Genomic DNA, 111,502 nt, shown 5'->3' with positions numbered 1-111,502 from the left:
GGGTTATCTTGGGTGTTCTCGCTATGTCATTGCTTGTGGCGGGCGTCTTCTACGTATATCAGCAGCATCCGAGTGGTTTGCCGGCTGGCTTCGCGTCAGGCAACGGCCGGTTGGAGGCGACCGAAGTGGATGTGGCGACCAAGATCGCCGGGCGGCTGGCCGAGTTGGGGCCGCGCGAGGGTGATTGGGTCGAGGCCGGGGCGGTGGTGGGGCGCCTGGATGCCGACGATCTGCGCGCCCAGTTGCGGGCAGCCCAGGCCCAGGTGGTGCAGGCTCAGCGAGCCGTGGACGAGACACGGGCCGGGGTGCGCAAGTCGAAGGCGGATGCGGCGCTGGCCGGCAAGACGCTGAGGCGTTCCGAGGAACTGGTCGGGCGCGGCTTCATTTCGCGCAACAAGCTGGATACCGACCAGAGCGGCATGGAAGGTGCCATGGCCGGCATGGCGCAGGCGCAAAGCCGTGTGGCCGAGGCCGGTGCGGCGGTGGCGACGGCGCAGGCACGGGTCGATAGCCTGAAGGCGACGCTCGACGATACATCGCTCAAGTCGCCGATCTCCGGCCGCGTACTCTATCGCCTGGCCGAAGCGGGCGAGGTGCTGGCGGCGGGTGGCAAGGCGCTGACGCTGGTGGACCTGTCGGACATGTTCATGACCATCTATTTGCCGACCGACAAGGCGGGGCTCGTGGCGCTCGGCAGTGAGGCGCGCATCGCGCTCGATGCGCTGCCGGGTGAGCCGATTCCGGCCATCGTGAGCTTCGTGGCACCCAAGGCGCAATTCACCCCGCGCGAGGTGGAAACGCGCAGCGAACGCGAAAAACTGATGTTCCGCATCAAGCTCAAGGCCGATCCCGCCTGGCTGGCGGCGCATCGCGACCTGGCCAAGGGCGGCATGCCTGGCGTCGCCTATGTGCGGCTCGACGCCAACGCGCCGTGGCCGGCCAACCTGCAACCCAAGGGAAAGTAATCCGCCATGGACCGCCCGCCGGTCGCCAGATTATCCGGTGTCAGCCAGCGCTATGGCGCTGCCGTGGCGCTGGAGGCGGTCGGTATCGCCTTGCCGGCCGGTTGCATGGTCGGCCTGATCGGGCCGGACGGGGTGGGCAAGTCGTCGCTGCTCGCGCTGGTGTCGGGGGCGCGGCAGATTCAGGAGGGTAAGGTGGAGGTGTTGGGGGGCGATATCGCCGACCGCCATTTTCGCGCCTCGGTGCAACCGCGCATTGCCTACATGCCGCAGGGGCTGGGCAAGAACCTGTATCCGACCTTGTCGGTTTTCGAAAATGTCGATTTCTTCGGTCGACTGTTTGGGCAAGGCAAACAGGAGCGTGCCGGGCGCATCGCCGAATTGCTCGCCGCTACTGGCCTGGCGCCCTTCCGTGACCGCCCGGCGGCCAAGCTGTCCGGCGGCATGAAGCAGAAGCTCGGCCTGTGTTGCGCGCTGATCCACGATCCCGACCTGCTGATTCTCGACGAGCCGACGACCGGCGTCGATCCGCTGTCGCGCCGCCAGTTTTGGGAATTGATCGACAGCATTCGCGCCCGTCGGCCGGGCATGAGCGTGCTGGTGGCGACGGCCTACATGGAAGAGGCCGAACGCTTCGACTGGCTGGTGGCGATGGACGATGGCAAGGTGATCGGCAGCGGCTCGCCGGCCGAACTGCGCGCGCAAACCGGGCAGGCGACGCTGGACGGTGCCTTCATCCAGTTGCTGCCGGAAGACAAGCGGCGGGCGCATCGGGAACTGGTCATTCCGCCCTGGGGCGATAGCGGCCCGGGCTGCGCCATCGAGGCGGAAGGGCTGACCCAGCGCTTCGGCGATTTCGTTGCCGTCGACGGCGTCAGCTTCCGCATCGACGAGGGCGAAATCTTCGGCTTCCTCGGCTCGAACGGCTGCGGCAAGACGACGACGATGAAGATGCTGACCGGCCTGCTACCGCCGACTTCGGGCGAGGCCAGGCTGTTTGGTAAAACGGTCGACGCCAAGGATCTGGAAACGCGCAAGCAGGTCGGCTACATGTCGCAATCCTTCTCACTGTATGGCGAACTGACGGTGGCGGCCAACCTCGACCTGCATGCCCGCTTGTTTCACCTGCCGGAGGCTAGGCGTGGGCCGCGCGTTGCCGAACTGATGCAGCGTTTCGGACTAAACGAATACGCCGAGCAGGCCGCCGCCGATTTGCCGCTCGGCATCCGCCAGCGTCTGTCGTTGGCCGTGGCGGTAGTGCATGAGCCCAAGCTGTTGATCCTCGACGAGCCGACCTCCGGTGTCGACCCGGTGGCGCGCGACGAATTCTGGGAGTTGCTGGTCGAACTGTCGCGCCAGAAGGGCGTCACCATCTTCATTTCGACGCATTTTATGAACGAGGCCGAGCGCTGCGACCGCATTTCGCTGATGCATGCCGGCAAGGTGCTGGCCAGCGATACACCGGCGGCTTTGTGTGCGGCGCGTGGCGAAAAAACGCTGGAAGCGGCTTTCATCGGCTATCTGGAGGAGGCCGCGGGGGCCAGCGAGGCGACTGCTGCCGTGCGCGAGGTGAAAACGGCAACAACCGAGGCGCCATCAGTGGGCGAACGGCCGGGCAATGGCAGCGCCTTCAGCCTGCGCCGCCTGTTCGGCTATGCCTACCGCGAAGCGCTGGAGTTGCGCCGCGACATGATCCGTCTCGGCTTTGCGCTGCTCGGTTCGGTCATCATGATGTTCGTGCTCGGCTACGGGATGTCCTTCGATGTCGAGAACCTGCGCTTCGCCGTGCTCGACCACGACCAGAGCCCGGAAAGCCGGGACTACATTTCCAACGTCGCCGGTTCGCGCTACTTCGTGCAACGGCCCAACCTGCTCGACGAAGCCGACCGCGACCGGCGCATGAAGAGCGGCGAAGTGTCGCTGGCCATCGAGATTCCAGCCGACTACGGGCGTGACCTGCGGCGGGGACGAGCACCGGAAATCGGCGTGCTGGTCGACGGCGCCATGCCTTATCGCGGCGAAACCATGCGCGGCTACATCGAAGGCATGCATCGCGAGTACGTGCAGCGCCTGCTGCGCGAACAGGCCGGGCAGGAAGCCGCCCGGCCCTTCGGTATCGCGTCGCGCTATCGTTACAACCAGGATTTCAAGAGCGTCTACGCCATGGTGCCGGCGGTCATCCCGCTGCTCATGCTGCTCATCCCGGCCATCCTGATGGCGCTCGGCGTGGTGCGCGAGAAGGAACTCGGCTCGATCACCAACCTCTACGTGACGCCGGTGACGCGCCTGGAATTCCTGGTCGGCAAGCAACTGCCCTATGTCGCGGTATGCATGGCGAGTTACTGCCTGATGATGCTGGAGGCCGTGCTCGTTTTCGGTGTGCCGGTCAAAGGCAGTTTCCTGGCCATGACGCTGGGGGCGCTGCTGTATGTCACGGCGACCACCGGCCTGGGCCTGCTGATGTCGACCTTCACCAAGACGCAGATCGCCGCGCTGTTCGGCACCGCCATCGCGACCATGCTGCCGACCATCCAGTTCTCCGGCCTGACCACGCCGGTCGAGTCCTTGCAGGGCGCAGGTTATTGGATCGGCCAGTTCTACCCGGCAACCTACTTCATCCTGATCTGCCGTGGCGCGTTCACCAAGGGGCTGGGGTTTGTCGAACTGTGGCCGTCCCTGCTGGCGCTGGCTGCCTTCATTCCGGTGCTGACGCTGGCCAGCGTCGCGCTGTTGAAAAAGCAGGAGCGCTGAGATGGGCCAGTTTTCGCTGAGCAACATCTTCCACCTCGGCCTCAAGGAACTGCGCAGCCTGGCAGCCGACAAGGTGCTGCTCGGCCTGATCGTCTGGGCTTTTTCGGGCGCCATCTACGAGGCGGCGACCGGCGTTTCGCAGGAATTGCACAATGCGCCGGTAGCCATCGTCGACGAGGATGTCTCGCCGCTTTCGGCGCGCCTGGCCGGGGCGCTTTATCCGCCGTATTTCAAGACCCCCGAGTTGATCCGGCTCGATCAGGTCGATGCGGCGATGAACAGCAATAAATACGCCTTCGTGCTGGTCATTCCGGCCAATTTCCAGCGCGATGCGGCTGCCGGGCGACAACCGGAAGTCCAGCTCAACATCGACGCCACGCTGGTCAGCCAGGCCTTCATCGGCGCCAGCTATATCACGCAGATCGTCAGCGGCGAGGTCGGCGAATACCTGACCGGGCGGCGCGATGCGGCGACATCGCCGATCCGTCTGACGACGCGGGCGCGCTTCAACCCGAACCTGACCGGCCTGTGGTTTGGCGGGGTCATGGAGGCGATCAACAACGTCACCATGCTGACCATCATCCTGGTCGGCGCCGCCTTCATCCGCGAACGCGAGCACGGCACCATCGAGCACCTGCTGGTGATGCCGCTGAGGCCTTTCGAGATCATGATGGCCAAGATCTGGGCCAACGGGCTGGCGGTTCTCATCGGCGTGGCGTTCGCGCTCGGCGTGATGGTCCGGCATGTGCTGGCTGTGCCGATCGCCGGCTCCCTGACGCTGTTCCTCGCGGCGGCGGCACTCTACCTGTTCGCGGCGGCGTCGATCGGCATCTTTCTCTGCACCATCGCCCGTTCGATGCCGCAGCTCGGCTTGCTCATCATCATGACCATCATCTCGCTACAACTGCTTTCCGGGGGCGTGACGCCGCAGGAAAGCATGCCGGCCATCATACAGAACATCATGGCGGCCACGCCGACGACGTATTTCGTGCGGCTGGCGCAGGGCGTTCTCTATCGCGGCGCCGGTCTGGTCGAGATCTGGCCGGACATGCTCATGATGGCGGGCGTCGGTGCGGTGTTCTTCGGCATCGCGCTGTTCCGCTTTCGCAAGGCGGTGACCCAGACGCAACTGTGAACGATATCGGAAATTGTTGATGTGCATCATGGGCGCCAGTCGGCAATCGGTCGAATATTGGCCCGGCTTGTTCAACCATGTAGGTATGGGCCAAGTCGACATGTTTTTCCTCAGATATATGTTTGCGGCGACTGCGGTCGCCGCCCTTTTTGGGACTGCCGCGGCAGCCGATACGGCCGAGCGGCAGTTTGTCAGCCTGGCCGAGCTGTCCGGGGAGCGCATGCATGCGCAGGCGGGGAAACGCATCGAGGTCGATGTCGATCTGAGCGGCCCCGAACTGGAGGTCGAGGTCAGCGGCGAGCGGGCCAATTTCCGTTATCGCATGGCCTTCAACCAGATCGCCGAGGGCTGGAGCTGGCAACCGCTGGCCGACCCGCAGGTCGAGGACTACTACCGCTTCAAGTTCCTGCCCTTGCAGTCGGTGCTGGTCGAGCGCGGGGAGTATGCCGGCGAGGACAAGATCGGCACGGCGCAGCAAATGGCGGTGCGCTGGCGCTACGACTATTTCCTGGCCTTCGACAATCTCTACGATTTCTATCCGCGCAAGGTGGACGACGATGCCGGTTTCGTCGCCGAGGTGCCGTCCAGCCTGGTCGGACACGTCGGCCTGCGCGCCCGGGCAACGCTGGTCGAGCCGGTGATCAGCGAAAGCACGACCTTCTGGAAAGCCATCTATAGCCGGCCCGTCGATTTCACGCTGAAGAAACGGTATCTGGTCGGCCATCTCGACGAAGTGGATTTTGTCGATACCGACAGTGGCCAAATCCTGTGCCGGATTCTGCCCGGTCAGGGGCGTTGTTCCGCCCGCTGAGCACGGCGGGCGCACCCCGCCCGGCGTGGCGGGTGCGCCGCTGTTCTAGCGATAGACGAGAACCGGTACCTTGGAGTGCGTCAGCACCTTGTTGGTTTCACTGCCGAGCAGGAAGCCGCTGATCCCCTTGCGCCCGTGGGAGGCCATGAAGATCAGGTCGCAGCCTGATTTCTCGGCGGCTTCGATGATTGCTTCATAAGGCACGTCGCTGGTTGCCGAGGCCGTGCTGCATTCGACACCTTGTTCGGCGCATAGCGCGGCGACTTCGCCGAGGTATTCGTCGGCCTGCTGGTCGGCGAGTTGGGCGAATTTCTCCGGCGTCGTCGGGTCGATCAGGGCGCCTTCGCCGAAGTAGGCGATTGGATATTCCGGTTTGGCGAAAAAGACCGTGATTCGGGCGCCGGCTTCCTTGGCAAACGAAACGGCGCGCTTCGCGGTGGCTCTCGACAGTTCCGATCCGTCGGTCGGGACGAAGATATGCTTAAACATGCTTTACCTCCTGAGTTGGTCTGTGTACAGCCCGTCCGGCAGCCCCGTCCGGTAACCGACTCCGGGTTAGGGGAACGCGTCGGAATGACCGCCAGCGTTGCATTTCGCCTTGTTGAGGATCATGCTACGCCAAGTCGGGAGGATTTCAAACATGCGTCTTGTATTTCTCGGTGCTGCCGGCGAAGTGACCGGCTCCTGCACGCTGGTCGAAACTGGCGATGTCCGCTTTCTGGTCGATTGCGGCATGTTCCAGGGCGGGCCGGAGGCGCGCCGCAAGAACCAGCGCGCCCTCGATTTCGGGTTTGATGTACGCGGGATCGATTTCGTGCTCCTGACCCATGCCCACATCGACCATTCCGGCCTCTTGCCCCGCCTGACCATGCTCGGTTATCGCGGGCCGATCTATGCCACCCGGGCCACCGTCGATCTTTTGGCAGTCTTGCTGCCCGACAGCGCGCACATCCAGGAGAAGGAAGCGGAGTGGCAATTGCGCCACCGGCACCGGCGCGGCAAGGGCGAGCGGGGCATTCCCGCTCCCCTGTATTCTGTCGCCCAGGCGCTGGCCTGTCTGAAGCAATTGCAGCCGGTCGACTACTGGCGGGCAGTCCAGGTGGCCGAACGGGTCAGCGTCGTTTTTCGCGACGCGGGTCACATCCTCGGTTCGGCCTCGCTGGAGGTGACCGTCACCGGCGAAGGCAAGCCGCGGCGTTTGGTGTTCTCAGGCGATCTTGGCATGTCCGGCCGACCGGTATTGCGCGACCCGGAGCCGCCGCCGGCCGAGGCGGACGTGCTGCTGATCGAGTCGACCTATGGCGACCGTCTGCACCGTTCGCTGAGCGAAACGGAGGACGAAATCGTCGCCGCCATCGAACGGACGCGGGCAGCCAAGGGGAACCTGATCATTCCCGCGTTCGCGGTCGGGCGGACGCAGGAGATCATCTACTTGCTGACCGATCTGGTACGCCGCAAACGCTTGTCGCCGCTGAAGATCTACGTCGATTCGCCGATGGCCAATTCGGCGACGCGCATCACCCTGGCGCATCCCGACCTGCTTGACCGGGAAGCGCGTGAACTGCTGGCCTGGCAGCAGGCGCATCCGGACAAGGTGAAAATCGAATTCGTCGCCGACGTCGAGCATTCCAAAGCGCTCAACGACATCCGCAGCGGGGCGGTGATCGTGTCCGCCAGCGGCATGTGCGAAGCGGGGCGCATCAAGTACCACCTGCGCGAAAACCTGCCGCGCAGCGAATGCGCGGTATTGATCGCCGGCTTCCAGGCGGCCGGCTCGTTGGGGCGTCGCCTCGTCGATGGCGCCCGGCTGGTGACTATTTTCGGCGTACAGGTTCCGGTTCGGGCACGCATCTATACCGTCGGCGGGCTGTCGGCGCATGCCGACCAGGCGGCGCTGCTCCAATGGCTCGCCGGATTCCACAAGCCGCCGGGTCGAACCTTCGTCGTGCATGGCGAGGCCGGGGCTTCGGCGAATTTTGCCAAAGCGATCGGCGAGCAACTGATGTGGTCGGCAGTTGACCTTCCGCAATCCGGTGAATCGTACTCGTTGTAAGATAACTGACTATCAGGTCATTAAGAGGTTTCATCATGTCCGGTAATTCAAATGGCAAGCACAACGCAGTTGATATCCGCAGCGAAAGCCCGATGGAAACGCTGGGCAATGCGGTTAGCAAGGCGATCGATCCCTATGGGGTGACCACTTCGATGCTGGCAGCCCAGATGGCCTGGTTGATGCATCCGCAGGAGCTGGCGCGGGCCGCCAATGCCTTGTCGGGCGATCTGCTCGCCCTGCAGTCGCATGTCATGCGCCGGGCGCTGGGCATACCGTCGACGGATGTGATCAAGCCGCATGCCGACGATGCGCGCTTCGCCGATCCGGTGTGGACCGAATCGGCCAGTTGGGACATCGTCAAGGAATGGTATGTCGCCTTCACCCGCCGCCTGGAGGACATGTTCTTCGAAACCCCGGGCCTGTCCGACAAGGAGCGTCGGCGTTCCGCCTTCTGGCTGCGCAATTGGCTGAACATGGTGGCACCGACCAATTTCTTCTGGCTCAACCCGGTGGCCATGCGCCGTTTCGTTGAAACCAACGGCGAAAGCCTGCGCCAGGGCTGGGAGCATTTCCAGCGCGACCTCAAGGCCAAGAACATCCTGATGGTCGAGCCGGACGCCTTCACGGTCGGCGAGGATCTGGCGAATACGCCCGGCAAGGTCATTTTCCGCAACCGCCTGGTCGAACTGATCCACTATGAGCCGACCGCGCCCAAGGTGCGGGCGATGCCCATCGTGATCATCACGCCGTGGATCAACAAGTTCTACATCCTCGATCTGAATGCCAAGAAGAGCATGGTCAAGCACCTGACCGATCAGGGCTTCTCTGTGTTCATCACCAGCTGGAAGAATCCGGGGGCCGACATGGCGGATGTCCGCTTCGACGACTACCTGCTCGAGGGCGTCAACGAGGTGGTGCGGGTTGCGGCCGAATTCTGCAAGCAGCCCCAGGTGCACCTGGTCGGCTACTGCATCGGCGGCACGCTGGTCAGCACCTATATGGCCTGGGCCAACAAGCGTTTCGGCAAGGACAAGGTGCCGGTGGCGCACTGGACGCTGTTTACGACGCTGACCGATTTCGCGCATCCGGGCGATATCGATGTCTTCATCGACGACGCCTGTATCGGTGCGCTTGAGGAATCGATGGCCAGGAAGGGCTACCTCGACGGCAACGAAATGGCCTCGTCTTTCCGCATGTTGCGTTCCAACTCCCTGATCTGGCATTACTGGGAGTCCAGCTACCTGCTCGGCGAGCCGCTGCCGCCGTTCGATGTGCTGTTCTGGAACATGGATACGACGCGCATGCCGCAGGCCATGCATGCTTATTACCTGCGCGAGTTCTACCTGAACAACAACCTGATCAAGCGCGACAAGCTGACGATTGCCGGCGAATCCATCGACCTCGACAACATCGTCCAGCCGCTCTATGCCGTGACGGCGGAAGACGATCACATTGCGCCGTGGAAGCAGTGCTACCGCATCCGCAAGTACATCAACGTCGAGGCGCCGGTGCGCTTCGTGCTCTCCACTTCCGGGCACATCCTCGGCATCGTCAATCCCCCGGCCAAGCCGCCCAAGCGCGCCTACTGGATCGGCGAGCCGGTACGCAACGAACATTGGGAACACTGGTTCGAGCGGGCAGACAAGCGCGAGGGGACGTGGTGGGACGATTGGGTGGGCTGGCTGGGCGAGCGAACCGGCGAGTGGGTCGATCCTTATCCGGCGGCCAATCGCAAGTTCCCGTCGTTGGGCAATGCGCCGGGAAGCTACGTGTTCGAAAAGTAGCGCTTGCCGCTTATTCGGGCTGGTTCTCGCCAGCCCGAATTGGTACATTGCGGGCTGACGAAACCCTCGTGAGGCATTCATGACAACGGCTCTGGTCCCGGCAGCGCACAAGACTCCGCAGGCGGGCGTCGATTTGATGCGCATTGTCCGTATCAATGAAGAAATCAAGTCCGTCGTCAATGTCGCATTCAAGATCAATATCATGGCGCTCAACGCCATTTTCCTTGCCAAGCGGGCGGGAACGGCGGCCCGGGGCTTCGGCGTGCTGTCGAACGAATTGCGGGTGTTCTCGCAGGATTTGCGGGACTGCATGTCGTCGCTGACCGGGCTGGTGCATGCCTGTGTCGACGACGTGTCGCGCATGCTGCAGGACATCCGTCATACCCGGTTGTTGCGCCAGGCGGTGGCCATGTCACCCAAGCCCGAGGTCGCAGCCGTGCTGGCTGCACGCGAAATCGAGAACGAACGGCATGCGCAGAGTCTTGCCAGCCAGCGCCGGCAACTCAAGCGGGCGCTCGAGGATGCCTTCAGGATGGTGGAGTTGGGTGGCGTATTGGCCAAATCGGCAAAGATCGAGGCTGCCTACGGCCAATCGTTCGCCGTGCCGCTGTCACAGGTTTCCGGCGAGTTTGATGGTGTTGTCGAGGAAATACGGGTATCGCTGGAGTCGCTGCGCCATTCGGCTTTTTTTGCCACGAAATAACCCGGGGGGAATGCGTGAAAACAACAAAAACGATTTTTCAGGACGGCGATCACAAATGGATTGCAATCGTGCGCGATCCGGAAAAACCGAACTATCTGATCGACACCAATGAATACCTGGTAACCCACGGCGGGCAGGGACTGTTGCTCGATCCGGGCGGTGCCGAGGTATTTCCCGCTGTTTTTTCTGCGCTCTCCGCCGAGTTCGATCCGTCGGCGCTGGCCGGTATCTTCGCGTCGCACCAGGATCCGGACATCTGTTCATCGCTGGCTCTTTGGCTCGAATTCAACCCCGGCATGCGTTGTCACGTCAGCTGGCTATGGAGCGGCTTCATTCCGCATTTCGGAGGAACCGCGGATACCTTCGTCAGCATTCCCGACGAAGGTTCCGATATTTCCCTGTGCGGCCTGACCCTGCGTGCGGTGCCGGCGCACTACCTGCATTCGTCGGGCAATTTCAACCTTTATGACAAGACCGCCAGAATCCTATTTTCCGGCGACGTCGGCGCCGCGCTGCTGCCGCCTGGCGAAGAGGGCCTGTTCGTAGAGCATTTCGACAAGCATATCCGCCATGCGGAAGGCTTCCACCGCCGCTGGATGGGCTCTAACGAGGCCAAGCGCCGTTGGTGCGAGCGTGTCGCCCAACTGGATATCGACATGCTCTGTCCGCAACATGGGGCGATCTACCAGGGCGATGACGTTCAGCGATTCATCAACTGGTTCGACGAATTGCAGGTCGGGATCGTTAACGGCTGAATCTTTCAGGATTTGACGGTGGTCAAAGAGCATTCCCAGGGCATCCCGCGAGAATGGCTCTGACGGAACCCACAGAGAGAAAAAATACATGACCACCATACGTAGCTTCATGACTGACGATCATCGTCGTTGCGATGATTTTTTCGCCGAGGCCGAGCAGGCCATCGGCAAGAACAATATCGCGGCTGCCCGCGCAGCCTTCGGGCACTTCCAGTCCTCCGTGCTGGCGCATTTCGAATGCGAGGAAAAAACCCTTTTCCCGACGTTCGAAGCCAAGACCGGCATGAGCATGGGGCCGACCCAGGTGATGCGCATGGAGCACCAGCAAATGCGTGCCTTGCTCGACGACGCCCGGAACGCCATCGAGTCGGGCGATACCGACGAATATCTCGGCTTGGCCGAGACCTTGCTGATCATGATGCAGCAGCACAACATGAAGGAAGAGAACATTCTCTACCCGATGTGCGACCAGCATCTTTCCGCCGAACTGCCCGCCGTTCTCGAACGGCTGGAAATGGAGCTGCGCGACGAATGAGCCACCCGAAGACCCCGCATGTCGTGGACGCCCGCTACATGGAACCGCCCGGCCCCTTCGTGGCGACCATGGAAATGCTCGATACCCTGAAGGAGGGCGAGAAGATGTTGCTTCTCCTCTTCCGCGAGCCGCATCCGCTGTACAAGGTGCTGCGCCAGAACGGTCATGACTACGAAACCGAACTGCTGCCCGACGGCACCTTCGAAATCCTGATTTCGCGCTGACCGGGTATCGGCTGCTTTCACGCTGCAACGATGCAAGCCTTGCTGTCTTTTGAAAACGCGCCGCCTTTCGCGGCGCCGTTGCGCTTCTTCCTGACCGCGCCGTTGTTCGCCGTCCTGGCCGGCCTGTTGCTGGCCTGGAACGGCCCGCAGCTCATGGCGTCGCGCTGGATGCCCGGCGCGCTGGCGGCCACCCATCTGGTCACGGTGGGTTTCATGCTGCAGGTCATGTTGGGCGCCCTGATCCAGATTCTGCCGGTCGTCGCCGGCGCCAACCTCCGGCATCCGCTACGCGTGGCCCGCATCGTCCACGTCGGATTGAGCGGTGGGGTTCTGCTGCTAGCTGCCGGTTTTCTGGCCGCTACCCCATGGCCGCTGAGTGCCGCTGCGCTGCTACTGGGAGCTACCCTGCTGTATTTTCTGGCGGTGTGCGTCCAGGCGCTGGCCGGGGTGCCATCGACCAGTCCGACCATACGCGGCCTCAAGCTGGCTCTTGTCGGGTTGGCAGGCACGGTCGGACTCGGCATGTTGTTGGCCTTTGAATTGGCCTACGGCTGGTCGCTTCCGCTTGCAGCGCTGGTCGATCTCCATGCCGGCTGGGGGCTGGGGGGCTGGGCCGGGATATTGCTCGTCGCGATGGCCTACGTCGTCGTACCGATGTTTCAGCTGACCCCGGGCTACCCGGCGCGGCCCAGCTGGTGGTTCCCGGTGGCCATGCTCCTCCTGTTGCTGCTGTGGAGCGGCGGCGTGCTGGGAAGCGTGGAATGGCTGGTGCAGTTGAGCCAGGGGCTGGCGGCGCTTGCCGGTATCGCCTTCTGCGTGCTGACGCTGCGTTTGCAGGGAAAGCGACGCCGGGCGCGGGCCGATGCCACTTACCGCTACTGGCAGCTCGGTCTGACGGCGAGCGCGGCCGCCTTGCTGATGCTGCTGGTTTCAGTGCTCTGGCCGGCGGCCAGCGAACTGGGCGGATGGACGATCGGTTTCGGTATCCTGATCCTTGCCGGCGGTTTCCTGCCTTTCATTACCGGCATGCTCTACAAGATTTCCGCTTTTCTCACCTGGCTGCATCTGCAGAATTTTGGCCAGGCAAAAATACCGGCCCCGGCCATGAACAAGATATTGTCAGATACCGATTGCCAGCGGCAGATGGTTGCCTATACCGTGGTGCTGGCCTTGTTGCTGGCGGCGGTGATCGTACCTGACTGGCTGGCCAGGCCGGCCGGGTTGGCCTTCGCGCTGGCCAACGGCTGGCTGTTCTGGAACCTGGCTGGTGCCGTCCGGCGTTATCGCCGGGCGCAGGCCGAGATGGCGGAAAAACTGGCAGCGCTATGAGCTATCTGGCGATCAAACACTTGCATGTGACCTGTGTCATTCTTAGCGGCCTGGGCTTCTGTCTGCGCGGTATCTGGATGATGCGCGAATCACCGTTGGCCAGTCATCGCCTGGCGCGGGTATTGCCGCATGTGATCGATACGCTGCTTCTGGGCAGCGCGCTGACCCTGGCCTGGATGAGCGGCCAGTACCCCTTCGTCAGCACTTGGCTCACTGCCAAGCTGTTCGGGCTCGTCGCCTACATCCTGCTCGGCACGATGGCGCTCAGGCGCGGCCGGACCCGCGCGCTGCGAACGCGCTATTTCGTCCTTGCGCTGGCCGCCTACGCCTACATCGTCGGCGTTGCGCTGTCGCGCAATCCACTGATCCTGTTTTGAACGGTACCGCCCCGAGCAACAGGGCGGCACATCGCTTACATCCGCCCCAGCTTGCGGTGCAGGGTGTTGCGGCTGATTCCCAATTGGCGGGCGGCCGAGGAGATATTGCCGCCCGCGGCTTCCAGCGCGCGCATCGCCGCCTGTCGACTGATCGCGTCGAGACTGTTCGGACCGTCGGGCGGCGCGGCGGCCCATGGGTCGTGGGCCGTGGGGGCGGCACTCCGGGCAAACGGCGAGGTCTCGAACAATTCCTCGGGGAGGTGGGTTTCAGTGATCAGGGTTTCGTCGTCGTCGAGCAGGGCGATGGCGACCCGGATCACGTTGAACAGCTGGCGGATGTTGCCCGGCCAGGCATAGCCCTCGATGGCCTGGAGCGCACTTTCCGAGAAACGTACCGGCGCGGAACGCGATGCGGTTTCGGCGGCAGCCAGCTTGTTGACCAGGGTGCGGATGTCGGTGCGCTCGCGCAAGGCGGGCAGGGTAACGCTCATGCCGTTGAGGCGGTAGTAAAGATCCTCGCGGAAGGTGCCGCGGGCGACTTCTTCGCGCAGTTTGCGGTGTGTGGCGCAGACCAGTGAAATGTCGACCTGGATCGAACGGGTGCTGCCCAGCGGCGTCACGCAGCGCTCCTGCAGGACACGCAGCAGACGGGCCTGCAGATTGAGCGGCATGTCGCCGATTTCATCGAGGAACAGCGTGCCGCCATGGGCCTGCTGAATCTTGCCTGGCGCGCCTTCCTTGCGGGCCCCGGTAAAGGCGCCACCCTGGTAGCCGAATAGCTCGGATTCGATCAGCGACTCGGGAATGGAGGCACAGTTGAGCGCCACAAAGGGGGCGTCACGGCGCGGTCCGCTGTTGTGGAAGGCCTTGGCGAACATTTCCTTGCCGGCGCCGGATTCGCCCTGGATCAGGATCGGGATGTCGCGGTCGAGCATGCGGTGGGCGCGGTCGATGGCGGCCTGGAAGCGAAGGTCGCCGGTGTTCAGGGTGTCGAGTGTCAGCTTGGGCGTGCAGCCGCTCTCCGGCCGGCGGGCAGGACGCGGTGGCGGCAGCTCGTCATAGACGCGACCTGCCACGCTCTGCGGCGGCAATTGCCCGCGCAGCTGGAGATGGAAGGATTTGCCATTGACGTTGATTTCGCAGGTGGACTGCGGATTGTGACGCAGACGGTCGACGAGGGCGGCGAGGTTGCTTTCGAAGACCATCGAGAAGTCGCGGCGTACCGCGTCGACCTGGCGGATGCCGAGCAGGTCGACTCCATTGCGGTTGATGGCCAGCACCTGGCCATCCGGCGAAACGGCGGCCATGCCCTCCTTGGGACTGCCCAGGTAGTCGGCCCGTCCGTGGAAGCAGACCAGGATGTCGCGGGCATGCGCTGTTTCGAAGACGCGCTTTTCGACAATGGCCGATGACAGCCGGACAAGGCCCAGGGTATGGCGTTGATGGCTGCGGTAGTCGCCGGAAATGTCGAGTACGCCGATCAGTCGGCCATCCGGTCCGAAGATGGGACTGGCGCAACAGGTCAGGAAGCCGTTGTTTTCGAGGAAGTGTTCGCCGCCCAGCACGGCAATCGGCGTCTCTTCGGAGAGCGCTGTCCCGATGGCGTTGGTGCCGCGCAGGTTCTCGTCCCACGAGGCGCCGGCGAGCAGCGCGACGCGGTCGGCGCGGCTGACGAAGTCGGCGTCGCCGACCGTTTCCAGCAGCAGTCCGTTGGAATCCGCCAGGATGACCATGCTGCCCGAGTCGCGGATCTGCTCGAAGACATGTTCCATGATCGAGCGTCCCTGGGTGAGCAGGAGGCGGTTGCGCTCCTGTTCGGTCTTGAGCGCGACGCGATCCATGGCATCCATGGCCGGGGCGTAGTTCGAATCGCCCAGCCCGAAGCGGCGGCAGCGCTCCCAGGAGCGCAGGATCATCGGGTCGACCAGGCCGTCCGGCAGGTCGCCCTGGTCGAAGAATAGTTGCCTTGCCTGCTGCAGACGCTGGTCGTGCGCGTCGGGCAGTCGTTGAATTTGTCCCATCTCTCCTCCGGATGCTCCAGATTTTTTTATTGTGTTGTTGCAAAACGTAACAGCTGCACTTTTTATCAGCAATGCGGCGAGCAATGCGTACCCTCTTTGAGCAAGCGGCGTGCCAGACGTTCATGCGATTACGCATTTTCTCCGAATTTTGTCGACAAGGGCGAACCGTCGGACTTGGCCTGTCGTGAAGCGATGCCTGGCACAGGGTTTGCAGAAGGGGACTTACTACGGCAGTAACCGGACCTCAATCAAGGAGACAATGTGAAACACGCTTCCCATAACCTCTGCGCCCTTGTCGCAGCCTTGTCCATCGGCATTGCAGCCCCCCGTGTGTTTGCCCACGGCGATGTCGTGCCGCAGGCGGTCGATACGACCGGTCTGAAGAGTCTCGGCGCCGATTTCCAGCAAGCCAATCCGTACCGCAAGGACAAGACCGCCATCCGCATCGGCGACTCCGCCTACAACCAGAACTGCGCCCGCTGCCACGGCCTGGGTGCCATTTCCGGCGGCATCGCGCCGGATCTGCGCTACTTGCCGCTCGGCGACGAGGGGGACGAGGTCTTCCTGCCGCGCATCCGCAAGGGCTCGGTTCGTGACGGTCGGGTTTACATGCCGCCGTTCGAAGGCATCCTGTCGCAGGAAGCGATGTGGGCTATCCGTACCTGGCTGGAAACCGTCCATGAAGACTAATCGCCGTCTTTGGCTGAAGGCATGCGCCGTCCTGCCCCTGGCCGCTTGCCTGCCGGCAGTGGCGGATACGCTGGATTCGGTCCGCCAGCGCGGCCGCTTGCGGGTGGCTGTCTATAACGAGTTTCCGCCATACTCGATGGCGGGCGGCAAGGGGATCGACGCCGACATCGCCCGCGCGATTGCTGCCAAGCTGGGGGTGACTGCCGAGATAGTCGGCTACAACGCCGACGAGGACATGAACGACGATCTGCGCAACATGGTCTGGAAGGGGCACTATCTCGGCGCCCAGCCTTCCGACGTGATGATGCACGTGCCGGTCGACGAGTACCTGGCGCGCGCCAACGACAAGGTGCGGATCTTCGGCGCCTACCATCGCGAAACCCTTGCCCTGGCGCGCAATCCGGAGCGCATTCCGAAGCCGCCGTCAGGCTCTGCCGCCGTGGCGCTGGAGGTGTTCACCCGCGAGAAGATCGGCGTCGAGACGACATCCCTGGCCGATTCCTTCCTGCTGTCGGTACTCAACGGCCGCCTGCGCGACAATGTCGTGCACTTCAAGACCGTGGCCGAAGCCGCTCGGGCCATGACCGAGGGCCGAGTTTCCGCCGTCCTCGCCCAGCGTGCCGAGTTGGAGGCGGCGCTGCAGGGGCAGACACGGATGGTCATCGACACGCCGCATCTGCCCGAATTGAAGATGGATGGCTGGCCGCTGGGCATGGCCGTCAAGGTCGAGGACCAGGCGCTGGCCGAAGCCATCGGCACCGCCCTGGCCGAGCTCAAGCGCGATGGCAGCATCGCCGCGATCTTCAAGCGTTACGGCATTTCCCACCAACCGGCCTGAGTCTCCCCATGCGATCTGCTTCCCTTCTTTGCGCGGCCCTGCTGGCCATTTTCGGCGGGCCGGCCATGGCCGGCCCGCTGGCCTATGTGCCCAACGAAAAATCGGCCACGGTCAGCGTCATCGATACCACCACCGACCAGCGCCTGCGCGACATTCCGGTCGGCGAGCGGCCGCGCGGCATCGCCGTCGGCAGCGGGCGGCTCTATCTGACCGACGGCAAGACAGGTAGCCTGCTGATCGTCGATACGGTAGAAGGCAAGCTCCTCAAAACCGTGCGCATCGGCGATTCGCCCGAGGGCGTCAGCCTTTCGCCCGATGGCAGGATGCTGGCGGTGGCTGTCGAGGACGATAACAGCGTTGCCTTGCTGAGCGCGAGCGATGGCCGTCAGTCGGCTCGCATCAAGGTGCAGGGGAAAAACCCGGAACACGCGGTGTTCAGTCCCGACGGTCGCTGGCTCTACGTCAGCGCCGAGGAGGCCGAGCAGGTCGACGTGATCGATGTCGCCGGCCGCAAGCAGGTCGCCAGCATTCCGGTCGGCAAGCGTCCGCGCGGCATCGGTTTCCTGCCGGATGGCAGTCGCGCCTACGTCGCCAGCGAGCTGGCCGGCAAGGTGTACGCCATCGACGTGCAGCAGCGCCGGGTGGTGGCGGAGATCGCGGCTGGGCAATACCCGAACGGTATCGCCATCCATCCCGACGGCAGGCGGGTGTTCGTTTCCAATGGCCGCGATCCCTCGGTGATGGCTATCGACGTCGCCAGCAACACGGTCGTCGCCAGCATCGAGGTCGGCAAGCGGCCGTGGAACATGGCACTGACGCCCGACGGCAGCAAGCTGTATGTCGCCAACGGCCGTTCCGGCACGGTGTCGGTGATCGATACCGCCGACCTGAAGAAGCGCGTCGACATCGAAGTCGGCGAATTGCCCTGGGGAGTGAGCATCCAATGAACGTCCAACGCTATACCCTGCCGGCCATCCTGCTCCACTGGGGGCAGGCGGTCATCGTCGTCTGGCTGCTCTGGCTGGGGTGGACCATGGTCGACCTGCCCAAGGGGGCAGAGCGCAGCGCCGCTTACGGTTTGCACAAGTCGCTCGGCCTGCTGGCCATGGGGTTGGTCATCGTGCGCCTGCTGTGGCGCGCCAGGCACCCAGCCCCGGCTTCGCTGGCTGTCGGCAACGAAGCCCGGCTGGCGATGGCGGTGCACCATTTGCTCTATGTTTTCCTGGTCTGCGCCCCGATCATGGGCTACCTGGCCTCGTCCTTCACGCAATACCCACTCAAATTCTTTGGTCTTGAAGTGCCTAAGCTGGGTTGGCCGGATGAGGGCTTGAATGGAACCTTCAAGTTATTGCACGTGCTGTTCGTGTGGAGCGGGGCAGCCTTGATCGCCTTGCACATTGCCGGCGCGATCAAGCACGCCTTGCTCCGGGATGGCATGGTTGCTCGCATGCTGCCTGAAGTGTTCAGAAAATGAACACCTTGTTCCATGCTGGAGCACTGTTGTGCTCACTAAAGTAATAGCAGCTTCGCCTTGCAATTCTCCGGGGAAAAAGAAAGCCACCTTTGCGGTGGCTTTTTTCCGGATGCCACGGGCGCGAAGTCTGGGCGGAGCGCCTTGGGGCATAGGCAATGCTCGCTTGCCATTCGCGTGTTTGCGCGGGCGGGAAGCACGATGACGATCACTGCTTCGGCATCGAAGCGATTGGGTGGCGGAGGCTTGCGGATGATCTCGGCTGCCGCATAGTCCCGGTATCCGCAGGTCTACCAGGGGCGGGGCGAAGTGCCGCTTGCCGGTCGCCGGGATGATTTCCTCCGGAATCATGCGGTTGATCGATTTGCCATTCTCGGGCTGGATGGACTGCGCAGTTGGCGGCCGAACAAAAAAACGGGCATTGAGCCCGGTTTTCGTGGTTTCACATCCGATGGCTTGCGGCCATTCTGCATGGGAGGGTGCTGTTCTCCCTGGGCGCCCTGAAACCGGGGCGCTGGTCAGCTTGGGCTGGCTTCAGTCAAGCGCAAGAATCCACTGGACGGCAGCCTTGAGATCGTCGTCGCCGATCTTGTCGGCCGGATGCGGGATCATCGGAATTTCGCCCCAGTTGCCCTTGCCGCCTTCGCGAACCTTGGCGAAGAGCATGGCGGGCGCCTTGGCGTCGCCCTTGTATTTGGCCGCTACTTCCTTGTAGGCCGGTCCGACCCGCTTCTGGTCGACGGCGTGACAGGCCACGCAGCGGGCCTTCTTGACGATGGCTTCCGAGGCCTGCGCGGACGGCGTGGCGATCAGGACGGCCGCTGCGGCAAAGCCAAGCAGCAGCGCGTTTTGCAGTTGCTGATTCATGAATGTTTCCTTGAGTTAAACGAGCCCGGCGGCCTGCAGTTCGGCCCATTCTGGGTCCGTGAACAGCCGGGAGCGGGTGTGGAAAGCCTTGCCGGTATTGCCTTCGAGCGAGAAGGCGCCGCCCGAGCCGTCGATCACGTCGATGATCAGTTGCGTGTGCTTCCAGTATTCGTACTGCGAGGCACTGATGTAGAAGGGCACGCCGCCAATGTCGCCCAGGTGGACATCGTAGGGCCCAATGGTCAGGTCGGTGGGCAGGTAGCAGTTGGCGGCGCTGTTGTCGCAACAGCCGCCGGACTGGTGGAACATCAGTTCCGGTCCGTACTGTTGTTTCAGGGTGGCGATGAGTTCCAGCGTGGCCGGGGTGGCGATGACGCGGTCAACCATGTTCTTCTCCCAAAAACGAAGCCGAAAAAGGGGGGGCGGTCGCCCGCCCCGTAAAATTGCCCGCAAAACAAAGGGCGAGTGGAGGAGATGCCTCTGAGGCGCCGCCCAGTCGCCGCCAAGCCCCGGGATAAGGGCGTGGTAGCCGGGCGGCGCCGAATTGCTTGCTTAGAAGAAGCCCAGCTTGTTCTCGGAGTAGGAGACGAGCAGGTTCTTGGTTTGCTGGTAGTGGTCGAGCATGACCTTGTGGGTCTCGCGGCCGATACCGGACTCCTTGTAGCCGCCGAAGGCAGCGTGCGCCGGGTAGGCGTGGTAGCAGTTGGTCCATACGCGGCCGGCCTGGATGGCGCGGCCCATGCGGTAGGCAACGTTGCCGTTGCGGCTCCACACGCCGGCACCGAGGCCGTAGATGGTGTCGTTGGCGATGGCCAGGGCTTCGGCTTCATCCTTGAAGGTGGTCACGGCGAGCACCGGCCCGAAGATTTCCTCCTGGAAGATGCGCATCTTGTTGTGGCCCTTGAACAGGGTCGGCTGGATGTAGAAGCCGCCTTCGATGTCGCCGCCGAGGTGGGCGCGGTCGCCGCCGATCAGGCATTCGGCCCCTTCATCCTTGCCGAGTTGCAGGTAGGACTGGATCTTGGTCATCTGCTCCTGCGAGGCCTGGGCACCCATCATGGTGTCGGTATCGAGCGGAGAGCCCTGCTTGATCGCGGCGACACGCTTGAGGCAGCGTTCCATGAACTTGTCGTAGATCGATTCCTGGATCAGCGCGCGGCTCGGGCAGGTACACACTTCGCCCTGGTTGAAGGCGAACAGCACCAGGCCTTCGATGGCCTTGTCGAGGAAGGCATCATCCTTGTCCATGACGTCGGCGAAGAAGATGTTCGGCGACTTGCCGCCGAGTTCCAGGGTGGCCGGGATCAGGTTGTTGGCGGCGGCCTGGGCGATGACGCGGCCGGTGGAGGTCGAGCCGGTGAAGGCGATCTTGGCGATGCGCTTGCTGGTGGCGAGCGGCATGCCGGCTTCGCGGCCGAAACCGTTGACGACGTTGAGTACGCCGGCCGGCAGCAGGTCGGCGATCAGTTCCATCATGATCAGGATGGAGACAGGGGTCGATTCGGCCGGCTTGAGCACGACGCAGTTGCCGGCGCCGATGGCGGGAGCCAGCTTCCAGGCGGCCATCAGGATCGGGAAATTCCACGGGATGATCTGGCCGACGACGCCCAGCGGCTCGTGGATGTGATAGGCCATGGTGTTCTCGTCGATTTCCGAGATGCCGCCTTCCTGCGAGCGCAGGCAGCCGGCGAAGTAGCGGAAGTGGTCGACGGCGAGCGGGATGTCGGCGTTCAGGGTTTCGCGGATCGGCTTGCCGTTATCGACGGTTTCGGCGTAGGCCAGCAATTCCAGGTTGGCCTCGATGCGGTCGGCGATCTTGAGCAGGATGTTGGAACGGGTCGTCGCGTCGGTCTTGCCCCACTTCGGGAAGGCCGCGTGGGCGGCGTCCAGCGCCAGCTCGATATCCTCGGCGGAGGAGCGGGCAACCTTGGTGTAGGGCTTGCCGTTGACCGGGGTGACCACGTCGAAGTACTGGCCCTTGACCGGGGCGACCCACTTACCGCCGATGAAGTTCTCGTAACGATCCTTGTAGGCGATCTTGGCGCCGGCGGTACCGGGGGCTGCATAAATCATGGTTGTCTCCTGTTTTCTGGAATGAAATTGCGAACGGGTTACTCAAAGTCGGCAGATGGGCTATGGAGCGTTCGATCTGCCGTGACTCGTGCCAAAGGAAGCGCACGCCGCATGCCAGTTGGGCAGGGTTCCCGGTGGTGTAATTAAAAATGAATAAAAACATGCGGTTACGGTTGTTCTTGGAGGGGGTGAATTGCGGCGGAATGTTCTGTTGGTGTTGATTTCCGGAGCAATTGCTCACTAATGAAGCAAAGCGATCCCGCGTGTGCGATGCACATTGTTCAGCGGGGGCTGTTGCTGGATTTCTCCATCGGAATGAGCCTGCGGAGCGTATGGTTGATGAATATTATTTTTTTGGATTTTGTCGATTTAATGTTGATTTGCCAGCTATGGAATGAGACGATGATGGCAGGCCTTTCTCGGTCGAGGATCAACATTTAAGGGCGTATTCGATGAATGTTTGCGCTGTCGGGCGTCGCATCTTCCATCGCGGCGGATTGAAGCTTCGCTTGTGGGTATTGGCACTACTGCCCTTGGCCGCACTACCGGTGTTGGCCGTCATTCTGGTCTTGACTGGCAATGTCGTTGCCGAGCGGCTTATGCAGGGTAAGGTCGAATCGGATTTGGCCGTCACCCATGATCATCTGCTGCATGTTCAAAGCGAGGTGCTGTCGTCGGTGAATTCGCTGGCGAATACGGCACGGATTCTCGAGTTGGCGATGCATTCCGAGCCACATGTTTCACTGAATGATGTTTTGGCTTCGCGCCGCCAGAATCTCGGGTTCGATTTTGTCGCGGTCCTGGATGAGTCAGGCAAGATCATTGGCGCAGGTGATGGCGTCAGGTCCGGGGAAGACTATCTTGACACCCCTCTTGTTCGAGCCGTCCTGAGTGGGGGACAGGGCATGTCGGGGCTCGAGGTTGTCTCGGGAGATACCTTGAGGCGCTTGGCGCGCGGTCTTGACGACCAGGCAAGGTTGCCGCTGGTCGACACGCCCTTGGCGGCACCGAGCAGCGCAAATTTGGAGTCGCGTGGCTTGTTGATCCTGAGCGCAGCTCCCATGCCCGAGCGTGCGGGACGGGGGCGATTGTTCGTGGTTGGAGGTGTGTTGTTGAACCGGAATTATGGCTTTGTCGACTACCTGGCGAAGATCGGTTCAGAGGGACAACTGCGCAGTATGGGGGGAGGCGAAACCGTGACGCTCTTTCTGGGTGACGTGCGTATTGCGACGACTGTCAGGGGGGGGATGGAGAGCGCGCCGTGGGGAGCCGGGTTTCTCAGGTCGTCAAGGAACAGGTGCTTGACCGCGGACAGGCGTGGGTGAGCCGTGCCTTTGTGGTTAACCATTGGGCGATGACGGCTTACGATCCGATCACTGATTTCTCCGGAAATCGTGTCGGCATGCTGTATGTGGGCATTCCGGAGGCACCGTTCGATGCGCTACGCTGGAAGGTCTTGACGGCGATAATGGTTTTTCTGGGCGTGATTTCGCTGCTCGCCACATTGGGAAGCTGGCGTTTGGCGCGGGGAATTCTCGAACCGCTTACCCGCTTGGAGTCTGCCATGCGCGCCGTCAGCACTGGCAGCTTGAGTGTCAGGGTTGGTTCCATGCCGGGCGACAACGAGCTGGTGCGCCTCGGTACCTTGTTTGATCAATTACTGGAGACTATCGGGCAGCAGACCGCTGACCTGCGGCGCTGGGGGGATGATCTCGATGACAAGGTTGCTCAGCGTACCCGTGATTTAGCCTTGGCCAATGAGCAGCTGGCCATCGCACGCCAGGTCGCCGAAGCGGCGAATGCCACGAAGAGCGATTTTCTGGCCAACATGAGCCATGAAATACGCACGCCGCTGAACGCCATTACCGGCATGGTGCACCTGTTGCGCAGGGAGTCCCTGCCCGAGACTGCACGGAACAGGCTGAACGCTGTCGAGACGGCTAGCCAGCATCTGCTCGAAATCATCAGCGCGATTCTCGACCTGTCGAAAATCGAAGCCGGGAAGCTGGCTCTGGAAGTCGTGGCATTCGACCTGAACGAGCTTGTTGGAAACATCATGAGCATTTTTTCCGCTCAGGCGAAAGCCAAGCATCTGGAACTCGTTTCGGATGTCGTGCTCGATCATTCACGCGTAATGGGCGACCCGACGCGGATCAAGCAGATCGTGATGAATTTTGTCTCCAATGCAATCAAATTCACGGATCAGGGCGGGGTTACTCTGTCTGTGCGCGCGCTGACGGATGACGAGCAGGCGGTTACCATCCGCATCGAGGTTCGGGATAGCGGGATGGGCATCGCGCCGGCAGCCTTGGCGCGGCTGTTCGCGTCGTTCGAGCAGGCCGACAACTCGACCACCCGCAAGTATGGTGGAACCGGTCTCGGGCTGGCCATTTCCCGGAAGCTCGCAGAGTTGATGGGAGGGCAGGTCGGTGTTGACAGCGTACCCGGCGAGGGAAGCACTTTCTGGTTTGTCGTTTCTCTCCCCAAGTCGTTCGGTAATGTCGCCGAGGAAGCGCAATCCGATGTCCGGCTGGTGCGTCAAACCCTGAGAACGGCTTGTGCCGGAGCGCGTATTCTGCTGGTCGATGACGAAGCCATCAACCGTGAGATATCGCTGGAACTGTTAAGCGATTTGAATCTGGAGGTCGATACGGCGGCCGATGGGGAAGAAGCCGTCGCACTTGCCATCGGCAATCGTTACGACCTGATCCTGATGGACATGCAGATGCCGCGCATGGATGGATTGGAGGCGACGCGCCAGATTCGGCGGAGTTTGGCCGACGGCTGTCCGCCCATTCTGGCGATGACGGCCAACGCCTTCCTGGAGGACAAGTCGCGCTGCCTGGAGGCCGGGATGAGCGACTTCATCAGCAAGCCGGTCGATCCCGAGCTTCTTTTCAAGGTTCTGTTGAGGTGGCTTTCGGATGAGAGGATGAAGGCCGGGGGTGCGGTGCAGGATCGCGTGCCGAACTGATCGGGAACCTTGCCGTTCGTGCCTGGCCGATTCTGCCCTTAAACACGATCTATCGGGATACGGCCGGTAGCAGCCGGCTTCACCTCGCCTCGAGCAGGTGATTGACGTAGCGAAGCACTTCTGCGGCATCGAGAATGGACATGTGATCCTCGTTGAAGCCGCGGATGCTGGTAGCTTGGCTCTGGGCTTCGGGCCGCAACTGACTGGTCAGCGAGATGGTGCCATCGCTGCTTGCGCTGCCGACCATCGCGTTGTTGCGATATCCGAAGAGCAAGTGGTGTGCTACCCCGGCCGGTGGCGGTTCGGTCAACAGCGTTCGCAAAAAGCCGCTGCCGGGCACCATGCTGCGCCAGACCGGAATGACGGCCGGTGCGTAGACTACGCCGCTGCGTGCCGCCTCATGTCCGCCGAACGGCGAGGAAATTGAGACGAAGGATCGCAGGTAGCGACAGGTGTCCGTTCTGGCGCAGGTCTTGATATAGCCTCGGCTGACCAGCCCGCCCATGCTGTGGGCGACGATGTGCAGGTCGTTGAACCCATGGCGATGATGGAGTTCGCTCAACAGGCCGAAGAGGGCGTCCCCCATCGCGGCGAGCTCGATTCCCGAAGGGTAGTAGAACACCCAGGGCTGAAATCGCTTGCGATCCAGGCTACCTGCGAGCATGGCGAAGTTGCGGGGCGAGCCATTGATGCCATGCACGAACAGGACCGGTATTTTCCCGGGATCGTATTCATCGAGGAAATACACGCCGGCGTAGCCTTCCTTCATGAAACGCCAGGGCTGCCAAAGGCCTGTTTCCGCGATGTCTTCGTCGAAGCGGGGATCGCTGAGGTGAGTCGGGCTGCCGAGCTGGACATCGATGCTCCCGGAGTTGGCTCCGCGCAGATCGAACAGATTGCCGAAGGCGGGCAATGGCTGGTTGGCTCGGGGTGTCAGTGTCAGTTTCAGGTTGTCGACCTGGGCGCCGGCGCCAAAGCTTTCCGGCAAGTGCAGCCAGGCGTGCGGTTCGTTGTCCTGAAACTGAAAGTCGTTGTTGAGATCGTTGAAGGCGAAGAGGTAACGCGAGACACCCGGGATGACCAGCGAAAAGCCACCGGCCCGCTCATAGACGCGATAGGTATGGACATGCGTTGAATCGGGTTTCTCGAGCGCTACCAGAACGATAGGGCAGTCCGGACACGATGCGGACCGGGTCTCGCCCGCGATGCGTCCGAGTTGCGCGCGGGATTCTTGCAAATCCTGACGCAAAGCCGAGAAGTTCGTGCAACCTGCCATGCCGAAAAGTAGCAGTAGAGCCCAGTGCCGAATCACCGTTTTCATCTCCCTTGAAAGTGGGTTTTCCGATTCGTGGCATGTTGCAAGAATACAGCGCAGCCGTTCGAATCCGTTGTGCTGCAAGAGAAAAATACGAGAGACATTGTCGATGGCATGGTATTTTTCTATCCAGCTTGCTGATCAACGCCCGTTGGAGTCAACGACCATGTCTCGACCGCTCAAGGCACATGCATTCACCGGTTCGCTCATTGTTGCTTCGCTGCTCGGCCTAGCCGCTTGCAAGGAAGAAGCCAAGCCAGCAGCCCCCCCGCTTGCCGAGGTGGTTGTCGAAACGGTGGTCGGCCAGACCACGCCGCTGACTGTCGATCTGGTCGCCGAAATCAGGGCGTATCGTGAAGTCGATCTCTACCCCCGTGTCTCGGGGCAGATCGTCAAGCAGAATTTCAAGCCGGGCCAGAAAGTCCGCGAGGGCGAGCTGTTGTTCAGCATCGACCCGCGCGCCTACGACGAAGCGATCATCGATGCCCAGGCCAAGCTGGCCGAAGCCGAGGCCGTCCTCGCCCGCGCCCGTCAGGACGTGACGCGCTACAAGCCCCTGCTCCCGGACAATGCCATCCCGCGCCAGACCTACGATCAGGCGGTCGCTTCCGAGCAGCAGAACGCCGCCGTTGTCCAGGCACGCCGGGCGGCCCTTGAAAAAGTCAGGCTCGACCGCTCCTATGCCGATGTCCGCTCGCCGATTGCCGGCCAGATCGGCCTGCAGAAAGTCGAGGTCGGCGGCCTGGCCAGCGCCGGGCAGACAGTCCTCGCCACGGTGTCCACCCTCGATCCGGTGGTCGCCTACTTCAGCATTCCGGAAGTCGATTACATTGCATTCGCCCGGCGTCACCTTTCCGTCAAGAAGGAAGGGAAATCCCCCATCGAGCTGCTGCTTGCCGATGGCAGCATCTATGCCCAAAGCGGCACGCTGGATTTTGCCGACCGCGCCCTCGATGCGGCAACCGGCACCCTGACCCTGCGTGCCGTCTTCCCCAATCCCGAGGGCTTGTTGCGGCCGGGCATGAACACGCGGGTGCGCATCGTGTATGAAGTGGCGCAGAACGCCTTGCTGATACCGCAGAAGGCTGTCACCGAGTTGTTGGGCAAGCAGTTCGCCAGCGTTGTCGGCGCCGGCGACAAGGTCGAGCAGCGGCCGATCAAGACCGGGGCGCGCATTGGAGAAAAATGGCTGGTCGAGGATGGCCTCAAGGCGGGCGAACGCATCGTCGTCGACGGGTTACAGAAGGCCAAGCCGGGCGCCGTCGTCAAACCGCTTGCCGCAACCAAGCCGTAAGGGGGCGCCATGGCCAGGTTTTTCATCTTCAGGCCGGTATTTGCGATTGTCACCGCCATCGTCCTGACGCTGGCCGGCATCATCGCCGGCCTCGGTCTGCCGATTGCCCAGTATCCGCAAATCACCCTGCCCACCATCCGGGTCAGCGCCATTTACCCCGGGGCCAGTGCCGAGGTCGTCGAACAGGCGCTGGCGCAACCGATCGAGGAGCAGGTGAACGGGATCGAGGGCATGCTCTACATGAGCTCGAGTTCTGCCGGCAACGGCGGCTACAACCTCGACATTACCTTTGGCCTGGGAACCGACGCCGACATTGCCGCCGTGCAGGTCCAGAACCGCGCTTCGCAGGCCAATGCCCGCTTGCCGTCGGAAGCGATTTCGGCCGGCATCACCACCAAGAAGCAGACGCCCGACGTGCTGATGTACGTGGCGCTGGTATCGCCGAACGGTACCTACGACGAATTGTTCCTGTCGAACTACGCGACGATCAACGTCGTCGAGGCGATCAAGCGGGTCAAGGGGGTGGGCAATGTCAGCCTGTTCGGTGCCGAATTCGGCATGCGCATCTGGCTGAAGCCGGACCGCATGGCCAGCCTGGGGGTGACGCCGCATGACGTCTATCGCGCCATCCAGGAGCAGAACGCGCAGGCGCCGGCCGGGCAGGTCGGCCAGATGCCGGCACCCAAGACCCAGCAGTTCCAGTACGGCATCGAGGTGCGCGGGCGTCTCGCCGAAGTGAGCGAGTTCGAGGAAGTCATCGTGCGGGCCAAACCCGACGGTTCGTTCATCCGTCTGCGCGATATTGCCCGCGTCGAGCTGGGCGCCAAGGATTACGTCTTCCAGGCGCGGCTCAACGGCCGTCCGGCCGCCGCCTTCTCGGTCAATCTGACGCCGGATGCCAGCGCCATCGAGACGGCCGATCTGATCAACGCCGAGCTGAAGCGGCTGTCGGCCTCCTTTCCGGCCGACCTGAGCTACGACATGGTGCTCGACAACACCGTGTTCGTGAAAGCCTCGCTGGAGGAGGTCAAGCATACCTTCATCGAAGCCTTGGTCCTGGTTCTGGTGGTCGTTTTCCTGTTCCTGCAGAACTGGCGGGCGACGGTCATCCCGATGCTCGCCGTGCCGGTTTCGCTGGTCGGCACCTTTGCCGCCTTTACACTGCTCGGCTTCACCATCAACACGCTGACCCTGTTCGGCATGGTGCTCGCCATCGGCATCGTGGTCGATGACGCCATCGTGGTTGTCGAGGCGGTCGAGCACCACATGGAGCACAGCGGCCTGGACGCGCGCGATGCGACGCTGCGGGCCATGGAGGAGGTGTCCGGGCCGGTGGTCGCCATTGCCCTCATTCTCGCGGCGGTATTCGTTCCGGTGGCCTTCCTGGGCGGAATTTCCGGCGTGATGTACAAGCAGTTCGCCATCACCGTCGCCGTATCCACCGGCCTCTCGGCCTTCGTTGCCCTGTCGCTGACGCCCGCCCTGTGCGCCCTGATGCTCAAGCCCAAGGACAAGGAAAAGCAGGGCCTTGGCAGCCGCTTCTTCGGCGCCTTCAACCGTGTTTTCGATCGGATTACCGCGAGCTACGGCCGCAAGGTCCAGACCATGATCCGGCGCAGCCTGCTGTCGCTGGCCATGCTTGGCATCCTGATCTTTTCCGCCTTCGGGCTGATGAACCGGGTGCCCGGCGGCTTCGTGCCGGCGGAGGACCAGGGCTACTTCCTGGGCAGCGTCCAGTTGCCGGCAGCGGCGTCGCTGAACCGGACACAGGCCGTCACCGAGAAGGTCGACGCCATCCTCCAGGGCTACGAGGCGGTCGACAAGCGCCTGATCATCAATGGCTACAACATCCTGAACGGTGCGCCACAATCCGACAGCGCGCTGTTCGTGGCTACGCTCAAGCCGTGGTCGGAGCGCGCCGGCGATTCGCTGAAAACCGTCCTGCTCGGTACCTACATGCAGGGGGTCAAGCTGCCCGATGCCGTGGTGCTCGCCTTCAACCCGCCGCCCATTCCCGGCCTCGGCGCGACCGGCGGCTTCTCGTTCAAGTTGCAGGATCGTTCGGGCGGAACGCCGCAGGAGCTGGCCAAGGTGGCCGATGACTTCATGGCGGCCGCCCGCCAGCGTCCGGAAATCGGCAGCATCTACTCCAAGTTCGATCCGCGCACCCCCGCCTTCCGGCTGTCCGTCGACCGCGAGAAGGCCAAGAAACTGGGTGTTCCGGTGTCGGACATCACCAATGCCCTGCAAACCTTCCTCGGCGGGCTGAATATCAACGACTTCAGCCGTTTCGGCCGCACCTACAAGGTCACCATGCAGGCCGAGCCGGAATATCGCAGCGATATCCAGGGGGTGGGGCTGTTCCATGTGCGCAATGGCGACAACCAGATGATCCCGCTGTCCACCTTCGTGACGCCGATGCCGATCAGCGCGCCGTCGGTCATGGAACGCTACAACCTGTACCGGACCGCCGAACTTGGCGGCAATCCCGGTCCGGGATACAGCTCGGGCGACGCCATCCGCGCCATGGAGGAGGTGGCGGCCACCACGCTGCCCTCGGGCTACGGCTTCGAATGGTCGGGCATCAGCCGCCAGGAGAAGGAATCCGCTGGCAAGGCCCCGGTTGTCTTTGGTCTCGCCATCCTCTTCGTCTTCCTCTTCCTCGCCGCCCTGTACGAGAGCTGGGCGGTACCCTTCGCCGTGCTCTTCGCCGTGCCGCTGGGCGTGTTCGGCGCCATGCTCGGGCTGTGGGCGACCGGGCTGAGCAACAATATCTACGCGCAGATCGGCCTGATCCTGCTCATCGGCCTGGCCGCGAAGAACGCCATCCTGATCGTCGAATTCGCCAAGATGAAGCGCGAGGAGGGGCACGATGCCACCAGCGCCGCCATCGAAGCCGCCAAGCTTCGCCTGCGGCCGATCATCATGACCTCCTTCGCTTTCATCCTGGGCGTCGTGCCGCTCATCATCGCCGCCGGCGCCGGGGCGGCGGCACGGGTGTCGATGGGCATCACCGTCTTTTCCGGCATGCTCGCCGCCACCTTCCTGGCGATTTTCATGGTGCCGGTGCTGTTTGTCGCCGTCGATCGCATTGTCAAACGCTTTTCGAAGCCTGAGGCCAACCCGCCGGAGGTGAAGCCATGACCCGCCGCCTGCCGCTTGCCGCTGCCCTGATCAGCCTGTTTGCCGCCGGTTGTGCGGTTGGCCCGGATTACCGGCGCCCCGAACTTCCCTTGCCGGAAAAGTACGCCGCTACCGAACAGGCGGTGGACAAGGCTTCGTTTGCCGACAGTAACTGGCGCGAAGTGTTTACCGACCCGCAACTGCAGGCGCTGATCGATGAAGCGTTGGCGGCCGGGCCGGACGCACTGCTTGCGGCGGCCCGTTTGCGCGAGGCGGAAGCGCTGGCCGGGGTTACCCGGGCGCCGCTGTTCCCGCAGGCATCGCTGAGCCTGAATACGTCGCCGACGGTGCACCGCTCGGGCGAGCAATTCACCTCCAGTTTCACGGGGGGCGCCGGAATCTCATGGGAAATCGACTTGTGGGGACGCTACCGGCGTGCCAGCGAGGCCGCGCAGGCTGAACTAGTGGCCAACGAGGCGGCGCGCGACGGTATGAATGCCTCGCTGGTGGCGCAGGTCGCTCGCTACTATTTCACGCTGGCGGCCTTGCACGAAACGCTGACCATCACCGAGCGCAGCGCCCGCAACCAGGGTGACGTGCTGGGCCTGATCAAGCGCCTCTCGGCGGCCGGCATCACCTCCGCGGCGGAGGAGCGGCAGCAGGAAAGCGCCCTGGCGGCGACCGAAGCCGCCATTCCCACGTTGAAGCGGCAGATCGCCGAAACCGAAACGGCGATTGCCCTGCTGCTCGGCCGTCATCCCGGCCGCCTGCCGGTCTCCGGCCCTCCCAAACTTGAATTGCCGGGGTTCATTCCCCCGGGCTTGCCCTCCCGCCTCCTTGAACAGCGTCCGGACATCCGCCAGGCCGAGGCTCGCCTGGTGGCGGCCAATGCCCGCGTCGGCGAGGCCAAGGCCCTGTTCTTCCCGAACCTCTCGCTGACCGCGATGTTCGGCGGGGTGAGCACCAGTTTGTCCGATGTCGTCCACGGCCGTGCGCCGACCGTCGCCTCGCTGGGGCCCAACCTGCTCATGCCCCTGTTTGCCGGGGGGCGGATCTATTTCAACAAGGCGGCCGCCGAGGCACGACTGGAGCAGGCCCTGATCGGTTACCGCAAGACGATCGATAACGCGCTGGGCGAAGTGGCCAACGGACTGGTCGCCTACGAAACCAGCAATGAGCTGATGGACGTCCAGGCCCGTCGTGTTGCGGCTGCGCGGGAGGCTATGCGTCTTGCCGACCTGCGCTTCCGTTCGGGTACGACCAGTTTCCTTGAGGTTCTCGATGCCCAGCGGCAACTGCTTTCGGCCGAGACGCAGGAGGTGCAGGCGCTTCTTGAACGGCGGCAGGCGCTGATCGCGGTCTATCTCGCGCTGGGAGGCGGCTGGCAGTCAACTGCTCGCTAAGGGGCTGGCATGGACGCGGTCCATACCCTGGGAAGTCTTCGACGGACACTGCTGCTCAGACTGTTGGCGGTGTGGCTGCTGGTGACGCCGCTGGCGGCGGGCATCGGCTACTGGGTCGAGGTCGGCAAATTCGAGGAAGGGCTGGTGGCGCTGACCATGCAGCAGTTGCATAGCCTGTCTCCGGAGATCCATGGCGGGGCAACTGCCGAAAGCTCACCGCTGGCGGAGCGGACGCGTGAATTTGTCGGCAGGAACTACGTGTGGATTCGCGTCTTCGATGCGCGAGGCGTGCTGCTCCGGCAAATCGACAATCCGGCCCGGCATGCGTTGTCGCAGTCGCTGTTGGCGCGGGCCAGTCCGCTCGAAGCGGATGGCCGACGTCATTTCGACAAGCTCGTCGTCGACGGGGCGACGATCATCAGGATCATGATCCGGCTACCGGATGAGAACGGCAGCCAAGGTCGGATGCTGGAGGGGGCTTTCGAACTGGATCACCTGCAACTCGTGCAGCAACGCGATAAGCTGCTGCGCTTCCTCGGTGGCATCGTGCTGGTCAGCCTGGCCACAGCCCTGGCCCTCTATCCGGTCATTCTGGCGTTGAATCGAGGCGTGGTACGCGCATCACGCGACATCCTGCGCGGTAACGTTGAAACGGCAGCCGTGCTCGGTGCCGCCATCGCCAAGCGCGATTCGGATACCGGCGAGCACAATTACCGGGTCACGTTGTATGCCGTGGCACTGGCCGAGCGGCTGGGCCTTGAGCGCGGGCAGATACGCAACCTGATCCTTGGCGCCTTTCTTCACGATGTCGGAAAAATCGGGATTTCCGATGCCATCCTGCTCAAGCCGGGGCGCCTTGACGATGCCGAATTTTCAGCCATGAAGCAGCACGTCGGGCTGGGGCTGGACATCATCGCCAACTCTCACTGGCTCGCCGCCGCCGGCGAGGTGATCGGCAACCACCATGAGAAGTTCGATGGAAGCGGCTACCCACGAGGGTTGCGCGGCGAGGAAATTCCGCTGAACGCACGGATCTTTGCCATCGTCGATGTCTTCGATGCGCTGATGTCCGAGCGCCCCTACAAGGCGCCGATGAGCCTGGAGGACGCCTTGGACATCCTGCGCGAGGGGTGCGGCAGTCATTTTGACGCCACCTTCGTCGATGTCTTCGCCGACATGGCCGAAGGCATCCATCGCGACGTACGTGGGTTGTCCGAAGCCGCACTGAGCCAGATGCTGGCCGACCAAATACCCCGCTATTTCTTCCTGACCGAACCCCCGCGGTAGCTCGGCCGAGGCAGCAAAACCCCGTTAAAAAGCCCTCCGGCGTGGGCGGGAGGGCTTTTAATGTCAGGTAACAGCCATCAGTTGATGCCCATCCACTTGCCATCCTTGAACTGATACAGCGAAATACCGCCAAAGCGGTTGTCGCCCTTGGCGTCGAAGGCGATGGTGCCGGTGACGCCCTTGAAGTTCACCTTCTGCAGCATCGGCAGATACTTGGCAGGTTCGACCGAGTTGGCCAGCTTCATGGCTTCGATCAGCGCGTTGGTCGCATCGTAGGCGTACGGCGCATAGAGCTGGATATCGGTGTTGAAGCGCTGCTTGAAGCGGTTTCTGAACTCGGTGCCGCCTGGCATCTTGTCGATCGGCAGGCCGGCCTGAGTGCAATAGACGTCATTCGACATGGCCTGGGCGGCCAGCTTCAGCATTTCGCTGGTGCACACGCCATCCCCGGCGAGGAAGCGGGCGTTGATGCCAAGCTGCTTGACCTGCTTGAGCATCGGCGCGCCCTGGGCGTCCATGCCGCCGTAGAAGATGGCGTCGGGCTGCTTGCTCTTGATGCGGGTGAGCAGGGCGGTGAAGTCGACAGCCTTGTCGTTGGTGTATTCGCGGGCAACGACCTGCACGCCGTGTTTCTTGAGGTTTTCAGCCAGTGCGTCACCGAGGCCCTGGCCGTAGGCGGTGCGGTCGTCGATGATGGCGATCTTCTTGGCGTTGAGCACGGTGGCGGCGTACTTGGCCATCACTTCGCCCTGCTGGAAATCGTTGGCGATGACGCGGTAGGCGATCTTCAGCCCCTGCTGGGTGAGTTTCGGGCTGGTGGCGGATGGCGTGATGGCCGGGATGCCGCCCTGTTCATAGATGGCTGCTGCGGGGATGGAGGTTCCCGAGGTGACGTGGCCGACGACGCCCTTGGCGCCGGCGTCGACGATGCGCTGGGCGACGATGGTCGCCTGACGCGGGTCGCCCTGGTCATCTTCGGTCATCATTTCGAAACGGATCTTCTGGCCGCCGATGGTGACGCCCTTGGCGTTGGCATCGTCCAGTGCGAGGCGGGTGCCGTATTCCTCGTCCTTGCCGACGTGGGCGATGGGGCCGGTCAAGGGGCCGGCGAAGGCGATCTTGGCAACCGTTTGGGCGTACACGGCGGCCGGTGCCGCCAGGATGCCGAGACCGGCGATGGCGAGAGCAATTTTTTTCATGTGTTGTCCTTGGTGTGTTGTCCGATACCTTCGCGGCATGTGGGAGGTATGCCGGTGCAGGGCCTTTGAGTAGTGACTTGATGAGGGCGATTGTACTGGAAGCGTGCCGGAAGGAAATCCGCCGTGCTGGGCGGGGCGTATCGGTACTGGGCTGCGTCGCTTGGGGTGGCGTTTCTCGGGATATCAGTCGTGCTCGCCGCTCTGCCTATCGGCCAGCGTCAGCCGGTGCTCCAAGGATGTGTTCAATAGTTCAAATGTTTCATATTTGAGAGGATTGACGGCTGTTTGTAACAATTCGTAACCATCTGTCATTTCTCTGTGACTAAAATGAAATCCCGTGATCGGAGAACTGCTATGTCAATCAAGTCGCGTTTGTTATTGCTGATCGCCGTGGCCTTGCTGGGATTGAGTGCGCTGGGGGGCGTTGGTTTTACTGTCAAGCGGATGTTGTCGAGCGTATTGCACGAAGCGGTCAACGTGCGTATCCCTTCCATTATCGGCCTAGAGGTGATCAACGAGGCGCAGACCGATCTGGTACGTCGTTCGTTGCAGGTTGCCATTTGGGAAAATGATTACAGTCCGCAGGCTAAGCAGTATTTCCGTGCGGCGCTGGCTGCCAAGGATGCAGCCTGGAAGCGGGCGGATGAGGGTTGGCGGGCATACGAGGCCATTCCGCAGACGGCGGATGAGAAGGTGCGCTGGCAGGAGTTCGTGGCGGCGTGGTCGGTCTGGAAGGCTGCCGATGCAAAGGTTACGGCAGAAATTCGCTTGCTTGCCGAAAACCAGAGCGAATCCGCGCAAAAGGAGGCATTCAAACGTTTCTATGCCGCCTTCCACGCTCAGGAAAAGCCATTCTCCACGGCAGAGGAGCATCTGGGCAGGGTGATTGAAATCAACGAACAAATTGCCCGCCGGGCAGCCGTGGAGGCTGGAAAGGTCGAGGAGAGCGCGACCTGGTGGATTGCCTTGGCCGCAATCCTCTGCTTTGCGCTGACTGTTTTTCTAGGTGTCTGGATCTACCGGAGCGTCATGGGGCCGCTCAATGCCATGCAAGCGACGATGAGCCGGATCGGCAGCGAACTGAATCTGCGCGAGCGTGTAGAGACCAGGAGCAGCGACGAGATCGGCCGGACCGCGCAGGCATTCAACGATCTGGTCGGGCAATTGCAAAATTCGTTTATCGACATCTTCCAACGCATGGGCGAGGTGCGTCAGGAGGTTGGGAATCTGGCCACCGCTGCGCAGGAGGTCTCGCAGGCCACCGCCCATCAGGCCTCGGCGGCGGCTTCGATGGCCGCTGCTGTGGAAGAGGTGACGGTCAGCATCAATCATGTCTCAGGCAGTGCCGCCGATGCACTGGCCATGTCGCAAGAAGCCGAGAGACGTTCCGATGGTGGAATCGCGACCATCGAACGCTCGGTTGCCGGCATGGGGGAAATATCCAATGCCGTGGCGCAGGCTGCCGGAGCGATTGCCGCGCTGGGCCGTCAGTCTGACGATATTTCGGCGGTGGTTCAGGTGATCAAGGATGTCGCCGATCAGACCAACCTGCTGGCGCTCAATGCTGCCATCGAGGCAGCCCGGGCTGGCGAACAAGGACGCGGCTTTGCCGTCGTGGCGGATGAAGTGCGCAAACTGGCCGAACGCACTACCAGCTCCACGGGGGAGATTGCCGCGATGATTTCTGCCGTCCAGCAGAGCAGTCAGGCTGCCGTTTCAGGCATGGAGCGCGTGGTGGATCAGGTTGCGCGAGAACAGGAGCTGAACCGGTCGGCGGGCACCGAAATCGCCGCTATCGGCAGCGAGACCCAGCGCGCTGCCGGGGCGATATCCGAGATCAACGAAGCGCTGCGCGAACAAAGTGCCGCCAGCAACGACATTGCCGCGCACGTGGAGTCCGTCGCTCAGATGACCGAGGAGAACCATGCCGCGAGCCAGCGTACGGCAGAGAGCGCGCAGCGGGTCGATCAGCTCGCGGAGGTCGTGCTCATGACGCTGGGACGGTACAAGCTGTAAAACGACTCCCCGGGCAACATCCTCCGCAGCGGAGGGCTGCCCTGCCCGGGGGACACCCTCTTTCGGGGGCGGCTGCTCGGCCTGTCTACTCGCGATAGAAACCGACGCCGATCAGGCTGCCGTTTTCGCGGCGGACGAAAGTGCGCTTGTTTTCCACGGCGTTGGTGATCGGGTTGCGCCAGACGTAATCGACGCTGCCTTCGCCCTTGTTGCGCGCCAGTTCGAGCATTTCCTTCATGAGCGGCTTGCCTTCCACGTCGTGCAGGTCGCTGGCGTCGGTGCCGGTCCATTTCGGATTCATGCCATGGGCCTCGAACTTGCCGTTCGCCAGGTTGACCGCGAAGACGTAGAGATCGTCGCGCACGAAGGGGCCGTTGCGGTCGTTGAAACTGGCCAGCGCCCTGGCCATTCCCTGGCGGCGGATCTGGTCGCTGGCGGCGTCGAGCAGCTTGCGCGCGTCGTCGGCGCTGGAGCGCGGCGCGTAATAGCCGACCCCGAGGATGTAGTTGCCGTCGCGGTACAGCCAGGCGTGTTTCGGTTCGACATGGTTGCTCTTGCGATTGAGCCAGACGTAGCGGATGCGCGCTTCGGCCTGTTTGTCGGTGACCGCGATCATCTCGCGGAAGAGCGGCAGGCCGGCGGCATCGACCGTGTCCAGCACGTTCAGGCCGACCAGTTCGACCGGCGCGGCGCCGTTGGCGACATAGGTTCCCTTGGTGTCGATCACGTAAACGTACAGGTCTTTCTTGACGAACGGGCCGCTGCGGTTATTAAAAGCCTTCCAGGATTTTTCCGGCCCGTTGGCCTTCAGGTATTTGACGGCCTGGTCGAACAGGGCGCGGGCCTCGCGCGGGGTGGCGTGGTCGGCGGCGAAGGCGATGGCGCTGGCGGCAGCCAGGCTCAGCGCGGCGAGGGTACGGCGAATGCGGTATGGCATGGACGGGTCTCCGGTTTGGATGGGTTGGTTTTTCGGCGTCAGGCTTGGTGCCGGGCAGATGTCAGGTTTTCGATGTTCAGGCGACGCCAGGGCTATGCATATCCACCAGGCCGTGGCGGGCGGCGAAATGGAGCAGCTTGAAGTCGCTGTCGGCATCGAGTTTCTGGCGGATCATCGACAGGTAGTTGAAGATGGTTTTCGGACTCAGGTGCATGGCATCGGCGATGTCGCTGGCCGTCTCGCCGTGGGCGAGCAGGCGCAGCACCTCGAATTCGCGTGGGGTCAGCTGGTGCAGCGGTGTTTCGCCGTCGATCGCCTCGCCGGCCAGGATGTCGGCGATGTCGGCCGAAAAGGCGCGGCGGCCGGCCGCGACGCGGCGGATGGCGTCGATCACCTCATCCGGTTCGCAATACTTGGTCAGGTAGCCGTGGGCGCCGCTTTTCAGCGCCTGCGTGACGTGGCCGGCGCTGTCGTGCATGGACAGGACCAGGATGCGCAAGGTCGGGAGGCGGGCGAGCATGCCGCGAATCGCCTCGATGCCGCTGCTGCCCTTGAGGCTGAGGTCGACCAGCGCGACATCCGGCAGGCTGCGGATGACCAGCGCGTTGGCCTCGTCGGCGCTCGATGCTTCGCCCACCACCTCGAAACCGGGCTCCGCCGACAACAGGCGACGGTAGCCGGTGCGGACCACGGCGTGGTCGTCGATCAATACGATGCGCATCATTCCCTCTCTCCTTTCCTTCCTTTCACCGTTCCGGCCTGCGCCGGCAACTCGGCTGACAGCCGGAGGCCGCGGCCCGGCAAGCTGTCCAGCTGCAAGTGCCCGCCGGCCATTTCCAGCCTTTCGGTCATGCCGAGCAAGCCGCCGCGCCGGGCCGCGCCCGCCTGCGGCAAGCCGTCGCCATCGTCCTCGATGCTCATCCGCAAGCGCGCCGCATCGGCGGTGACGACGACCGTGCAATGCCGGGCGCCGCTATGGCGGACGACATTGGTCAGCGCCTCCTGCAATATCCGGTAAAGCGTCAGGGCCGCCATTTCATCGACTTCCGGCCAGTGTTCCGGCAGTTCCATTGCAAATTCGATGCCGGTTTCGCGATTCCGCCAGCCGTCGAGCAGTTCGCGCAGCATGGCGGCCAGCCCCGAGGCATCCAGGCCGTGCGGGCGCAGGGTCTTGAGCATGGCCCGCAGCTGGTTTCCCGAGTGGCGGATGTCGCGCCGCAGGTCGGCCGCGCATTCGGCGATAGCCGCTGCGTCGAGACGGGCGGCATGGCGTTCGAGGTGGGCGGCGGTGGCATTGATGGCGGTCAGCGTCTGCCCCATTTCGTCGTGCAGGTCGCGGGCCAGGGCGCGGCGCTCCTCTTCCTGAACCGCGATCAGCTGGCGGGCGAGGGCGCGCTGGGCGGCGCGCGCCGCCGCCAGTGCCTCGGCCAGCCGGTCGATGGCGCCGGCTACCTGGCGAAATTCCCGCAGGGCGAAGGTGGGCAGCGCCGGGTCGGATTCACCACGCGCCAGGCGGTGCAACCCGCTTTCCAGTTCGCGCACCGGGCGCAGGGCGCGGTCGGCTGCCCACCAGGCGGCGAGCAGGGTTGCTCCAGAATAGAGCAACAGGGTGATCAATAAACGAACAGTGTCCCCCAGCCGTTCCTCGATTTCCGACGCCGGGTTGGGGGCGATGATCAGGCGATGTTCGCCGACGCGTATCTCGTGCTCCGGGCCGGCCTCGGGGACCAGGCCGAGGCGCACCAGCAGCGGCGGGGTTTCCGGTGCCGCCGACGTGCCGGCGCTGCGGATGCTCAGATGCCGCAGGTCGGCTTCGGCCAGCCGCTTCGGCAGGTCGGGGGCGGCCCCGTCGGCGGCGAGCAGCACATCGACCAGGCGTGACGAAGCCTCGACCTCGGCGCCGATGTCGGCACGCAGGGAGTGCAGCTGGACGATCAGGGCCATCGCCAGCAGGCCGCCGAGCAACAGGCCGAGCCAGCCAAGCAGGCGGCGTCGCAGATCCATGGACTCTCCTCGTCGATTGTTTGGGCAAGCCGTTGCAGGTTCCATACCCGCCCCGGAGGCGAAGGCGCAAAGCCCGGGAATTTTTCCCGAGTGGCGGGGGATCGTCTCCCGGGACGAGCCAGCGAGTGGCCTCCTAGACTGGCCTGGCCTGTCGGCAAGCGCTGGCAGACCCCACGGGGACGATACGAACACCTATCTGGAGACAAGGAAAACATGATGAACACGCACTGCCCCTCCCGCCGGACGCTGCTTGCCGCCCTGGTTGCGGCCACGCTCTGCACCCCCGCGCTGGCCGGCAAAACGGTGAGCTGGGAAGATATCCTCAATGACGACAAGACCACGCAGGACGTGCTTTCCTATGGCCTGGGCCTGAAGGCGCAGCGCCACAGCCCGCTGGCCAAGGTCAATACGAAGAACGTCGACAGCCTGGTGCCGGCCTGGAGCTTCTCCTTCGGCGGCGAAAAGCAGCGCGGGCAGGAGGCACAGGCCTTGGTGCACGACGGCGTGATCTACGTCACCGCCTCGTATTCCCGCATCTTCGCGATCGATGCGCGGAGCGGGAAGCGCCTCTGGGAGTACGAAGCCCGCCTGCCGGACGATATCCGCCCGTGCTGCGACGTGGTCAACCGGGGCGCCGCCATCTACGGCGACAAGATCTACTTCGGCACGCTGGACGCTGCCGTCGTCGCCCTCAACAAGGACACCGGCAAGGTGGTCTGGCGCAAGAAGTTCGGCGACCACAAGGTCGGCTACACGATGACCGGCGCCCCCTTCGTCGTGAAGGACCAGAAGAGCGGCAAGGTATTGCTGGTGCATGGTTCGTCGGGCGACGAATTCGGCGTTGTCGGCTGGCTGTTCGCCCGCGACCCGGATACCGGCGAGGAAGTCTGGGCGCGTCCGATGGTCGAGGGCCACATGGGCCGCCTGCACGGCAAGGACAGCACGACGACCGGCGATCCGAAAGCGCCGAGCTGGCCGGAAGGGCCGGACGGCAAGAAGGTCGAGGCCTGGCATCATGGCGGCGGCGCGCCGTGGCAGACCGCCAGCTACGATGTGGACAAGAACATGGTGGTCATCGGTTCCGGCAACCCGGCGCCATGGAATACCTGGCACCGCACCAAGGAAGGCGACGACCCGCGCAACTGGGACAGCCTGTTTACCTCCGGTCAGGCTTATGTGGATGCCAACACCGGCGAGCTGAAAGGCTTCTTCCAGCACACCCCGAACGATGCCTGGGACTTCTCCGGCAACAACGCGGTCGTTCTCTTCGAGTACAAGGATCCGAAGACCGGCAAGCTGGTCAAGGCCTCGGCCCACGCCGACCGCAACGGCTTCTTCTTCGTCACCGACCGCGAGAAGCTGTCGGACGGTTCCGGCTACCCCAACAAGCCGACCTCGCTGATCGGAGCCTGGCCCTTCGTCGAGGGCATCACCTGGGCCAAGGGTTTCGACCTCAAGACCGGCAAGCCGATGATCGTCGACGGCCAGCACCCGCCGAAACCGAAGGAGGGGGCCGACAAGGGCGATTCGATCTTCGTCTCGCCGCCCTTCCTCGGCGGCACCAACTGGATGCCGATGAGCTACAGCCCGCAGACCGAGTTGTTCTACATCCCGGCCAACCACTGGGCGATGGACTACTGGACCGAAAAGCTCACATACAAGGCCGGCTCTGCCTATCTCGGCCAGGGTTTCCGCATCAAGCGCCTGTTCGACGACCACGTCGGCACGCTGCGCGCCATCGATCCGAAGAGCGGCAAGATCGCCTGGGAGCACAAGGAGAAGTTCCCGCTCTGGGCCGGCACCCTGACCACCGCCGGCGGCTTGGTGTTCACCGGCACTTCCGACGGCTACGTGAAGGCCTTCGACGCCAAGAACGGCAAGGAATTGTGGAAGTTCCAGACCGGCTCCGGCGCGGTCTCCGTGCCGATCACCTGGGAAATGGACGGCGAGCAATACCTCGGCATCCAGTCCGGTTATGGCGGCGCCGTGCCGTTGTGGGGCGGCGACATGGCCGACCTGACCAAACAGGTGACGCAGGGCGGCTCGATGTGGGTGTTCAAGCTGCCGAAGATGGCGAAGAAGTAAGCCTCCCCCGCGCCGGGAGCGACCTTTCCCCGCCCCCGGCGTTTAACCGACAGGGCCGGTGCTGCATGGACACCGGCCCCGTCACCTCTTTTCGAGCATTGCCCCTACCGCTACACAGATCGGAAACTGCCCCAATGCGTTGTCTGCTTCTCATCGCCCTGTTGCTCCGATTGCCCATGGCCCTTGCGCAGGAGGCCGGCCAGCCGCTGGTCATCAACGGCTGCGGTATCTGGCCGCATACCCAGTGCCGCGGCGTCGACCTCCGCCACGCCAATCTGGCGGGAAAAAATCTCGCCGGCGCCGATTTTTCCGGCGCCAACCTGGCTCGCGCCAACCTCACCGGCGCCAATCTGGCCGGGGCAAACTTCGATGGCGCCGACTTGACCGCCGCCAAGCTGGTCAAGGCCGCCGCACCGACGGCCACCTTCCGCGGCGCCCGCCTGGTCGGCGCGGATCTCGAATTTGCCCGCCTGTTCCGCGCCGATTTCAGCGAGGCCGACCTGGCCGGCGCCAATATGGAGGCGGCCAAGGCCAATTTCGCCTGGTTCATCGGTGCCCGGCTGACCAATGCCAATCTGCAGGAAAGCAAATTCTTCACCGTCAATTTCCGCAAGGCCGACCTGACGGGTACCTACCGTCGCTTTGCCGTTTTCCACGAAGCCGATTTCGAGGGCTGCACCGGCTGCCCGACCGAATGGTGACCACCATGAACACATTGCTCATCGCCGTGATGGCCGTGCTTTTTTCCGCGTCGGCACTGGCCAACGAAGTCGCCGTGGCGCCCTCCGTGTCGCCCGACGGCCTGCCGCCGCTCGGCGAAACCTGGCGTAGCGAAAACCCGTATCGCGGCAACCCCGAGGCCATCGCCATCGGCCAGCAAGCCTACAACCAGGCCTGCGCCCGCTGCCATGGCGCCGACGCCAGCACCAACGCCGCCCCGGCCCCCGATTTGCGCAACCTCAACCGCTTCTGCCGACGGATAAGCGACGCCGAACTGAACGCCGCCTGCATGCGCGACAACGATGCCTATTTCGCCAAGACGGTCCGCCACGGCAAGATCATCCTCGGCGTCACCCACATGCCGCCCTGGCAGGGCGTGCTCAAGCAGGAACTGGCCTGGGCCATCCAGACCTTCGTCGAGTCGAGAAGAAGCGCCTCGCGGGAATGAAACCCGGTCAGCCGCATTGCCGAATTTCTCCGGCGATCAGGCGGTAGTACCAAAAGGATTCGTCGTTGGCCAGGCGTTCGCCAAAGCGGGCGGGCGACACCCCGGTGATCCTGCGAATCTCGCGCCCCATGTGCGATTGATCGGCAAAGCCCGCATCGGCCGCGATGTCGGCAAGGTTTGGCGTGCCGCCGTTGCGGACGGCAACGCGATGGATGAAGGCCTCTTCGACGCGGATGAACAACTGCAGGTCGCGATAGCTCTGGCCCGTCCAGTCGCGGACAAGGCGTTGCCAATGACGCAGGCTGCGCCCCGCGCTGGAGTGGGTGGCTCGGGTCGCCACCGAGCGTACCCAGTCGCCGATATACGGTGCCGGACTGGGCCGAAGCGGCTCTTTCCACAATGGCCGGATTTCCTTTTCGAGAAGCGCGAACGTGGTCGGTGCGCCGGCATCAAGGACAGCTTGGCAAGCCCGGAGCAGGGCCGGCGGGGCCACCGCTTCCAGAGGCAGGTGGCGATCCCGGTAGCTTTCCACGGGGTGGCCGATGAGGCGTTTGAAGGCTTCCGGATATATGCCGACGGACAGGGCATGTACGGACCCCGGCGACCAACTGGCCACCGGGCCGCGCTGCGGGCCGGAGAGGGTAAGTCTTGGCAAGGGCGGGCCGAGCGCGAATCGGTTTCCCTGTGCCTCGCCTTCGACCAGATGCAGTGTTCCTTCGAAAATCCACGAGATCACCGCCATCGGTGTCGCCGGGTAGTAGTTGAGACGATCCAGCTCGCCCAGCGAACAACCGCGTGTGTCGCGCTCGATGCCGGCCAACAGGCAGGCGCCGAGGGCCGGGGAGGGGATGTGCAGGCGGGAGAGCGGTGTCTTCAACGGGTGTCGTTTGCGTTCTAGCGAGGCGCTGGCGGAGCGGGCAGGATGGCATGGATCGACATCCGCGAGTAGCTCATCATGAAAACGATAATTCAGGGCCGCCTGTCGCACAAGCTGCGCAGCATGGCCGTATCAGCCGCCTGTTTGTGCCGTGTGGCGCTGGGGCGGGCATTGGGCAGGCCATTGGTGAAAGCGTGGCCGTTTCTGTTCGAATACGGCACGCGCTATACGCGAGCCCAGTTCAATCATGCCTTTCGTATCAGCCATGACATTGCCGAAAGCCGGGCCTACTTCGACAGCGTCTACGGCATGACCGAAACCTATCCCGACGTGAGCGTACGCGAGACCGGCGACGGCGAGCCGCGTGGCACCTGGTTCCTGCCGCAGACGCGCCACAGCGATGCCACCCTGCTGCACTTTCACGGCGGCGGCTACACCTTCTACGCCGGCGTGTCGCGCCACTTCGCGGCCTGTCTGGCGCATACGCTCGGGGTGGCTGTTTTCGCGCCTGACTACCGCCTGACGCCCGAGCACCCGCATCCCGCCCAGCTGGATGACGGGCTTGCCGCCTACGCCCATGTGCTGGCCCACGGCACCCCGCCGGAAAAACTGGTGCTGTGCGGCGACTCGGCCGGCGGTCACCTGGCGCTGATGGTGTTGGCGAAGCTGCGGGACGTCAATCTGCCGAAACCGGCACTCACCGTTGGCATCAGCCCGTGGACCGATATCGGGCGGCGCGGCGCCAGCCAGTTCGGCAACGACCCGTACGATATGGTGCAGGGCTACATGACCCTGCAATTCGCAAAGTGGCTCAAGGGCGGGCAGGCGCTGAGCGACGCCGCCTTGTCGCCGATCGGGCAGGACTATCGCTCGCTCGGGCCGATCTACCTGCAGGCCGGTGGGCGGGAAATCCTGGTCGACATGATCCGCGATTTCGCGAGCCTGGTCGCCGCCCAGGGCGGCAGCGTTCGCCTCGATGTCTGGCCGCAAATGAATCACGAGTTCCACGCCTATGGAGCCTACCTGCCCGAGAGCCGTGAAGCCCTGGCCTGCCTGCGCCGGGCCGTTGCGGCATGCGTCGGGCAGGCCGGGGGCTTTGCGCCGAACGAGCGAACGGAGCGCGATAGTTTGTCCACCTGACGAGCGCCGTAGCGCCGGGTTGCAAGCGCCACGCCTTGTCATTCCCTCGGCATGCGTGCACGATGACGAGCGTGTAAAACTATTGCCGAGAGGCTTTCGGAGCTCATTCCATCATGCCCATCGAAGAACGCATACACATTGCGGTTCCGCCCCTGTTCATCGACCAGATCTGGAGCGAGGTCGACCGTTGGCACCTCTGGGACCCGGACACGCGGCAGGCAAGGCTGGACGGGCCGTTTGCCGTCGGCTCCACGGGGCGTATCGTTCCCACCAAGGGCATGGGGGTGGCGATGGTGGTGACAGAGCGCACTGTAGGCCAATCGTTCACAGTCGAAGGCCATCTTCCGCTCTTCCGCATGCATTTCGAGCACCGGGTCGAGCCGGCCGACGGGGGCTGCGAGGTCATGCACCGCGTCTGGTTTACCGGGCCGCTGCGCTTTCTGTTCGGCCCGGGCGTCGCCAGGATGGTGCGCGACGGGCTCCCGCGAACCATGCGCTCGCTTAAGACCTATGCTGAGCAACGGCTGGCGTAGGATCGGCAAAGCACCACCTGATCCGACAATGTTCCATAACTCAATGCCGCTTGGAACCTTGATATTCCATATGGTTCACGGCACGATCAGAGAATGAAGATAGCAGCTTCGTTAAGGGCTTTTCGCAATGACTAAAAAGAACCAGCTCAATATTGCAATAGCTGCAACCTTTGGATACCTGATCGGAATAGAACTGATTGGTCCCTACCTGCCAAACTGGCTTGCCATTCCCTTATCGCTAATTGGCGGCGGTGCCCTGTTGCCCTATAACCCCCAAAGCGTCGTGTGCTGGGGCATTGGCAGGATCGCGACAGAAATCGATGCTTGCTTTGACCGTATCAGTCCCGCGCTTGGAGGGAGGTGGCGTGGATAACGGGTAGTAGCCGTTCTCGTTCCGATCCGGTGCTGTGCGGTTAAGCTTCGCACTATTCGAAGCCATCCGGTGAGTTATAACGATACATATCTGATTGCGACATTTGAATATTTCGGTCTTTGGCAAAGAAAAAATCACGTTACAAGCAACATAGAGGGGGTTATCAATGATTAATTCAAACTCATCAAAATTGGTTATCTGCAGCGTAGTGGTGGCGCCTGCGAGAAAATTGGTTTTTTATAGACTCCGAACTTGGTTGGACCAAGTTGTAAAAATAGTAGTACATACATTTGCTGTCGAAGAATCCAAAGTTCCATTGGATCCGGAAAATCCCGATGGATACTGGTATTGCGCCGGGGATTTTTGCAATATCGATGAGTCAGGTGTTTCTCAGCACTTGAGTGATGCTGATGTTGACTATGCAAAATGCCTGGTTGCGCCAAATATCAAGGACGATCATCCCGCTCGGGAATCCATGGTTATCTTGGGGCAATACGGTATTCACTATGTTTGCCACAACATAACCAATAGAGTTTTGTATTCGACTGCAAATAAGGACACTATCATTGATCTTGATATTGTTACCACAGGATACGAGCTTGTTGTAAAAAGTGCCCTAGCAGGCTGCTGAAATACCGCCCTGCAACTGCAGACGGTGGCATGGAACGGAGTCGTTTTTCGTAAGGCGAAGCGGATTTTCGGTCGTTCGCACGTGTTTTACAGGGATTCCGAGGTGTTTTCCTATCATATTGCCCCCAGCGGACGGATTGCTCCCAAGGAGCGCATGCGCGTCAGGTTGTAGGCGGCCATGGTCAGCACGAACAACTGATCGACCTTCTCCAGTCCGCGCACCATCACCTGGCGTATCGGCCCAATGAACTTGGCCCAGCCGAATCCCTGTTCGATGAGTTTGCGCTTTTGCTGGGAGATCGCGTAACCGTCACTGCCGGCAATGTCGTCCGGCACGGCAGAACGGCGATGGCTGGTGTTCTGCGCCACATGGGGAATGACATTCAGTTCGATGAGTGCCGCAATGAATTCCTGGGCATCGTAGCCCTTGTCCGCGCCGAGGGTGATTTCAGCCGTTTCGCCGGCGACTTGGCGGGCATCGGCGATCAGGGCCTTGGCAACTTCCCGCTCGGCATAGCCATCGGCCGTGGTCACGACCGCACTGGCAATGAGTCCGTGGCGGTTGTCGCTCAAGGTGTGTCCCATGTAGCGCAACTCACTGGCGGTATTGCCCTTGCGGTACAGTCGGGCATCCGGGTCGGTACGTGAGGCGTGGGTGTCATTGCTGCGTGACTGGCCCTTGAAATTGCCGCCGCCTTCATCATCTCCGCCGTCCTTGCGCAGGAAACTCTTGTGTCCCGCCCAAGCCTGGATGAGCGTGCCGTCGACACTGAAATGTTCGCCTGATAGCCAGTTCTGCTTCTCGGCAATGGCCAGTACCGCATTGAAGAGTTCGATCACGGCATCGTGGGCAATCAGGCGTTCGCGATTCTTGGTGAAGACGGTGGGCACCCAGACTGCATCGTCCATCGATAGGCCGATGAACCAGCGAAAGAGCAGGTTGTACTGGGTCTGCTCCATCAATTGCCGTTCCGAGCGAATGCTGTAGAAGATTTGCAGCAGCATGGCACGCAGGAGTTTCTCCGGGGCAATGCTGGGGCGACCGCCTTTGACGTCGGCGGCATACATGCCGCTGAGCAGGGGTTCGATATCCTTGAGCGCCCGATTCACCATCGCCCGGATCGGCCGCAACGGGTGCTGCGCCGGCACAAAGTCGTCCAGGCGACGCATCGTAAACAAACTCTCGGTGAAGGTGTCGGCTCCGCGCATGATCCGCTTTGTGCTCTCGGTAATCTCGGTGAATCTCTATAACGATCAAACCCGCTGTTTCGTCGACAGGATGGGGAAGTATTTCAGCAGCCTGCTAGGTATATACGGACAAAACAAAGTAGAGTGGGAAAGGCGCAAAGAAAACTGCTCCGGGTCAATTTGTATAGCCGATGGCGGGAGAATTGCTGCTCCATTAATTGGTGGCTTGGAGAAAACGCGGGAAGATGAAATCAGAAAAATTCACCTACGTGCCGCTCGTTGGGATATTGCAAAAGCTGAGAGGCTTACTCTTGCTTTGGCAACCATCGATTATAAATTTTATTTGAGGACGCAAGAAATTGTTGAGGAATTCGACCGTCATGCCATCAGTTTTGCAACCGCCAATTTGAAAATGGTGAATGCTTGCGCCGTTCTTTTTTCGGAGACCATAGGCGAAGTAGGGCTGGATATGACGAGGCGAATTTACCCCGATTGCAATATCGAATTGGAGATAGAGAAAGAAGCCGAGCCATTAAGAGTCTATATGGCGGCCAGTCGATAAGCACCTATCCCTGTGGTAACCGGCCGTCAGACCTAAATCCAAGTCTAGCCGGTTACCCTGATCGCTTGGTTGCCTGCGACTGCTTACAAATCGCCCATAGTATTTTCAGGGGGACGTCGGGGCAATCGCATCGCGCATGGTGAATTGGATTCTAAAGTCAGCTGCCTTTTCATTACCTGGGGACATCGGAACGGCCAACCCGTCAAGCACACTGTGCAATTCAGTTGCGCAACGCCGCTCAATTTAAATACAGCGGATCATAATCATCTCGCCGAAATTCCTCCGGAGACTCACTGCATGTTCAGCCTTGAATTCCTGATCACCTCGCTCATTGTCGTGCTCATCCCCGGGACGGGGGTTGTCTTTACGGTATCGACCGGTCTTGTTCTGGGACGGAAAGCCAGCGTGTTTGCCGCGTTGGGATGCACGGCGGGGATTGTTCCGCATCTGTTGGCGACCGTTCTGGGTCTGGCTGCGATCATGCATACGAGTGCCCTGGCATTCCAGGTGCTCAAATACGCGGGCGTCGCCTACCTGTTCTACATTGCCATTGCCACTTGGCACGACAAATCGGCTTTCGCCGTCGACGGATCGGCCTCGTCAACCACGGCTGTCAGCCTTGTGCTGAAGGGGTTCTTGCTCAATATCCTCAACCCCAAGCTGACCATTTTCTTCTTGGCATTTCTGCCCCAATTCGTGCAGCCGGCAACGACGGAGCCACTCATGCACCTCATGGTTTTGAGCGCCACGTTCATGGTCATGACATTTGTCGTATTCGTGGTTTATGGGTTCATGGCGCATGTATTTCGCACCGCCGTCATTGAGTCGCCGCGAGTCCAGGCGTGGCTGCGGCGAGGTTTCGCTGCCACGTTCGCGGGCCTTGGGAGCACTCTCGCGCTCAGCGAAAAGTGATGCCCGAACTCACAATCCACCCAATGCAGCGCGACAGGGCGGTCCCACGCGGTTGAAACAAGGCCTTGGGCGCCAGGAGACCTTCGAGCAGTAGCACTGGTTGATAGCTTTGCCGTGCCAAGCCACGGCTTCGGTATCGCGTCTTCTCAAACAGGAGCAGTGATGAAAACGTTGATGCTGTAGAAAAACCCTTTTCCAGCTGGATTTTCGGCAAAAATATGGCACAGATTTTCTCGGCACCATTTTGCTTTTCATGCATTTGAACTGGTCATCCGCTGCTCTCTGCTTTCTGGGGTGGCGATAACCGACTGGCGAGGAGATTCCCTCTCTTATTGCCTACTGCCCATAGGCGCTGGCGCCACTCTTGTCATTGCGGTAACGGCTGTCGAAGCGGGAGATGTCGAATTCGTGCTTAATCAGGTGATGCACGGCATGCTCTAAATTACCGGGCAGTAACTGCTTCTCCAAATCTACCGCGAGAAATCTCGGGCTGGTGTCGATTGCTTTGTAGCGGGTCATGGCACTTCCCCGAATTCACCTTCGGGTTGGAGCCTTGTTATTCCATATGGTTCACGGCACGATGACGGCATGAATACTATTTTTCTACGCCGTCGTTGGGCTACAAATCACGATACCGGAGCACGAAGTGCGCCGAATGTTGATGCGAAGTAAGTACGACAAACTCTTTGCCGTGTTTGAAAGTCTGTGCGCGAAATTGGCGGCGCTACCAGACGACAATGCCCACGACCTAATCAGTAGTTGGGAGAAGGCTAAGGTTCAATGCGTCCAATGGCTGTCTGATCCTCAGTCAGGAGTCACGAAGTCAAAAATGGCTGCCGGGTTGGAGCAGGGGCTGCGTGAAACTCCGCAACGCCTTCAACGAATCGCGCCTCAATGGAGAGGTAAAGCAGTTGTGGCATTACAAACGGCAATTGAAAATGAATATCCTGAGTTTGTTGTCAAACAACGAGATGCCCTTGCTAAGGTGTTGAGTCACGGTTTAATCCAGAGCGAGTCTGAGTTTTATCTCATCCGGCACGAAGTTGAATGTTTGGAGGAAATTTCAGGATCAGATGCATTGCTGTCCAAATACTACGGCCTGATTGAAGCTTATGAATCGCGCTGACATTGCCTGCGTTCCACAATTTTCGACCTCATGGCACATGAAATGAAAACATCTCCGTTCATGAAAAAACCTCAATCTGAGCCATTGAGCCTGCGCCGAGTTCTCATGGCACTGGTGCTTGTATTGGGCATTTTCTGGTTGTTGGCAACTCAACGGGAGGCGATACGAGAGCACCGGTTGTACTTCACTGAAAATCGCAAAGATGTTGTTTTCCAGTTGTCAGAGCTTTCCGAGGCATGGACGGAAAAAAAGCTTCGGGAGAAATTTGCGGATATTCCGCTGAACTGCTACCCAAATCCTGGTGAGGGCTTGGGGGATTTGGCGTGTGCGTTGGATACAAAGTCATTCAACGGGGTCCCCGCTTTATTCATTTCCTTTTTCTTTGCCTCCGGTCGCCTTCAGCAGGTTTCGATCAACATCCCCTGGTGGAAACATCAGGCAGCTTACGATTACCTTGTTGCATCGATGGGGCGGCAGACTGCATCGCAACTCTTTCCTTATGCTGGCGTACGATTGCATGGCTGGAATCTGCCCAGTGGTGCCGCCGTTTTTTATAACCGCGATAAGTCGGTAAACCCTTTGTCGTGGAATGCCATCAACTGGCGTAGCGCTTCTTCATGTGCAGCGGATGGTTGCTTCTTGTCCGGGAAACCATGACCCATCCCATTCTGTAAGGCAGCCGGTGAATTCAAATTTTGGAACGCATGATTCCGTTACCGCTAGTCTTGAGGTACTGGGCAGCCGAAGTAAAGTGCGACGCTATCTTGTTCGCCGTCATATTAAATGTCGTTCAGGTAATATTTTCCCGGAAAGTATGTCCGCGGGTATTTGACCTCCGCCTTCAAGGCATCCTCCCTGCCATGAGACCCAATCCATCATGAAATGGCCCTTTGACCAACCACCCAACTGTGCAACTTTTGTCACACGCGGGGTGATAGAGAGCAAAAAACCCATCCTGTTTGTTTCCCATGACGAAGATGACCATGGTTGGCAGTTCCATGACACTCTCGACGCACAGGCAGACGACGCACGCATCGTCTGCCTAAGCCATGTTCTGGAAATCGACCCAACGATGCGTGATTTCGCCGATCTTCCTCCCGGTTGGGTTGCGTGGCGCCAGGATGAAAACAGTCCGTGGAAGCGAGAGCTTGCGCCACCGGAAGAGGGTGAAGCCTGACATTGCGATCAACGCCGCTTGCCCCGGCCCCCTGAGTCGCTTCCCTCACTTGCCTCGCCTGCCTCCATTGCTTGAATCATGAAATGCCTCGTCGTCATTGCGCATCCGAATACCGACAGCTTGTGTCATACGATGGCCCAGTCCGCGATTGCCGCATTGAGAGGGAAAGGTCACGAAGTGATCATCGAGGACCTCTATCTTTCCGGATTCTCTCCCGCGCTCACGCTCGATGAGCGCCAAAGCTACTACCGTCCATCGTTCGCATCGGCTGCCGTTCAGGATCAAATCGACCGCCTGCTTTCCGCCGATGCGTTGGTGCTTGTCTTTCCTACCTGGTGGTTTGGTTTTCCTGCCATCTTGAAAGGGTGGTTTGACCGAGTATGGGCTCCCGGGGTCGCCTACGATCACGCCACCGATTTCGGCCCAATCAAGCCAAAGCTCGATAATCTCGAAAGAGCGTTGGTGCTGACTTCTCTCGGCTCGCCCTGGTGGGTTGATCGCCTGGTGCTGCGGCAGCCGGTGAAACGTGTACTAAAGACCGCTCTGTTGGGAACTTGTGCGCCGAACTGCCGGCTTGAAATGCGATCGCTTTACAAGGCGGAATCTCTGACGCAACCTCAAGTTCAGTCATTCTGTGCACGTATCGAGAAAACCCTTTCGAAATGGTAGTTGTCATTCCCCATCTGCTGCTTGACTCGGCGTTCCAAGGGATATGCCACAAACGGAGCGTCCACGGCTTGGCCCATGGAGGAATGCATGCGCTGGGCTGAACTGGGTCTTGCCGCAATTTTGGGGGCGCTGTTTACTGCCTTCAGTTTCCTGCCCGGCCCGTGGTGCGACCCGGCTCCCGTTCGTCCTCTTGCCGGAATCTTCGTCGTTGTCGCGACCATGTTTTATCTGCACCTCGTCGACGATGACCGCCGCCCCGTGGTTGGCGCCTGGCACCGAATGCTTGTCGGTTCTGCGGCGGGCATTACGGTTGCCGCCATCGCAGGTGCTTCAGCTGCGTTGTACGTGCTGCTCGCACTGGTAGGGGCCATGCTTGGGTACATCGGTTTTCGGTGGCTGAAGCATCTCCCTCTCTAGTCGCATAGCGGAATAGCGAGGGGATGGCAGCCAATGGGGTTAGCATGCGGCGTTACGGTAGATCATCGGAATCATTTGCAAGACGGGGAGTCCATAAATCTATGTTAGGTGCTCATGAGCGGGCCTGAAATTCTGGAAACAGAGGGAGTTGAGACGCTCTATGTACACGGGGCGACCGTCGGTGACCTCATCGGATTCCTGCACCCGCAGGTTCCATGGGTGTGGGTTCTGGGGCACATGCCAAACACCCGCTTCGAGTGGTGGGAAACCGCGCAGCCCTTCCGTCAAGGTGGCCCTTCGATAGCGGCCGAGTATCGTCTGATTGGGTATGATCTTTTGCTGTCAACCCCGCGCTTCCTGGAACTCTCATCCGAATTCGAAGGGCATGGCATTTCACTCATTCAAAGCCACCATCGCATGCCGAATGCGCTTGATATGGACCGAATTCCGGAAAATCAGCGTTTGAAGATACTTCGCAGCAACGGTGCCTTTCTTCGAATCGAGCTGCCGCATGCCGTTGAAACAGCTCAAGTTCAATGCTTTGAAAAAGCTTACCTGGCCAGCGTTGTCGCATCACGCAAGTCGTTCAGGCAGCTCCCCGAAGGCACTGCTTGATTTCAACGTTGGCTGAGCATCCGCATCTGGACAGGGAAATCCCTTTCATTCGTCGGGCCGCATTAAACAACATTGGGAGGCGCCATGGGTACTTGGGGAACGGGTCTATATTCCGATGACACGACTTGCGATGTCCGTGATCGCTACGTCCTGAACTTGAAGGCGGGGCTTTCTTCTGACGATTCATGCCAGGACATCCTGGATCGCCATGGCGATCTCCTTCGCAACACCGAAACAGCCTGCCTGGTGTACTTCGCGCTGGCTGACACGGCATGGCGATATGGCCGCCTGAACGAGGCCGTGAAGGATCGGGCGCTCTCGCTGCTCAAATCGGGCGGCGACATTGCCGTCTGGGAACGCGATGCCCCCAGCGATGCCGCATCGCGGCGCAGGACGCTCAGGGAACTGGAGAGGCGCCTCGGCACGCCGCAGCCAGCCGCAAAGACAATCAATATTTCGCAACCGAAACCCAAGAAAATCCGCACCACCGCTCCCATCGGTTCGGCCTTTTTACTGGCGCTACCCGGCCAAGGCTTCGCACTTCTCGTCCTGGTGGGATTCATGGAGCTTGAAAAGAGCATTGATCCGGTCTTTTCGGTCCTGGATCGGCGAATCGCTTCGCCGGCGGAGTTGCCTGCCCAAATCACGGGTGACGACAAAACACTGGTGCTTTCGAAGTCGTTTCACCGGGCGTTCGAGCATGTTGCGATCCTTCCCAAGGACGAGAGAAGGAGCATCCTGTCAGGGCTGGAGCGGGTGGATGTATCCGCCGTCTCTCCTATGCCCTACGCGCGGGAGAGTACGGTTTGGCTGTCCGTCAGTCGTATGGCAAACGAGATCGATGCCCACCTGGCATCGCTACTGTCCCCTGAACAGCCAATCGCGTCCCCCTAGGACGAGCCGGGGTCGGTAGGGGCACGTGAAGCAAAAAAAACGGCCCGACTGCCGAAGCGGACGGGCCGTGGGGGTGAGGCGCTTGCGCGCCCCGAGGGAGAGGCCGTTTAGCCCTTGTGCAGCTTGAAGACCCACACCGAACCACCCTGTTCGAGGTAGTTCACGCGCTTGGCGACGTCGCCGCCCCACAGCGGCACGGCGCCGCCCCAGCCGGTGGTGACGGCGATCATCTGCTCGCCATCCTGTTCCCAGGTGACCGGCGGTGCGACGATGCCGGTGCCGGTCTGGAAGGACCACAGTTCCTTGCCGGTCTTGGCGTCGACACCCTTGAGGAAGCCTTCCGGGGTGCCGTAGAAGATCAGGCCGCCGGCGGTGGTCAGCACGCCACCCCACAGTGGGGCGTAGTTCTTGTTTTCCCAGACGATCTTGCCGGTGGCCGGGTCGACGGCGCGCAGCACGCCGATGTGGTCGTCGTGGATGGCCTTGATGGTGAAGCCGGCGCCGAGGTAGGCGGCACCCTTCTTGTAGGCAACCGGTTCGTTCCAGATGTCCATCGACCACTCGTTGGCCGGCACGTAGAACAGGCCGGTCTGCGGGCTGTAGGCCATCTGCTGCTGGTTCTTGCCGCCGAGGAAGGACGGGGCGGAGAAGACGACCTTGCCCTTCTTGCCGTCGGCTTCATCCGCCGGGTTGCCCGGGCGACCGTCTGCCGTGTAGATCGGGCGGCCGGTGTTCATGTCGTAGCCGGTGGCCCAGGTGATCTTCTTGACGAAGGGGAAGGCGTTGAGCAGCTTGCCGTTGGTGCGGTCGTTGACGAAGAAGAAGCCGTTACGATCGGCCTTGCCGCCGGCCTTGATGATCTTGCCGGTCTTCGGGTCCTTGTAGTCGAAGGAGACGAATTCGTTCACGCCGTCGAAGTCCCAGCCGTCGTGCGGTGTGTTCTGGTAGTGCCAGACGATCTTGCCGGTGTCGGCGTCGATGGCGACGGTGGAGGACGAGAAGAGGTTGTCGCCCGGGCGCAGGTGGCTGTTCCACGGGGCCGGGTTGCCGGTGCCGGCGAAGATCAGGTTGGTTTCCGGGTCGTAGGTGGCACCGTTCCAGGTGGCGGCGCCGCCGGTCTTCCAGAGATCGCCCGGCCAAGTGGCGTTGGTCGTGCCGGAGATGCCGTTCTCGACCTTTTCGCCGTCCTTCACGATGTAGCCCATGTGGCCTTCGACGGTCGGGCGGGTCCAGATCAGCTTGCCGGTCTTCGGATCACGCGCGTCGATGCGGCCGACGACGCCAAATTCACCGCCGGAGACGCCGGTGATCAGCTTGCCCTTGGCGATGATCGGGGCGGCGGTGGCGGAGTAGCCGGCGGCGTAGTCTTCAAGCTTTTCCTTCCACACGACCTTGCCGGTGTCCTGGTTCAGCGCGACCAGCTGGGCGTCCAGGGTGGCGAAGATGACCAGGTTGTCGTACAGCGCGGCGCCGCGGTTGATCACGTCGCAGCAGGGCATGATGCCGTCCGGCAGGCGGTGCTCGTACTTCCACAGCTTCTTGCCGGTCTTGGCGTCCATGGCGAACAGGCGGCTGTAGGAAGCGGTGACGAACATCTTGCCGTTGTGGATGACCGGTTGCGATTCCTGGCCGCGCTGCTTCTCGCCGCCGAAGGACATCGACCAGGCCGGCACCAGGTTCTTGACCGTCTTGGTGTTGATCTGGGTGCTCGGGCTGAAGCGCTGGCCTTGCGTGCCGAGGCCGAAGCTGACGACGTCGCCTTTGGTCGCCGCATCGTTCAGGATGTCCGCGTCGGTGACGACGGCGGATGCCTGACCGCCCGCCAGCATCGCAGCGGCGAGCAGGGCGATGGTGCTCCGCTTGAAGGGGGTATGTCTGTGCATGGATTGTCTCCTTGGTTATCCAATTGGTTCCGGCCAGCCGTTTCCGGGTGGCCGGAGTGTCCCGCCGGCGTGCCGCCTTCCTTTCCCTGAATCGGCGCACTGGCGGGAGGGGTATCCGCAAAGCCTGTGCCAAGTGGGCGGATATGCCCGAATCGTCTGTTGGGTGGGGGAAGGCAGCCGTTTCGCCGGTTCTGGCCGTTGAGCACTTGTGTCTTGGCGCGCTGCTTCAAATGTCACCAGTTGCTCCAAAGTTGCACACCTCGTCAGGGGGGCGGTGCGGCGATTTTTAGCCTGTCGCCCCGGAACGGCCGTCATTCGGTGCTTTGGGCCTGGCGAGGCGGGATTGGCATGCCGCTTGCACAACGCTTCCGCAAACAGCCCCGTAGGGCGGATTGGAGCGAGACAGAGACATGAAATATCCCCTGACCATTGCGGCCATTGCGCTGGCGGCCCTGATGTCGCCGGCTGAAGCGGCCGCCCTCAAGGAGGGCGGCGACCCGCTCGCCTCGGCGCGCTGGACGGACATGGAAAAAGCCTTCCTGTCCGGGGCGCCCGTGCTCTTCGATCCGCGCGTCAAGGTCGTCGCCCCGTCGACGGCGGAAAACCCGATGCAGGTGCCGGTCACGGTCGATGCCACGGCACTGCCGGGGATTGTCGAGGTCGTGGTCTTCGCCGATTTCAATCCCATCGTCCAGGTGCTGCGCTTTTTCCCGGAAGAGGCGCCGGCCTATCTCGGCTTTCGCGTCAAGCTGCAGCAGTCCACGCCGGTGCGGGCTGCCGTGCGTACCAGCGACGGCGTCTGGCATGTCGGCGGCACCTGGGTGGAGACCGTGGGCGGCGGCTGCACCGCGCCGTCGGCCGCCGCCGCCTCGCCGGAATGGCAGAAGCGGCTCAACGAGGTCACCGGCCGCCAGTGGTCGCAGGGGCCGAATGCCGGGCGGGTCCGCCTGCGCATCGTGCATCCGATGGATACCGGGCTGGTCGCCGGAACGCCGGCCTTCCACATCGAGGAAATCAACTTCACCGATGCCGCCGGCAAGCGCCTGATGCGCGTCCAGACCTACGAGCCGGTCAGCGAGAACCCGGTGTTCACGCTGCAGCGCGGGGCGGCTGGCGGTACGCTGGAGGCGAGCGGCCGCGACAACAACGGCAACGTCTTCCGGGCAAGGATCGAGCAATGAAGCGCCTGCTCTTCGTCCTGCTCGCGGTGCTGGCCGGCGCGCTCGGCGCCGACGATTTCGACTATCGGCTCGTCGCGCGGCCGGTCGCCACGGATGTCTATGCCTTCATCGGCAAGACCGAGGATTTCGACACCCGCAACGGCGGCAATATCGTCAACACCGGTTTCATCGTCGGGGCGGAGGGCATCGTCGTCATCGACAGCGGCCCCTCGCTGCGCTACGGACAGCAGATGCGCCAGGCCATCGCCCGGGTCAGCGCCAAGCCGGTGGTGCTGGTCATCAACACCCACCACCATCCCGACCACTTCCTCGGCAACCAGGCGTTTGCCGACGTGCCGATCGGCGCCCTGGCCGATACGCGCCAGGGCATCGCCAACGAAGGTAATGCCTTTGCCGAGAACCTGTACCGGATGAGCGGCAACTGGATGAAGGGCACCGAGGTCTTGGCCCCGAAGCGCACGCTGGAGGCCGGACAGCTGTCGGTGGCCGGGCGTTCGCTGCGCCTCGTGGCGCTCGACGGGCATACCGGCGCCGACCTGGCGGTCTTCGATGAACGAAGCGGCGTCCTGTTTGCCGGCGATCTCGTCTTCAACAACCGGGCGCCGACCACGCCGCATGCCGACGTCGGCCACTGGCTGACGGCGCTCGACCGGCTGGAAAAACTGACCCGCGAAGCCGGATTCAGCGCGCTGGTTCCCGGGCATGGCGCGATTGCCCGCGATGCGGCGCCGATTCGCCAGACCCGCGACTGGCTCAACTGGCTGACGGCCAGCCTGCGCGAATCCGCCCGCGCCGGGCTGGACATGAACGAAGTGCTGGCCCGCCCGCTGCCGGCTGTCTACGACGGCTTGCCGCTGGGGGCGGTCGAGTACCGCCGTTCGGTCGGCCATCTGTTCCCGGCCTTCGAGCAGGATGCGCTGGAGTCCGCCCGGTGACACACGGGGATAGTCGCCGCTTCTGGGCCATCCTGGGCTGTTCGGCGCTGCTGCATGGCGCGCTGTTCGCGACGCTTTCGCTACAGCACAAGCCGACCGTGCTGCCGGCCATCGTGGCGTCGATTCGCCTGGTCGATGTGGCCTCTGGCGGCTCGGCCGCAGCGCTCCCGGAAGCGGCGGCGATTTCACCCAAGGCGCGGCCGGATGCGCCACGTGCCGAGGCTCCGGTAGCGCCGCGCCCGATCCGCCCGGCACGGCCGGTTCGCGAGGCGGTCGCGGCCCCCGTCGCGGCGTCGGCGCCCGCTGCGGTCGCCACCCCGCAACCCGCGCCGCTGCCGGCACCCTCCGGTGCACCCGCCGCCGAAGCGCCGCCGCCGGTGGCGAACGCGGTAGCCGCGCCCACCCAGTCCGACGTGCTGGCCGGTTATCGCCAGCGCCTGACCGAGCTGTTCGCGCGTGGTTACGAATACCCGCGCATCGCCGCCCTGCGTGGCTGGGAGGGCGAAGTGCGCCTGCGCCTCAAGGTCGCCCGCAAGGGCAACCTGCTCGGCGTCCATCTCGATCGTTCGAGCGGCTTCGCGGTGCTCGACCAGCACGCGCTGGCGCTGCTCGAAGGCCACGGCAGCCTGCCGCCCTTGCCCGAGGCGCTGGAGGGCAGCGAAATCCAGGTCATCGTTCCCATCAATTACAAACTCAGAAAAACGACATGAAGAGACAAAACCCTCAACCGAAGCTGCTCGCCATCGCGCTGGCTGCTGCCTTTGCCCCCGCCTGGGCGCAACAGAGCGTCACCACGGCCACTGTCGAGGTCGTCGGCACCACGCCGCTGGCCGGCATCGGCGTACCGCGCCTGCACCTGCCGACCAACGTGTTGTCGCTCGACGACCGCCGGCTGGAGGAAATCGAGAGCCTGAACATCGCCGAGCAATTGCAGCGCCAGGCGCCGGCGGTGACGATCAACGAAACGCAGGGCAACCCCTACCAGGCCGACCTCAATTACCGTGGCTTCACCGCCTCGCCGCTGCTGGGCACGGCCCAGGGGCTGTCGATCTACGTCGATGGCGTGCGCGTCAACGAGCCCTTCGGCGATACCGTGAACTGGGATCTGATTCCTCATTCGGCCATCGCCGGCATCGACCTGATCCCCGGCTCCAACCCGGCTTTCGGCCTCAACACCCTGGGCGGCGCGCTGGCCATCCGTACCAAGAGCGGCTTCTCGCACCCCGGCGGCAAGCTCGAACTCTCCGGCGGCAGCTTCGGGCGCAGCAACACCGAGCTGGCATGGGGCGGCAACAATGGCACCGTCGGCTGGTACGCTGCCGGCGACTGGTTCCGCGAGGACGGCTGGCGCGATTATTCGCCGTCGGACGTCAAGCAGTTCTTCGGCAAGCTGTCGTTCCGCAACAGCGCTGGCGAGGCCGACCTGACCTTCACCCAGGCGCGCAGCCGCCTGATCGGCAACGGTCTGGTGCCGCAGTCGCTGCTCTCGGAGCGGCGCGAGGCGATCTTCACGCACCCCGACCAGACGCGCAACGACCTGAGCCAGCTCGGCCTCAACGGCAAGCTGTGGTTGAGCGACAGCCAGAGCCTGAGCGGCAACGTCTATGTCCGCAAGACGCGGACCCGGACGCTGAACGGCGACATGAACGACGATTACGAAAACGACTGGGCGACCGATCCGAACACCCCCAGCGGCGCCCACAACCGCACGCAGACCCGCCAGCTGGGCACCGGCGGCGCGGTGCAGTGGAACCTGACGACCAAGGCGCACCAGCTGGCCCTCGGCGCCTCGTGGGATCAGGCCCGCATGCGCTTCGTGCAGACGCAGCAGTTCGGCTCGCTGAACGACAGTCGCGGCGTTAGCAACCTGCTCGCCGAGAACGAGGAAAACCGGCTGTGGGGAACCACCCGCACGGCCAGCCTGTTTGCCACCGACACCTGGTCGATCACCCCGGTGCTGCACCTGACGGCATCGGCGCGCTACAACATGAGCCGGGTCACCACGCACGACGAGCACAACCCGAACCCGCCCAACCTCGACGGCGACCACAGCTACCGCAAGCTCAACCCGGCCCTCGGCCTGAGCTGGCAGGTGCTGCCGGCGCTCAATGCCTACGCCGGCTTCAGCCAGGGCAACCGCATCCCGACGCCGATCGAACTCGGTTGCGCCGACCCGGCCAACCCGTGCACCCTGCCCAACTCGATGGCGGCCGACCCCTATCTCAAGCAGGTCGTCTCGCGCACGCTGGAGGCCGGCCTGCGCGGCAGCCTGCCCGGCAATACGCAGTGGAATGCCGGGGTCTATCGCACCTTGAACACCGACGACATCCTGTTCGTCGGCACCTCGACCAGCGCCGGCTATTTCACCAATTTCGGCAAGACGCAGCGCCAGGGCTTCGAACTCGGCCTCAACGGCAGCCTGAGCGCCGTCGACTGGTTTGCCAGCTACAACTGGCTGCATGCCACCTTCCGCTCCAGTGCCTGCCTGCTGGCCGAAAACAACAGCACGCGCGGCACGGCGGCCGAGTGCACCGGCGGCGGCCAGGATGACGAAATCTTCATCAAGAAGGGCAACCGGCTGCCCGCCTTGCCCGAGCACAGCGTCAAGCTCGGCCTGAGCTGGCGGACGACGGACTGGCTGCGCATCGGCGGCGACGTGCAGGCTTTCTCCAGCCAATATCTGCGCGGCAACGAGAACAACCAGCACCAGAGCGGCACCTTCACCGATGCGTTGGGCAACACGCGTACCTTCGACGGCCCGGGCAAGGTTGGCGGCTACGCCATTCTCAACCTCAATGCCGAAGCCCGGTTGGGCGCGGGTTGGCAGCTGTTTGCCAAGGTTAACAACGTGTTCGACCGCCGCTACGCGACGACCGGCGCGCTGGCCGAGAACCCCTTCGTCGGCGGCAGCTTCCAGGCTAACCCGGACGACTGGCGCCGCCAGACCTTCGTCGCGCCGGGCGCGCCGCGCGCCGCCTGGGTCGGCGTGCGCTACATTTTCGGCGGCAAGTGACCATGAAGCGGCCGCTTGCGTTTCTTTCGCTTGGCCAGGCCGGGTTGCACACCCGTGTCGGCCTCGTGCTGTGCGCGCTGGCGGCCAGCCTGCTGCTGGTGCTTGGCGGCCTGTGGCTGCACGCCACGCGTAATGCCGTGCATGAAGAAGTCGAGGCGGCGACGCGCGTATCCGAGCAATGGCTCAGGGTGGTGGTCGGCGAACTGCAGGCGCTGCCGCCGGATGTGCGCGGCGAGCGCCTGCTGGCCGTGGCGGCGGGCATCGGCCGGGTGCGCGCCAACGTGCTGGAAGTGCGCGATGCCGACGGACAGCTGCGTCACGTTTCGCCACCGTCGGCCTACAAGGCCGGCCGCGAGGCGCCGGCGTGGTTTGCCGACTTGCTGTCCAGCCGCCTGCCGGCGCGCCATTTGAACGCCGGCGGCTTTCAGTTGAGCCTGCTGCCGGATTCGTCGCGGGCGGTGCTCGACGCCTGGGACGAATTGCTGGGCATGGCCGGCTGGGCGCTGCTCTTTCTGACCGCCCTGTTCGCCGGTACGCGGCAGGCCCTGGGCCGGGCGCTGCGGCCGCTCGACCAGGTCATGCGGGCGCTGGATCGCACCGGTCGCGGGCGTTTCGACACGCGCCTGCCGCACTTCGACTCGCCGGAACTCGGCCGCCTGGCGCGGGCCTTCAACGGCATGGCCGATCGCCTGAAGGCGGCGGTGGACGACAACGTCCGGCTGGAGACGGCGAGGGAAGTGGCCGAGCAGATGCGCAGCCGGCTCGAAGACGAGCGCCGCGCCGAACGCGAAAGCATTGCCCGCGAACTGCACGACGAACTGGCGCAAGGCATTACGGCGGTACGCGCACTGGGCGGCGCCATCGTCCAGCGCACCACGGAGCAGCTAGCGCTGCACGGCCATGCGCAGAGCATCGTCGCGGTGACCGGCGAGATGCAGGACGGGGTGCGCCGCATCCTGCACCGCCTGCGCGCCGACACGGCGGGCCTGGCGGAGCGCCTGGCGCAGTGTACCGAGGCCTGGGGGCGGCAGCACGGCATCGCGCTGGAAAGCCGGATTTCCCTGCCCGAGGACGGTATCGACGACGAACTGGCGCAGGGCGTGCTGCGCATCGTGCAGGAAGGGCTGACCAACGTCGTCCGTCATGCCCAGGCCAGCCGGGTCGAACTGACGGTGCAGGCGGACGAGGCGGAACTGTCGGTGCGCCTTGCCGACAACGGCTGCGGCGCCGGCCGGGGGCTATCGGGGCAGGCCGGCTGCGGGCTGGGCTTGCAGGGTATGCGCGAACGGGTCGCCCTGTTGGGCGGCCATCTGGAATTCACCAGTCCGGCAGCGGGCGGCTTCGTTTTCGAGGCGCGTCTGCCGGTCAATGCGAGGAGGGTGGTGTCATGAATCTGCAAGGAACCCGCGTGCTGCTGGCCGACGACCATGCCATGGTCCGGCTCGGTTTTCGACTCCTGCTCGAAGGGGCCGGCGCCCAGGTCGTCGCCGAGACCGACAACGGCGAGAGCGCCGTTCGCCTGTACGCCGAGTGCAATCCCGACCTCGTGGTGATGGATGTGTCGATGCCCGGCATCGGCGGCCTGGCTGCGCTGGAGCGCCTGCTGCTGTGGGATGGCAAGGCCCGCGTATTGATGCTCTCGGCGCACCACGACGATATCGTGCCGGTGCGTGCCCTCAAGCTCGGCGCGCGCGGCTACCTGTGCAAGCGGGCGTCGCCGGAAGAGTTTTTGCGGGCGGTCGGCGAGGTGCTGCGCGACCGTCGCTATCTCGACCCCGAGCTGGCGCAGGCCGTGGCCCTCGCCCAGTTGTCGGGCTCGGCCAATCCGGTCGAGGCGCTGACCGAGAAGGAACTCGCCGTCTTCCTCAAGCTGGCCGAAGGCCGCTCGGTCAACGACGTGGCGAGCGATTTCTGCATCAGCCCGAGCACGGTCGGAACGCACCTCTATCACATCAAGCAGAAACTCAACGTGCACAACGCCGCCGAGCTGACGCTGGTCGCCGTACGCAACGGCCTGATCGAATCCTGAATGGAGCAGCGGTGTCCGCCGATTTTTTGTATCCCGAAGTCAAACCGCGCTGTGCGCGGCGTATCGCCGTTGGCGACGGCCACTACCTCTATGTCGAGGAAGTCGGGCCGGCCGATGGTGTGCCGGTGCTTTTCCTGCACGGCGGCCCGGGCAGCGGCTGCACCCCGGCGCAGCGCCGGCTGTTCGACCCGCAGCGTTTCCGCACAGTGCTCGTCGACCAACGCGGGGCCGGGCGCAGCCAGCCGCTGGGCGCCCTGAACGAGAACACCACGGCCGATCTGGTCGCCGATCTGGAAGTCGTGCGCGAGGCGCTGGGCATCCCGGCGTGGATCGTCTTCGGCGGCTCGTGGGGCAGCCTGCTGGCGCTGGCCTACGCCCAGATCTACCCGGAACACGTGCTCGGGCTGGTCCTGCGCGGCATCTTCCTCGGCTCGCAGGCCGAAATCGCCGCCTATGTTGGCGGCGAGAATCCGGGTGCCCACCAGGCATGGCACACCTTTTCACGCGCGCTGGGGGCGGTGGCCTCCGGCGATCTCCTTGCCGCCTGCGCGGCCCGCGTGCTTGGCGACGATGCCGGGGAGGCCGAGCGTGCCAGCCGGGCCTGGCTGGACTACGAGCGCACGCTGCTCGGCGAAGCGCCGCTCGACCGCTCGCTCGACGCCCGGGAGTTGGCCAAGGTACGCATCCAGATGCATTACCTGTCGCGGCACTGCTTCCTGGCACCGGGGCAGCTGCTGGCCGGTGTCGAGCGCCTGCGCCACCTGCCGGCGGCCATCGTGCAGGGGCTGTCCGACCCGGTCTGCCCGCCGAAGAACGCCGACGCGCTGCATCACGCCTGGCCGGAAGCGACCTGGTTCCCGGTCTCCAACGCCGGCCACGGCGGCCTGTCGCCGCCTATCGCCCGGGCCTGCATCAAGGCGCTGGGCTGGGTCGCCGAGTGTGTCGAGGTGGTCGGCTGATCGGGCCTAGCAGTTCATCCGGCCGCGCCGTTGCGCCCGGCGCATCACGGCCCGCCAGCGGCTGCGCAGGTGGTAGGCCAGCCCGCGCCGAACCTGCCGGCTGCGCCGGCGCAATGCCGCCAGCGCGACATGCGCGCGCCGGTAGGCCGGGTGGGCATGCAGCCGGTCGAAAACGGCCGACTTGAAGCGGGTGATGGCCGCATAAGCGCGCGCGAACCAGGCTATCGTCAGCAACTGCGCCTTGGTCAGCGTGAAGATGCGGGCGAGCAGGGCCGTTCCGACAATCTTGGCCGCCATGAAGGTGAGTATCCCGAGCAGCGGCGCGCCGTGCGCGAGAAAATACAGCCCGGCCAGCTTGAACGGCAGCAGCACGGCGCCGGGCAGAAGAAACAAGGCCAGCGCGACATAGCGCGGCGCACCGGCAACCCAGGCGTCGACCTGGCGCCACAGCGGCCAGCGGGCCAGCCAGGCCATGGCCTCCTGCAAGGGCTCCCACAGCCATTCCCAGAACCACAGGACAAAGGCGGCAAGCAGGACGAACGGCGTGGTCAAGGCGCGCTTCAGGCGGTGTTCCATGACGGAATATCTCGGAAGGGACGCGACAGTATAAGGAGTGGATGCCTTGCCGTTTGTCGGCTTTGCGTGACGGTGCGTGATCGGTGGCAAACCATCCATCAGCCTCGCGACATTGACCCGATATTGACATGGCATGAAAATTACTGTGTGCCATGAGGCTGGGTTGGTGCCTTCAATTCTCCGGGGAGCCGCCTCGATTGAATAGCCTACAGAGAGATCACAACTAGGTCGCTGGATGAGCCGGGCATGCAACCGATGACGAAACAAGAGGATTTTGGATTCTGAGTAGGAGTGAAAATGAGAGCTGTGATAGATCGAGAAAGGAAAATCTTCCTGACATCTTTTGTTCTCGAAACCGTTGTCGCGAGAGCCCGTGCAAACGTAAATATATCGATGATGGCTCTTCGTTTGCTTATTTTGCCGCTATTTCCGGTATTCATCGCAAGCAATGTCATTGGTGCAACAGGCGACGAAGAGCCAGTGATTGAGTACTCTGAACTCTGTGAAGTTTGTTCTCTGCAAAATCCGTTTTTTTCGCTAAAGCTGTTTCCTACCGGACGTGTGGTGTATGACGGTCCGTTACTCGTGGATAAGGCACTTCCTTTCGGTGAAAATCCCTTGGAAAAAGGGCAACGAGAAGTGAAAATTCCCCAGGAGGAAGTCGGCCGCTGGGTGGAGATGTTGCTAGATGCCAAATTCTTCGCATTGGAAAAGTTATACATTGGCACGGCGTGCGCAGAAAGATGGGACCGAGTGTTGATTTTGAAGGTCGAGGGAGCAACCCATTCGGTCAGATGGTTTTGGTGTCGCGAAAAAGATTTTCCCCGTGTCTTGCATGACGTGGGAAAGCAAATTGAATCAAAAGTAAATCCACGGCAGTGGATCAAGATACTCCCCTTGAGCAATCCCCCTATCGCCCCAAGCCCCGGCAAGCCCAATAACCAGAAAAAGGGGTCAGAGATATTTAGCTTTCTCAACTTAACCAAAAGTCGCGCCCGCCCAAAGGCGGGCTGGTCATTTTTTCCTCTGCATCCACCGCCTGCTACGCTTGATCCCTCGGCTCTCTCGGGAACATTGGCGAACTCCCGAGGTCCGAGGTGGAACACAATCATTGCTCACCGCTTCTTCCGTTTTCAGGAAGGCGCTCCGGAAACTCACTCCCATAAATCCCCATGCTGACTATCGAAATCGTCTCCGACGTCGTTTGCCCTTGGTGCTTCATCGGCTTACGGCGCATTGATGCGGCCATCGCGCTGGTGCGTCGCGATATTCCGGACTTTCACTGCACCAAGCGCTGGTTGCCGTTTTTCCTGAATCCGGATACACCGCCGGAGGGTGAGCCTTACCTGCCTTTCCTGGTTGCCAAGTTCGGCGGCGTCGAGCAGGTCGAGGCGCTGTTCGAGCGGGTGCGCGATGCGGGCCGCCCGTACGGCCTGACGTATGCCTTCGAGAAAATTGCGCTGCGCGCCAATACCTTGCGGGCGCATCGCCTGATCCACTGGGCGCAGCAGCGGGGCGATGCGGAGCAGTTGGTCGAGCGGCTGTTCGCCGCCCAGTTCCAGCGGGGCGAGCATGTCGGCGATATCGGGCTGCTGGCGGCTATCGCGGGTGAGTGCGGCTATCCGGCCGACGAGGTTGCCGCCTATCTGGCTTCCGACCAGGATGCCGAACTGGTGCGTGCCATGGAGGCCGAGATTCGGGCGGTGGGAATCCGCCAGGTGCCGACGTTCATCGTCGACCGTCGGCGCGTGGTGGTTGGCGCCGAGGATCCGGCGGTGCTGGCCGAAGCCATCCGCGAAACCCTTGCCCGGCCCTGAACGTGACGCTGTAGCTGCCCGCTGCGTGTAGCCGCGATCTGCAAGAAAAAGGCCGACATCGGTCGGCCTTGCATGGGGTGTCGCGCTTCAGGCCGTCAGAAGGCGTATTTCACCCCGACCTGGATCAGGCGCGGCATGCCGACCTGGATGCCTCGGGTGCGGTCCACGATATAGGTCTTGTCGAAGACGTTCTTGCCGGTGATGAAGGCCGACAGGGATTTGTCGAAGCGATAGTTGAGCGACGTGTTCCAGACGGTGTAGGCCGCGATCTCGCCCTTTTGGCCATCGGCCGTCGGCGTGACCGTGTTGGCGAAATCGGAATACTGGCTGCCGACATACTGGGCCTCGATTTCACCCCTGAACGGGCCGACGCCGTAGCCGAGTGCGGCAGTCAGCGTGTGCTCGGGGGCATAGGCTTGGCGCTTGCCCTGAGTGCCGACGACGGCGCCGTTGGCCACGTTGCGGAAGGCTTCGGTCTGCTCCGCCGTCGGTAGCCAGGTGTAGGCCACGCGGCTGAACACGCCGTTCGACAATTCCGCATTGGCGGCCAGTTCGAGGCCTTCGAACAGCGCCTTGCCCTGCGAGAGCGGCGTGCTGCCGCCGGCAATGGAGCCGACGGCGATCAGGTTGTCGTAGTTGTTGCGGAAGTAGGCGGCCTGAACGGAAACGCCGTGCAACGGTTGCGCACGCACACCGAGTTCGAAATTGAGCGATTTTTCGTAATCCACGTCGGTGACCGTACCGGTGCCGCCGATCAGGTCTTCGACGCGCGGCGGGGAGAAGCCCTTGTGCAGGCTGGTGAATACGGTCAGCGTCCGCAGCGGATTCCAGGTGGCGCCGATCCCCGGCGTGAAGGCATGCACGCTGGATTCGCCGGTTTGGCCGGTCAGGCGATTGGTGCGCTCGGCCTTGATCGATTCGTAGCGCGCGATCGGCGTGATGCTGAACTGGCCGATGTCGAAGCGGTTGGCGACAAAGCCGGAATAGGCGCTGGTCTTGCGCAGGTTGTTTTCGACCAGGGTGCCGCTACGCGCCGTCGGACTGGTGCCGTTGATCTGCTTGCGATCCTGCTCCTCGAAATGCGCCCGCACGCCGGCCTGGAACTCGCCCAGTCCATGCGCTACCGTCAGGCGGGGTTCGATACCCCAGGTCTCGTAACTGCGCAGGCGGCCCTGGGTGGAATTGCAGGCATCGGGATTGATCGCGGCACCGGCCAGTCGCGACGGATTCAATGCGCCGCACTGACCGTCCTGGCTGTTGCTCGCCTGACGCCACCAGTCGCGGTCGAATTTCGAGTAATACACGCTGGTGGTCAGCGTGCTCTTGTCGTCGATCAGGAAGTCGTGGGTTGCCGAGAGGCCGGTACGTTCAGCCTCGAAACGGTCGTTCTTGAACGGGTTGTAGCGGGGGCCCTGGCGGTCGTATTCGGCTTGCGTCAAACCGGAATAGGTCAGCATCGAATCTTCCTTGTAGAAGTTCGCGCGCAGCGTGATCGCGTTGCGGTCGCCGAGCAGGGTGGCGTACTTGACGTTGAAGTCGTCCAGCTTGTGGTTCATGTTGTCGCGGGCGCCGTCGCCCTGCTTGTGGCCGTAATCCAGGGTCAGGCCGCCGCCGCCGACATTGACCTTGCCGTTGAAGTAATCGCGGTTGCCGACGACGCCCTGGACGTAGCCGCCAAAGGTTTGCCGTGGGGCCGGGGTGATGTAGTTGACCACGCCGCCCACCGTCTGCGGCCCGAACATCAGCGAGCTGGCACCCTTCAGGACTTCGATGCGCTCGTAGCGGTCGACCATCGGATGGTAGTAGCTGGCGTTGTCGCCGTAGGGCGCATAGGCCAGCGGCAGGCCATCCTCAAGCAGGGTGATCTTGGTGGAGCGCGTCGGATTCAGGCCGCGCATCGCAATATTCGGGCGCAGTCCGAAGCCTTCCTCGTCGCGGGCGTGAACGCCGGGCACCTTGCGCAGCGCCTCGTTCACGGTGAAGACGTGGGAATCTTCCAGCTCCTTCTTGCCGAGAATCTGGCCGGCGCCGCCCAGGGTCGGCAGGTTTTCTTCGCTGCCGATGACCTTGACGGTCGGCAGGGTTTTTTCAGGGGGACTTTCCTTGGCATGGGCGGCCGGAAGGCAAGCGTACGCAGCGGCCAGCGCCAGCACGAGCGGAGTGGGAGAAAGGGGCTTTCTCGATAGACAAGACTTCATTGAGACTCTCCAGAAACAGTTTTTGTGATGCTGGCTGGCTGCCTGGAGACGTGCTTGGGTGGCTGGCTTGCAAATAGTGTGGGGACAGCGCGTTCAATTGTAAATAAAAGTAAGTCTCATTTCAATTCGTAAGGTGTGTGCGCTGGGGCAACACGCAACTTGGAAAAGAATGGATACAAATCGTCGCACAAAGACAATGTGAAAAATTCTTCTTTGGCGGGAAACTGAAGAGCATTGTCAGTCTTGAGGAGATTCCCATGCAATCCGATGAAGTCCGGCAAGCCCGTGTCGTTACAGATTTCATGATGGTGGCCAGGTGCTATTTCGGCATGGCTCCCGCAGCGCGACCGATGTTGCGTCGGGGCGGCCCATACGGTCGGCTACGCCCGGTTTTCCGTTCGTTGCTGGTTGTCGGCTCGCTCGGGACAGCGTTGGCGCAACCGGTATTTGCGCTGGAAACGATGCGTTCCACGGGGCTGGACAATGCCACGAGCAATTCGACCGACGGCGGGAAATCACCCGTTTGGCCGGCCGGTGTCGTGGCATTGCCGAAAAACCTTCCCATGACTGATTCATTTCAGGAGGAAAACAAAACATGAAAGCACTGAAGATGACGGTTGTAGCGGTGGCCGTTGCTGCCGCAGTGGGCGGTGCCTATTCCTTTGGCCAATTGCAGACGGTCGCCAGTCCCTATGTCGTGCCATCGGCTGCCGCCGCGCAGAATGCAGCGCCGCTCGGTTCTTCGGTTGCGCTGCCCGACATGCGCGGCATCATTGCCAACAATGCGCCGGCCGTGGTCAATATCAGCGTCAGCGGAACACGCAAGACCTCGGTCGGCGTGCCGCAGATTGATCCGGACGATCCGTTCTACCAGTTCTTCCGCCGCTTTGGCGGGCAGGTTCCCCAGGGCAAAACGCCGGTGCAGGGCCAGGGTTCGGGATTCATCGTCAGTGCCGAAGGGACGATCCTGACCAATGCCCACGTTGTCGAGGATGCCGACGAAGTGACCGTCAAGCTCAGCGACAAACGCGAGTTCAAGGCCAAGGTGCTGGGTGCCGACAAGTCCAGCGACGTGGCCGTGCTGAAGATCGATGCCAAGGGGCTGCCGGTCGTTCGCATCGGTGCGTCGGCGCCGACTCAGGTCGGCGAATGGGTGCTGGCCATCGGTTCGCCGTTCGGCTTCGAGAGCAGCGCCAGTGCCGGCATTGTCTCGGCCAAGTCGCGCTCGCTGCCGGACGGCAGCTATGTCCCGTTCATCCAGACCGACGTCGCGGTCAATCCGGGCAACTCGGGCGGCCCGCTGTTCAACATGAACGGCGAGGTGATTGGCATCAACTCGCAGATTTATTCGCGCAGCGGCGGTTACCAGGGTTTGTCCTTTGCCATTCCGATCGAGGTGGCGATGAACGTCGAGCGGCAGATCGTGACGACCGGCAAGGTTCAGCGCGGCAAGCTGGGCGTCAGCATCCAGGAGGTAAATCAGGCTCTGGCCGATACCTTCGGGCTAGCCAAGCCGGCTGGCGGCCTGGTCTCTTCCGTGGAAAAAGGCGGGCCGGCGGCCAAGGCCGGAATCGAGCCTGGCGATGTGATCATTGGCATCGACGGCAAGGCGGTGAATTCAGCCGGTGAACTGCCGGCGGCCGTGGCGCTGAAAAATCCGGGCGAATCGACCCGTCTGCAAATCTGGCGCAAGGGCCGGTCGCAGGATATCGAGGTCAAGGTCGGCAGCTTCAACGACGAGAAAGTCGCAGCGGTGGAAACGCCGAGCATGGACAAGGGGCGCCTGGGTGTCGCCGTCCGGCCGCTGACGCCGGAGGAAAAGCGCCAGGCCGACGTAAGCGCCGGACTGCTCGTCGAACAGGCCGGCGGCTCGGCCGCCAAGGCCGGCATCCAGCCGGGCGACATCATCCTGTCGGTGAACGGTCAAACGGTGAGCACCGCCGACCAGTTGCGCAGCGCCATTGCCAATGCCGGCAAGAAGGCGGCGATCCTGGTTGAACGGGACGAATCGCGCATCTTCGTACCGGTCGATCTTGGCTGATGGCTGTTTTTTAGCGCCGCCGCGCGCTCAATTGGCGTTCTTCTTCAGCCGGTATTGCAACTGCGGCCGGGTGATGCCCAGGGTGCGGGCGGCACCCGCCAGATTGCCGTCGGCGCGTTTGACGGCCTCGTCGATCAGGCGGGTTTCAAGGTCCTCGAAGGCAGTGCCGCTATCGAGAATGGCGTCGATCAGGGCCGAGGAGGGGCAGGGTTCCTTGGGCTGCTCCAGGCTGCCGGCCTGGGTGATCTGCGCCTCGCTGAAGTCGCTGTCGGCGACGTTGGCGAACAGGTGCTCGCGTTCGATCCAGCCGCCGTTGGGGGCGAGGATGAGGCCGCGCTCGATCATGTTTTCCAGTTCGCGCACATTGCCTGGCCACTGGTAGTGCTTGATCGCCTGCATCGCCTTGTCGCTGACGCCGAGCAGCTTCTTTTCGTAGAGCGTGCAGAAACGGGCGAGCATGGCTTCGATGAGCAGCGGGATGTCGGCGATGCGTTCGCGTAGCGGTGGAATCTGGATGGGGTAGACGCTGAGCCGGTAATAGAGGTCGGAGCGGAAGCGCCCGGCCTTGACCGCGGCCTGCAGGTCGACGTTGGTGGCGGCGACGAGGCGGATGTTCAGCTTGCGTACCCTGTCGTCGCCGAGGCGCTCGATCTCCCCCTCCTGCAGCACGCGCAGCAGCTTGGCCTGGGCGGCGAGCGGGAGTTCGCCGATTTCGTCGAGGAACAGGGTGCCGCCGTCAGCGCGCTCGAACTTGCCCATGCGCGAAGTCTGGGCGCCGGTAAAGGCGCCTTTCTCGACACCGAACAGCTCGGATTCGATCAGGTCGTTGGGCATGGCCGCGCAATTGACGGCGACGAACGGCCCTTGCTTGCGGTTGCTCATCTGGTGCAGGGTGCGCGCGAAACGCTCCTTGCCGACGCCGGTTTCGCCGAGCAGCAGCACGGTGACCTGGGTGCCCGAGGCGCGGGTGACGAGATCGTAGGCGTGCTGGAAACCCTTGGAATTGCCGACCAGTTGCGGCGTCTGCGTCTGCTGTGAAATGGTGGTGCGCAGGTAGTCGACCTGGTGGCGCAGTTCCAGCAGGTGGTTGAGCATCGAATCCGACTCGAAGTAGCTGGCGTGCTGCTCGGCGTCGTCCCACTCTTCGAGCGGCTTGCCGACGATGCGGCAGTGGTTGTGCCCGCAGGCGACGCATTCGACCTCCTTGAACAGGATGAAGCGACCCATGAAGGCGGAGGTGTAGCCCGAGGCGTAGCCAATCTGGGACCAGCACACCGGTTCGTCTGACTGGCCCAGTTCGCGCAGGTGGATGTCCTGCTCCCAGGAGTTCTCCCACAGGAATTCGCCATAGAAGCTGCCGCTGTCGAAGTCGAGTTTCATCTCGATCGGCGTGACGCGGACGATGCCCTCCAGCATGTGCAGTTGCGGGCCGGTGAAGAAGGCATCGGGCATCGACTGATGGCCACGGATACGCTTGGCGAGTTCGGCATCGCAGACGCCGGCGGCCTAGCCCATGCGGGTCAGCAGGCGGCGGGCGTGTTCCTTGCCGACCGAGCCGACCAGTTCGCGGCGCAAGGCGCCGAGCGCCGAGGTATGCATCAGCACCATGCGATTCTCGGCCAGCCAGATCGTGCCGTCCTTTTCGCAAAACTTGACCAGATTGCGCAGGTCGTTCGATTCCGGGTAACGGATGGTTGTCATCTTGTCTCTCTGTCGCGAAGGCTCTCCGTCGCCGGAGGCTGTCCACTTGTGTTTTTGTACTGGTGCCTGCCGGCTACCCGAACCATTTTTGCTCCAGAAGTCGGCAATTTTCTCGAGATTATTCCACGGTTTTGTTTGTCGTGGTGGATTGCCCTCGCCACGAACAGGCGTGCAATCCCGATGTCATTGCTGTCGTCGCTGCAGGCGGCTCTCCTATTACCCGGCAGTCATTGAGGGGGGCGAAACCGGTGCGCGCGGAGTTGATCATTTGATTAATCAACTCGAAATTTATTCACCATAACGTAATGATGCGCTGCGGAAAAATGCCTGTCCGTTTTCCGTGATTTGAATAAAAACAGTCGGTTAGCTTACTGGCATGCTCCTTGATAAAGAGAGCTCCGCCAGCGATGGGCGCTGTGCAGCTTTCAGAGGACAGGCGATGAGTCAGCACGAGAAGCAAGGCAGTACGTTCGACGCGGGGCGGCGCTATGTCCGCATCTGCAGGCGTCGGCCGGATGGCTTCATCGAATTCGAGTTTTCGATCGGCGATCCGGAACTGGCTGTCGAGCTGATGCTGCCGGAGTCGGCTTTCCACGAGTTTTGCCTGGCCAACGAAGTCATCGTGCTCGATCCGGCAGCAGCCGATCAGGGCGACTGGGTTTCCCGGTTGAACGATGCCTCGCGCCAGGGTTTTGAAGACGCAGTCTGAACACACCATCCCGCCAGCGGGAACAACGAGAGGAGACAAGCATGCAGATCGATCTGCGCACCGTGGCCATCAAGCCCTTGCGCCACACCTTCGACCATCTGGTCGAGCGCTTCGGCGACAAGCCGGCCAGCCGCTATCAGGAGGGCAGCTACAACATTCAGCAGGAACACATCTTCCACTACCGTCCGACCTGGGATGCCGACCGCGTGCTGTTCGACAGGAAGCGCACCAAGATCCAGATGAAGGATTGGTACGCGCTGAAAGACCCGCGCCAGTACTACTACGGCGCCTACACCATTGCCCGCGCCCGGCAGCAGGAGGCCGCCGAGTCGAGCTTCGAGATGATCGAGGATCGCGGCCTGGCCGAGCTGATTCCCGCCGAGCTAAAGCAGATCGCCCTCGATGTGCTGGTGCCGATGCGCCATGTCGAGTGGGGCGGCAACATGGGCAATTCCTACATCACCGCCTACGGCTACGGCACGGTCATCACCCAGCCCTGCCTGTACCACGCCATGGACCATCTCGGCGTTGCGCAGTACCTGACCCGCATCGGCCTGGTGCTCGATGGTCCCGAAGCCCTGGATGCCGCCAAGGAAGCCTGGATGTCCGGCACGGCCTGGCAGCCGATGCGCCGCCATGTCGAAAACCTGCTCGTGCTGCAGGACTGGTTCGAGATCTTCGTTGCCCAGAATCTGGTCCTCGAAGGCCTGCTCAACCCGATGCTGTACGACTACCTGGATGCCGACTTCTCGGCCAAGGGCGGTACCGCCATCTCGATGATGACCCGCTTCATGGCCGAATGGTCGGCCGAAACCGCCAAGTGGATCGATGCCCAGATCAAGACGGTGGCAGCCGAGTCGCCCGAGAACAAGGAGCAGCTGAGCGCCTGGGTCAAGCACTACCGCTCGGCGACCCGCGAGGCGCTGGCGCCGATTGCCCAACGCGCCTTCGGCGACAAGGCCGACGACGTGCTGGCCGATCTCGTTTCCGAATTCAACGCCCGCTGCGCCAAGCTTGGCCTGGCGGTCTAGGAGCATCCATGTCTACCGTATTCATCGCCTTTCAAACCAACGAGGACACCCGTCCCATCGTCGAGTCCATCCTCGCCGACAACCCGCATGCCGTGCTCGACGAGCAGCCGGCCATGGTCAAGATCAATGCCGAGGGCCAGCTGGTCATCAAGCGCGAATCCATCGAGGAGCGCATCGGCCGCAGCTTCGACCTGCAGGAGTTGCAGATCAACCTGATCACCCTCTCCGGGAATATCGACGAAGACGACGACCAGTTCACGCTGGCCTGGAAAAACTGAGCAAGGAGACTCTCATGGACATGAAAGCCAACAAGAAAAAGCTGGGCCTCAAGGAAAAGTACGCCCACATGACGCGCGGCCTGGATTGGGAAACCACCTACCAGCCGATGGACAAGGTCTTCCCGCAGGCGACCTTCGAGGGCATCAAGATTCACGACTGGGAGAAGTGGGAAGACCCCTTCCGCCTGACCATGGATGCCTACTGGAAGTACCAGGCCGAGAAGGAGCGCAAGCTGTACGCCGTGCTCGATGCCTTCGCGCAGAACAACGGCCACCTCGGCATCACCGACGCGCGCTACCTGAATGCGGTCAAGCTGTTCCTGACCGGCATTTCGCCGCTCGAATACGTCGCGCACCGCGGTTTTGCCGCCGCCGGCCGCAACTTCCCCGGCGTCGGCCCGCGCGTCGCCTGCCTGATGCAGTCGATCGACGAGATCCGCCACGCCCAGACGCAGATCCACGCGCTGTCGAACTACAACAAGTTCTACGAAGGCTTCCACGCCGGCGCCGCCCACCAGATCGAACGCATCTGGTATCTCTCCGTGCCCAAGTCCTTCTTCGACGATGCCTTCTCGGCCGGCCCCTTCGAATGGATGATCGCCATCGGCTTCTCCTTCGAGTACGTGCTGACCAACCTGCTGTTCGTGCCCTTCATGTCGGGCGCCGCCTACAACGGCGACATGGCGACCGTGACCTTCGGTTTCTCGGCCCAGTCCGACGAGGCCCGCCACATGACCCTGGGCCTCGAGTGCATCAAGTTCATGCTCGAGCAGGACCCGGACAACCTGCCCATCGTCCAGAAGTGGATCGACAAGTGGGCCTGGCGCGGCATCCGCGTGCTGACCCTGGTCGGCATGATGATGGACTACATGCTGCCGAAGCGCGTGATGAGCTGGAAGGAAGCCTGGGAAATCTACTTCGAGCAGAACGGCGGCGCGTTGTTCAACGACCTGGCCAAGTACGGCATCAAGGTGCCGGACTGCATCGCCCAATGCACGGTCGACAAGGAGCACATCTCGCATCAGGCCTGGTGCACCTTCTACCAGTACGCCCACGCCTCGGCCTTCCACACCTGGCTGCCGAACGCCGAGGAAATGGACTGGCTGTCCGCCAAGTACCCGAACACTTTCGACAAGTACTACCGGCCGCGCTACGAGCAGTGGCGCGAAATGGCCGACAAGGGCGAGCGCTTCTACAACAACACCCTGCCCATGCTGTGCCAGGTCTGCCAGATTCCGATGGTATTCACCGAGCCGGACGACCCGACCAAGATCTGCTACCGCGAATCAGACTACCAGGGCGAGAAGTACCACACCTGTTCGGACGGCTGTAAGCACATCTTCGACGACGAGCCGGAGAAGTACATCCAGGCCTGGCTACCGGTGCACCAGATTTACCAAGGCAACTGCTGGCCGGAAGGGACCGATCCGACGGCCGAAGGCTTCGATCCGATGGCCAAGGTACTCGAGTGGTACCACATCGAAAACGGCAAGGACAACCTGGACTACGAAGGCTCGGGCGACCAGGCCAATTTCGCCGCCTGGCGCGGTGCAGCCACCCAGAACACCTGATCGATCCAAACCTGTGGCGGGCGCTTGCGCCCTCCTGACACGCATCAAGGAGACAAACATGGCTGTCAAAGCCCTCAGCGAATACAACTTCCCGGCCGCCGATACGCAGGACAAGTTTCACGGCAACCAGCTGCTCTATGTCGGCTGGGACGACCACCTGATGTTCTGCGCGCCGTTCGCCTACTGCCTGCCGCCGAGCACCCCGTTCTCGGAGCTGGTGGAGAAACACCTGCCGCATTCCTTCGGTCCGCACCCTGACTGGGCCAAGGTCGATGTCGCCAGGATCGTCTGGCTGAAATCGGGCAAGCCCTTCGTGCCCGATTTCAACAAGACGCTGGCCGAGCAGGGGCTGCGGCACAAGGATGTATTGCGCATGCAGACGCCCGGCCTCAACGGCAACGGTACCTGTTCCTGATTCGAGGGCGGCATGAGCTACGAACTGACCATCGAGCCCCTTGGCCAGACCATCGAAGTCGAGGATGGGCAGACCATCCTCGATGCCGCCCTGCGCGCCGGCATCTACCTGCCCCATGCCTGTTGCCACGGTCTGTGCGCAACCTGCAAGGTGCAGGTGACCGATGGCGAGATCGATCACGGCGAGGCATCGACCTTTGCCCTGATGGATTTCGAGCGCGAGGAAGGCAAATGCCTGGCCTGCTGTGCGCGTCTGGAGTCGGACGTGGTGATCGAAGCCGAGATCGAGGACGATCCCGATTCGCTGAACCTGGCGGTCGAGGATTACGAAGGCGAAGTGGTCGGGATCGAATCGCTGACGCCGACGATCAAGGGTATCTGGCTCAAGCTGGACCGGCCGATGCGCTTCCAGGCCGGCCAGTACGTCAATCTGGAAATCGATGCCCTGGGCGGCCAGTCGCGCGCCTTCTCGCTGGCCAATGCGCCGCAGACCGACGATGTCGTCGAGCTCAACGTGCGCATCGTGCCGGGCGGCCAGGTCACGACCTGGCTGCACGAGCAGCTGAAGGTCGGCGACCGGCTCAAGTTGAGCGGCCCGTACGGGCGTTTCTTCGTCAAGAAATCGGCCAACGTCCCGCTGATCTTCATGGCTGGCGGCTCAGGCCTGTCCAGCCCGAAATCGATGATCGAGGACCTGCTCAGTGAAGGCTGCGCACTGCCGATGACGCTCGTCTACGGCCAGCGCAGCCGCGCCGAGCTGTATTACGACGCCGAGTTCCGGGCGTTGGCCGCGCGCTATCCGAACTTCACCTACGTGCCTTCGCTCTCCGAGGAACCGGTCGGTTCCGACTGGGACGGGGCGCGCGGTTTCGTGCATGAAGCGGCCAAGGCGCACTTCGCCAACGATTTCCGAGGCCACAAGGCTTACCTGTGCGGCCCGCCGGCGATGATCGAGGCGTGCATCACGGCGCTGATCCAGGGCCGGCTGTTCGAGCGCGACATCTACATGGAGAAGTTCTTCTCCGCGGCCGATGCCTCGCAGCAGCTGAAAAGCCCGCTGTTCAAGAACATCTGAGCGGGTGAGGGAGCGGCGATGGTCTATTTCAACGTGCTGATCGAGGAAACCGGCGAAACCTATCGCTGTTCCCCACAGGAGTCGCTGCTGGCCGGCATGGAGCGCCTGGGCAAGAAAGGCATTCCGGTCGGTTGTCGCGGGGGCGGTTGCGGGGTGTGCAAGGTGGAAATCACCTCGGGCAGCTACCTCAAGCGGGTGATGAGCCGCGACTACGTCAGCGTCGAGGACGAGGCGGCAGGGCGCGTGCTGGCCTGCCGGGTACGGCCGACCAGCGATATCACCCTGAAGGTGCTGGGCAAGATGGCGAAGAACGTCTGCCGTACCGGGCAGGCCGCGTCGGCAGCGGCGTAGGGCGGGGCCGGGAAATGAGCGCTCAGGCCTGCCGTTTTTCGTTCGGTTGGTCGGCCTGAATCGCCTGGATGGAACGGAAGGTCAGGCGGATGTGCTCGGACAGGATGTCGGCGGCCTTGTCGGCGTCGCGGTTCATGGCGGCATGAAGCAGGGCTTCGTGTTCGACATGGATATCCCGCGGAATGGGTTGCAGGTAGAGCGACATGCGCCGATAGCGTTCGGCCTGCTGATAGAGGATGGACAGGAAATGCTTCAGCCAGCGCGATGGACAGGCGGCAATCAGCACTTCGTGGAAGATGCGGTTGCGCTCCTCCCATTCTTCCCGGTCTTCACTGCCGATGCGTTTTTCCTCGGCCTTGGCCAGACGGTGGAAGGCGGCCAGCAAACTGGCCTCCCAGGCGTCGTCGCCCATGGCGATGGACTGGCGCAGGGCGTTGCATTCGAGCATGACGCGGGTCTGGGTGATGTCCTCGAAGTCCTTGAGCGACACCGGGGCGACGCGAAAGCCGCGTTGCCCCTGGCTGACTACAAGGGCATCGGAGATGAGCAGGGAGAGCGCCTCGCGCAGGGTGCCGGCCCCGACGCCGTAGTTGTCCTTGAGGTGTTCGACGCGGAGCTTCTCGCCCGGCGCCAGGCGGCCTTCGATGATGTCCCGGCGCAGGGCGCGGTAGGCCGATTCGACCAGGGTTTTCGGTTCGGTGGCGAGGCCTTCGGCAGGTGCGCTGATGTTCATGATGTTTGCTTATGGGTGAGACCGCGTTTGCAAAATTCTAACCTGATATCAGGGATTTTCGGTTGAAATTAAAAATCTCGAGAAAAATTGTTGACATCGAGATTGGTAGTAAATATCGTTATAGTAAATCGATTGCATGCATTTCGATGCAGTCACCCCACTCGAAAAAACAGGAGAAGACAAATGGCAATGGCTGGCGTACTTCGTCCCGGACACGCGCAGATGCGGGTTCTCGACATGGAAGAAAGCGTGGCGTTTTATTCGAAGGTGCTGGGCCTGATCGAAACCGGTCGCGATGCCCAGGGCCGCGTCTATTTCAAGACCTGGGAAGAGCGCGATCACAGCAGCGTGATCCTGCGGCAGGCCGATACCGCCGGTATCGATTTCTTCGCCTTCAAGGTCGATAGCGACGCGACGCTGGCCAAGCTGGAGAAGGACCTGAACGCCTACGGCGTCGCCACCAAGCGCATCCCGGCTGGCGAATTGCTGGAAACGGGCGAGCGCGTGCGCTTCACGCTGCCGACCGGCCACGACATCGAGTTGTATGCGCACAAGACCGCCATCGGCAACGAGATGGGCGAACTGAACCCGGAAGCCTGGTGCGCCAACGCCGAAAAGGGCATCGCGCCGATCCGCCTCGACCATGCGCTGCTCTACGGTCCGGATATCGAGAAGGCCCAGGCCATCCTGCAGGACGTGCTCGGCTTCTATCTCGTCGAACACATCGCCCTCGACGACAACCAGGATCTGGCCATCTGGCTGTCGTGCTCGACCAAGGCCCACGACATTGCGTTCGTCCGCCATCCGGAGCCGGGCAAGCTGCACCACGTTTCCTTCCTGCTCGAAACCTGGGAGCAGGTGCTGCGCGCCGCCGACATCATGTCGATGAACCGCGTCTCCATCGACATCGGCCCGACCCGCCACGGTGTGACGCGCGGCACGACGATCTACGCCTTCGACCCCAACGGCAACCGCTTCGAGACCTTCTGCGGCGGCAACTATGCCTATCCCGACCAGAAACCGACCAAGTGGACGATGGATGAAGTCGGCGCCGCCGTGTTCTACCACGACCGCAAGCTGAACGATCGCTTCCTGACGGTGGTGACCTGATGCAAGTCGCCGTCAGCTTACCGGGCATCACAGCCGAGGCGGCCTCCGCCGCCTGTACGGCGGCGGTTGCCTTCGCAGCGGCCAGGGGTTGGAAGATCAATGTCGCGGTCGTTGACCGCGGCGGCAACCTGATGGCCTTCCTGCGCCAGCCGGGCGCCTACATCCACTCCATCGACATCGCCATCGACAAGGCCTACACGTCGGCCAGCTTCGGCTTCCCGACCAAGGCGTGGATGGGCGCCATCGGGCACGACGACGGCATGAAGTTCGGCTTCTCCAACCAGCCGCGTCTCATCGTGTTCGGTGGCGGCTTGCCGGTGCCGGGCGAGGGGGGCGAGTGGATCGGCGGTATCGGCGTCTCCGGCGCCTCCGAGTCCGAGGACGAGGCGTGCGCGCGTGCGGGGCTGGCCGCCATCGGGCTGGCCTGAATCCGGCAGAACAGCAAACCCAACAAGGATAACAAGGGCAATGAAACAAATCCTGAACTTCATTAACGGCGAATTCGTCGCAACCGACCGGCAGTTCGAGAAACGCACGCCGATCGACAACAGCCTGATCGGCCTGGTGCACGAGGCCGGCAAGGCCGAGGTCGATGCCGCAGTGAAGGCTGCGCGCGCGGCGCTGGAAGGGCCATGGGGCAAGATGACCGTGAGCGAGCGCACCGACATCCTGAACAAGGTAGCCGACGAGATCAATCGTCGTTTCGACGAATTCCTCGACGCCGAATGCGCCGACACCGGCAAGCCGAAGAGCCTCGCCTCGCACATCGACATTCCGCGCGGTGCGGCCAATTTCAAGATTTTCGCCGACGTGATCAAGAATGCGCCGACCGAATTCTTCGAAATGGCGACGCCGGACGGCAGGGGGGCCATCAACTACGCCATGCGTCGCCCGGTCGGCGTGGTCGGCGTCGTCTGCCCGTGGAACCTGCCGCTGCTGCTGATGACATGGAAAGTCGGCCCGGCACTGGCCTGCGGCAACACCGTTGTCGTCAAGCCGTCGGAAGAAACACCGTCTACCGCCACCCTGCTTGGCGAGGTGATGAATGCTTGCGGCGTGCCCAAGGGCGTCTACAACGTCGTGCATGGTTTCGGCCCGAACTCGGCCGGCGAATTCCTGACCACCCACCAGAACGTCAACGCCATCACCTTCACCGGCGAAACGCGTACCGGCGCCGCCATCATGAAGGCCGCCGCCGACGGCGCCCGCCCGGTATCGCTGGAAATGGGGGGCAAGAACCCGGCCATCGTCTTTGCCGACGCCAATCTCGACGTTGCCATCGAAGCCACGCTGCGTTCCTGTTTCTCGAACTGCGGCCAGGTATGCCTGGGCACCGAACGCGTCTATGTCGAACGTCCCTTCTTCGACACCTTTGTCGCCGCGTTGAAGGCCGGTGCCGAGAAGCTCAAGTTGGGCGTGCCCGGCGACCCGGGGGCCAACATGGGGCCGCTGGTCAGCCAGGAGCACCGCGCCAAGGTGCTGTCCTACTACAAGAAGGCAGTCGAAGAGGGCGCCACCGTCGTCACCGGCGGCGGCATTCCCGACATGCCCGGCGAACTGGCCAACGGCGCCTGGGTACAGCCGACCATCTGGACCGGTCTGGACGACAACGCCGCCGTCGTGCGCGAGGAAATCTTCGGGCCGTGCACGACGATCATGCCCTTCGACAGCGAGGACGAAGTGATCCGGCGCGCCAACGACACGACCTACGGCCTGGCCGCGTCGATCTTCACGCAGGACGTCAATCGCGCCCACCGCGTGGCCGGCAAGATCGAGGCCGGTCTGGTCTGGGTGAACAGCTGGTTCCTGCGCGATTTGCGTACCCCGTTCGGCGGCGCCAAGCAGTCCGGCATCGGCCGCGAGGGCGGCGTGCATTCGCTGGAGTTCTACACCGAACTCAAGAACGTCTGCGTGAAGCTCTAGACGGCCATTTCGCTGATTGAACCAAGGATACAAACGATGGAACAAGCCCAAATCAAGCAACTCGGCGACGAGCTTTACGAAGCGCTGGCGGCCGGCCGTACGGTCAGCCCGCTGACCTCGCGCGGCTTCGATATCAGCATCGAGGACGCTTACCACATCCAGCAGCAGATGCTGTCGCGGCGCCTGGAGAAGGGCGAGCGCGTCATCGGCAAGAAGATCGGCGTCACCAGCAAGGCGGTGATGAACATGCTCGGCGTGCATCAGCCGGACTTCGGCTACCTGCTCGACGGCATGGTGTACAACGAAGGCGAGTCGATCGACATGTCGACGCTGATCCAGCCGAAAGCCGAGGGCGAGATCGCCTTCCTGCTCAAGAAGGACTTGCAGGGCCCGGGCGTCACCGCCGCCGATGTGCTGGCCGCGACGGAAGGTGTCATGGCCTGCTTCGAGATCGTCGACTCGCGCATCACCGACTGGAAGATCAAGATCCAGGACACCGTGGCCGACAACGCGTCCTGTGGGGTTTTCGTGCTCGGCGACCAGCTGGTCGATATCAGCAAGGTCGACCTCGGTCTGTGCGGCATGGTGCTCGAGAAGAACGGCGAAATCGTTGTCACCGGTGCGGGCGCCGCCACCATGGGCCACCCGGTCAATGCCATGGTCTGGCTGGCCAACACGCTGGGCCGTCTGGGCATCACCCTGAAGGCCGGCGATATCGTGCTGTCCGGGGCGATGGGGGCGATGGTGCCGGTGGCCAAGGGCGACAGCCTGCGTGTCACCATCGGCGGCATCGGCGGCTGCTCGGTACGCTTCGTCTGAGCGGAAGGCCCGACATGGACCTCCAGATTTCCGGCAAGACGGCTGTCGTCAGCGGTTCCACCGCCGGCATCGGTTTTGCCATCGCCACCGAGTTGGCCCGCGAAGGCGTGCGCGTGGTGATCAACGGCCGCCGCCAGGACAGCGTCGATGCGGCACTGGCGCGTTTGCGTTCGCTGGTCGGCGGTGCCGCGGTCAGCGGCGTCGCCGCCGACCTGTCGGACGCAGCGGGTTGCCAGCGCCTGTTCGATGCCTGCCCGCAGGCCGACATCCTGGTCAACAACCTCGGCATCTTCGATCCGTCGCCCTTCGCGTCCATTCCGGACAGCGCGTGGCAGCGCTTCTTCGATTCCAACGTGATGAGCGGCGTGCGACTGGCGCGTCACTACCTGCCGGCCATGAAGGCCGCCCGCTGGGGGCGCGTCGTGTTCATCTCCAGCGAGTCCGGCATCAACACGCCAGGCGAGATGGTGCATTACGGCATGACCAAGTCGGCCCAGCTGGCGGTGTCGCGCGCTCTGGCGCAGAGCTGCGCCGGCACCGGCGTCACGGTCAACGCCGTGCTGCCCGGCCCGACCCGTTCGGAAGGCGTCGCCGACTTCTTCGGCAAGCTGGCTGCCGAGTCCGGCATCGGCCTCGATGCAATGGAGCGCCGTTTCTTCGCCGAAGGCCGTCCCTCCTCGATTATCAAACGCATGATCGATCCCGCCGAAGTCGCCGCCTTGGTCGCCTACGTGTGCAGCGCCCGTGCTGCCGCGACGACCGGCGCTGCACTGCGCGTCGATGGCGGCATCGTTTCCACCATTTGTTGAATAGCCCCACAAGGAACATTCCATGACCCAGAAAATCAAATGCGCGCTGATCGGCCCGGGCAACATCGGCACCGATCTGTTGTACAAATTGAAGCGCAGCCCCTTCCTCGAACCGGTGTGGATGGTCGGCATCGATCCGGAATCCGAAGGCCTGAAGCGCGCTGCCGAGATGGGCCTCAAGGTCACCGCCGACGGTGTCGACGGCCTGCTGCCCCATGTCCTCAAGGACGAAGTCCAGATCGCCTTCGACGCCACCTCGGCCTACGTCCATGCCGAGAACACCCGCAAGCTCAACGCCCTCGGTGTCCTGATGATCGACCTCACGCCGGCCGCCATCGGCCCCTACTGCGTCCCGCCGGTCAACCTCAAGGAGCACGTCGGCAAGCGTGAAATGAACGTCAACATGGTCACCTGCGGCGGCCAGGCCACCATTCCCATGGTTGCCGCCGTCTCCCGCGTCCAGCCGGTCACCTACGGCGAAATCGTTGCCACCGTGTCGTCGAAGAGCGCCGGCCCCGGCACGCGCAAGAACATCGACGAATTCACCCGCACCACCGCCGGTGCCGTCGAAAAGGTCGGCGGTGCAAAAAAAGGCAAGGCGATCATCATCATCAACCCGGCCGAACCGCCGCTGATCATGCGCGATACCGTGCATTGCCTGACCGAAACGGCACCGGATCAGGAAAAGATCACCGAATCCATCCACGCCATGATCAAGGAAGTCCAGAAATACGTCCCGGGCTACCGCCTGGTCAATGGCCCGGTCTTCGACGGCAACCGCGTCTCCGTCTTCATGGAAGTCCAGGGTCTTGGCGACTTCCTGCCGACCTACGCCGGCAACCTCGACATCATGACCGCCGCCGGTGCCCGCACCGCCGAGATGTTCGCCGAAGAAATGATCAAGGGCACGCTCAAGCTCGAGCCTGTCGTCGCCTAAGGAGAAAAAAGAAATGACCCTCAAAGGCAAGAAAATCACCGTCCACGACATGACCCTGCGTGACGGCATGCACCCCAAGCGTCACCTGATGAGCCTCGACCAGATGGTGTCCATTGCTACCGGCCTCGACGCCGCCGGCATCCCGCTCATCGAAGTCACCCATGGCGACGGCCTGGGCGGCTCCTCCGTCAACTACGGCTTCCCGGCGCACACCGATGAGGAATACCTCGGCGCCGTCATTCCGAAGATGAAGCAAGCCAAGGTCTCGGCCCTGCTGCTGCCCGGCATCGGCACCGTCGACCACCTCAAGATGGCACGCGAACTCGGGGTGAACACCATCCGCGTCGCCACCCACTGTACCGAGGCCGATGTGTCCGAACAGCACATCACCATGGCGAGGAAGCTCGACATGGATACCGTCGGCTTCCTGATGATGGCCCACATGAACAGCCCGGAGGGCCTGGTCAAACAGGCCAAACTGATGGAGTCCTACGGCGCCAACTGCATCTACGTCACCGACTCGGCCGGTCACCTGCTGCCGGAAACCGTCAAGGCCAGACTGAGCGCTGTGCGTGACGCCCTCAAGCCGGAAACCGAACTCGGCTTCCACGGCCACCACAACCTGGCCATGGGCGTCGCCAACTCGATCGCTGCCATCGAAGTCGGTGCCAACCGCATCGACGCCGCGGCTGCCGGCCTGGGGGCCGGGGCGGGCAACACGCCGATGGAAGTCCTCATCGCCGTGTGCAGCCTGATGGGGATCGAGACCGGGGTCGATGTCGCCAAGATCACCGATGTCGCCGAAGACCTGGTCGTGCCGATCATGGACTTCCCGATCCGCATCGACCGCGATGCGCTGACGCTGGGTTATGCCGGGGTCTATGGCTCCTTCCTGCTCTTCGCCAAGCGGGCATCCGCCAAGTACGGCGTGCCGGCCCGCGACATTCTGGTCGAACTGGGCCGGCGCGGCATGGTCGGCGGGCAGGAGGACATGATCGAGGATACCGCCATCACCATGGCGCGCGAACGGGGGTTGATCGCATGAAGCTGAATGAAAAAGTGATTGCCGAGCTGGCCGAACTGCTGGAAAACGCCGAGCTGCAGGCGCACGACGTCGTCAAGATCACCGACGCCCATCCCGAGATGGACTGGGATGACGCCTACGCCATCCAGAACGAAATCCTCCGCCGCAAGCTGGCGCGCGGCAACCGCGTCGTCGGCCTGAAGTGCGGCCTGACCTCGCGCGCCAAGATGAAGCAGATGGGCGTCGAGACGCCGTGCTTCGGCTTCCTGGTCGACTACTTCACGGTCGCCGATGGCGGCGAGGTGAAGATCAGCGAACTGATCCACCCCAAGGTCGAGCCGGAAATCGCCTTCGTGCTCAACAAGCCGCTCAAGGGGCCGGGCTGTCATGTCGGTGCCGTGCTCGCCGCGACCGACTTCGTGATGCCGGGCATCGAGGTCATCGATTCGCGTTACCGCGATTTCAAGTTCGACCTGAAGAGCGTCATCGCCGACAACTGCTCGTCGTCGCGCTATGTGCTGGGCGGCATGGCGGTGCCGGTCGCCGGTCTCGACCTGCGGACGCTGGGCGTGGTCATGGAGAAAAACGGCGAAGCGGTCGCCATCGGCGCCGGGGCGGCGGTGCTCGGCCATCCGGCGGCGGCCATCGCCATGCTGGCCAATCATCTCGGTGCCCGTGGCGAAGAGATTCCGGCCGGCACGATGATCCTCTCCGGCGGCGTTACCGAAGCCGTGTCCGTGGCCGCGGGCGATCACGTCAATCTGCGCATCCAGTCCCTGGGGTGCGTCAGCATCCATTTCGCCTGAGGAGCGCGCCATGCCTTTTGCACAAATTTATCTGATCGAAGGCCGTAGCGACGAGCAGAAGAAGCTGCTCATCGAGAAGGTCAGCGCGGCCATGTCCGAGGCGCTGGGCGCACCGCTGGAAAACACCCGGGTGTGGATACAGGACGTGCCCAAGGCGCAATGGGGCATCGGCGGCAAGACCGCCAAGGAGTTGGGGCGCTAGCGGCCTGCCGCGGCGGGCGGGGCGAAGTCCCCGGCCCGACCGACGGGGCCCGGTTATGCCGGGCTGCCATCGAATAGCGGATTGAACGGGTTTGGGCGGTATTGGCCAACGCAGGCCCTTGTTGCACCAAATAAAAATATCGAGATTTCATGCAATTCACGGGAAGGCTTCAAATCCCCGAAAAAGCTGAAACCGGAGCACATCAAGGGTGTGCCGCAAGTGCGGCCACCCGGTCAGGAGGAGGTTTTATGAGGCGGATTTTTGCCGCACGACAATGGCCGCTGGGGCTGGCGATGACCGGTCTGTTGCTGTCGGCCTGCACGCAGGCGCCGGACATGTCCGGCATCGCGTCGGAACGCGAGCGTCCGCTGAAGCGCTACGACATCAGCCAGGCGATTGCGGCCAACGACAAGGTGATCGTGGTCGGCACCCAGAGCGGTGTCGTGCTGGTTTCCACCGACAAGGGCGCCACCTGGAGACGTCAGGCGCTGGGGCAAACGTCGTTGATCGACATTGCCGTCTGCACCGACCAGACCTTCGTCGCCATCGACCATTACCACAAGCTGTGGTCGGCCGATGCCGAGGGCAAGGTCTGGCAGTCGGTCAAGCTCGAGCAGCCGCGCACGCCGCTGGCCGTCGCCTGCAGCCCCCAGGGCGGCTGGTGGGTCGCCGGCACCAACGCGGTGATCGCGGGCACTGCCGACCAGGGCAAGACCTGGCAGGTCACCGATCTCGGCGAGGACACCCAGATCACGACTCTCCAGTTCATCGACGACAAGCGGGCCGTGGCGCTGGGCGAATTCGGCATCACGGTGACCTCCGACGACGGCGGCGCGACGTGGAAGAAGGGGCCGAAGATTCCCGGCGATTTCTATCCCTACGCCGCCTTGTTCCGCGATGGCCGCGAGGGCTGGGTCAGTGGCATCGCCGGCCAGATGCTGCACACCCGCGATGGCGGCCAGACCTGGCAGAAGCAGGTCAATGCCACCCAGGCTGCGCTGAACCGCCTGTTCATGCATGACGGCGTGCCCTACGGCGTCGGCAGCGGCGGCATCGTCGCCCGTCTCGAAGGTGACAGCTGGCGCAACGTCCCCTATCCCGATCCGCTGCCGATGTTCCTTGGCGGCGGTGCTTCCCTGCCCGGCCAGGCGGCCATCGTCATCGGCGGCCCCGGTGGCTTGCTGCGCACCGTCGGCACGGCGAACAACAAATAGACCCGGGAGCAGACAAGAACATGGTTAGCAAACTCCGTCATTCCATTACCCACCGCCTGCACCAGGGCGAGGAATGGATTTTCCGCAATCCGAAGATCGTCCTGGCGCTGGTTCTGGCCGTGACCGTCCTGTTCGGGATGGCGCTGCCCAAGCTGCGCATCTTCACCGACTTTTCCGACCTGTTGCCGCAGAACCACGGCTACATCAAGGTCTACAACCGCCTGAAGGAGAATTTCGGCGGCGCCAACATGCTGGTCATGTCGGTCGAGGTCGAGCAGGGCACCATCTTCAACGATGAAACCCTGAGGCTGATCCACGAGGCGACGCAGGGCATCGACAACCTGCCGGGCGTGAACCACAACCTCGTCTCCAGCCTGACCCACCGCACGGCGCGCAAGGTTTTCCTCGATGATCAGGGGGGCTTCGCTTCCGAGTCCTACTACGATCCGCTGAAGCCGACGCGCACCGTCGCCGAGCTTGAGCAGCTCAAGAAGGACGTCATCGCCAACCCGACCATCTACGGCCTGCTCGTCTCGCCGGACATGAAGGCGGCGCTGATCAAGGCGCAGCTCAACGAAGGCGACATCGACTATCCGGCCACCTTCGCCGCCCTGCAGGAGGTGCGCAAGGCGCTGGCCAAGCCGGGCCACCAGATCTACGTGACCGGCAATCCGGTGCTGACCGGGTGGGTCTATACCTATCTCAACCAGATCGTCGAGATCATGGCCTATACCCTGGCCTTGCTGGCGACGCTGCTCGTCGTCTATTTTCGCCGCTTCTACGGCATTGCGCTGCCGCTGCTCGGTATCGCGTTGTCGTCGATCTGGGGCCTCGGCTTCATGGCAGTCATGGGCATCAACCTGGAGCCGCTGTCGCTGCCCATTCCCTTCCTGATCGCCGCCCGCGCCACCTCGCACGGTGTGCAGCTGGTCGTCCGCTACTACGAGGAACTAGCCATCGTCCATGACGGCAAGAAGGCCGCCCGCAACGCGCTCGATGCGCTGTTCCGGCCGGGGTCGCTGGCCATCATCGTCGACGCGGTCGGTATCGCTGTGCTCGTTCTCGGTGCCGCGCCGTTCAATCACAAATTGGGTATCGCGGCCGGCTTCTGGGGGTTCTCGGTGATCTTCACGGTGCACTTCATGGTGCCGCTGGCCCTGACCGTGCTGCCGGCCCCGAAAAAGCACGAGAACGGCAACGCGTGGATGCGTAACTTCCTCGGCAAGACCATGTCGCTGACCGGCGGTACCGAGGGCGGCGCCCGTTCCATCCTGATTCTGACCCTGATCGGCGCCATCGGCGGCAGCTACCTGGTCGGCAAGGTCCAGCTCGGCGAATCCGAGCCGGGGTCGCCGCTGCTGCACCGTGACCATGACTACAACATCTCGACCAAGGCAATCAACACGCGTTTCCCCGGCTCCGAGGAGCTGCATGTCGTCGCCCGTACCGACGAGAAGGGCGGTATCAAGCGTCCGGAAGTCATGGCCGCTATCGAACGCTTCCAGGCGCACATGCTGTCCGACCCGCAACTGGGCGGCACCAAGGCCATGCCGGGTGTGGTTCGCGTGGTCAACAAGCTGACCCACAACGACGATCCTCGCTGGATGCAACTGCCGGATACGGCCGATGAAATCGGCGGCCTGATGTTCGCCTACATGGCGTCCAGCCCGATCCCGGGCGCGCTCAAGGAGTTCGTGACGCCGGACGAGGACGAGGCCGACATGGTGTTCTATTACAAGGACCACCAGGCCGACACCATCAACCGCGTCGTGGCGCTGGCCGAGGAGGGCATCAAGCTGATCGAGAAGGATGTCCCGGGCCTGCACATCGAACTGGGCGGCGGCATCATCGGCGTCACCGCGGCCGGCAACCAGGCGCTGCATACCGATCACATGATCATCATCCCGGCGGTCATGATCCTCGCCTTCGTCATCGTCATGGTCTATTACAGCTCGCTGCACGCCGGCTGGCTGATGATCCTGCCCATGCTGTTCTCGACGCTGATGACCTACGCCTACATGGGCGCGCTCAATATCGGCATCAACGTGAACACCGTGCCGGTCATCGCCGTCGGCGTTGGGGTCGGTATCGACTATGCGGTTTATTTCATGGACCGCATCCGCGAGGAATTCGCCAAGCTGCATGACATCAAGCAGGCGGTCATCGAGGCGGTGGCCACCACCGGCTCGGCGGTCAGCTTCACCGCCGCCACGCTGATCGCCGGCGTCGTGATGTGGATCTTCATGTCCGACCTGCGCTTCCAGTCGGATGCCGCCGTGCTCCTTTCTTTCATGCTCATCGTCAATGCGATCGCCGCCGTGCTGATCGTGCCGTCGTGGTGCGTGGTCTTCAAGCCGAAATTCGTGACCGCCGCCCATTACGACGAGGACGGTGTGCTGGAAAACGATTAACAACATTCCGGACCAACCGGAGGGGAACAGCACCATGCAACTTAACAACCATTGGGGGAATAAATCCATGGAGACATCCTTGAAAACGGGAAGGCGCCTGTCGCTGCTGGCGGCGGCGCTGACTGCCACCTTCGCAACGCAGGCGTGGGGCAGCGAACTTCCGTCACTGGGCGAGGATTCCTCGCCCTGGCAGGTCGACCTGACCTACGAGAACCACACGGTCAAGCGCGAGCACACCGGCCTGGCCAAGTTCCGCAACACCATGCAGGCCGAGTTCGACAAGCGCGCCGGCAACGGCTGGGGCATCCACGGCATCCTGCGCGGCAGCTGGGATGGCGTCTATCGCATGAACAGCAACGAGTACGGCAAGGATGCCGGCGGATCGATCACGACGCAGTCGACGACGCCGGGCGGTTTGGTGAACAGCCCCTGGGGTGCCGGCCCGGTGACGCATTCGCTGGTGGCCGGTTTGGGCTATCCCGGTGCGGCCGGCAATGCCTTTGTCGATTCCTACGGTGCCAACAACCCGAATAGCGGCTTGCGCATCCTGGGTGACCGTTGGCACGGCACCGACGGCGGTGTCGGTTTTGCGGTTCCTGTTCGCCCATGCGACGTCGATAGCCGCGGGTGCCGCGACTTCGGCGGCTACGGCAACAAGAAGCTGTCCGAACTGGAGATGCCCGAGTTCAACGAGCGCCTCGATTTCATCCGCGAGCTGTATGCCAAGAAGTCCTTCAGCCTCGGCGACGGCAAGGAGCTGTTCGTCAAGGTCGGCAAGCAGCAGGTGGTCTGGGGCCGTACCGACCTGTTCCGCGTGCTCGACGTGATCAACCCGGTCGACTTCTCGCGCAACAACATCTACGACGAACTGTCCGACATCCGTATCCCGATGTGGATCGCCCAGGCCGAGTACCGCATGGGCGCCAGCGACTGGATGCAGGACCGCAATTTCCAGATCGTCTGGAACTTCGACAAGTTCCGTCCCAACAACCTGGGCCAGTGCGGCACGCCGAACGTCATTCTCGACGCCGGCTGTTTCTTCCGCGGCATGGCCAACCTGTGGGACAACGGCGGTACGGTGGCCAACTTCGCCAACGTCGCGCCGGGTACCTTGCTCGCCACCAACTTCGGCCCCGGCCAGATCGGCTTGAAGGATGTCAATCTGCCGGAGTGGAGCCTGTCCAATACCCAACTCGGCGCCAAGTACGAAGGCGTGACCATGGGCGGCCTCTCCTTCTCGCTGAATGCGTTGACCTATCGTTCTCAGCTGCCGTCGCTGCATGGCGGCAAGCGCGCGACGAACTCGTTCACCGGTCAATACCAGAATGCCTGGCCATACCTCATCTCCTTCGACATGGAGTTCCCGCGCGTCAATCTGGTCGGTGGCTCGATGGATTTCCAGATCCCGGCAGCAGGCGCAGCGGTACGCATGGAAGCGGCCTATACGCAGGGCGAGGAGTTCGCCAATACCGCACGTGAGCAGTTGTTCTCGAAGAACGATGTCTTCCGTGCCGTGATCGGTATCGACCGCCCGACCTTCATCCCGTTCATCAGCGAAAGCTCGGCAACGCTGATCTCGGCCCAGCTGTTCTACCAGCACATCTTCAACCACGAGTGGAAGCAGGCGCAGTATGGCCCGACCGGCATGCCGGACTGGGAAAACAACGTGATCGGCACCCTGTTGATCAAGGGCTTCCTGAAGAACGGAACGGTCAGCCCGCAGATCATTTTTGCGCATGACTTCCAGGCTCGTGCAACGGTGGCTGCGCCGCAGGTCGAATGGAATGTCTCCAACGACCTGAAAGTGACCATTGGAGCCAACTACAAGCTGGCCGAAGGTCGCGATCGCTGGAAATTCGATGATTGCCGCGCCTGCAATCCATTCGCACCCTTTACCGCACCCAACGGCGATGCCAACGCGAATACCCCGTACTCGCGCGGCTTTGGCGGCATGGAACCCCTCGGTCGCTTCCGCGCCGGCCCGATCGGCGCTGCCTTCAAGGAAAACGACATTTTCCTGCGCGTTAATTACAAATTCTGATCCAACAGAGGAGACATCGTATGAAAAAGCATTTGATCGCCATGCTGCCGCTACTGACGGCCGGCGTGATGGGGTCGGCCCTGGCTTCCACCGAAGCCGACGTCGAGAATTCCTTCAATCCGTACAAGGCCGGTATGCCGAGCTTTCCCGGGCTGACGGCCGGCACCGTCATCAACAAGGCCAACGCCGACCAGTTCAAGGACGTACTCGGTGCCGGCGTCTACAAGCTGATCAAGGAGGGCTTGTTCGAAATGAAGGTGGGAGCGACTACCCAGTTCGCTATTTCCAAGGCCTACATCGACGCCACCAAGGCCAATCTGGGCAAGGCCAAGCTGGGCGCCAAGGCGGGCGACAACCTGACCGGCTATGTCGCCGGCCGTCCCTTCCCGGAAGAGCCGGACGTCAAGGACCCGCGTGCCGGCGAGAAGCTGGCCTGGAACTACAAGTACGGCGTGAACTGGGGTGACGGCGCGATCATTTCGCCCTTCTTCTGGAAGTACAGGAACATGCAGACCGGGCAGGTGGAAAAGACCATCAAGTACGACTTCCACTTCCTGAACTTCATGCACCGCACCAAGGATGCGCCGGTGCCGGAAATCACCCCGAACCCGTCGGGCATCTTCCGCGCCATCTACGTCAAGGCGCACGAGCCGCAGGACCTGAAGAACACCCAGCTGCTGATCCAGCGTTTCGAGGACGATGCCAAGCTGGATGACGCCTATCTCTACCTCGGCTTCCAGCGTCGCGTGCGTCGCCTGGCCCAGGGGCAGGTCACCGACTCCTTCCTTGGCTCCGACCTGATGATCGAGGACTTCGAAGGCTACAACGGCCGCGTCTCCGACATGAAGTGGACCTACAAGGGCACCAGGAACGTCCTGCTGCCGATGTGGAACCACAACGAGCTGAAGCTGGCTTCCGACATGCCGGCCGAGGCCGACGGCTACAAGTACGTCGATTTCGGCGGCCAGGGCAAGTGCTTCCACGAAGGCACCTGGCAGCTGCGCAAGGTTTATGTGCTCGAAGCCGCACCGGTCAACACCAACCACCCGGTCAGCAAGCGCGTCTTCTACATGGACGCCCAGCTCGGCAACCTGAACGGCGCCAACGAAATCTACGACCGCAAGGGCGAGTTGTGGAAGGTATTCATGGTCGGCAAGTCGCACGCCGATTCCCACCTGCCGGTCAACAAGGGAGCCGGTATCGGTATCGACGACGCCTTCTCGATGGTCGATCTGCAGTCCAAGCACTGCACCACCGGCCAGTTCAAGGGCCAGGTCGATCCCAAGAAGAATCCGCCGGGACTCTTCCAGGTGCAAAACCTGCGCGGCGGCGACTGATCTTTCTTTCCTGCACCCAAACGGGTGTCTCTGCGGGCGGAGAGCCCTACTGCGTTGGGTTCTCCACCATCCTTCAGGGGGCTTCGGCCCCCGTTTTTTTGGACACGCTGCACTTCGCCGATGAGCGTGATCGTTTCGATGCCGAGCCTGACGAACATGGCTTGGTCTTGCTGTTTCGGGCAGAGGCATCGGGATATGCCCGTCATTTGGTGAATCCCTGATTGGCGGAAAGTTGTCGTGATTTTTTACGAACTGTGCAAAAGATTACGCATCTATGACTTTCGGACTATTTTTCGCCGCTTCGTGCGGGTATGCTCTGCGCAGTTATTTTGTGGTGACTGGGTTTTACGAGACATGAAGATTTTGCTGGTCGACGATTCGCGCGCCATTGCCATGGTGATGTGCGCCCGGCTGGAATCCTTTGGCCATGAGGTGCGTCATGCCCTTGATGGGCAGTCGGCGATCGACCTGTTTCGCTCCGAGGTGTTCGATCTGATCCTGATGGACATCGAAATGCCGGGCATGAACGGTTTCGAGGCGACCACCCGCATTCGCGCCCTGGAGGGCCATGAGCCCTGGGCTTGGACGCCGATCATCTTTGTTACCGCGACCGATACCGACAGCAATCTGGTCACCGCCATCGAGGCCGGCGGCGATGATTTCATTTCCAAGACCGTCCCGGAGGCCGTGTTGCAGGCCAAGATGAAGGCCATGTCACGGATTGCCGGACTGCGTACGCGGCTGTCGCTGGCCAATGCCAAGTTGCAGGACCAGGCCAACCGCGATGGCCTGACCGGGCTGCTCAATCGCCGGGCCATGGACCTTCAGGTCGACACGCTGTGGGAACTGGCGACGCGCGCCGGTAGACCGTTCAGCCTGCTGATGGTCGACGTCGACAATTTCAAGAAATACAACGACCACTACGGCCATCTGAAGGGCGACGAGTGCCTGCGTGCCGTAGCCTGCTGCATCGACTGCTGCGTGCGCCAGGCCCACGACGACAGGACGGCACTCGGTGCTTTTGCCGCCCGCTACGGCGGCGAAGAGTTCGCTGTGGTCATTCCCGATGTCGCCTCCGGAATCCATGCCGGTCTGGCGGCCAGCCTGGTTGAATCAGTCCACGCCTTGCGTCTTCCGCACGAGAAAAACGGCGATTTCGGCGTGGTTACCATCTCGGTCGGCGGCGCCTGCCTCGATCCGGCTGGTGGCGAAATCAGGACTTTGTTCCGTCAGGCCGACGAGCTGCTCTACAAGGCCAAGGCGGCTGGTCGCAACCGGGCCGAGGTGGCTTGAGTTCGTAGCCCGGCGGCGATGAAGGGCTCGTCGCTGGTGGAGGATGTTCAGGTCTGGATCAGGAGCGACAAAGGCGGACACCCGACATGGGGGGCGGTATCTCGTTCAGATCGGTACCCATGACATGGTTGTGCCACCAGTCGATCAGGAAATCCAGCAGCTCATTCGGGGCGTTAACGCCAAAAGTGGCCTGCAGGCAGTGGTTGGCGACGTATTCCTGAAAACACACATGTTCCTTGGAGTGCTTTGGAGTCAGGGTAACACCCATGGACGCAAGCATTGATTCCTCGCGAACCAGTGTTTCGAAAGCGTAAGTGCTGAGTTCATCCAGAATGTCGCTCATCGCCTCCGAGTGGGCGGGCGTGTTCTGGTTGCGATGCAGGCGGCTGATCAGGCCGGCAAGCCGGTGGCTGCTCGTATGGAGCGAGGGAATCGGCGGAAGGAGGGGCGTGTTGCGTATGGAACTTTCGCTCATGGCAGCCCGTGTTCGTTAAATTTCTTTACTCGCCTTGGGGTCTTTACGTACCATTCGCTCGAGGTAGTCTTTCCCGTTCTGTTCGCTGTCGTGGTAGAGCCCACGTCGGGGCGATCCGTCGCTGTAGTAGCGGCTGGGCCAGATGGTTTGTGGGGAAACCCCGATGACTTCGGCGAGAATGGCCTGTGCTTTGGGTAGCGGACGGTGTAGCGCCTCGGCGAAATAGGTTCGACTGACAGCATGCCGCCGGGCCAGCTCGCGAAGGGTGTAGCCGGCTTTCTCGACGGCTGCCTTGATGTCGGCTTTGTGCCAGTCCTGAGGGGCTGGCTTTTTTGGGTTTTTGAACGTTGTCATGTACACGTTTTGTATTGAAAATTACGACACTTTTGAGACTTTCTGGGTGGCGTTCCGCTGTATTGGCGGTTTTCGTGATTTTTCATGGCTTCACGGTGGATTGACATATGAATTATTGCATACTTTTTAAGTAACACGGTATGAAAATGAAATTCGGTGACCGCTTTCGCCTGGTCGTTGGCGAACACCCATTTGCCTGGGCGCACGCCAGGCATTTCCCGAAGGCGACGATCCAGAGTTTCTTGACGTGCAAAATCCGGCCGCAAAAGGCCAATCTGGACAAGCTGGTCAGCGTGACGGGAATTCCCGAAAGCTGGTGGTTGAGTGGCGAGGGGCCGCCTCCCGTTGAGGGAAGGGCGATATTACGGGCCGAGACTCGGCGGGCGGACTATGTTGTCGCCGGGGCCGGTGGCGACGTCAGGGAGGGTGCCATCCTGCCCGAGGAACTGGCGCTCTCTGTTTCGTATGCCACCCGGGTGCTCCGGGTGGTGCAGGCGGCTTCGTGGTTCCCGACGGGCTATGACGATTCCAGGACATCGGCCTTGATTACCAAGGCGCTTGGCCTGCTTGCCAGTTGTGCCGCTGGCGACCGCAAGCGCCTGGAACGCTTGCTTGAGGGCGATGTCGCGGTTGAGTCCGCATTGCGGCTGGCGCTGGCGGCTGAGGAGCCGGCCCAATAGCTTTAAACCTAGAAACCGCAGTTAATCGCTTGTCTACGCTTCGAAAGCCTCAAGGACACACGCTCCAGGTTTAAAGCGTTCGGGGCCGGCTTACGGCGGTGGGGTTGCACCGGGGAAAGGGCTTCGGTGGTGCGAGGTTGCCCGGGGCCACGGTTGCACGGGGGCGTTGCGCAAGTGGGGGCACGCTTTCAATCGGCGCCGCTTGAGCGGCGTCCAGCCTTGATCTCGGCCCGTCGTCCCTTCTGTTCCAGTCGCCGTTTGATCGCACCTTGCGTCGGTTTGGTCGGTCGGCGTTTGCGCGGTAATACGGCGACGCTGTTCACCAGCAATTCCAGTCGTCGCAGCGCCTCGGTCCGGTTCTTTTCCAGGCTGCGAAATGCCTGCGCCTTGATGATGGCCACGCCGTCCTTGCTGATTCGCTGATCGCCCAAAGTCAGCAGGCGCTCTTTGACTTCTGCTGGCAGGGATGAGGCTGGAATGTCGAAACGAAGGTGGACGGCGTTCGACACCTTGTTAACGTTCTGCCCACCGGGGCCCTGGGCGCGGATGGCGGTGAATTCGATTTCGTCGGGGGGTATGGCGAGGGCAGGGGGCATAGGGCGCACGGGATGTCGATAGCTCGGTATTGTCGGACGCCTGCTTTATCCGGTGGCGTGCACCGAATCGAAGCTGGCTATCCGCACATCGACCGTCATCGACAGTTTGTTCAGCGCCGCTGCCTTGGCCCGGCCTTCGGCGCTGGCGCGATAGAGGTGCGGGGTCATGGCCAGCAGGTCGGCGATTTGTTCCTGGCTGTCGAGCGCCAGCGAGAAACGAACGGTTTCGCCGGGCCGCGCGCTGAAACCCGCCGGCGCCGAGGTGTCGGCCGGGCGTTGCGGCTTCAGCGTCGGGTAGATGATTTCGCGTAGTTCGCGCAGGTGGTCCGGGCCGGCATCGACCTGGATCAGCCGGCCGCCCGGCTTGAGGACGCGGGCGAATTCGGCATAGACCGGGAAACCGAACAGGCACAGCACGCGGTCGACCGTGCCATCGAGCACCGGCAGCCGGGCGTTGGTGCCGACCACCCAGTTTGGCCGAGCATCTTGCTTGGCGGCGGCAAGGACGGCCCATTTCGAGATGTCGAGGCCGAGGATGGCCAGCGACTGGCCTTGGTCGGTTGCTGCGGCGGCCAGTTGGCGCAGGTAGTAGCCTTCACCGCTGCCGGCATCGAGGCAGGCAGCTTCCGGCGGCAGGTCGGCCAGCACGGCGCGGGCGACGGCTTCGGCGATGGGTTGGTAGTGGCCGGCATTGAGGAAGCGGCGGCGGGCGGCGACCATCTCCTTGCTGTCGCCGGGGTCGAGCGAACGCTTGTGCTGCACCGGCAGCAGGTGGGTGTGTCCCTGGCTGGCGATGTCGAAGTTGTGACCGGACGCGCAACGCCACGCGCTGCCTTCGCGGTGCAGCGGGGCGCCATCAAGCGGGCAGGCCAGGGCGGCGAAGGGCTGGATGCTCATGCGGTATGCGTGGGAGGAAGGGCGGGCAAAGGCAGCGATCAGGCCGCCAGTTTAGCCTCTTCGCGCACGCGCTTGGCCTCGTCGAGCAGGTAGCGCTGGTAGTCTTCGAGGTCGCCGTCGAATGGGCCGACGCCGCCCTTGGAGACCAGCCAGAATTCGTCGCACACCGAGCGCAGCAGGGCGCGGTCGTGGCTGACCAGCATGACCGTGCCTTCGAATTCGTTCAGCGCCACGGCCAGTGCCTCGCGGGTATTGAGGTCGAGGTGGTTGGTCGGCTCGTCCATCAGCAGCAGGTTGGGGCGCTGCCAGACCAGCATGCACAACACCAGGCGGGCCTTTTCACCGCCGCTCATGGTGCCGACAGCCTGCTTGACCATGTCGCCGCCGAAATTGAAGGTGCCGAGGAAGTTGCGCAGTTCCTGCTCGCGCCCGGGCAGGCTGCGGTTGCCGGCGGCCAGCGCTTCGCGGGCGAGGCGGGTCATGTGTTCGAGCGGCGTGTCCTGCGGGCGTAGCACGTCGAGTTCCTGCTGCGCGAAGTAGCCGATGTTCAGGCCCTTGCCGACGGTGACTTCGCCGCTGATCGCCTTCAGGTCGTTGGCGATGGTCTTGACCAGCGTGGACTTGCCCTGGCCGTTGGCGCCGAGGATGCCGATGCGCTGGCCAGCCATCACCGAGCGGTTGATGCCGCGCACAATGACGGTCGGCGGCGTGCCGGCCGGAGCGTCTTCCGGCGGCGGATAGCCGATGGCGGTATCGACCATCGACAGCATCGGGTTGGGCAGGTTCTGCGGTTCCTGGAACTCGAAGCTGAACTCGGCCTCGGCCAGCACCGGCGCGATCTTCTCCATGCGGTCCAGCGCCTTGACCCGGCTCTGCGCCTGCTTGGCCTTGCTGGCCTTGGCCTTGAAGCGGTCGATGAAGGACTGCAGGTGGGCGATCTTCTCGGCCTGGCGGGCGGCGGTGGCCTGCTGCAGCACGATCTGCTCGGCGCGCATGTCCTCGAACTTGCTGTAGTTGCCGCCGTAGCGGATCAGCTTGGCGTTGTCGATGTGCAGCGTAACGCCGGTGATGGCGTCAAGGAATTCGCGGTCGTGGCTGATCATGACCAGCGTGCCGGTGTAGCGCTTGAGCCAGGCTTCGAGCCAGACCAGGGCGTCGAGGTCGAGGTGGTTGGTCGGTTCGTCGAGGAGCAGGATATCGGACGGGCACATCAGGGCGCGGGCCAGCTGCAGGCGCATGCGCCAGCCGCCGGAAAAGCTGTTGACCGGGTTGTGCAACTCGGAAACCTTGAAGCCGAGGCCGAGGATCAGCGATTGGGCGCGCGCTTCGGCGTCATGTTCGCCGGCATCGTTGAGCGCCATGTAGGCCTCGGCCATGCGCATGCCGTCGTCGCTCGCCTCGGCGGCGGCGACTTCGTTGCGGGCGGCGAGCAGCGGGGTGTCGCCGTCGATGACGAAATCGGTCGCGCTTTGCTCGGTTTCCGGCATGTCCTGCGCCACCTGACCCATGCGCCATTGAGCGGGCATCGAGTAGTCGCCGCCATCCTCGTGCAGGGTGCCGTTGAGCAGCGCGAACAGCGTGGACTTGCCGGCGCCGTTGCGGCCGACCAGGCCGACCTTCTCGCCGGGGTTGATGGTGACGGATGCCTTGTCGAGCAGGGTCTTGGTACCGCGGCGCAGCGTGACGTTGCGGAGGATGATCATGAGTGCAGCTTTCGGGGGAAGGTCGGGCGGCCAGGATGCGTTTCCGACAAGGGGCGAGATTGTATCTGATTGATCTCGCGAATGTTTTTCTGGCTGTCGTTTTGTTGGATAGCGGGTATGAAAACCTGTTCCGAACAGCGTGCTCCCGGCGAACCCGGGAGCCGGCCTTACGCGTTCAGCCGCTCCATCTGGCACGGCGCCAGGCCGAGCAGGGCCAGTTGCGTTCCTTCGTTGCCCCGCCACCATGCCGCCACCCAGGCTGTCCCGTCGGCGTCGATGCGTTCGATGGCACAGCGGCTGCCGATCATGTCCATGAAGATCGCCATCTGATCTTCTTCCAGCTCCGGATCGGGCGAGATGTCGAGGACGAGCACCATGTCGCCGACGGCGACGCTGCGGCCGTTGATGTCCTTGGTGCTGAATTGCATGGCGGGCTCCTTGTGGAGGGTTGCCGTGTCGCAAAGCCGACTGCGGGTCAGGGTTTGACCATGGGTCGGCGACAGAGGTGCCCACAAATGCTGTACGACGAGGCGTTGTGCCTCCGTCTGCCGGGGGCGGCGCTTCCCGGCCAAGGCGCCACTCATGGCCCGGCCGGGTGCATGAGCGGCGCGATGAAGCCTGGCTTCAGAGATACTTTGCGAAAGCGCTCCGCCCGGCGTAGCGGGCCGCTCCGCCCAGGGCGTTTTCGATCAGCAGCAGGCGGTTGTACTTGGCGATGCGATCGGAGCGCGACAAGGAGCCGGTCTTGATCTGTCCGCAACCGGTCGCCACCGCCAGGTCGGCGATGGTCACATCCTCCGACTCGCCGGAGCGGTGCGAGAACACGGCGGCATAACCCACCGAGCGGGCCATTTGTACGGCGGACAGGGTTTCGCTGAGCGTGCCGATCTGGTTGAGCTTGATCAGGATGGCATTGGCTATCCCCTTGTCGATCCCTTCCTGGAGGATTTCGGGGTTGGTCACGAACAGGTCGTCGCCGACCAACTGGACGCGGCGCCCCAGTCGGTCGGTCAGCATGCCCCAGCCGGCCCAGTCGTCCTCGGCCATGCCGTCCTCGATGCTGACGATGGGGTAGTTGGCGACCAGGTCGGCCAGGTAGTGGCTGAATTCGGCGCTGGACATGGCGTGATCCTCGCCCGTCACGATGTACTTGCCGTCCCGGTAGAACTCGGAGGCAGCGCAGTCGAGCGCCAAGCCGATCTGTGTTCCGGGGTGGTAACCGGCGAGCAGGATGGCCTCGACGATGAGATCCAGCGCCTCCCGGGTCGATTTCACGTTCGGTGCAAAGCCGCCTTCGTCGCCGACGGAGGTCGGGAAGCCCTGGTCGTCCAGCAGCTTCTTCAAGGTATGGAAAACCGTCGCCCCGGCGCGCACGGCATCGCCGAAATGCTCGAAGCCATAGGGCACGATCATGCATTCCTGGAAATCGAGCGAATTATTGGCGTGTGCGCCGCCGTTGATGATATTCATCATCGGCACCGGCAAAACCGGCGGTGCGCTGGCCATCGCGGCGTGGAGCTCGATGCCTTGTGTCGCGGCGCTGGCCTTGGCTACCGCCAGCGACACGGCGAGGATGGCGTTGGCCCCGAGGCGCGACTTTCCCGGCGTGCCGTCGAGTTCGATCAGCTGCCGGTCGATGGCATCCTGGTCCGCCGCTTTGCGGCCGATCAAGGCCTGGCGGATTTCGCCATTGACGTGGCCGACGGCGCGCAGGACGCCCTTGCCCAGGTAACGGGATCTGTCGCCGTCACGTAGTTCGAGTGCCTCGCGGCGGCCGGTGGAGGCGCCGGAGGGGGAGATCGCGAAGCCCCGGCTGCCGTCGCTCAGGACGACCTCGGCCGCGACGGTGGGATTGCCCCGGGAATCCAGCAATTCGTAGCCCCGGATATGGTTGATGGTGGCCATGTTCTTCCTCTTCAAGAATTCAGTTGATGTGGGCGATGCGCAACAGGTTGGTCGTTCCCGGCGTACCGAAAGGCAGGCCGGCGACGATGGCGATGGCCGCGCCGGGCTCGCCGAAACCTTCGGCATGTGCCGTGCTGCAGGCGAGATCGCTCATTTCGCGGACATCGAGGACTTTCGGGCAGAGCACCGGATAGACGCTCCACGCCAGCGCCAGCCGGCGTGCCGTCGCCAGCTCCGGCGTCATGCCGATGATCGGTGCCTGCGGGCGCTCGCGCGCCATGCGCAGGGCCGAGTAGCCGGAGGTGGTGTAGGCCACCGAGGCGGCCACCGGCAGTGTGCTGACGGCGCAGCGCATGGCCGCGCCGATGGCATCGGCCGCATCCGGCCGGGAAGGCGTGCGCGATGCGTCGAGCCCTTCCCGGTAGTGCGGGTCGGCCTCGGTATGGGCGATGATACCGCTCATCATGCGTACCGCCTCGACCGGATAGCGTCCGGAGGCCGATTCGGCCGACAGCATCACCGCGTCGGCACCGTCGTAGATCGCCGTCGCCACGTCGGAGGCTTCGGCGCGCGTCGGCACCGGCGCCGAAATCATCGATTCGAGCATCTGGGTGGCGACGATGACCGGCTTGCCGGCCTTGCGGCAGGCGCGGACGATGCGTTTCTGGATCGTCGGCACTTGCTCGGGCGGCATTTCGACGCCGAGATCGCCGCGGGCGACCATGACCGCATCCGCCGCCTCGACGATGGGATCGAGACTGAGAATGGCCATCGGCTTTTCCAGCTTGGCGACGATACCGGCCCGCCCTTGCACGATGGCCTTGATCTCCCGGATATCCTCGGCGCGCTGGACGAAGGACAGGGCCACCCAGTCCACGCCGAGTTCCAGCGCGAAGGCCAGGTCGGCGCGATCCTTGGCGGTCAGTGCCGACAGCGGCAGCACGACGCCGGGCACATTGACGCCCTTGCGGTCGGACACCGCGCCGCCGGCGACGACCCGTGTCCGGGCAAAGTCCGGGCCGCATTCCTCGACGCGCAGGCGGACCCGGCCGTCGTCGATGAGCAGGTCGGTGCCCACCTCCAGCGCCGCGAAAATCTCGGGATGCGGCAGCGGCGCCCGTTCGCCATCGCCTGCCTTCGCCACATCGAGATCGAGCCGGAAAACGGCGCCTTCCTCAAGCCGCACCGGCCCGCCGGCAAAGGTGCCGAGGCGCAGCTTGGGGCCCTGCAAGTCGATCAGGATGCCGACCGGGCGGCTCAGGTCCCGCTCGATGCGGCGGATGAGTTCATGGTTGCGCTGGTGGTCGGCATGGCTGCCGTGGCTGAAGTTCAGCCGGAACACGTCGGCGCCGGCTTCGAACAGGGCGCGGATGGTCTCCTGGTCGGCACTGGCCGGCCCGAGGGTGGCCACGATCTTGGCATTGCGTTTTCTGTACATGCTCTGTCCCCTTACTGGGTGGCTCAGGCTTCTGCCCGGCCGGTGATCAGAATGGCCCGGAAGTCGTTCACGTTGGTCAGTGTCGGGCCGGTGATGACGGCGTCGCCGAGGGTGCCGAAAAACCCGTGGCCGTCGTTGGCGTCGAGGCATTCCCGGGGGCGCAGGCCGTGCTTCCAGGCGCGCGCCAGGCTGTCCGGGGCGAGGAAGGCGCCGGCGATCTCTTCCTGGCCATCGACGCCGTCGGTATCCCCTGCCAGGGCGTAAACCCCCGGTTCGCCGTCGAGGGCAATGCCCAGCGAGAGCAGGAATTCGACGTTGCGTCCGCCGCGCCCGGCGCCGCGGACGGTGACCGTGGTTTCGCCGCCGGAGATCAGCACGCACGGCGTATCGAACGGCAGGTCATGGCGGGCGACCTGTCGGGCCAGTGCGGCGAGCACCTTGCCGACATCCCGCGCCTCGCCTTCGATGCTGTCGCTCAGGACATGCGCCGCGATGCCTGCCTGGGCTGCCACCTCGGCGGCCCGGGCAAGCGCCATCTGCGGTGCGGCGACAATGCGGGTGACGGCATTCGCCAGCCGCGGATCGTCCGGCTTGATCGATTCGCCTTCACCGCTTTCCAGTACCCGGCGGACGCTATCCGGCAGCACGATGCCGTAGCGACGCACGATGGCCAGCGCATCGGCGCAGGTGGTCGGGTCGCCGACGGTCGGGCCGGAGGCGATGTCGCAGGGGTTGTCGCCGGGCACGTCGGATATCAGCAGGGTGACCACGCGCGCCGGATGGCAGGCTGCCGCCAGCCGCCCGCCCTTGACCTTCGACAGATGGCGACGCACGCAATTCATCTCGCTGATCGTCGCTCCCGAGGCCAGCAAGGCGCGATTGACCGCCTGCTTGTCTTCCAGCGAAATGCCGTCCAGCGGCAGGGCGAGCAGTGCCGAACCCCCGCCCGAAATCAGGCAGAGAACGGTGTCGTCGGCGGTCAGCCCACCAACGCGGTCGAGAATGCGCTGGGCCGCCGCCAGGCCGGCCGCATCGGGGACCGGATGCGCCGCCTCGACGATCTCGATGCGCTCGCAGGGCACGCCGTAGCCGTAGCGGGTGACGACCAGCCCGCTCAGTTCGCCCGGCCAGTGCTGTTCGACGGCTTGCGCCATGGCGGCGGAGGCTTTGCCGGCACCGATGACGACCAAGCGCCCCTTGGGCGGCTCCGGCAGATGCTCCGGAATGCAGCGATGCGGCTGGGCCGCTTCGATCGCGGCCTGGAACATCGAGGCCAACAGGTCACGCGGAGGAATGGAGTGATTCATGACGAAAACCCTTGATAGTTTCGAAGGCGGCGCGGGGAATGGTCCGCGCCGCCAGTCGTTCAGCGATTGACCACCTTGGCCGGCACGCGCAGCACCAGCATGGCGCCGAGGAAGAGTACACCGGAGAGCACATAGAGGGCGACGGTGGTGCCGCCGGTGGCATCCTTGATCCAGCCCACCAGGAAGGGGCTGACGAAACCGGCGATCTGGCCGAGGGAGTTGATCAACGCCAGGCCGCCGGCTGCGGCGGCACTGCCCAGGAAAGCGGTCGGCAGCGGCCAGAACATCGGCAGGCCGGCCAGGGCACCCATGGTGGCGAACGAGAGGCCGACGATGGCCAGCGTCGTGTTGCTACCGGCCTGGGTGGCCAGCATCAGGCCGAACAAGCCCATCAGCAGCGGAGCGCTGAGGTGCCAGCGGCGTTCCTTGCGGGCATCGCCCGAGCGGCCGATCCAGATCATGAAGATGCTCGCGCAGAGGTAGGGAATGGCGCTGATCCAGCCGACCATGGTGGGCGTCTGGAAGCCGAGCGACTTGACGATGGTGGGCAGCCAGAAGTTGATGGCATAGACGCCCATCTGGATGCAGAAATAAATCAGGCCGAGCAGCCAGACGTTCTTGTTCTTCAGCACGCTGGCGAAGGTATCGGCCGCCGTGCTGGTTTCCCGGCGCAGCTTTTCGTCCTTTTCAAGTTCGGCACGGAGCATCGCCTTTTCGTCGTCGCTCAGCCACTTGGCCTGGTCGATCCCGTCGTTGAGCAGGATATAGACGAGGAAACCGAGCGCCACCGTCGGCAGGCCCTGGAGCAGGAACATCCATTGCCAGCCGGCCATGCCGCCCTGGCCGGCGAAGGCCTGCATCATCCAGCCCGACAGCGGGCTGCCCAGGACGCCGGAAATCGGGATTGCCGACATGAACAGGCCCATGATGCGACCACGCCGCGAAGCCGGGAACCAGCTGGTGAAATAGAGGACGATGCCGGGGAAGAAGCCGGCCTCGAATACGCCGGTGATGAAGCGCAGGGCGTAGAACTGTTCGGGGGTCTGGACGAACATCAGCGCGGCCGAGGCAGCGCCCCAGGCGACCATCAGCGTGCCGATCACCTTGCGCGCGCCGAGCTTGTGCAGCAGCAGGTTGCTGGGCACGCCGCTGAGGACGTAACCGATGAAGAAGATGCCGGCGCCCAAGCCGTAGATGGTTTCGCTCCATTTCAGCGCATCGAGCATCTGCAGCTTGGCGAAACCGACATTGACGCGGTCGAGGTAATTGAACAGGTAACAGACGAAAATAAACGGAATCAGGTGGAAGGTCACCTTCCGATAGGCATTTTCCAGGGCGTTCGGATCGCCCCCTCCGGCGACGGTCGGCCCGCCTCTTTCTGCAGTGGTCATGCTTGTCTCCTTTTTTGATGGATGGTGCCGTGAGGCAACATCATCGTAGAAGGGTGCATGTCTTTGTGCATTGGGCAAAGCCACAAAAATTCAACATTGGATAACTAATTTATCGTTCAAATGCACTATTCTTGTGGGGTGTATTCCCTCGAGAAACAAGCATGATGATCGCTCCCGAACTGGCTCAGGAAATCGTCGAACGGGCAATGCAGGTGTTGCCGCTCAACGTCAATGTGATGGACGCACGCGGCATCATCATCGCCAGCGGCACCCCGGAAAGAATCGGTGACCTGCATGCCGGCGCCCAGATGGTCCTGGCCCGTGGCGCCGCCGTGGAAATCGACCCGGCGGCGACGAACAGCCTGCCCGGCGCCAAGGCCGGGATCAACCTGCCGCTCTATGGGCGCGGCGAGATTTGCGGCGTGGTCGGCATCACCGGCGCCCCGGACGAGGTTCGCCAGTTCGGACAATTGTTGCGGATCACCGCCGAGATGATCATCGAGCAGGCATTGCTGACCGGTGAATTGCAGCGCGAACGGCGCTACCGCGAGGAGTTCGTCTTCCAGCTGTTGAAACGCACCGGTGTTTCGCCGGAAAGCATGGCGGCCTGGGCGGCCCGGCTGGGTATCGATCTCGGCCTGCCGCGCGTGGTGACGATCCTGCACGTCGGCAGCGACGACACCGAGCCCGATCGCCAGCTACTCGACCTGCAGCGCGCCCAAGGCGAATTGCTGAGCCGCTGGGAAGACCTGCCCACCGCCGTGCTCTCGCCGCGCGAACTGGCGATCCTGGAGCCTTTCGTGGGTTCGGAGCATCCCGCCGAATGTGCGCGGCAGGCTCTCCTCCGCCTGGGGGAACTGAACGCGCTCGTCGAGCACCGGCTCGAACTCGACTACATGCTGACTTCCGGCATCGCCTTGCCGGGAATCGCCGGCGCCTCGGCCTCCTACCAGTCGGCCGTGACCACCTTCGCCATCGCCCGGCAGCGCGGCGTCAAGCGCCCCTATGCCTCCTTTTACGAGCATACCTTGCCGGTGCTGCTGGTCGACCTCGATCTGGGCTGGAAAAGAGAGCAGTTCCTTGCGCCCTTTGCCCGCTTGAGTGGCGGCGACCCTAAATCGGCTGTGCTGATCCGAACGCTTCGCGCCTGGTTCGCCAACAACCGGCATCCGACCCTGACCGCCAAAGCGCTGCATATCCACCGCAACACGCTTGATTACCGGTTGCAGAAAATCAGCGAAATCACCGGCATGAACCTCGATGCCATCGACGACACGCTCTTGCTTTACATCGGCATGCAGCTGAGCGCCCCGTGAGTGATCAACTGCGACGACGTTTGTAGATCGAGCGCAGGCTGTCGGGCTTCCTTGTCGCCTGGCTGGTGCGGTCAGTGCAGTTCGTAGCCGAAGGACTTGATCACGTCCTGCGCCTTCTGCCCCTTCATGTAGTTGAGTAGTGCCGTGGCAGCCGGTTTGTCCTTGCCCTTGCTCAGGATCACCGCATCCTGGCGGATCGGGTCGTAGAGGTTGCCCGGCACGACCCAGCCCGAGCCGGAGCCGACCTGGCCGTTCTTGATCACCTGCGAGTAGGCAACGAAACCCAGTTCGGCGGCCCCGGTGGAAACGAACTGATGTGTCTGCGCGATGTTCTCGCCCTGCACGAACAGCGGTTTCAGGTTGTCGACGACGCCGAGCTTGCTCATGGTCTGCATGGCAGCCGCGCCATAGGGGGCGGTTTTCAGGTTGGCGATGGCGAGGTGCTTGAAGCCGCCTTTTTTTAGGATTTCGCCCTTGTCGTCGACCAGCTTGGGGTTGGTTGACCATAGCACCAGTTTTCCGATGGCGTAGGTGAAGGGCGTGCCGGTCACGGCCAGTCCTTCCCTGAGCAGCCGGGCCGGGGTTTCGTCGTCGGCGGACAGCAGGACCTCGAATGGCGCGCCGTTGGCGATCTGGGCGTAGAACTTGCCTGTAGCGCCAAAGGCCAGGCTGGCCTTGTGCCCGGTGTCGCGCTCGAAGAGCGTGGCAATGACCTGCATCGGGCCGGTGAAGTTGGCGGCAACCGCCACCTGGACTTCGTCGGCGCGGGCCGTGGCGACGGTCAGCAAGGACAGGATCAGGATGCTCAGACGTTTCATGGCGCGTTCTCCAGGCTAAGGATCAGGAATATTTGCAAAGAATGACGGCGGAGGCCTTGAACACGGCACAGGCCTGTTCGCCGACGGCCAGGCCAAGGCGTTCGACGCTCTCGTGGGTGACCACGGCGCATACCGACTTGCCGCCCTTCATGGCCAGCGTGACCTCGGAATTGACCGGGCTGTCGTGAATGCGGGTGATTTCACCCCACAGCTGGTTGCGGGCGCTGGTCTTCAGGTTGGGGTCGTTGAGCAGCAGGACGGACGAGGATTTGACCAGTGCGTTGATTTCCATGCCGATGCTCAGGCCGAGATTTTCCGCCGAGTCGCCGGTGATGACGGCGACGATCTCGTTGTCGTCGTCGAGCTTGATGCGCACCTCAAAATCGACTTGCCCCGCGCGCAAGCCAACGATATGGCCGGCGAACTGGTTGCGGGCACTGGTTTTCATCGACATGCGCTTGAGCAATTGGCGGAACTGCTTGAGGTCGCTGGCCTCTCCTTCGTTCATGCTCGCCGTCAGGCGGTCGAGCGCAGCCTGGTACTCGGCCTCCAGGGCGCGATAGAGGGCGACCACCTTGCGCCCGTAGTCGGTCAGTTGCGTGCCGCCGCCGTGTTTGCCACCGGTCGAGCGCACGACCAATGCCTGATCGGCCAGGTTGTTCATGGCATCAACGGCATCCCAGGCGGCCTTGTAGGAGAGGGGGACGGCCTTTGCGGCCTGCGAAATGGAGCCGTGTTGTTCGATGGCTTCAAGCAGGCGGATGCGGGTGTCGCCGAGAAAAGTGCCGAATTCGGAATCGACTTCGAGTTTGCCGCGCAGGCGATGCAGTATGGAGTCCATGATAGGGGCTATTTGTTTATATATTGGATACTATAACGCAATTCGAAAAATTCCTTTCAACTAGCGGCGTTATGGTGCAATTTGCCGATCGGTAAGCCGTAAATTGCCATCGGTTCGACAAAATTCGTTAATTATGTTTGTATACAGCGAAAGTCGGGATGAAATGTTTGACCACTCTGGAGAGAATAATGAACGTCAGCGCGCGCAACGTATTTAGCGGCAAGATCACGGCATTGACCGATGGAGCGGTCAATGCCGAAGTCGAAATCGGCTTGCCGGGCAGCGACAGGATTGTCGCGATTGTTACGGAGGGCAGCGTCAAGTCGCTGGGCTTGGCCATCGGAAAGGAGGCTGTCGCCTACGTCAAGGCGCCGTGGGTCATGCTGCTGACCGGCGCTCAGAATGTCCGCTTCTCGGCCCGCAACCAGCTTTCCGGCAAGGTGTCCAGTGTGCAGAAGGGGGCGGTCAATACGGAAGTTGGCATCCAACTGCCGGGCGGCATCACCGTGTATGCCGTGGTCACCAACGAGGCGGTCATGGAGCTCGCCCTCAAGGAAGGGGACGAGGCCACGGCATTGATCAAGGCCAGCCACGTGATTCTCGGCGTGCTGGCCTGAATCGGTGCCAGTGACCAGCAGGGCGGCCATGTGCCGCCTTTTTTGTGTTTGCCGCTCTCATAGCGAGTGCAGGAAGGCAATGAGCGCCCGGCGCACTTCGGCGGGAGCAGCGACATAGCGTTGGCGTGCTTTCTCCGCTTCACCGCCATGCCACAGGATGGCCTCCTCGAAATTTCGCGCCCGGCCGTCGTGCAGGAAGCCGACGTCTTCGTTGATTGCGGCCAGCAGCCCCAATCCCCATAAAGGCGCAGTGCGCCATTGCCGGCCGCTGGCCAGGTGGTCGGGGCGACCGTCGGCCAGCCGGGGGCCCATGTCGTGCACCAACAGGTCGGTGTAAGGTGCGAATTCACGGTGGGCGAGCGCGGGGTATTGCGGGCTGTCGCCGCTGCTCAGGATTGGGCGATGGCAGACGGCACAGCCGAATCCGGAAAATGCAGCGGCGCCGCGGATGACCTCCGGCGAGCTTTCGTTCCGCCGGGGCGGTGGCGCGAGATGCGCGACGTAAAAAGTAATGTCGTCCAGTTGGGCGGGTGACAGTTCCGGCCTGCCGCCATCCGGAGCGCGCCGACAGGCCGTCTGCGCCGGTGTGCAGTTTTCTGCGGGGAACAATTCCGAGGTAATGCTCATGTCTCCGACGAAGGCGCCGGCGATCTGCTGGCGCAGGTTGGGCATATTGGATTTGAGCCCGAAGCGGCCGACAGCAAGGGTGTTGGTCTGCCGGTCCTCGACACGGTTGATGCTGCCTTGTACGCCATCCGGGCGCGCTTCGGCGGCCATCGCTTCGAGTACCTTGGCGGGTACGGCATCAAGCAGGCCGAGGCCGGCGACATGGGGCGAGACGCGCAGCGAGGTGAGGGTCGGTCCCAGCTTGCCGTAGGCGAGTTCGACAAATTTCGTTTTTGGCTCGCGCAATTCGACCCGTGTGCCATCGGCCAGGTGCACCGTGTGCGAGCGCCAGCGGATTTGCACCCGACCTTCACCCGGTACGCCGGGGATGCCCTCTTCGTTGAGTTGCTCGCCATAGACCGGGTGTGGTAGCGGATCCTCCCGGTGGGTGCGACCGGGAACCGACAGGCGGACGAGCATGGATTGCATGCGTTCGTTCGGGTGGCTCGGTGCGCCGCCGCGCCCATTCTTGGCGTGGCAGGAAATGCAGGCCAGTCGGTTGTAGAGAGGGCCGAGGCCATCGACTTCACGGTCCTTGGCGGGGGAGATGACCCAACTTTGCCGAAAGAGGCTGCGGCCGCGCAGGAAGCGCTCCAGGTCGGAAGAGGAGAGGCCGGGCAGCGGCCGGGTCAGGGTCTCGCGGTCGATGCTCGGCTCCGCTCCGGTAGCGTGGCAGGCAGCGGCGAGCAACAAAGGGATGAGGAGGGTGCTTGCCGTTTTCATGCGCCGATCTCGTCGAGTTGCCGCCGGGCTTGGGCGCGCCGGTCGTGGCAAATGTCTCGCCAGGTGAGTTCCAGCGATGATGGCGGGCGCTCGCTGCTGCCTTCAAGGCGAGGGCCGATCTGCTGCTGGATTTCTGCTTGATTCGCAGTCGCCTCGTCGACGGGGGGGCGGCCGAGCAGGGTGCGTACGGGGCGGGTGTCCTTGCCGACGGCTTCAGCTTGGCGGGTGCGCTGCCAGAGGGTTTTCAGTTCGTCCTGCGCGTCGACCAGCATGTGCTGGAAGATGGCGGCAGTAGTTGTCAGGCGGGGGCGGGCGGCGTCGCTATCGAATTGCAGGCCGCCTAGTCGGGCCGCGATAAACGGGTCGAAGCTGCCGGCCGGTGCCCCGGCGTAGGCCTCGGGGCGGACTGCCAGGCGGCGGATGTCCGGGTGGGCCAGTAGTCGCTGGCCGGCCGGCGACAGGATGAAATCGACGAAGGCCGCGGCCCCGCGCGGATTGGGGGCCTGTCGGGTGACCGCGATGTGGGCGGGATTGAGGCCGGTGTGCTTGGGGTAGACGAAGTGAATCGGCGCCCTGTTGGCGATGGCCGAATTGACGAAAAAATCGATCGAGATGCCGACGGCGCAACGGCCGCTGGTGATTTCGTCGGTCACGAAGGTTGATCCGCGTTCGATGAAGCGGGCGTTGGCGGCGATTTCGCTCCATAGCGCCCAGCCACGTTCCCAACCGAGGGTCTGGAGCACGATTTCGACGATGGGCGGGGCGAAGCCGACGCGCGACGGAACCGGCATGGCGATCTGGCCGGACAGGCGTGGGTCGGCCAGATCGGGCCAGTCGCTCGGCATGGGAATGCCCAGGGCGGCGAGTGCTTGCGGTGCGACGGCAAAGCCGAAGCCAGCGACTTCGGTAGCCGTGTAGAAGCCTTCGGTGTCGCCGAGGCGGGTGTTGCCGATGCGTCGGGGCAGTTGATGGTGGTCGATCGGGAGCCGTCGCCAAGCGCCGCTGGCGGCCAGTCGAGCAAAGCTGCGCGGCGACGCGGACCAATAGACGTCGGTCTGGCCCTGGTCGGGCTGGCTCAGGGTGTCGTAGGCATCGTTCGGCATTCGCCAGATCACCTGCATCCGGTATTCCGGCCGGGTCTTCTCAAATGCGGCCTGGATGCGGGAAACGAATTCGTCCGGGTAGCTGGTGACGACGGTGACGGTACTTGGGGCCGCCAGGGCGCTGTGGCTGCGGGCCAGGACAAGTGACACCGCGCTGGCGAGGAAGAGGCGGCGGGAGGGATCGGCGGGGCGGGTCATGAGCAGGCTCCGGAAAGTGCCGGTGTGTTGTCGCGAATGTCGGCGGAGTGGTGTGATAGCCCGCCAAACCAGGCTTCAAGGGCGGGGCGCTCGGGAGGCAGTTCAACCGCCTGCCGGCCCGTGAAGCGCCGCCAGGCCGGCAGATGCTGCGACGGAACGATGGTCAGTATGGGAATCTGACGGCTCATCAGGTCTAGCATTTCGGCCGCAAAGCCGTGGCCGTGCGCTTCCAGGGTTGAAAAGCGGTTGAAGATGGCGAGGTCCACCCCATGGATGGGAATGCGCCGCATGACGGCACTGGCCTTGGCGATGCCGCTCGTATCGATCCGGCACGATATCGAGTGGGTGCCGAGGAACTGGCTGATCGGGTAGATCCTGCCGTCCTCGAGCGCCACCAGTCGGATCTGTTTCGAGCGCTGGGTCTGGTAGATCTCCTGAACCAGTCCGCCAATGTGCCACCCCCGGTTGATCTGGGCTATGGCGAAGTTGGCGACAACTTCGTCGCAGTCCGTCGTTGCATCGGGGACGACGGCAGCGATGTCGAAACAATTATCTTCGGCCATATGCGCTCTGTCAGAAACGGTAGTTGGCGTTGGCGAACCGCATGCGGCCCTGATTGGAAAATCCGTAGTCCAGTTCGTGCGTCTTGTCGGTCAGTTTGGTGGTGCCGGCCTCGGGTTTTCGCCGAGGTGCCTGGCGTATGTCGTGGCCACAAACGTCGATCTTCCTGTCGTTGCGGAGGGGGGCGAGGTGACG

The 111,502-nt window shown here is 62.9% G+C and carries 108 protein-coding genes and 1 pseudogene (1 of these 109 cut by a window edge); 74 read left to right on the top strand and 35 right to left on the bottom strand.

Annotated features, from left to right (window positions below):
• Window positions 1–23 precede the first annotated feature (23 nt).
• Genes AB6Q56_RS11370 through AB6Q56_RS11355 form a run of 4 tightly spaced genes read left to right on the top strand, consistent with a single transcriptional unit; the run spans window position 24 to window position 5,659 of the window.
• On the top strand, window positions 24–965 hold the full coding sequence (locus AB6Q56_RS11370; RefSeq protein ID WP_434513296.1) for an HlyD family secretion protein: 942 nt from the start codon (window positions 24–26) through the stop codon (window positions 963–965).
• 6 nt (window positions 966–971) lie between these two features.
• Window positions 972–3,713 (top strand): ribosome-associated ATPase/putative transporter RbbA, encoded by a 2,742-nt coding sequence (rbbA, locus tag AB6Q56_RS11365; protein ID WP_434513295.1) that lies wholly within the window; start codon window positions 972–974, stop codon window positions 3,711–3,713.
• 1 nt (window position 3,714) lies between these two features.
• Window positions 3,715–4,848: an ABC transporter permease gene (locus tag AB6Q56_RS11360; protein WP_434513294.1), complete on the top strand. Its 1,134-nt coding sequence runs from the start codon at window positions 3,715–3,717 to the stop codon at window positions 4,846–4,848.
• Window positions 4,849–4,867: 19 nt separating this feature from the next.
• Window positions 4,868–5,659 (top strand): hypothetical protein, encoded by a 792-nt coding sequence (locus tag AB6Q56_RS11355; protein WP_434513293.1) that lies wholly within the window; start codon window positions 4,868–4,870, stop codon window positions 5,657–5,659.
• A 45-nt stretch (window positions 5,660–5,704) separates the two neighbouring features.
• On the opposite strand, the gene AB6Q56_RS11350 is transcribed toward AB6Q56_RS11355, so the two are convergent.
• The gene (locus AB6Q56_RS11350) at window positions 5,705–6,148 is read right to left on the bottom strand and encodes a universal stress protein (RefSeq protein ID WP_434513292.1); all 444 of its coding nucleotides are present in this window, start codon (window positions 6,146–6,148) and stop codon (window positions 5,705–5,707) included.
• A 151-nt stretch (window positions 6,149–6,299) separates the two neighbouring features.
• Between AB6Q56_RS11350 and AB6Q56_RS11345 the strand changes: the two genes are divergently transcribed.
• From AB6Q56_RS11345 to AB6Q56_RS11310, 8 genes are all read left to right on the top strand, one after another.
• Window positions 6,300–7,712 carry an MBL fold metallo-hydrolase RNA specificity domain-containing protein gene (locus tag AB6Q56_RS11345; protein WP_434513291.1) on the top strand — a complete coding sequence of 471 codons (1,413 nt, stop codon included), beginning with the start codon at window positions 6,300–6,302 and terminating at the stop codon, window positions 7,710–7,712.
• Window positions 7,713–7,747: 35 nt separating this feature from the next.
• On the top strand, window positions 7,748–9,496 hold the full coding sequence (locus AB6Q56_RS11340) for a PHA/PHB synthase family protein (RefSeq protein ID WP_434513290.1): 1,749 nt from the start codon (window positions 7,748–7,750) through the stop codon (window positions 9,494–9,496).
• A gap of 79 nt (window positions 9,497–9,575) precedes the next feature.
• Window positions 9,576–10,199: a methyl-accepting chemotaxis protein gene (locus AB6Q56_RS11335; protein WP_434513289.1), complete on the top strand. Its 624-nt coding sequence runs from the start codon at window positions 9,576–9,578 to the stop codon at window positions 10,197–10,199.
• A gap of 14 nt (window positions 10,200–10,213) precedes the next feature.
• Window positions 10,214–10,954 carry an MBL fold metallo-hydrolase gene (locus AB6Q56_RS11330; protein ID WP_434513288.1) on the top strand — a complete coding sequence of 247 codons (741 nt, stop codon included), beginning with the start codon at window positions 10,214–10,216 and terminating at the stop codon, window positions 10,952–10,954.
• An 88-nt stretch (window positions 10,955–11,042) separates the two neighbouring features.
• The gene (locus AB6Q56_RS11325; RefSeq protein ID WP_434513287.1) at window positions 11,043–11,489 is read left to right on the top strand and encodes a hemerythrin domain-containing protein; all 447 of its coding nucleotides are present in this window, start codon (window positions 11,043–11,045) and stop codon (window positions 11,487–11,489) included.
• Window positions 11,486–11,713: a DUF2249 domain-containing protein gene (locus AB6Q56_RS11320; RefSeq protein WP_434513286.1), complete on the top strand. Its 228-nt coding sequence runs from the start codon at window positions 11,486–11,488 to the stop codon at window positions 11,711–11,713. Before AB6Q56_RS11325 ends, AB6Q56_RS11320 begins: the two co-directional genes overlap by 4 nt.
• Before the next feature lie 30 nt (window positions 11,714–11,743).
• Window positions 11,744–13,042 (top strand): hypothetical protein, encoded by a 1,299-nt coding sequence (locus AB6Q56_RS11315; protein ID WP_434513285.1) that lies wholly within the window; start codon window positions 11,744–11,746, stop codon window positions 13,040–13,042.
• Complete coding sequence (locus AB6Q56_RS11310) at window positions 13,039–13,419, top strand: SirB2 family protein (RefSeq protein WP_434513284.1); 381 nt, start codon at window positions 13,039–13,041, stop codon at window positions 13,417–13,419. The genes AB6Q56_RS11315 and AB6Q56_RS11310 overlap by 4 nt, the downstream gene beginning before the upstream one ends.
• Before the next feature lie 35 nt (window positions 13,420–13,454).
• Here AB6Q56_RS11310 and AB6Q56_RS11305 read toward each other — a convergent pair whose 3' ends face one another.
• Window positions 13,455–15,440: a sigma-54-dependent Fis family transcriptional regulator gene (locus tag AB6Q56_RS11305; RefSeq protein ID WP_434513283.1), complete on the bottom strand. Its 1,986-nt coding sequence runs from the start codon at window positions 15,438–15,440 to the stop codon at window positions 13,455–13,457.
• Window positions 15,441–15,701: 261 nt separating this feature from the next.
• On the opposite strand from AB6Q56_RS11305, the gene pedF reads away from it, so the two are divergent.
• From pedF to AB6Q56_RS11285, 4 genes are read left to right on the top strand one after another with little or no spacing between them, the layout of a single operon-like run.
• Window positions 15,702–16,130 (top strand): cytochrome c-550 PedF, encoded by a 429-nt coding sequence (gene pedF / locus AB6Q56_RS11300; RefSeq protein WP_434513282.1) that lies wholly within the window; start codon window positions 15,702–15,704, stop codon window positions 16,128–16,130.
• Window positions 16,120–16,968, top strand: coding sequence for a substrate-binding periplasmic protein (locus AB6Q56_RS11295; RefSeq protein WP_434513281.1), 849 nt, complete (start codon window positions 16,120–16,122; stop codon window positions 16,966–16,968). The genes pedF and AB6Q56_RS11295 overlap by 11 nt, the downstream gene beginning before the upstream one ends.
• Window positions 16,969–16,976: 8 nt before the next feature.
• Entirely contained in the window at window positions 16,977–17,915 is a 939-nt protein-coding gene (locus AB6Q56_RS11290) for a beta-propeller fold lactonase family protein (RefSeq protein WP_434513280.1), read from the top strand.
• Window positions 17,912–18,442, top strand: coding sequence for a cytochrome b (locus AB6Q56_RS11285; protein WP_434513279.1), 531 nt, complete (start codon window positions 17,912–17,914; stop codon window positions 18,440–18,442). Before AB6Q56_RS11290 ends, AB6Q56_RS11285 begins: the two co-directional genes overlap by 4 nt.
• 531 nt (window positions 18,443–18,973) lie before the next feature.
• On the opposite strand, the gene AB6Q56_RS11280 is transcribed toward AB6Q56_RS11285, so the two are convergent.
• The 3 genes from AB6Q56_RS11280 to exaC form a co-directional block, all read right to left on the bottom strand.
• Window positions 18,974–19,306: a c-type cytochrome gene (locus AB6Q56_RS11280; protein WP_434513278.1), complete on the bottom strand. Its 333-nt coding sequence runs from the start codon at window positions 19,304–19,306 to the stop codon at window positions 18,974–18,976.
• A gap of 15 nt (window positions 19,307–19,321) precedes the next feature.
• Complete coding sequence (locus tag AB6Q56_RS11275; RefSeq protein ID WP_434513277.1) at window positions 19,322–19,693, bottom strand: DUF779 domain-containing protein; 372 nt, start codon at window positions 19,691–19,693, stop codon at window positions 19,322–19,324.
• A gap of 165 nt (window positions 19,694–19,858) precedes the next feature.
• Window positions 19,859–21,379, bottom strand: a complete 1,521-nt coding sequence (exaC, locus tag AB6Q56_RS11270) for an acetaldehyde dehydrogenase ExaC (protein ID WP_434513276.1) — start codon at window positions 21,377–21,379, stop codon at window positions 19,859–19,861.
• A 452-nt stretch (window positions 21,380–21,831) separates the two neighbouring features.
• On the opposite strand from exaC, the gene AB6Q56_RS11265 reads away from it, so the two are divergent.
• Window positions 21,832–22,704 carry a hypothetical protein gene (locus tag AB6Q56_RS11265; protein WP_434513275.1) on the top strand — a complete coding sequence of 291 codons (873 nt, stop codon included), beginning with the start codon at window positions 21,832–21,834 and terminating at the stop codon, window positions 22,702–22,704.
• Window positions 22,641–24,353 (top strand): ATP-binding protein, encoded by a 1,713-nt coding sequence (locus tag AB6Q56_RS11260; RefSeq protein ID WP_434513274.1) that lies wholly within the window; start codon window positions 22,641–22,643, stop codon window positions 24,351–24,353. Before AB6Q56_RS11265 ends, AB6Q56_RS11260 begins: the two co-directional genes overlap by 64 nt.
• A gap of 79 nt (window positions 24,354–24,432) precedes the next feature.
• Here the strand turns inward: AB6Q56_RS11260 and AB6Q56_RS11255 are convergent, their stop codons facing one another.
• A complete protein-coding gene (locus AB6Q56_RS11255; RefSeq protein WP_434513273.1) occupies window positions 24,433–25,590 on the bottom strand; it encodes a lipase family alpha/beta hydrolase in 1,158 nt (385 codons plus the stop codon).
• A gap of 244 nt (window positions 25,591–25,834) precedes the next feature.
• Here AB6Q56_RS11255 and AB6Q56_RS11250 point away from each other — a divergent pair, with 244 nt between their 5' ends.
• The 4 genes from AB6Q56_RS11250 to AB6Q56_RS11235 are packed head-to-tail and all read left to right on the top strand — an operon-like array spanning window position 25,835 to window position 32,775.
• Entirely contained in the window at window positions 25,835–26,962 is a 1,128-nt protein-coding gene (locus tag AB6Q56_RS11250; protein WP_434513272.1) for an efflux RND transporter periplasmic adaptor subunit, read from the top strand.
• A 9-nt stretch (window positions 26,963–26,971) separates the two neighbouring features.
• Complete coding sequence (locus tag AB6Q56_RS11245) at window positions 26,972–30,106, top strand: efflux RND transporter permease subunit (RefSeq protein WP_434513271.1); 3,135 nt, start codon at window positions 26,972–26,974, stop codon at window positions 30,104–30,106.
• Window positions 30,103–31,488, top strand: coding sequence for an efflux transporter outer membrane subunit (locus AB6Q56_RS11240; RefSeq protein ID WP_434513270.1), 1,386 nt, complete (start codon window positions 30,103–30,105; stop codon window positions 31,486–31,488). Before AB6Q56_RS11245 ends, AB6Q56_RS11240 begins: the two co-directional genes overlap by 4 nt.
• A 9-nt stretch (window positions 31,489–31,497) precedes the next feature.
• A complete protein-coding gene (locus AB6Q56_RS11235; protein ID WP_434513269.1) occupies window positions 31,498–32,775 on the top strand; it encodes an HD-GYP domain-containing protein in 1,278 nt (425 codons plus the stop codon).
• A 77-nt stretch (window positions 32,776–32,852) separates the two neighbouring features.
• Here the strand turns inward: AB6Q56_RS11235 and AB6Q56_RS11230 are convergent, their stop codons facing one another.
• On the bottom strand, window positions 32,853–33,974 hold the full coding sequence (locus AB6Q56_RS11230) for a branched-chain amino acid ABC transporter substrate-binding protein (RefSeq protein ID WP_434513268.1): 1,122 nt from the start codon (window positions 33,972–33,974) through the stop codon (window positions 32,853–32,855).
• A 378-nt stretch (window positions 33,975–34,352) separates the two neighbouring features.
• Here AB6Q56_RS11230 and AB6Q56_RS11225 point away from each other — a divergent pair, with 378 nt between their 5' ends.
• On the top strand, window positions 34,353–35,990 hold the full coding sequence (locus AB6Q56_RS11225) for a methyl-accepting chemotaxis protein (protein ID WP_434513267.1): 1,638 nt from the start codon (window positions 34,353–34,355) through the stop codon (window positions 35,988–35,990).
• A gap of 85 nt (window positions 35,991–36,075) precedes the next feature.
• Here AB6Q56_RS11225 and AB6Q56_RS11220 read toward each other — a convergent pair whose 3' ends face one another.
• The 3 genes from AB6Q56_RS11220 to AB6Q56_RS11210 form a co-directional block, all read right to left on the bottom strand.
• The gene (locus AB6Q56_RS11220; protein ID WP_434513266.1) at window positions 36,076–36,927 is read right to left on the bottom strand and encodes a cache domain-containing protein; all 852 of its coding nucleotides are present in this window, start codon (window positions 36,925–36,927) and stop codon (window positions 36,076–36,078) included.
• A 76-nt stretch (window positions 36,928–37,003) separates the two neighbouring features.
• Window positions 37,004–37,651 carry a response regulator gene (locus tag AB6Q56_RS11215; RefSeq protein ID WP_434513265.1) on the bottom strand — a complete coding sequence of 216 codons (648 nt, stop codon included), beginning with the start codon at window positions 37,649–37,651 and terminating at the stop codon, window positions 37,004–37,006.
• Window positions 37,648–38,931, bottom strand: coding sequence for a sensor histidine kinase (locus AB6Q56_RS11210; RefSeq protein ID WP_434513264.1), 1,284 nt, complete (start codon window positions 38,929–38,931; stop codon window positions 37,648–37,650). Before AB6Q56_RS11210 ends, AB6Q56_RS11215 begins: the two co-directional genes overlap by 4 nt.
• A 213-nt stretch (window positions 38,932–39,144) precedes the next feature.
• Here AB6Q56_RS11210 and AB6Q56_RS11205 point away from each other — a divergent pair, with 213 nt between their 5' ends.
• From AB6Q56_RS11205 to AB6Q56_RS11195, 3 genes are all read left to right on the top strand, one after another.
• Window positions 39,145–41,016, top strand: coding sequence for a methanol/ethanol family PQQ-dependent dehydrogenase (locus tag AB6Q56_RS11205; RefSeq protein ID WP_434513263.1), 1,872 nt, complete (start codon window positions 39,145–39,147; stop codon window positions 41,014–41,016).
• Window positions 41,017–41,150: 134 nt separating this feature from the next.
• Window positions 41,151–41,717, top strand: a complete 567-nt coding sequence (locus tag AB6Q56_RS11200; RefSeq protein ID WP_434513262.1) for a pentapeptide repeat-containing protein — start codon at window positions 41,151–41,153, stop codon at window positions 41,715–41,717.
• A 5-nt stretch (window positions 41,718–41,722) separates the two neighbouring features.
• On the top strand, window positions 41,723–42,184 hold the full coding sequence (locus tag AB6Q56_RS11195; protein ID WP_434513261.1) for a c-type cytochrome: 462 nt from the start codon (window positions 41,723–41,725) through the stop codon (window positions 42,182–42,184).
• A gap of 7 nt (window positions 42,185–42,191) precedes the next feature.
• Here AB6Q56_RS11195 and AB6Q56_RS11190 read toward each other — a convergent pair whose 3' ends face one another.
• Window positions 42,192–43,061, bottom strand: coding sequence for a helix-turn-helix domain-containing protein (locus AB6Q56_RS11190; protein WP_434513260.1), 870 nt, complete (start codon window positions 43,059–43,061; stop codon window positions 42,192–42,194).
• A gap of 78 nt (window positions 43,062–43,139) precedes the next feature.
• On the opposite strand from AB6Q56_RS11190, the gene AB6Q56_RS11185 reads away from it, so the two are divergent.
• The 4 genes from AB6Q56_RS11185 (at window position 43,140) to AB6Q56_RS11170 (ending at window position 45,738) form a co-directional block, all read left to right on the top strand.
• Window positions 43,140–44,201, top strand: a complete 1,062-nt coding sequence (locus AB6Q56_RS11185; RefSeq protein WP_434513259.1) for an alpha/beta hydrolase — start codon at window positions 43,140–43,142, stop codon at window positions 44,199–44,201.
• A 113-nt stretch (window positions 44,202–44,314) separates the two neighbouring features.
• On the top strand, window positions 44,315–44,734 hold the full coding sequence (locus AB6Q56_RS11180; protein WP_434513258.1) for an SRPBCC family protein: 420 nt from the start codon (window positions 44,315–44,317) through the stop codon (window positions 44,732–44,734).
• A 127-nt stretch (window positions 44,735–44,861) separates the two neighbouring features.
• Window positions 44,862–45,107, top strand: coding sequence for a hypothetical protein (locus AB6Q56_RS11175; protein WP_434513257.1), 246 nt, complete (start codon window positions 44,862–44,864; stop codon window positions 45,105–45,107).
• A gap of 166 nt (window positions 45,108–45,273) precedes the next feature.
• Complete coding sequence (locus AB6Q56_RS11170) at window positions 45,274–45,738, top strand: hypothetical protein (RefSeq protein ID WP_434513256.1); 465 nt, start codon at window positions 45,274–45,276, stop codon at window positions 45,736–45,738.
• 113 nt (window positions 45,739–45,851) lie between these two features.
• Here the strand turns inward: AB6Q56_RS11170 and AB6Q56_RS11165 are convergent, their stop codons facing one another.
• Window positions 45,852–46,946, bottom strand: coding sequence for an IS5 family transposase (locus AB6Q56_RS11165; protein ID WP_046535740.1), 1,095 nt, complete (start codon window positions 46,944–46,946; stop codon window positions 45,852–45,854).
• Here AB6Q56_RS11165 and AB6Q56_RS11160 point away from each other — a divergent pair.
• Window positions 46,945–47,487, top strand: a complete 543-nt coding sequence (locus AB6Q56_RS11160; RefSeq protein WP_434513255.1) for a hypothetical protein — start codon at window positions 46,945–46,947, stop codon at window positions 47,485–47,487. The genes AB6Q56_RS11165 and AB6Q56_RS11160 overlap by 2 nt on opposite strands.
• A gap of 297 nt (window positions 47,488–47,784) precedes the next feature.
• Entirely contained in the window at window positions 47,785–48,399 is a 615-nt protein-coding gene (locus tag AB6Q56_RS11155; protein ID WP_434513254.1) for a LysE family translocator, read from the top strand.
• Here AB6Q56_RS11155 and AB6Q56_RS11150 read toward each other — a convergent pair.
• Both AB6Q56_RS11150 and AB6Q56_RS11145 read right to left on the bottom strand, forming a co-directional pair.
• The gene (locus AB6Q56_RS11150) at window positions 48,386–48,658 is read right to left on the bottom strand and encodes a hypothetical protein (RefSeq protein WP_434513253.1); all 273 of its coding nucleotides are present in this window, start codon (window positions 48,656–48,658) and stop codon (window positions 48,386–48,388) included. The genes AB6Q56_RS11155 and AB6Q56_RS11150 overlap by 14 nt on opposite strands.
• A gap of 77 nt (window positions 48,659–48,735) precedes the next feature.
• Window positions 48,736–48,918 carry a hypothetical protein gene (locus AB6Q56_RS11145; protein ID WP_434513252.1) on the bottom strand — a complete coding sequence of 61 codons (183 nt, stop codon included), beginning with the start codon at window positions 48,916–48,918 and terminating at the stop codon, window positions 48,736–48,738.
• Window positions 48,919–49,054: 136 nt separating this feature from the next.
• On the opposite strand from AB6Q56_RS11145, the gene AB6Q56_RS11140 reads away from it, so the two are divergent.
• The 7 genes from AB6Q56_RS11140 to AB6Q56_RS11110 all read left to right on the top strand — a co-directional run bounded on the left by AB6Q56_RS11140 (window position 49,055) and on the right by AB6Q56_RS11110 (window position 53,297).
• Complete coding sequence (locus AB6Q56_RS11140; protein ID WP_434513251.1) at window positions 49,055–49,525, top strand: hypothetical protein; 471 nt, start codon at window positions 49,055–49,057, stop codon at window positions 49,523–49,525.
• Window positions 49,526–49,567: 42 nt separating this feature from the next.
• A complete protein-coding gene (locus AB6Q56_RS11135; RefSeq protein WP_434513250.1) occupies window positions 49,568–50,182 on the top strand; it encodes a hypothetical protein in 615 nt (204 codons plus the stop codon).
• Between the two features lie 220 nt (window positions 50,183–50,402).
• On the top strand, window positions 50,403–50,702 hold the full coding sequence (locus AB6Q56_RS11130) for a hypothetical protein (protein WP_434513249.1): 300 nt from the start codon (window positions 50,403–50,405) through the stop codon (window positions 50,700–50,702).
• 78 nt (window positions 50,703–50,780) lie between these two features.
• Complete coding sequence (locus AB6Q56_RS11125; protein ID WP_434513248.1) at window positions 50,781–51,371, top strand: NAD(P)H-dependent oxidoreductase; 591 nt, start codon at window positions 50,781–50,783, stop codon at window positions 51,369–51,371.
• Between the two features lie 87 nt (window positions 51,372–51,458).
• The gene (locus tag AB6Q56_RS11120) at window positions 51,459–51,788 is read left to right on the top strand and encodes a hypothetical protein (protein WP_434513247.1); all 330 of its coding nucleotides are present in this window, start codon (window positions 51,459–51,461) and stop codon (window positions 51,786–51,788) included.
• Between the two features lie 114 nt (window positions 51,789–51,902).
• Window positions 51,903–52,403, top strand: a complete 501-nt coding sequence (locus AB6Q56_RS11115; RefSeq protein ID WP_434513246.1) for a hypothetical protein — start codon at window positions 51,903–51,905, stop codon at window positions 52,401–52,403.
• An 84-nt stretch (window positions 52,404–52,487) separates the two neighbouring features.
• Window positions 52,488–53,297: a hypothetical protein gene (locus tag AB6Q56_RS11110; RefSeq protein WP_434513245.1), complete on the top strand. Its 810-nt coding sequence runs from the start codon at window positions 52,488–52,490 to the stop codon at window positions 53,295–53,297.
• A 107-nt stretch (window positions 53,298–53,404) separates the two neighbouring features.
• On the opposite strand, the gene AB6Q56_RS11105 is transcribed toward AB6Q56_RS11110, so the two are convergent.
• Window positions 53,405–55,180, bottom strand: a complete 1,776-nt coding sequence (locus tag AB6Q56_RS11105) for a PQQ-dependent methanol/ethanol family dehydrogenase (RefSeq protein WP_434513244.1) — start codon at window positions 55,178–55,180, stop codon at window positions 53,405–53,407.
• Between the two features lie 410 nt (window positions 55,181–55,590).
• Between AB6Q56_RS11105 and AB6Q56_RS11100 the strand changes: the two genes are divergently transcribed.
• Genes AB6Q56_RS11100 through pip form a run of 7 tightly spaced genes read left to right on the top strand, consistent with a single transcriptional unit; the run spans window position 55,591 to window position 63,297 of the window.
• Complete coding sequence (locus AB6Q56_RS11100; protein ID WP_434513243.1) at window positions 55,591–56,361, top strand: quinoprotein dehydrogenase-associated SoxYZ-like carrier; 771 nt, start codon at window positions 55,591–55,593, stop codon at window positions 56,359–56,361.
• Window positions 56,358–57,296, top strand: coding sequence for a quinoprotein relay system zinc metallohydrolase 1 (locus AB6Q56_RS11095; protein WP_434513242.1), 939 nt, complete (start codon window positions 56,358–56,360; stop codon window positions 57,294–57,296). The genes AB6Q56_RS11100 and AB6Q56_RS11095 overlap by 4 nt, the downstream gene beginning before the upstream one ends.
• A complete protein-coding gene (locus AB6Q56_RS11090; protein ID WP_434513241.1) occupies window positions 57,293–58,006 on the top strand; it encodes an energy transducer TonB in 714 nt (237 codons plus the stop codon). The genes AB6Q56_RS11095 and AB6Q56_RS11090 overlap by 4 nt, the downstream gene beginning before the upstream one ends.
• Window positions 58,003–60,309: a TonB-dependent receptor gene (locus AB6Q56_RS11085; protein ID WP_434513240.1), complete on the top strand. Its 2,307-nt coding sequence runs from the start codon at window positions 58,003–58,005 to the stop codon at window positions 60,307–60,309. The genes AB6Q56_RS11090 and AB6Q56_RS11085 overlap by 4 nt, the downstream gene beginning before the upstream one ends.
• Window positions 60,310–60,311: 2 nt before the next feature.
• Window positions 60,312–61,700 carry a HAMP domain-containing sensor histidine kinase gene (locus tag AB6Q56_RS11080; protein WP_434517101.1) on the top strand — a complete coding sequence of 463 codons (1,389 nt, stop codon included), beginning with the start codon at window positions 60,312–60,314 and terminating at the stop codon, window positions 61,698–61,700.
• Entirely contained in the window at window positions 61,697–62,338 is a 642-nt protein-coding gene (locus AB6Q56_RS11075; protein WP_434517100.1) for a response regulator, read from the top strand. Before AB6Q56_RS11080 ends, AB6Q56_RS11075 begins: the two co-directional genes overlap by 4 nt.
• An 11-nt stretch (window positions 62,339–62,349) precedes the next feature.
• Window positions 62,350–63,297, top strand: a complete 948-nt coding sequence (gene pip / locus AB6Q56_RS11070; protein WP_434517099.1) for a prolyl aminopeptidase — start codon at window positions 62,350–62,352, stop codon at window positions 63,295–63,297.
• 6 nt (window positions 63,298–63,303) lie between these two features.
• Here the strand turns inward: pip and AB6Q56_RS11065 are convergent, their stop codons facing one another.
• Window positions 63,304–63,873: a hypothetical protein gene (locus AB6Q56_RS11065; RefSeq protein WP_434517098.1), complete on the bottom strand. Its 570-nt coding sequence runs from the start codon at window positions 63,871–63,873 to the stop codon at window positions 63,304–63,306.
• Window positions 63,874–64,170: 297 nt separating this feature from the next.
• Here AB6Q56_RS11065 and AB6Q56_RS11060 point away from each other — a divergent pair, with 297 nt between their 5' ends.
• Together AB6Q56_RS11060 and AB6Q56_RS11055 are read left to right on the top strand one after the other, a co-directional pair.
• A complete protein-coding gene (locus AB6Q56_RS11060; RefSeq protein ID WP_434517097.1) occupies window positions 64,171–65,052 on the top strand; it encodes a hypothetical protein in 882 nt (293 codons plus the stop codon).
• Window positions 65,046–65,690 carry a DsbA family oxidoreductase gene (locus tag AB6Q56_RS11055; protein WP_434517096.1) on the top strand — a complete coding sequence of 215 codons (645 nt, stop codon included), beginning with the start codon at window positions 65,046–65,048 and terminating at the stop codon, window positions 65,688–65,690. The genes AB6Q56_RS11060 and AB6Q56_RS11055 overlap by 7 nt, the downstream gene beginning before the upstream one ends.
• A 95-nt stretch (window positions 65,691–65,785) precedes the next feature.
• Here the strand turns inward: AB6Q56_RS11055 and AB6Q56_RS11050 are convergent, their stop codons facing one another.
• Window positions 65,786–67,888, bottom strand: a complete 2,103-nt coding sequence (locus AB6Q56_RS11050; RefSeq protein WP_434517095.1) for a TonB-dependent receptor family protein — start codon at window positions 67,886–67,888, stop codon at window positions 65,786–65,788.
• Between the two features lie 137 nt (window positions 67,889–68,025).
• Between AB6Q56_RS11050 and AB6Q56_RS11045 the strand changes: the two genes are divergently transcribed.
• Window positions 68,026–68,487: a hypothetical protein gene (locus AB6Q56_RS11045; RefSeq protein WP_434517094.1), complete on the top strand. Its 462-nt coding sequence runs from the start codon at window positions 68,026–68,028 to the stop codon at window positions 68,485–68,487.
• Complete coding sequence (locus tag AB6Q56_RS11040) at window positions 68,484–69,929, top strand: DegQ family serine endoprotease (protein WP_434517093.1); 1,446 nt, start codon at window positions 68,484–68,486, stop codon at window positions 69,927–69,929. Before AB6Q56_RS11045 ends, AB6Q56_RS11040 begins: the two co-directional genes overlap by 4 nt.
• A 27-nt stretch (window positions 69,930–69,956) precedes the next feature.
• Here AB6Q56_RS11040 and AB6Q56_RS11035 read toward each other — a convergent pair.
• Window positions 69,957–71,630: pseudogene (locus AB6Q56_RS11035) on the bottom strand (sigma 54-interacting transcriptional regulator).
• A gap of 439 nt (window positions 71,631–72,069) precedes the next feature.
• Between AB6Q56_RS11035 and AB6Q56_RS11030 the strand changes: the two are divergent.
• The 7 genes from AB6Q56_RS11030 to AB6Q56_RS11000 are packed head-to-tail and all read left to right on the top strand — an operon-like array spanning window position 72,070 to window position 77,059.
• Window positions 72,070–72,339, top strand: coding sequence for a phenol hydroxylase subunit (locus AB6Q56_RS11030; RefSeq protein WP_434517092.1), 270 nt, complete (start codon window positions 72,070–72,072; stop codon window positions 72,337–72,339).
• Window positions 72,340–72,380: 41 nt separating this feature from the next.
• On the top strand, window positions 72,381–73,370 hold the full coding sequence (locus AB6Q56_RS11025; RefSeq protein WP_434517091.1) for an aromatic/alkene monooxygenase hydroxylase subunit beta: 990 nt from the start codon (window positions 72,381–72,383) through the stop codon (window positions 73,368–73,370).
• Window positions 73,371–73,378: 8 nt separating this feature from the next.
• Complete coding sequence (locus AB6Q56_RS11020) at window positions 73,379–73,648, top strand: MmoB/DmpM family protein (protein ID WP_434517090.1); 270 nt, start codon at window positions 73,379–73,381, stop codon at window positions 73,646–73,648.
• A 14-nt stretch (window positions 73,649–73,662) separates the two neighbouring features.
• Window positions 73,663–75,219, top strand: coding sequence for an aromatic/alkene/methane monooxygenase hydroxylase/oxygenase subunit alpha (locus tag AB6Q56_RS11015; protein ID WP_434517089.1), 1,557 nt, complete (start codon window positions 73,663–73,665; stop codon window positions 75,217–75,219).
• Window positions 75,220–75,277: 58 nt separating this feature from the next.
• A complete protein-coding gene (locus AB6Q56_RS11010; protein ID WP_434517088.1) occupies window positions 75,278–75,634 on the top strand; it encodes a phenol hydroxylase subunit P4 in 357 nt (118 codons plus the stop codon).
• 12 nt (window positions 75,635–75,646) lie between these two features.
• Window positions 75,647–76,708, top strand: a complete 1,062-nt coding sequence (locus AB6Q56_RS11005; protein ID WP_434517087.1) for an NADH:ubiquinone reductase (Na(+)-transporting) subunit F — start codon at window positions 75,647–75,649, stop codon at window positions 76,706–76,708.
• Between the two features lie 18 nt (window positions 76,709–76,726).
• Window positions 76,727–77,059 (top strand): 2Fe-2S iron-sulfur cluster binding domain-containing protein, encoded by a 333-nt coding sequence (locus AB6Q56_RS11000; RefSeq protein ID WP_434517086.1) that lies wholly within the window; start codon window positions 76,727–76,729, stop codon window positions 77,057–77,059.
• A 22-nt stretch (window positions 77,060–77,081) separates the two neighbouring features.
• Here the strand turns inward: AB6Q56_RS11000 and AB6Q56_RS10995 are convergent, their stop codons facing one another.
• Entirely contained in the window at window positions 77,082–77,792 is a 711-nt protein-coding gene (locus AB6Q56_RS10995; protein WP_434517085.1) for a GntR family transcriptional regulator, read from the bottom strand.
• A 183-nt stretch (window positions 77,793–77,975) separates the two neighbouring features.
• Between AB6Q56_RS10995 and AB6Q56_RS10990 the strand changes: the two genes are divergently transcribed.
• The 14 genes from AB6Q56_RS10990 (at window position 77,976) to AB6Q56_RS10925 (ending at window position 93,718) form a co-directional block, all read left to right on the top strand.
• A complete protein-coding gene (locus AB6Q56_RS10990; protein ID WP_434517084.1) occupies window positions 77,976–78,902 on the top strand; it encodes a catechol 2,3-dioxygenase in 927 nt (308 codons plus the stop codon).
• Window positions 78,902–79,330, top strand: coding sequence for a GlcG/HbpS family heme-binding protein (locus tag AB6Q56_RS10985; protein WP_434517083.1), 429 nt, complete (start codon window positions 78,902–78,904; stop codon window positions 79,328–79,330). Before AB6Q56_RS10990 ends, AB6Q56_RS10985 begins: the two co-directional genes overlap by 1 nt.
• A gap of 40 nt (window positions 79,331–79,370) precedes the next feature.
• Window positions 79,371–80,825, top strand: coding sequence for a 2-hydroxymuconic semialdehyde dehydrogenase (locus AB6Q56_RS10980; protein ID WP_434517082.1), 1,455 nt, complete (start codon window positions 79,371–79,373; stop codon window positions 80,823–80,825).
• A 36-nt stretch (window positions 80,826–80,861) separates the two neighbouring features.
• Window positions 80,862–81,644, top strand: a complete 783-nt coding sequence (gene dmpE / locus AB6Q56_RS10975; RefSeq protein WP_434517081.1) for a 2-oxopent-4-enoate hydratase — start codon at window positions 80,862–80,864, stop codon at window positions 81,642–81,644.
• A 14-nt stretch (window positions 81,645–81,658) separates the two neighbouring features.
• A complete protein-coding gene (locus AB6Q56_RS10970; protein ID WP_434517080.1) occupies window positions 81,659–82,453 on the top strand; it encodes an SDR family NAD(P)-dependent oxidoreductase in 795 nt (264 codons plus the stop codon).
• 22 nt (window positions 82,454–82,475) lie between these two features.
• Window positions 82,476–83,390 (top strand): acetaldehyde dehydrogenase (acetylating), encoded by a 915-nt coding sequence (locus tag AB6Q56_RS10965; protein WP_434517079.1) that lies wholly within the window; start codon window positions 82,476–82,478, stop codon window positions 83,388–83,390.
• Window positions 83,391–83,403: 13 nt separating this feature from the next.
• Window positions 83,404–84,435: a 4-hydroxy-2-oxovalerate aldolase gene (dmpG, locus tag AB6Q56_RS10960; RefSeq protein WP_434517078.1), complete on the top strand. Its 1,032-nt coding sequence runs from the start codon at window positions 83,404–83,406 to the stop codon at window positions 84,433–84,435.
• Window positions 84,432–85,220, top strand: a complete 789-nt coding sequence (gene dmpH, locus AB6Q56_RS10955) for a 2-oxo-3-hexenedioate decarboxylase (protein WP_434517077.1) — start codon at window positions 84,432–84,434, stop codon at window positions 85,218–85,220. Before dmpG ends, dmpH begins: the two co-directional genes overlap by 4 nt.
• Window positions 85,221–85,230: 10 nt before the next feature.
• Window positions 85,231–85,422 carry a 2-hydroxymuconate tautomerase gene (locus AB6Q56_RS10950; protein ID WP_434517076.1) on the top strand — a complete coding sequence of 64 codons (192 nt, stop codon included), beginning with the start codon at window positions 85,231–85,233 and terminating at the stop codon, window positions 85,420–85,422.
• 248 nt (window positions 85,423–85,670) lie between these two features.
• Entirely contained in the window at window positions 85,671–86,636 is a 966-nt protein-coding gene (locus AB6Q56_RS10945) for a WD40/YVTN/BNR-like repeat-containing protein (protein ID WP_434517075.1), read from the top strand.
• A gap of 20 nt (window positions 86,637–86,656) precedes the next feature.
• Window positions 86,657–89,047, top strand: a complete 2,391-nt coding sequence (locus AB6Q56_RS10940) for an efflux RND transporter permease subunit (protein WP_434517074.1) — start codon at window positions 86,657–86,659, stop codon at window positions 89,045–89,047.
• A 67-nt stretch (window positions 89,048–89,114) separates the two neighbouring features.
• Entirely contained in the window at window positions 89,115–91,088 is a 1,974-nt protein-coding gene (locus AB6Q56_RS10935; RefSeq protein WP_434517073.1) for a DUF1302 family protein, read from the top strand.
• Between the two features lie 20 nt (window positions 91,089–91,108).
• A complete protein-coding gene (locus AB6Q56_RS10930) occupies window positions 91,109–92,425 on the top strand; it encodes a DUF1329 domain-containing protein (protein ID WP_434517072.1) in 1,317 nt (438 codons plus the stop codon).
• 354 nt (window positions 92,426–92,779) lie between these two features.
• Window positions 92,780–93,718, top strand: a complete 939-nt coding sequence (locus AB6Q56_RS10925) for a diguanylate cyclase (protein ID WP_434517071.1) — start codon at window positions 92,780–92,782, stop codon at window positions 93,716–93,718.
• 58 nt (window positions 93,719–93,776) lie between these two features.
• Here the strand turns inward: AB6Q56_RS10925 and AB6Q56_RS10920 are convergent, their stop codons facing one another.
• Window positions 93,777–94,193 carry a hemerythrin family protein gene (locus AB6Q56_RS10920; protein WP_434517070.1) on the bottom strand — a complete coding sequence of 139 codons (417 nt, stop codon included), beginning with the start codon at window positions 94,191–94,193 and terminating at the stop codon, window positions 93,777–93,779.
• A 15-nt stretch (window positions 94,194–94,208) separates the two neighbouring features.
• Window positions 94,209–94,547 carry a helix-turn-helix domain-containing protein gene (locus tag AB6Q56_RS10915; RefSeq protein ID WP_434517069.1) on the bottom strand — a complete coding sequence of 113 codons (339 nt, stop codon included), beginning with the start codon at window positions 94,545–94,547 and terminating at the stop codon, window positions 94,209–94,211.
• 140 nt (window positions 94,548–94,687) lie between these two features.
• On the opposite strand from AB6Q56_RS10915, the gene AB6Q56_RS10910 reads away from it, so the two are divergent.
• Window positions 94,688–95,227: a hypothetical protein gene (locus AB6Q56_RS10910; RefSeq protein WP_434517068.1), complete on the top strand. Its 540-nt coding sequence runs from the start codon at window positions 94,688–94,690 to the stop codon at window positions 95,225–95,227.
• Between the two features lie 188 nt (window positions 95,228–95,415).
• Here AB6Q56_RS10910 and arfB read toward each other — a convergent pair whose 3' ends face one another.
• From arfB to AB6Q56_RS10870, 8 genes are all read right to left on the bottom strand, one after another.
• Window positions 95,416–95,823, bottom strand: coding sequence for an alternative ribosome rescue aminoacyl-tRNA hydrolase ArfB (gene arfB / locus AB6Q56_RS10905; protein ID WP_434517067.1), 408 nt, complete (start codon window positions 95,821–95,823; stop codon window positions 95,416–95,418).
• 45 nt (window positions 95,824–95,868) lie between these two features.
• Entirely contained in the window at window positions 95,869–96,720 is an 852-nt protein-coding gene (locus tag AB6Q56_RS10900; RefSeq protein WP_434517066.1) for a putative RNA methyltransferase, read from the bottom strand.
• Between the two features lie 38 nt (window positions 96,721–96,758).
• On the bottom strand, window positions 96,759–98,423 hold the full coding sequence (locus tag AB6Q56_RS10895) for an ABC-F family ATP-binding cassette domain-containing protein (RefSeq protein ID WP_434517065.1): 1,665 nt from the start codon (window positions 98,421–98,423) through the stop codon (window positions 96,759–96,761).
• A gap of 167 nt (window positions 98,424–98,590) precedes the next feature.
• Window positions 98,591–98,851, bottom strand: a complete 261-nt coding sequence (locus AB6Q56_RS10890) for a hypothetical protein (RefSeq protein ID WP_434517064.1) — start codon at window positions 98,849–98,851, stop codon at window positions 98,591–98,593.
• Window positions 98,852–99,047: 196 nt separating this feature from the next.
• Entirely contained in the window at window positions 99,048–100,328 is a 1,281-nt protein-coding gene (gene eno, locus AB6Q56_RS10885; RefSeq protein WP_434517063.1) for a phosphopyruvate hydratase, read from the bottom strand.
• Window positions 100,329–100,347: 19 nt separating this feature from the next.
• A complete protein-coding gene (gene pyk / locus AB6Q56_RS10880) occupies window positions 100,348–101,766 on the bottom strand; it encodes a pyruvate kinase (RefSeq protein ID WP_434517062.1) in 1,419 nt (472 codons plus the stop codon).
• A 23-nt stretch (window positions 101,767–101,789) separates the two neighbouring features.
• Complete coding sequence (locus AB6Q56_RS10875) at window positions 101,790–103,073, bottom strand: glycerate kinase type-2 family protein (protein WP_434517061.1); 1,284 nt, start codon at window positions 103,071–103,073, stop codon at window positions 101,790–101,792.
• 59 nt (window positions 103,074–103,132) lie between these two features.
• Window positions 103,133–104,464, bottom strand: a complete 1,332-nt coding sequence (locus tag AB6Q56_RS10870) for an MFS transporter (RefSeq protein ID WP_434517060.1) — start codon at window positions 104,462–104,464, stop codon at window positions 103,133–103,135.
• Window positions 104,465–104,625: 161 nt separating this feature from the next.
• Here AB6Q56_RS10870 and AB6Q56_RS10865 point away from each other — a divergent pair, with 161 nt between their 5' ends.
• Window positions 104,626–105,780, top strand: coding sequence for a sugar diacid recognition domain-containing protein (locus AB6Q56_RS10865; RefSeq protein ID WP_434517059.1), 1,155 nt, complete (start codon window positions 104,626–104,628; stop codon window positions 105,778–105,780).
• A 71-nt stretch (window positions 105,781–105,851) separates the two neighbouring features.
• Here AB6Q56_RS10865 and modA read toward each other — a convergent pair whose 3' ends face one another.
• Both modA and AB6Q56_RS10855 read right to left on the bottom strand, forming a co-directional pair.
• Window positions 105,852–106,598, bottom strand: coding sequence for a molybdate ABC transporter substrate-binding protein (modA, locus tag AB6Q56_RS10860; protein ID WP_434517058.1), 747 nt, complete (start codon window positions 106,596–106,598; stop codon window positions 105,852–105,854).
• Between the two features lie 22 nt (window positions 106,599–106,620).
• A complete protein-coding gene (locus tag AB6Q56_RS10855) occupies window positions 106,621–107,439 on the bottom strand; it encodes a TOBE domain-containing protein (RefSeq protein ID WP_434517057.1) in 819 nt (272 codons plus the stop codon).
• Between the two features lie 188 nt (window positions 107,440–107,627).
• On the opposite strand from AB6Q56_RS10855, the gene AB6Q56_RS10850 reads away from it, so the two are divergent.
• Window positions 107,628–108,056, top strand: coding sequence for a TOBE domain-containing protein (locus AB6Q56_RS10850; RefSeq protein WP_434517056.1), 429 nt, complete (start codon window positions 107,628–107,630; stop codon window positions 108,054–108,056).
• Between the two features lie 57 nt (window positions 108,057–108,113).
• On the opposite strand, the gene AB6Q56_RS10845 is transcribed toward AB6Q56_RS10850, so the two are convergent.
• The 4 genes in view from AB6Q56_RS10845 to AB6Q56_RS10830 are tightly spaced (at most 10 nt apart) and all read right to left on the bottom strand, a layout consistent with a single transcriptional unit that may run on beyond the window.
• The gene (locus AB6Q56_RS10845; RefSeq protein ID WP_434517055.1) at window positions 108,114–109,445 is read right to left on the bottom strand and encodes a di-heme oxidoredictase family protein; all 1,332 of its coding nucleotides are present in this window, start codon (window positions 109,443–109,445) and stop codon (window positions 108,114–108,116) included.
• Window positions 109,442–110,746, bottom strand: coding sequence for an ABC transporter substrate-binding protein (locus AB6Q56_RS10840; RefSeq protein ID WP_434517054.1), 1,305 nt, complete (start codon window positions 110,744–110,746; stop codon window positions 109,442–109,444). Before AB6Q56_RS10840 ends, AB6Q56_RS10845 begins: the two co-directional genes overlap by 4 nt.
• Window positions 110,743–111,309 carry a DUF2478 domain-containing protein gene (locus AB6Q56_RS10835; protein ID WP_434517053.1) on the bottom strand — a complete coding sequence of 189 codons (567 nt, stop codon included), beginning with the start codon at window positions 111,307–111,309 and terminating at the stop codon, window positions 110,743–110,745. The genes AB6Q56_RS10840 and AB6Q56_RS10835 overlap by 4 nt, the downstream gene beginning before the upstream one ends.
• A 10-nt stretch (window positions 111,310–111,319) precedes the next feature.
• Window positions 111,320–111,502 carry the 3' portion of a hypothetical protein gene (locus tag AB6Q56_RS10830; RefSeq protein ID WP_434517052.1) on the bottom strand. It continues 21 nt past the right edge of the window, so 183 of the gene's 204 nt are visible here — the last part of the coding sequence; the start codon falls outside the window, past its right edge — the gene reads right to left on this strand; the stop codon is at window positions 111,320–111,322.

It is taken from the genome of Dechloromonas sp. ARDL1, assembly GCF_051122455.1.
Taxonomy (GTDB): domain Bacteria; phylum Pseudomonadota; class Gammaproteobacteria; order Burkholderiales; family Rhodocyclaceae; genus Azonexus.
Note: the sequence above shows the minus strand (reverse complement) of the source record. Positions and strands in the feature narration are given on the sequence as shown.

Excerpts from the sequence above, each read along its gene's own strand:
- AB6Q56_RS11370 (WP_434513296.1), top strand. The coding sequence starts at position 24 with ATGTCATTGCTTGTGGCGGGCGTCTTCTACGTATATCAGCAGCATCCG.
- rbbA (WP_434513295.1), top strand. The coding sequence starts at position 972 with ATGGACCGCCCGCCGGTCGCCAGATTATCCGGTGTCAGCCAGCGCTAT.
- AB6Q56_RS11360 (WP_434513294.1), top strand. The coding sequence starts at position 3,715 with ATGGGCCAGTTTTCGCTGAGCAACATCTTCCACCTCGGCCTCAAGGAA.
- AB6Q56_RS11355 (WP_434513293.1), top strand. The coding sequence starts at position 4,868 with ATGTGCATCATGGGCGCCAGTCGGCAATCGGTCGAATATTGGCCCGGC.
- AB6Q56_RS11350 (WP_434513292.1), bottom strand. The coding sequence starts at position 6,148 with ATGTTTAAGCATATCTTCGTCCCGACCGACGGATCGGAACTGTCGAGA.
- AB6Q56_RS11345 (WP_434513291.1), top strand. The coding sequence starts at position 6,300 with ATGCGTCTTGTATTTCTCGGTGCTGCCGGCGAAGTGACCGGCTCCTGC.
- AB6Q56_RS11340 (WP_434513290.1), top strand. The coding sequence starts at position 7,748 with ATGTCCGGTAATTCAAATGGCAAGCACAACGCAGTTGATATCCGCAGC.
- AB6Q56_RS11335 (WP_434513289.1), top strand. The coding sequence starts at position 9,576 with ATGACAACGGCTCTGGTCCCGGCAGCGCACAAGACTCCGCAGGCGGGC.
- AB6Q56_RS11325 (WP_434513287.1), top strand. The coding sequence starts at position 11,043 with ATGACCACCATACGTAGCTTCATGACTGACGATCATCGTCGTTGCGAT.
- AB6Q56_RS11320 (WP_434513286.1), top strand. The coding sequence starts at position 11,486 with ATGAGCCACCCGAAGACCCCGCATGTCGTGGACGCCCGCTACATGGAA.
- AB6Q56_RS11315 (WP_434513285.1), top strand. The coding sequence starts at position 11,744 with ATGCAAGCCTTGCTGTCTTTTGAAAACGCGCCGCCTTTCGCGGCGCCG.
- AB6Q56_RS11310 (WP_434513284.1), top strand. The coding sequence starts at position 13,039 with ATGAGCTATCTGGCGATCAAACACTTGCATGTGACCTGTGTCATTCTT.
- AB6Q56_RS11305 (WP_434513283.1), bottom strand. The coding sequence starts at position 15,440 with ATGGGACAAATTCAACGACTGCCCGACGCGCACGACCAGCGTCTGCAG.
- AB6Q56_RS11295 (WP_434513281.1), top strand. The coding sequence starts at position 16,120 with ATGAAGACTAATCGCCGTCTTTGGCTGAAGGCATGCGCCGTCCTGCCC.
- AB6Q56_RS11290 (WP_434513280.1), top strand. The coding sequence starts at position 16,977 with ATGCGATCTGCTTCCCTTCTTTGCGCGGCCCTGCTGGCCATTTTCGGC.
- AB6Q56_RS11285 (WP_434513279.1), top strand. The coding sequence starts at position 17,912 with ATGAACGTCCAACGCTATACCCTGCCGGCCATCCTGCTCCACTGGGGG.
- AB6Q56_RS11280 (WP_434513278.1), bottom strand. The coding sequence starts at position 19,306 with ATGAATCAGCAACTGCAAAACGCGCTGCTGCTTGGCTTTGCCGCAGCG.
- AB6Q56_RS11275 (WP_434513277.1), bottom strand. The coding sequence starts at position 19,693 with ATGGTTGACCGCGTCATCGCCACCCCGGCCACGCTGGAACTCATCGCC.
- exaC (WP_434513276.1), bottom strand. The coding sequence starts at position 21,379 with ATGATTTATGCAGCCCCCGGTACCGCCGGCGCCAAGATCGCCTACAAG.
- AB6Q56_RS11265 (WP_434513275.1), top strand. The coding sequence starts at position 21,832 with ATGAATGTTTGCGCTGTCGGGCGTCGCATCTTCCATCGCGGCGGATTG.
- AB6Q56_RS11250 (WP_434513272.1), top strand. The coding sequence starts at position 25,835 with ATGTCTCGACCGCTCAAGGCACATGCATTCACCGGTTCGCTCATTGTT.
- AB6Q56_RS11245 (WP_434513271.1), top strand. The coding sequence starts at position 26,972 with ATGGCCAGGTTTTTCATCTTCAGGCCGGTATTTGCGATTGTCACCGCC.
- AB6Q56_RS11240 (WP_434513270.1), top strand. The coding sequence starts at position 30,103 with ATGACCCGCCGCCTGCCGCTTGCCGCTGCCCTGATCAGCCTGTTTGCC.
- AB6Q56_RS11235 (WP_434513269.1), top strand. The coding sequence starts at position 31,498 with ATGGACGCGGTCCATACCCTGGGAAGTCTTCGACGGACACTGCTGCTC.
- AB6Q56_RS11230 (WP_434513268.1), bottom strand. The coding sequence starts at position 33,974 with ATGAAAAAAATTGCTCTCGCCATCGCCGGTCTCGGCATCCTGGCGGCA.
- AB6Q56_RS11220 (WP_434513266.1), bottom strand. The coding sequence starts at position 36,927 with ATGCCATACCGCATTCGCCGTACCCTCGCCGCGCTGAGCCTGGCTGCC.
- AB6Q56_RS11215 (WP_434513265.1), bottom strand. The coding sequence starts at position 37,651 with ATGATGCGCATCGTATTGATCGACGACCACGCCGTGGTCCGCACCGGC.
- AB6Q56_RS11210 (WP_434513264.1), bottom strand. The coding sequence starts at position 38,931 with ATGGATCTGCGACGCCGCCTGCTTGGCTGGCTCGGCCTGTTGCTCGGC.
- AB6Q56_RS11205 (WP_434513263.1), top strand. The coding sequence starts at position 39,145 with ATGATGAACACGCACTGCCCCTCCCGCCGGACGCTGCTTGCCGCCCTG.
- AB6Q56_RS11200 (WP_434513262.1), top strand. The coding sequence starts at position 41,151 with ATGCGTTGTCTGCTTCTCATCGCCCTGTTGCTCCGATTGCCCATGGCC.
- AB6Q56_RS11195 (WP_434513261.1), top strand. The coding sequence starts at position 41,723 with ATGAACACATTGCTCATCGCCGTGATGGCCGTGCTTTTTTCCGCGTCG.
- AB6Q56_RS11185 (WP_434513259.1), top strand. The coding sequence starts at position 43,140 with ATGAAAACGATAATTCAGGGCCGCCTGTCGCACAAGCTGCGCAGCATG.
- AB6Q56_RS11180 (WP_434513258.1), top strand. The coding sequence starts at position 44,315 with ATGCCCATCGAAGAACGCATACACATTGCGGTTCCGCCCCTGTTCATC.
- AB6Q56_RS11175 (WP_434513257.1), top strand. The coding sequence starts at position 44,862 with ATGACTAAAAAGAACCAGCTCAATATTGCAATAGCTGCAACCTTTGGA.
- AB6Q56_RS11170 (WP_434513256.1), top strand. The coding sequence starts at position 45,274 with ATGATTAATTCAAACTCATCAAAATTGGTTATCTGCAGCGTAGTGGTG.
- AB6Q56_RS11160 (WP_434513255.1), top strand. The coding sequence starts at position 46,945 with ATGATCCGCTTTGTGCTCTCGGTAATCTCGGTGAATCTCTATAACGAT.
- AB6Q56_RS11165 (WP_046535740.1), bottom strand. The coding sequence starts at position 46,946 with ATGCGCGGAGCCGACACCTTCACCGAGAGTTTGTTTACGATGCGTCGC.
- AB6Q56_RS11155 (WP_434513254.1), top strand. The coding sequence starts at position 47,785 with ATGTTCAGCCTTGAATTCCTGATCACCTCGCTCATTGTCGTGCTCATC.
- AB6Q56_RS11150 (WP_434513253.1), bottom strand. The coding sequence starts at position 48,658 with ATGCATGAAAAGCAAAATGGTGCCGAGAAAATCTGTGCCATATTTTTG.
- AB6Q56_RS11145 (WP_434513252.1), bottom strand. The coding sequence starts at position 48,918 with ATGACCCGCTACAAAGCAATCGACACCAGCCCGAGATTTCTCGCGGTA.
- AB6Q56_RS11140 (WP_434513251.1), top strand. The coding sequence starts at position 49,055 with ATGTTGATGCGAAGTAAGTACGACAAACTCTTTGCCGTGTTTGAAAGT.
- AB6Q56_RS11135 (WP_434513250.1), top strand. The coding sequence starts at position 49,568 with ATGAAAACATCTCCGTTCATGAAAAAACCTCAATCTGAGCCATTGAGC.
- AB6Q56_RS11130 (WP_434513249.1), top strand. The coding sequence starts at position 50,403 with ATGAAATGGCCCTTTGACCAACCACCCAACTGTGCAACTTTTGTCACA.
- AB6Q56_RS11125 (WP_434513248.1), top strand. The coding sequence starts at position 50,781 with ATGAAATGCCTCGTCGTCATTGCGCATCCGAATACCGACAGCTTGTGT.
- AB6Q56_RS11120 (WP_434513247.1), top strand. The coding sequence starts at position 51,459 with ATGCGCTGGGCTGAACTGGGTCTTGCCGCAATTTTGGGGGCGCTGTTT.
- AB6Q56_RS11115 (WP_434513246.1), top strand. The coding sequence starts at position 51,903 with ATGAGCGGGCCTGAAATTCTGGAAACAGAGGGAGTTGAGACGCTCTAT.
- AB6Q56_RS11110 (WP_434513245.1), top strand. The coding sequence starts at position 52,488 with ATGGGTACTTGGGGAACGGGTCTATATTCCGATGACACGACTTGCGAT.
- AB6Q56_RS11105 (WP_434513244.1), bottom strand. The coding sequence starts at position 55,180 with ATGCACAGACATACCCCCTTCAAGCGGAGCACCATCGCCCTGCTCGCC.
- AB6Q56_RS11100 (WP_434513243.1), top strand. The coding sequence starts at position 55,591 with ATGAAATATCCCCTGACCATTGCGGCCATTGCGCTGGCGGCCCTGATG.
- AB6Q56_RS11095 (WP_434513242.1), top strand. The coding sequence starts at position 56,358 with ATGAAGCGCCTGCTCTTCGTCCTGCTCGCGGTGCTGGCCGGCGCGCTC.
- AB6Q56_RS11085 (WP_434513240.1), top strand. The coding sequence starts at position 58,003 with ATGAAGAGACAAAACCCTCAACCGAAGCTGCTCGCCATCGCGCTGGCT.
- AB6Q56_RS11080 (WP_434517101.1), top strand. The coding sequence starts at position 60,312 with ATGAAGCGGCCGCTTGCGTTTCTTTCGCTTGGCCAGGCCGGGTTGCAC.
- AB6Q56_RS11075 (WP_434517100.1), top strand. The coding sequence starts at position 61,697 with ATGAATCTGCAAGGAACCCGCGTGCTGCTGGCCGACGACCATGCCATG.
- AB6Q56_RS11065 (WP_434517098.1), bottom strand. The coding sequence starts at position 63,873 with ATGGAACACCGCCTGAAGCGCGCCTTGACCACGCCGTTCGTCCTGCTT.
- AB6Q56_RS11060 (WP_434517097.1), top strand. The coding sequence starts at position 64,171 with ATGAGAGCTGTGATAGATCGAGAAAGGAAAATCTTCCTGACATCTTTT.
- AB6Q56_RS11055 (WP_434517096.1), top strand. The coding sequence starts at position 65,046 with ATGCTGACTATCGAAATCGTCTCCGACGTCGTTTGCCCTTGGTGCTTC.
- AB6Q56_RS11050 (WP_434517095.1), bottom strand. The coding sequence starts at position 67,888 with ATGAAGTCTTGTCTATCGAGAAAGCCCCTTTCTCCCACTCCGCTCGTG.
- AB6Q56_RS11040 (WP_434517093.1), top strand. The coding sequence starts at position 68,484 with ATGAAAGCACTGAAGATGACGGTTGTAGCGGTGGCCGTTGCTGCCGCA.
- AB6Q56_RS11030 (WP_434517092.1), top strand. The coding sequence starts at position 72,070 with ATGAGTCAGCACGAGAAGCAAGGCAGTACGTTCGACGCGGGGCGGCGC.
- AB6Q56_RS11025 (WP_434517091.1), top strand. The coding sequence starts at position 72,381 with ATGCAGATCGATCTGCGCACCGTGGCCATCAAGCCCTTGCGCCACACC.
- AB6Q56_RS11020 (WP_434517090.1), top strand. The coding sequence starts at position 73,379 with ATGTCTACCGTATTCATCGCCTTTCAAACCAACGAGGACACCCGTCCC.
- AB6Q56_RS11015 (WP_434517089.1), top strand. The coding sequence starts at position 73,663 with ATGGACATGAAAGCCAACAAGAAAAAGCTGGGCCTCAAGGAAAAGTAC.
- AB6Q56_RS11010 (WP_434517088.1), top strand. The coding sequence starts at position 75,278 with ATGGCTGTCAAAGCCCTCAGCGAATACAACTTCCCGGCCGCCGATACG.
- AB6Q56_RS11005 (WP_434517087.1), top strand. The coding sequence starts at position 75,647 with ATGAGCTACGAACTGACCATCGAGCCCCTTGGCCAGACCATCGAAGTC.
- AB6Q56_RS11000 (WP_434517086.1), top strand. The coding sequence starts at position 76,727 with ATGGTCTATTTCAACGTGCTGATCGAGGAAACCGGCGAAACCTATCGC.
- AB6Q56_RS10995 (WP_434517085.1), bottom strand. The coding sequence starts at position 77,792 with ATGAACATCAGCGCACCTGCCGAAGGCCTCGCCACCGAACCGAAAACC.
- AB6Q56_RS10990 (WP_434517084.1), top strand. The coding sequence starts at position 77,976 with ATGGCAATGGCTGGCGTACTTCGTCCCGGACACGCGCAGATGCGGGTT.
- AB6Q56_RS10985 (WP_434517083.1), top strand. The coding sequence starts at position 78,902 with ATGCAAGTCGCCGTCAGCTTACCGGGCATCACAGCCGAGGCGGCCTCC.
- AB6Q56_RS10980 (WP_434517082.1), top strand. The coding sequence starts at position 79,371 with ATGAAACAAATCCTGAACTTCATTAACGGCGAATTCGTCGCAACCGAC.
- dmpE (WP_434517081.1), top strand. The coding sequence starts at position 80,862 with ATGGAACAAGCCCAAATCAAGCAACTCGGCGACGAGCTTTACGAAGCG.
- AB6Q56_RS10970 (WP_434517080.1), top strand. The coding sequence starts at position 81,659 with ATGGACCTCCAGATTTCCGGCAAGACGGCTGTCGTCAGCGGTTCCACC.
- AB6Q56_RS10965 (WP_434517079.1), top strand. The coding sequence starts at position 82,476 with ATGACCCAGAAAATCAAATGCGCGCTGATCGGCCCGGGCAACATCGGC.
- dmpG (WP_434517078.1), top strand. The coding sequence starts at position 83,404 with ATGACCCTCAAAGGCAAGAAAATCACCGTCCACGACATGACCCTGCGT.
- dmpH (WP_434517077.1), top strand. The coding sequence starts at position 84,432 with ATGAAGCTGAATGAAAAAGTGATTGCCGAGCTGGCCGAACTGCTGGAA.
- AB6Q56_RS10950 (WP_434517076.1), top strand. The coding sequence starts at position 85,231 with ATGCCTTTTGCACAAATTTATCTGATCGAAGGCCGTAGCGACGAGCAG.
- AB6Q56_RS10945 (WP_434517075.1), top strand. The coding sequence starts at position 85,671 with ATGAGGCGGATTTTTGCCGCACGACAATGGCCGCTGGGGCTGGCGATG.
- AB6Q56_RS10940 (WP_434517074.1), top strand. The coding sequence starts at position 86,657 with ATGGTTAGCAAACTCCGTCATTCCATTACCCACCGCCTGCACCAGGGC.
- AB6Q56_RS10935 (WP_434517073.1), top strand. The coding sequence starts at position 89,115 with ATGGAGACATCCTTGAAAACGGGAAGGCGCCTGTCGCTGCTGGCGGCG.
- AB6Q56_RS10930 (WP_434517072.1), top strand. The coding sequence starts at position 91,109 with ATGAAAAAGCATTTGATCGCCATGCTGCCGCTACTGACGGCCGGCGTG.
- AB6Q56_RS10925 (WP_434517071.1), top strand. The coding sequence starts at position 92,780 with ATGAAGATTTTGCTGGTCGACGATTCGCGCGCCATTGCCATGGTGATG.
- AB6Q56_RS10920 (WP_434517070.1), bottom strand. The coding sequence starts at position 94,193 with ATGAGCGAAAGTTCCATACGCAACACGCCCCTCCTTCCGCCGATTCCC.
- AB6Q56_RS10915 (WP_434517069.1), bottom strand. The coding sequence starts at position 94,547 with ATGACAACGTTCAAAAACCCAAAAAAGCCAGCCCCTCAGGACTGGCAC.
- AB6Q56_RS10910 (WP_434517068.1), top strand. The coding sequence starts at position 94,688 with ATGAAAATGAAATTCGGTGACCGCTTTCGCCTGGTCGTTGGCGAACAC.
- arfB (WP_434517067.1), bottom strand. The coding sequence starts at position 95,823 with ATGCCCCCTGCCCTCGCCATACCCCCCGACGAAATCGAATTCACCGCC.
- AB6Q56_RS10900 (WP_434517066.1), bottom strand. The coding sequence starts at position 96,720 with ATGAGCATCCAGCCCTTCGCCGCCCTGGCCTGCCCGCTTGATGGCGCC.
- AB6Q56_RS10895 (WP_434517065.1), bottom strand. The coding sequence starts at position 98,423 with ATGATCATCCTCCGCAACGTCACGCTGCGCCGCGGTACCAAGACCCTG.
- AB6Q56_RS10890 (WP_434517064.1), bottom strand. The coding sequence starts at position 98,851 with ATGCAATTCAGCACCAAGGACATCAACGGCCGCAGCGTCGCCGTCGGC.
- eno (WP_434517063.1), bottom strand. The coding sequence starts at position 100,328 with ATGGCCACCATCAACCATATCCGGGGCTACGAATTGCTGGATTCCCGG.
- pyk (WP_434517062.1), bottom strand. The coding sequence starts at position 101,766 with ATGTACAGAAAACGCAATGCCAAGATCGTGGCCACCCTCGGGCCGGCC.
- AB6Q56_RS10875 (WP_434517061.1), bottom strand. The coding sequence starts at position 103,073 with ATGAATCACTCCATTCCTCCGCGTGACCTGTTGGCCTCGATGTTCCAG.
- AB6Q56_RS10870 (WP_434517060.1), bottom strand. The coding sequence starts at position 104,464 with ATGACCACTGCAGAAAGAGGCGGGCCGACCGTCGCCGGAGGGGGCGAT.
- AB6Q56_RS10865 (WP_434517059.1), top strand. The coding sequence starts at position 104,626 with ATGATGATCGCTCCCGAACTGGCTCAGGAAATCGTCGAACGGGCAATG.
- modA (WP_434517058.1), bottom strand. The coding sequence starts at position 106,598 with ATGAAACGTCTGAGCATCCTGATCCTGTCCTTGCTGACCGTCGCCACG.
- AB6Q56_RS10855 (WP_434517057.1), bottom strand. The coding sequence starts at position 107,439 with ATGGACTCCATACTGCATCGCCTGCGCGGCAAACTCGAAGTCGATTCC.
- AB6Q56_RS10850 (WP_434517056.1), top strand. The coding sequence starts at position 107,628 with ATGAACGTCAGCGCGCGCAACGTATTTAGCGGCAAGATCACGGCATTG.
- AB6Q56_RS10845 (WP_434517055.1), bottom strand. The coding sequence starts at position 109,445 with ATGAAAACGGCAAGCACCCTCCTCATCCCTTTGTTGCTCGCCGCTGCC.
- AB6Q56_RS10840 (WP_434517054.1), bottom strand. The coding sequence starts at position 110,746 with ATGACCCGCCCCGCCGATCCCTCCCGCCGCCTCTTCCTCGCCAGCGCG.
- AB6Q56_RS10835 (WP_434517053.1), bottom strand. The coding sequence starts at position 111,309 with ATGGCCGAAGATAATTGTTTCGACATCGCTGCCGTCGTCCCCGATGCA.